This window comes from Blastococcus sp. TF02A-30 (assembly GCF_003319185.1).
Taxonomy (GTDB): domain Bacteria; phylum Actinomycetota; class Actinomycetes; order Mycobacteriales; family Geodermatophilaceae; genus Blastococcus.
Genome location: NZ_QOHJ01000004.1, coordinates 1 through 113293 on the forward strand (window position 1 = coordinate 1; position 113293 = coordinate 113293).

The 113293-nt window shown below is 75.2% G+C and carries 112 protein-coding genes, 1 tRNA gene and 1 rRNA gene (1 of these 114 cut by a window edge); 68 read left to right on the plus strand and 46 right to left on the minus strand.

The annotated features are described in order from the left end of the window. The first annotated feature begins 3 nt into the window (after positions 1-3). The 3 genes from rrf (at position 4) to DQ241_RS09620 (ending at position 2915) form a co-directional block, all read left to right on the plus strand. A 5S ribosomal RNA gene (gene rrf, locus DQ241_RS09610) occupies positions 4-120 on the plus strand. Positions 121-1550: 1430 nt separating this feature from the next. Continuing rightward, on the plus strand, positions 1551-2456 hold the full coding sequence (locus DQ241_RS09615; RefSeq protein WP_113829991.1) for a hypothetical protein: 906 nt from the start codon (positions 1551-1553) through the stop codon (positions 2454-2456). Positions 2457-2555: 99 nt separating this feature from the next. Beyond that, positions 2556-2915: a single-stranded DNA-binding protein gene (locus tag DQ241_RS09620; RefSeq protein ID WP_113829992.1), complete on the plus strand. Its 360-nt coding sequence runs from the start codon at positions 2556-2558 to the stop codon at positions 2913-2915. Positions 2916-2928: 13 nt separating this feature from the next. Here the strand turns inward: DQ241_RS09620 and DQ241_RS09625 are convergent, their stop codons facing one another. Next, positions 2929-4245 carry a DUF1015 family protein gene (locus DQ241_RS09625; protein WP_233492342.1) on the minus strand — a complete coding sequence of 439 codons (1317 nt, stop codon included), beginning with the start codon at positions 4243-4245 and terminating at the stop codon, positions 2929-2931. A 66-nt stretch (positions 4246-4311) separates the two neighbouring features. Here DQ241_RS09625 and DQ241_RS09630 point away from each other — a divergent pair, with 66 nt between their 5' ends. Both DQ241_RS09630 and DQ241_RS09635 read left to right on the plus strand, forming a co-directional pair. Then, positions 4312-4725 carry a tetratricopeptide repeat protein gene (locus DQ241_RS09630; RefSeq protein ID WP_113830347.1) on the plus strand — a complete coding sequence of 138 codons (414 nt, stop codon included), beginning with the start codon at positions 4312-4314 and terminating at the stop codon, positions 4723-4725. Then, positions 4722-5801 carry an HAD-IIA family hydrolase gene (locus tag DQ241_RS09635; RefSeq protein WP_113829993.1) on the plus strand — a complete coding sequence of 360 codons (1080 nt, stop codon included), beginning with the start codon at positions 4722-4724 and terminating at the stop codon, positions 5799-5801. Before DQ241_RS09630 ends, DQ241_RS09635 begins: the two co-directional genes overlap by 4 nt. 4 nt (positions 5802-5805) lie before the next feature. Here DQ241_RS09635 and DQ241_RS09640 read toward each other — a convergent pair whose 3' ends face one another. Next, complete coding sequence (locus DQ241_RS09640) at positions 5806-6135, minus strand: alkyl sulfatase C-terminal domain-containing protein (RefSeq protein ID WP_233492382.1); 330 nt, start codon at positions 6133-6135, stop codon at positions 5806-5808. A 166-nt stretch (positions 6136-6301) separates the two neighbouring features. Between DQ241_RS09640 and DQ241_RS20855 the strand changes: the two genes are divergently transcribed. The 5 genes from DQ241_RS20855 (at position 6302) to DQ241_RS09660 (ending at position 10902) form a co-directional block, all read left to right on the plus strand. Then, a complete protein-coding gene (locus tag DQ241_RS20855) occupies positions 6302-6493 on the plus strand; it encodes a hypothetical protein (RefSeq protein WP_199584297.1) in 192 nt (63 codons plus the stop codon). Continuing rightward, positions 6493-7287 (plus strand): TlyA family RNA methyltransferase, encoded by a 795-nt coding sequence (locus DQ241_RS09645; RefSeq protein WP_199584300.1) that lies wholly within the window; start codon positions 6493-6495, stop codon positions 7285-7287. The genes DQ241_RS20855 and DQ241_RS09645 overlap by 1 nt, the downstream gene beginning before the upstream one ends. After that, positions 7284-8327, plus strand: coding sequence for an NAD kinase (locus DQ241_RS09650; protein WP_113829995.1), 1044 nt, complete (start codon positions 7284-7286; stop codon positions 8325-8327). The genes DQ241_RS09645 and DQ241_RS09650 overlap by 4 nt, the downstream gene beginning before the upstream one ends. After that, positions 8305-10086: a DNA repair protein RecN gene (gene recN, locus DQ241_RS09655; protein WP_113829996.1), complete on the plus strand. Its 1782-nt coding sequence runs from the start codon at positions 8305-8307 to the stop codon at positions 10084-10086. Before DQ241_RS09650 ends, recN begins: the two co-directional genes overlap by 23 nt. Positions 10087-10155: 69 nt before the next feature. Continuing rightward, positions 10156-10902, plus strand: coding sequence for a methylase (locus tag DQ241_RS09660; RefSeq protein WP_113829997.1), 747 nt, complete (start codon positions 10156-10158; stop codon positions 10900-10902). A gap of 35 nt (positions 10903-10937) precedes the next feature. On the opposite strand, the gene DQ241_RS09665 is transcribed toward DQ241_RS09660, so the two are convergent. Continuing rightward, positions 10938-11780, minus strand: coding sequence for a TetR/AcrR family transcriptional regulator (locus DQ241_RS09665; protein WP_233492343.1), 843 nt, complete (start codon positions 11778-11780; stop codon positions 10938-10940). Between the two features lie 165 nt (positions 11781-11945). Here DQ241_RS09665 and steA point away from each other — a divergent pair, with 165 nt between their 5' ends. The 8 genes from steA to DQ241_RS09705 are packed head-to-tail and all read left to right on the plus strand — an operon-like array spanning position 11946 to position 22347. Then, on the plus strand, positions 11946-13133 hold the full coding sequence (gene steA / locus DQ241_RS09670; protein ID WP_113829999.1) for a putative cytokinetic ring protein SteA: 1188 nt from the start codon (positions 11946-11948) through the stop codon (positions 13131-13133). Then, a complete protein-coding gene (locus tag DQ241_RS09675; protein ID WP_113830000.1) occupies positions 13130-14077 on the plus strand; it encodes a copper transporter in 948 nt (315 codons plus the stop codon). Before steA ends, DQ241_RS09675 begins: the two co-directional genes overlap by 4 nt. Further along, positions 14074-14919 carry a hypothetical protein gene (locus tag DQ241_RS09680; RefSeq protein ID WP_113830001.1) on the plus strand — a complete coding sequence of 282 codons (846 nt, stop codon included), beginning with the start codon at positions 14074-14076 and terminating at the stop codon, positions 14917-14919. The genes DQ241_RS09675 and DQ241_RS09680 overlap by 4 nt, the downstream gene beginning before the upstream one ends. Next, on the plus strand, positions 14916-16535 hold the full coding sequence (murJ, locus tag DQ241_RS09685; protein WP_113830002.1) for a murein biosynthesis integral membrane protein MurJ: 1620 nt from the start codon (positions 14916-14918) through the stop codon (positions 16533-16535). The genes DQ241_RS09680 and murJ overlap by 4 nt, the downstream gene beginning before the upstream one ends. Then, complete coding sequence (locus DQ241_RS09690) at positions 16532-17674, plus strand: glycosyltransferase family 4 protein (protein ID WP_113830003.1); 1143 nt, start codon at positions 16532-16534, stop codon at positions 17672-17674. The genes murJ and DQ241_RS09690 overlap by 4 nt, the downstream gene beginning before the upstream one ends. Then, entirely contained in the window at positions 17671-20034 is a 2364-nt protein-coding gene (locus DQ241_RS09695) for a hypothetical protein (protein WP_113830004.1), read from the plus strand. The genes DQ241_RS09690 and DQ241_RS09695 overlap by 4 nt, the downstream gene beginning before the upstream one ends. A 7-nt stretch (positions 20035-20041) precedes the next feature. Further along, a complete protein-coding gene (locus tag DQ241_RS09700) occupies positions 20042-21745 on the plus strand; it encodes a CTP synthase (RefSeq protein WP_255410985.1) in 1704 nt (567 codons plus the stop codon). A gap of 2 nt (positions 21746-21747) precedes the next feature. Continuing rightward, positions 21748-22347 carry an NUDIX hydrolase gene (locus tag DQ241_RS09705; RefSeq protein ID WP_113830005.1) on the plus strand — a complete coding sequence of 200 codons (600 nt, stop codon included), beginning with the start codon at positions 21748-21750 and terminating at the stop codon, positions 22345-22347. A gap of 3 nt (positions 22348-22350) precedes the next feature. Here DQ241_RS09705 and DQ241_RS09710 read toward each other — a convergent pair whose 3' ends face one another. Beyond that, a complete protein-coding gene (locus tag DQ241_RS09710) occupies positions 22351-22977 on the minus strand; it encodes a hypothetical protein (RefSeq protein ID WP_113830006.1) in 627 nt (208 codons plus the stop codon). A 185-nt stretch (positions 22978-23162) separates the two neighbouring features. On the opposite strand from DQ241_RS09710, the gene ald reads away from it, so the two are divergent. The 6 genes from ald to scpB all read left to right on the plus strand — a co-directional run bounded on the left by ald (position 23163) and on the right by scpB (position 28705). Further along, a complete protein-coding gene (gene ald, locus DQ241_RS09715; protein ID WP_113830007.1) occupies positions 23163-24278 on the plus strand; it encodes an alanine dehydrogenase in 1116 nt (371 codons plus the stop codon). Positions 24279-24325: 47 nt separating this feature from the next. After that, positions 24326-25240: a site-specific tyrosine recombinase XerD gene (gene xerD, locus DQ241_RS09720; protein ID WP_113830008.1), complete on the plus strand. Its 915-nt coding sequence runs from the start codon at positions 24326-24328 to the stop codon at positions 25238-25240. Positions 25241-25508: 268 nt separating this feature from the next. Continuing rightward, a complete protein-coding gene (locus tag DQ241_RS09725; RefSeq protein WP_199584426.1) occupies positions 25509-26354 on the plus strand; it encodes an AAA family ATPase in 846 nt (281 codons plus the stop codon). A 76-nt stretch (positions 26355-26430) separates the two neighbouring features. Then, positions 26431-26943, plus strand: coding sequence for a hypothetical protein (locus DQ241_RS09730; RefSeq protein WP_113830010.1), 513 nt, complete (start codon positions 26431-26433; stop codon positions 26941-26943). Between the two features lie 20 nt (positions 26944-26963). Continuing rightward, complete coding sequence (locus DQ241_RS09735; RefSeq protein WP_199584303.1) at positions 26964-27866, plus strand: ScpA family protein; 903 nt, start codon at positions 26964-26966, stop codon at positions 27864-27866. Continuing rightward, positions 27863-28705 carry an SMC-Scp complex subunit ScpB gene (gene scpB, locus DQ241_RS09740; protein ID WP_113830012.1) on the plus strand — a complete coding sequence of 281 codons (843 nt, stop codon included), beginning with the start codon at positions 27863-27865 and terminating at the stop codon, positions 28703-28705. The genes DQ241_RS09735 and scpB overlap by 4 nt, the downstream gene beginning before the upstream one ends. 14 nt (positions 28706-28719) lie before the next feature. Here scpB and DQ241_RS09745 read toward each other — a convergent pair whose 3' ends face one another. Further along, positions 28720-28974: a hypothetical protein gene (locus tag DQ241_RS09745; RefSeq protein ID WP_113830013.1), complete on the minus strand. Its 255-nt coding sequence runs from the start codon at positions 28972-28974 to the stop codon at positions 28720-28722. A gap of 72 nt (positions 28975-29046) precedes the next feature. On the opposite strand from DQ241_RS09745, the gene DQ241_RS09750 reads away from it, so the two are divergent. After that, positions 29047-29892, plus strand: coding sequence for a pseudouridine synthase (locus DQ241_RS09750; RefSeq protein ID WP_113830350.1), 846 nt, complete (start codon positions 29047-29049; stop codon positions 29890-29892). A 4-nt stretch (positions 29893-29896) separates the two neighbouring features. Here the strand turns inward: DQ241_RS09750 and DQ241_RS09755 are convergent, their stop codons facing one another. After that, positions 29897-30514 carry a LysE/ArgO family amino acid transporter gene (locus DQ241_RS09755; RefSeq protein WP_113830351.1) on the minus strand — a complete coding sequence of 206 codons (618 nt, stop codon included), beginning with the start codon at positions 30512-30514 and terminating at the stop codon, positions 29897-29899. A gap of 72 nt (positions 30515-30586) precedes the next feature. Here DQ241_RS09755 and DQ241_RS09760 point away from each other — a divergent pair, with 72 nt between their 5' ends. Continuing rightward, complete coding sequence (locus DQ241_RS09760) at positions 30587-31468, plus strand: LysR family transcriptional regulator ArgP (RefSeq protein WP_113830014.1); 882 nt, start codon at positions 30587-30589, stop codon at positions 31466-31468. A 19-nt stretch (positions 31469-31487) separates the two neighbouring features. Here DQ241_RS09760 and DQ241_RS09765 read toward each other — a convergent pair whose 3' ends face one another. From DQ241_RS09765 to DQ241_RS09780, 4 genes are all read right to left on the minus strand, one after another. After that, entirely contained in the window at positions 31488-32582 is a 1095-nt protein-coding gene (locus DQ241_RS09765) for a LacI family DNA-binding transcriptional regulator (protein WP_113830015.1), read from the minus strand. Between the two features lie 79 nt (positions 32583-32661). Further along, positions 32662-33498 carry a carbohydrate ABC transporter permease gene (locus DQ241_RS09770; RefSeq protein WP_199584307.1) on the minus strand — a complete coding sequence of 279 codons (837 nt, stop codon included), beginning with the start codon at positions 33496-33498 and terminating at the stop codon, positions 32662-32664. A 38-nt stretch (positions 33499-33536) separates the two neighbouring features. After that, the gene (locus DQ241_RS09775) at positions 33537-34520 is read right to left on the minus strand and encodes a carbohydrate ABC transporter permease (RefSeq protein WP_113830017.1); all 984 of its coding nucleotides are present in this window, start codon (positions 34518-34520) and stop codon (positions 33537-33539) included. 7 nt (positions 34521-34527) lie between these two features. Then, a complete protein-coding gene (locus tag DQ241_RS09780; RefSeq protein ID WP_199584315.1) occupies positions 34528-35760 on the minus strand; it encodes an extracellular solute-binding protein in 1233 nt (410 codons plus the stop codon). A gap of 167 nt (positions 35761-35927) precedes the next feature. On the opposite strand from DQ241_RS09780, the gene DQ241_RS09785 reads away from it, so the two are divergent. The 8 genes from DQ241_RS09785 (at position 35928) to der (ending at position 45882) form a co-directional block, all read left to right on the plus strand. Then, entirely contained in the window at positions 35928-37199 is a 1272-nt protein-coding gene (locus DQ241_RS09785; RefSeq protein ID WP_199584318.1) for an endo-1,4-beta-xylanase, read from the plus strand. 70 nt (positions 37200-37269) lie between these two features. Next, positions 37270-39609, plus strand: coding sequence for a glycoside hydrolase family 3 N-terminal domain-containing protein (locus tag DQ241_RS09790; protein ID WP_113830020.1), 2340 nt, complete (start codon positions 37270-37272; stop codon positions 39607-39609). Then, entirely contained in the window at positions 39609-40601 is a 993-nt protein-coding gene (locus DQ241_RS09795; protein ID WP_113830021.1) for an acetylxylan esterase, read from the plus strand. The genes DQ241_RS09790 and DQ241_RS09795 overlap by 1 nt, the downstream gene beginning before the upstream one ends. A gap of 14 nt (positions 40602-40615) precedes the next feature. Further along, positions 40616-42217, plus strand: coding sequence for an alpha-N-arabinofuranosidase (locus DQ241_RS09800; protein ID WP_113830022.1), 1602 nt, complete (start codon positions 40616-40618; stop codon positions 42215-42217). Continuing rightward, positions 42205-43281 carry an ABC transporter ATP-binding protein gene (locus DQ241_RS09805; RefSeq protein WP_113830023.1) on the plus strand — a complete coding sequence of 359 codons (1077 nt, stop codon included), beginning with the start codon at positions 42205-42207 and terminating at the stop codon, positions 43279-43281. The genes DQ241_RS09800 and DQ241_RS09805 overlap by 13 nt, the downstream gene beginning before the upstream one ends. A 158-nt stretch (positions 43282-43439) precedes the next feature. Further along, positions 43440-43802, plus strand: coding sequence for a chorismate mutase (gene aroH / locus DQ241_RS09810; protein WP_113830024.1), 363 nt, complete (start codon positions 43440-43442; stop codon positions 43800-43802). A gap of 23 nt (positions 43803-43825) precedes the next feature. Beyond that, positions 43826-44530, plus strand: a complete 705-nt coding sequence (cmk, locus tag DQ241_RS09815) for a (d)CMP kinase (RefSeq protein ID WP_113830352.1) — start codon at positions 43826-43828, stop codon at positions 44528-44530. Beyond that, positions 44527-45882: a ribosome biogenesis GTPase Der gene (gene der / locus DQ241_RS09820; protein WP_233492344.1), complete on the plus strand. Its 1356-nt coding sequence runs from the start codon at positions 44527-44529 to the stop codon at positions 45880-45882. The genes cmk and der overlap by 4 nt, the downstream gene beginning before the upstream one ends. A gap of 51 nt (positions 45883-45933) precedes the next feature. Here der and DQ241_RS09825 read toward each other — a convergent pair whose 3' ends face one another. Then, on the minus strand, positions 45934-48084 hold the full coding sequence (locus DQ241_RS09825) for an MMPL family transporter (protein WP_113830025.1): 2151 nt from the start codon (positions 48082-48084) through the stop codon (positions 45934-45936). 214 nt (positions 48085-48298) lie between these two features. On the opposite strand from DQ241_RS09825, the gene DQ241_RS09830 reads away from it, so the two are divergent. The 3 genes from DQ241_RS09830 to DQ241_RS09840 all read left to right on the plus strand — a co-directional run bounded on the left by DQ241_RS09830 (position 48299) and on the right by DQ241_RS09840 (position 51968). Beyond that, positions 48299-48372: transfer RNA gene (locus DQ241_RS09830), tRNA-Pro, on the plus strand. Positions 48373-48604: 232 nt separating this feature from the next. Beyond that, positions 48605-50731 (plus strand): SpoIIE family protein phosphatase, encoded by a 2127-nt coding sequence (locus DQ241_RS09835; protein ID WP_113830026.1) that lies wholly within the window; start codon positions 48605-48607, stop codon positions 50729-50731. Between the two features lie 88 nt (positions 50732-50819). Beyond that, positions 50820-51968, plus strand: a complete 1149-nt coding sequence (locus tag DQ241_RS09840; protein ID WP_113830027.1) for an acetyl-CoA C-acyltransferase — start codon at positions 50820-50822, stop codon at positions 51966-51968. Positions 51969-52078: 110 nt separating this feature from the next. Here the strand turns inward: DQ241_RS09840 and DQ241_RS09845 are convergent, their stop codons facing one another. Continuing rightward, positions 52079-52309, minus strand: a complete 231-nt coding sequence (locus tag DQ241_RS09845) for a hypothetical protein (RefSeq protein WP_113830028.1) — start codon at positions 52307-52309, stop codon at positions 52079-52081. Positions 52310-52363: 54 nt separating this feature from the next. On the opposite strand from DQ241_RS09845, the gene DQ241_RS09850 reads away from it, so the two are divergent. The 15 genes from DQ241_RS09850 (at position 52364) to DQ241_RS09920 (ending at position 66038) form a co-directional block, all read left to right on the plus strand. Beyond that, positions 52364-52912 (plus strand): DUF2243 domain-containing protein, encoded by a 549-nt coding sequence (locus tag DQ241_RS09850; RefSeq protein WP_113830029.1) that lies wholly within the window; start codon positions 52364-52366, stop codon positions 52910-52912. Between the two features lie 4 nt (positions 52913-52916). Further along, positions 52917-53801 carry an alpha/beta fold hydrolase gene (locus tag DQ241_RS09855; protein WP_113830030.1) on the plus strand — a complete coding sequence of 295 codons (885 nt, stop codon included), beginning with the start codon at positions 52917-52919 and terminating at the stop codon, positions 53799-53801. Positions 53802-53882: 81 nt separating this feature from the next. Further along, entirely contained in the window at positions 53883-54083 is a 201-nt protein-coding gene (locus DQ241_RS09860; RefSeq protein ID WP_113830031.1) for a DUF1918 domain-containing protein, read from the plus strand. Between the two features lie 4 nt (positions 54084-54087). Continuing rightward, on the plus strand, positions 54088-56154 hold the full coding sequence (locus tag DQ241_RS09865) for an elongation factor G-like protein EF-G2 (protein WP_113830032.1): 2067 nt from the start codon (positions 54088-54090) through the stop codon (positions 56152-56154). Between the two features lie 81 nt (positions 56155-56235). Beyond that, on the plus strand, positions 56236-56922 hold the full coding sequence (locus DQ241_RS09870) for a CDP-alcohol phosphatidyltransferase family protein (RefSeq protein ID WP_199584324.1): 687 nt from the start codon (positions 56236-56238) through the stop codon (positions 56920-56922). Further along, the gene (locus DQ241_RS09875; protein ID WP_233492345.1) at positions 56919-57818 is read left to right on the plus strand and encodes a DUF881 domain-containing protein; all 900 of its coding nucleotides are present in this window, start codon (positions 56919-56921) and stop codon (positions 57816-57818) included. The genes DQ241_RS09870 and DQ241_RS09875 overlap by 4 nt, the downstream gene beginning before the upstream one ends. 3 nt (positions 57819-57821) lie before the next feature. Next, the gene (locus DQ241_RS09880) at positions 57822-58154 is read left to right on the plus strand and encodes a small basic family protein (protein WP_113830033.1); all 333 of its coding nucleotides are present in this window, start codon (positions 57822-57824) and stop codon (positions 58152-58154) included. Further along, on the plus strand, positions 58151-58909 hold the full coding sequence (locus DQ241_RS09885; RefSeq protein ID WP_113830034.1) for a DUF881 domain-containing protein: 759 nt from the start codon (positions 58151-58153) through the stop codon (positions 58907-58909). Before DQ241_RS09880 ends, DQ241_RS09885 begins: the two co-directional genes overlap by 4 nt. 23 nt (positions 58910-58932) lie before the next feature. Continuing rightward, entirely contained in the window at positions 58933-59337 is a 405-nt protein-coding gene (gene gcvH, locus DQ241_RS09890) for a glycine cleavage system protein GcvH (protein ID WP_113830035.1), read from the plus strand. Between the two features lie 261 nt (positions 59338-59598). Then, on the plus strand, positions 59599-60117 hold the full coding sequence (locus DQ241_RS09895; protein ID WP_113830036.1) for an FHA domain-containing protein: 519 nt from the start codon (positions 59599-59601) through the stop codon (positions 60115-60117). Positions 60118-60190: 73 nt separating this feature from the next. Beyond that, on the plus strand, positions 60191-60928 hold the full coding sequence (locus tag DQ241_RS09900; RefSeq protein ID WP_113830037.1) for a MerR family transcriptional regulator: 738 nt from the start codon (positions 60191-60193) through the stop codon (positions 60926-60928). 120 nt (positions 60929-61048) lie between these two features. Next, complete coding sequence (locus tag DQ241_RS09905) at positions 61049-61552, plus strand: bifunctional nuclease family protein (protein WP_113830038.1); 504 nt, start codon at positions 61049-61051, stop codon at positions 61550-61552. A 257-nt stretch (positions 61553-61809) separates the two neighbouring features. Further along, a complete protein-coding gene (locus tag DQ241_RS09910; RefSeq protein WP_233492383.1) occupies positions 61810-62334 on the plus strand; it encodes a MerR family transcriptional regulator in 525 nt (174 codons plus the stop codon). A gap of 63 nt (positions 62335-62397) precedes the next feature. Next, positions 62398-65412, plus strand: coding sequence for an aminomethyl-transferring glycine dehydrogenase (gene gcvP, locus DQ241_RS09915; RefSeq protein ID WP_233492346.1), 3015 nt, complete (start codon positions 62398-62400; stop codon positions 65410-65412). Between the two features lie 32 nt (positions 65413-65444). Then, entirely contained in the window at positions 65445-66038 is a 594-nt protein-coding gene (locus DQ241_RS09920; protein WP_113830040.1) for a DinB family protein, read from the plus strand. A 58-nt stretch (positions 66039-66096) separates the two neighbouring features. Here the strand turns inward: DQ241_RS09920 and DQ241_RS09925 are convergent, their stop codons facing one another. Then, positions 66097-66300: a DUF5999 family protein gene (locus DQ241_RS09925; protein WP_113830041.1), complete on the minus strand. Its 204-nt coding sequence runs from the start codon at positions 66298-66300 to the stop codon at positions 66097-66099. Positions 66301-66471: 171 nt separating this feature from the next. After that, positions 66472-67425, minus strand: a complete 954-nt coding sequence (gene coaA / locus DQ241_RS09930) for a type I pantothenate kinase (RefSeq protein ID WP_113830042.1) — start codon at positions 67423-67425, stop codon at positions 66472-66474. Positions 67426-67546: 121 nt separating this feature from the next. On the opposite strand from coaA, the gene DQ241_RS09935 reads away from it, so the two are divergent. Continuing rightward, positions 67547-68356, plus strand: a complete 810-nt coding sequence (locus tag DQ241_RS09935) for a GNAT family N-acetyltransferase (protein ID WP_113830043.1) — start codon at positions 67547-67549, stop codon at positions 68354-68356. A gap of 6 nt (positions 68357-68362) precedes the next feature. On the opposite strand, the gene DQ241_RS09940 is transcribed toward DQ241_RS09935, so the two are convergent. Then, a complete protein-coding gene (locus DQ241_RS09940; RefSeq protein ID WP_113830044.1) occupies positions 68363-69217 on the minus strand; it encodes a serine hydrolase in 855 nt (284 codons plus the stop codon). 81 nt (positions 69218-69298) lie between these two features. Then, on the minus strand, positions 69299-69844 hold the full coding sequence (locus DQ241_RS09945) for a YbhB/YbcL family Raf kinase inhibitor-like protein (RefSeq protein WP_113830045.1): 546 nt from the start codon (positions 69842-69844) through the stop codon (positions 69299-69301). Positions 69845-70017: 173 nt separating this feature from the next. Here DQ241_RS09945 and DQ241_RS09950 point away from each other — a divergent pair, with 173 nt between their 5' ends. Together DQ241_RS09950 and DQ241_RS09955 are read left to right on the plus strand one after the other, a co-directional pair. After that, positions 70018-70761 (plus strand): beta-phosphoglucomutase family hydrolase, encoded by a 744-nt coding sequence (locus DQ241_RS09950; protein WP_113830046.1) that lies wholly within the window; start codon positions 70018-70020, stop codon positions 70759-70761. Continuing rightward, on the plus strand, positions 70758-73157 hold the full coding sequence (locus tag DQ241_RS09955; RefSeq protein ID WP_113830047.1) for a glycoside hydrolase family 65 protein: 2400 nt from the start codon (positions 70758-70760) through the stop codon (positions 73155-73157). The genes DQ241_RS09950 and DQ241_RS09955 overlap by 4 nt, the downstream gene beginning before the upstream one ends. Before the next feature lie 12 nt (positions 73158-73169). Here DQ241_RS09955 and DQ241_RS09960 read toward each other — a convergent pair whose 3' ends face one another. Then, entirely contained in the window at positions 73170-73877 is a 708-nt protein-coding gene (locus DQ241_RS09960) for a M50 family metallopeptidase (RefSeq protein ID WP_113830048.1), read from the minus strand. Between the two features lie 95 nt (positions 73878-73972). On the opposite strand from DQ241_RS09960, the gene DQ241_RS09965 reads away from it, so the two are divergent. Further along, positions 73973-74614: a LysE family translocator gene (locus tag DQ241_RS09965; RefSeq protein ID WP_113830049.1), complete on the plus strand. Its 642-nt coding sequence runs from the start codon at positions 73973-73975 to the stop codon at positions 74612-74614. A gap of 3 nt (positions 74615-74617) precedes the next feature. Here DQ241_RS09965 and DQ241_RS09970 read toward each other — a convergent pair whose 3' ends face one another. The 3 genes from DQ241_RS09970 to DQ241_RS09980 form a co-directional block, all read right to left on the minus strand. Continuing rightward, positions 74618-74812, minus strand: coding sequence for a hypothetical protein (locus DQ241_RS09970; RefSeq protein ID WP_113830050.1), 195 nt, complete (start codon positions 74810-74812; stop codon positions 74618-74620). A 64-nt stretch (positions 74813-74876) separates the two neighbouring features. Then, complete coding sequence (locus tag DQ241_RS09975; RefSeq protein ID WP_233492347.1) at positions 74877-75554, minus strand: response regulator transcription factor; 678 nt, start codon at positions 75552-75554, stop codon at positions 74877-74879. Then, positions 75551-76837, minus strand: a complete 1287-nt coding sequence (locus DQ241_RS09980; RefSeq protein WP_113830051.1) for a sensor histidine kinase — start codon at positions 76835-76837, stop codon at positions 75551-75553. The genes DQ241_RS09975 and DQ241_RS09980 overlap by 4 nt, the downstream gene beginning before the upstream one ends. Before the next feature lie 138 nt (positions 76838-76975). Here DQ241_RS09980 and DQ241_RS09985 point away from each other — a divergent pair, with 138 nt between their 5' ends. Beyond that, positions 76976-77905, plus strand: coding sequence for an ABC transporter ATP-binding protein (locus DQ241_RS09985; RefSeq protein WP_113830052.1), 930 nt, complete (start codon positions 76976-76978; stop codon positions 77903-77905). Beyond that, a complete protein-coding gene (locus tag DQ241_RS09990; protein ID WP_113830053.1) occupies positions 77902-78693 on the plus strand; it encodes an ABC transporter permease in 792 nt (263 codons plus the stop codon). The genes DQ241_RS09985 and DQ241_RS09990 overlap by 4 nt, the downstream gene beginning before the upstream one ends. Before the next feature lie 43 nt (positions 78694-78736). On the opposite strand, the gene DQ241_RS09995 is transcribed toward DQ241_RS09990, so the two are convergent. Both DQ241_RS09995 and DQ241_RS10000 read right to left on the minus strand, forming a co-directional pair. Beyond that, positions 78737-79096 (minus strand): VOC family protein, encoded by a 360-nt coding sequence (locus tag DQ241_RS09995; RefSeq protein ID WP_113830054.1) that lies wholly within the window; start codon positions 79094-79096, stop codon positions 78737-78739. Between the two features lie 69 nt (positions 79097-79165). Next, complete coding sequence (locus DQ241_RS10000; RefSeq protein WP_113830055.1) at positions 79166-79771, minus strand: hypothetical protein; 606 nt, start codon at positions 79769-79771, stop codon at positions 79166-79168. Between the two features lie 502 nt (positions 79772-80273). Between DQ241_RS10000 and DQ241_RS10005 the strand changes: the two genes are divergently transcribed. Continuing rightward, positions 80274-80510 carry a hypothetical protein gene (locus DQ241_RS10005; RefSeq protein ID WP_113830056.1) on the plus strand — a complete coding sequence of 79 codons (237 nt, stop codon included), beginning with the start codon at positions 80274-80276 and terminating at the stop codon, positions 80508-80510. A gap of 10 nt (positions 80511-80520) precedes the next feature. Here the strand turns inward: DQ241_RS10005 and DQ241_RS10010 are convergent, their stop codons facing one another. Continuing rightward, a complete protein-coding gene (locus DQ241_RS10010) occupies positions 80521-80925 on the minus strand; it encodes a hypothetical protein (protein ID WP_233492348.1) in 405 nt (134 codons plus the stop codon). A 119-nt stretch (positions 80926-81044) separates the two neighbouring features. Between DQ241_RS10010 and DQ241_RS10015 the strand changes: the two genes are divergently transcribed. The 5 genes from DQ241_RS10015 (at position 81045) to DQ241_RS10035 (ending at position 85383) form a co-directional block, all read left to right on the plus strand. Next, entirely contained in the window at positions 81045-81821 is a 777-nt protein-coding gene (locus DQ241_RS10015; RefSeq protein ID WP_199584334.1) for a glycerophosphodiester phosphodiesterase, read from the plus strand. Further along, positions 81806-82684 (plus strand): 1-acyl-sn-glycerol-3-phosphate acyltransferase, encoded by an 879-nt coding sequence (locus tag DQ241_RS10020; RefSeq protein ID WP_113830057.1) that lies wholly within the window; start codon positions 81806-81808, stop codon positions 82682-82684. Before DQ241_RS10015 ends, DQ241_RS10020 begins: the two co-directional genes overlap by 16 nt. Before the next feature lie 52 nt (positions 82685-82736). Beyond that, complete coding sequence (locus DQ241_RS10025; RefSeq protein ID WP_113830360.1) at positions 82737-84098, plus strand: MFS transporter; 1362 nt, start codon at positions 82737-82739, stop codon at positions 84096-84098. Beyond that, positions 84095-84847 (plus strand): thymidine kinase, encoded by a 753-nt coding sequence (locus DQ241_RS10030; RefSeq protein WP_113830058.1) that lies wholly within the window; start codon positions 84095-84097, stop codon positions 84845-84847. The genes DQ241_RS10025 and DQ241_RS10030 overlap by 4 nt, the downstream gene beginning before the upstream one ends. A 191-nt stretch (positions 84848-85038) precedes the next feature. Beyond that, on the plus strand, positions 85039-85383 hold the full coding sequence (locus tag DQ241_RS10035; protein ID WP_113830059.1) for an RNA polymerase-binding protein RbpA: 345 nt from the start codon (positions 85039-85041) through the stop codon (positions 85381-85383). Between the two features lie 63 nt (positions 85384-85446). Here the strand turns inward: DQ241_RS10035 and DQ241_RS10040 are convergent, their stop codons facing one another. From DQ241_RS10040 to DQ241_RS10075, 8 genes are all read right to left on the minus strand, one after another. Continuing rightward, positions 85447-85947 (minus strand): FxsA family protein, encoded by a 501-nt coding sequence (locus DQ241_RS10040; RefSeq protein WP_113830361.1) that lies wholly within the window; start codon positions 85945-85947, stop codon positions 85447-85449. Between the two features lie 48 nt (positions 85948-85995). Further along, positions 85996-86784 (minus strand): polyprenol monophosphomannose synthase, encoded by a 789-nt coding sequence (locus tag DQ241_RS10045; RefSeq protein WP_113830060.1) that lies wholly within the window; start codon positions 86782-86784, stop codon positions 85996-85998. Next, on the minus strand, positions 86781-88355 hold the full coding sequence (gene lnt, locus DQ241_RS10050; protein WP_233492349.1) for an apolipoprotein N-acyltransferase: 1575 nt from the start codon (positions 88353-88355) through the stop codon (positions 86781-86783). The genes DQ241_RS10045 and lnt overlap by 4 nt, the downstream gene beginning before the upstream one ends. A gap of 469 nt (positions 88356-88824) precedes the next feature. Continuing rightward, positions 88825-89220, minus strand: coding sequence for a MaoC family dehydratase (locus DQ241_RS10055; protein WP_113830062.1), 396 nt, complete (start codon positions 89218-89220; stop codon positions 88825-88827). Beyond that, complete coding sequence (locus DQ241_RS10060) at positions 89217-89960, minus strand: OAM dimerization domain-containing protein (RefSeq protein WP_113830063.1); 744 nt, start codon at positions 89958-89960, stop codon at positions 89217-89219. The genes DQ241_RS10055 and DQ241_RS10060 overlap by 4 nt, the downstream gene beginning before the upstream one ends. Continuing rightward, a complete protein-coding gene (locus tag DQ241_RS10065) occupies positions 89953-91548 on the minus strand; it encodes a lysine 5,6-aminomutase subunit alpha (protein ID WP_113830064.1) in 1596 nt (531 codons plus the stop codon). The genes DQ241_RS10060 and DQ241_RS10065 overlap by 8 nt, the downstream gene beginning before the upstream one ends. Beyond that, positions 91545-93047 (minus strand): amidohydrolase, encoded by a 1503-nt coding sequence (locus DQ241_RS10070; RefSeq protein WP_113830065.1) that lies wholly within the window; start codon positions 93045-93047, stop codon positions 91545-91547. Before DQ241_RS10070 ends, DQ241_RS10065 begins: the two co-directional genes overlap by 4 nt. Beyond that, positions 93044-94072, minus strand: a complete 1029-nt coding sequence (locus DQ241_RS10075; RefSeq protein ID WP_199584336.1) for an L-erythro-3,5-diaminohexanoate dehydrogenase — start codon at positions 94070-94072, stop codon at positions 93044-93046. The genes DQ241_RS10070 and DQ241_RS10075 overlap by 4 nt, the downstream gene beginning before the upstream one ends. A gap of 114 nt (positions 94073-94186) precedes the next feature. Between DQ241_RS10075 and DQ241_RS10080 the strand changes: the two genes are divergently transcribed. Together DQ241_RS10080 and DQ241_RS10085 are read left to right on the plus strand one after the other, a co-directional pair. After that, positions 94187-95596 (plus strand): KamA family radical SAM protein, encoded by a 1410-nt coding sequence (locus tag DQ241_RS10080; protein ID WP_113830066.1) that lies wholly within the window; start codon positions 94187-94189, stop codon positions 95594-95596. A 70-nt stretch (positions 95597-95666) separates the two neighbouring features. Continuing rightward, entirely contained in the window at positions 95667-96194 is a 528-nt protein-coding gene (locus DQ241_RS10085) for a GNAT family N-acetyltransferase (RefSeq protein WP_233492350.1), read from the plus strand. Between the two features lies 1 nt (position 96195). Here DQ241_RS10085 and DQ241_RS10090 read toward each other — a convergent pair whose 3' ends face one another. After that, a complete protein-coding gene (locus DQ241_RS10090) occupies positions 96196-97053 on the minus strand; it encodes a 1-acyl-sn-glycerol-3-phosphate acyltransferase (protein ID WP_113830067.1) in 858 nt (285 codons plus the stop codon). Positions 97054-97067: 14 nt separating this feature from the next. After that, on the minus strand, positions 97068-98231 hold the full coding sequence (locus DQ241_RS10095) for a glutamate--cysteine ligase (RefSeq protein WP_113830068.1): 1164 nt from the start codon (positions 98229-98231) through the stop codon (positions 97068-97070). 332 nt (positions 98232-98563) lie between these two features. Here DQ241_RS10095 and DQ241_RS10100 point away from each other — a divergent pair, with 332 nt between their 5' ends. Continuing rightward, entirely contained in the window at positions 98564-99343 is a 780-nt protein-coding gene (locus tag DQ241_RS10100) for a hypothetical protein (protein ID WP_233492351.1), read from the plus strand. Positions 99344-99363: 20 nt separating this feature from the next. Here the strand turns inward: DQ241_RS10100 and DQ241_RS10105 are convergent, their stop codons facing one another. From DQ241_RS10105 to DQ241_RS10125, 5 genes are read right to left on the minus strand one after another with little or no spacing between them, the layout of a single operon-like run. Beyond that, positions 99364-100842: an HNH endonuclease signature motif containing protein gene (locus tag DQ241_RS10105; RefSeq protein WP_113830070.1), complete on the minus strand. Its 1479-nt coding sequence runs from the start codon at positions 100840-100842 to the stop codon at positions 99364-99366. Between the two features lie 40 nt (positions 100843-100882). Continuing rightward, positions 100883-103063 (minus strand): intein-containing Rv2578c family radical SAM protein, encoded by a 2181-nt coding sequence (locus tag DQ241_RS10110; protein WP_233492352.1) that lies wholly within the window; start codon positions 103061-103063, stop codon positions 100883-100885. Positions 103064-103091: 28 nt separating this feature from the next. After that, positions 103092-103499, minus strand: coding sequence for a nitroreductase/quinone reductase family protein (locus DQ241_RS10115; RefSeq protein WP_113830071.1), 408 nt, complete (start codon positions 103497-103499; stop codon positions 103092-103094). Positions 103500-103508: 9 nt separating this feature from the next. Next, the gene (locus DQ241_RS10120) at positions 103509-103982 is read right to left on the minus strand and encodes an Lrp/AsnC family transcriptional regulator (protein ID WP_113830072.1); all 474 of its coding nucleotides are present in this window, start codon (positions 103980-103982) and stop codon (positions 103509-103511) included. Further along, on the minus strand, positions 103957-105111 hold the full coding sequence (locus DQ241_RS10125; RefSeq protein ID WP_233492353.1) for a Xaa-Pro peptidase family protein: 1155 nt from the start codon (positions 105109-105111) through the stop codon (positions 103957-103959). The genes DQ241_RS10120 and DQ241_RS10125 overlap by 26 nt, the downstream gene beginning before the upstream one ends. A gap of 76 nt (positions 105112-105187) precedes the next feature. Here DQ241_RS10125 and DQ241_RS10130 point away from each other — a divergent pair, with 76 nt between their 5' ends. Further along, complete coding sequence (locus DQ241_RS10130; protein WP_113830365.1) at positions 105188-106105, plus strand: 5'-3' exonuclease H3TH domain-containing protein; 918 nt, start codon at positions 105188-105190, stop codon at positions 106103-106105. Positions 106106-106109: 4 nt separating this feature from the next. Here the strand turns inward: DQ241_RS10130 and DQ241_RS10135 are convergent, their stop codons facing one another. From DQ241_RS10135 to DQ241_RS10170, 8 genes are all read right to left on the minus strand, one after another. Then, positions 106110-106751 (minus strand): DUF4333 domain-containing protein, encoded by a 642-nt coding sequence (locus DQ241_RS10135; RefSeq protein ID WP_113830074.1) that lies wholly within the window; start codon positions 106749-106751, stop codon positions 106110-106112. Positions 106752-106768: 17 nt separating this feature from the next. After that, positions 106769-109606 (minus strand): RNA helicase, encoded by a 2838-nt coding sequence (locus DQ241_RS10140; RefSeq protein ID WP_113830366.1) that lies wholly within the window; start codon positions 109604-109606, stop codon positions 106769-106771. 10 nt (positions 109607-109616) lie between these two features. Next, entirely contained in the window at positions 109617-110513 is an 897-nt protein-coding gene (locus DQ241_RS10145; RefSeq protein WP_113830075.1) for a diacylglycerol kinase family protein, read from the minus strand. 2 nt (positions 110514-110515) lie between these two features. Next, the gene (gene tatC / locus DQ241_RS10150) at positions 110516-111439 is read right to left on the minus strand and encodes a twin-arginine translocase subunit TatC (protein ID WP_233492354.1); all 924 of its coding nucleotides are present in this window, start codon (positions 111437-111439) and stop codon (positions 110516-110518) included. Between the two features lie 23 nt (positions 111440-111462). Further along, positions 111463-111777 (minus strand): Sec-independent protein translocase subunit TatA, encoded by a 315-nt coding sequence (gene tatA, locus DQ241_RS10155; protein ID WP_113830076.1) that lies wholly within the window; start codon positions 111775-111777, stop codon positions 111463-111465. A 66-nt stretch (positions 111778-111843) separates the two neighbouring features. Further along, entirely contained in the window at positions 111844-112041 is a 198-nt protein-coding gene (locus tag DQ241_RS10160; RefSeq protein ID WP_113830077.1) for a hypothetical protein, read from the minus strand. 9 nt (positions 112042-112050) lie between these two features. Then, a complete protein-coding gene (locus DQ241_RS10165; protein WP_199584339.1) occupies positions 112051-113025 on the minus strand; it encodes a YafY family protein in 975 nt (324 codons plus the stop codon). After that, on the minus strand, positions 113022-113293 hold the end of the coding sequence (locus DQ241_RS10170) for a YafY family protein (RefSeq protein ID WP_113830078.1). Its footprint extends 706 nt past the window's final position; the window shows 272 of its 978 coding nt (coding positions 707-978); its start codon lies off the right edge, out of view; the stop codon is at positions 113022-113024. The genes DQ241_RS10165 and DQ241_RS10170 overlap by 4 nt, the downstream gene beginning before the upstream one ends.

Here is a 113293-nt window from a genome sequence, read left to right on the forward strand (position 1 = left end):
AGTTACGGCGGCCATGGCGAGAGGGAAACGCCCGGTCACATTCCGAACCCGGAAGCTAAGCCTCTCAGCGCCGATGGTACTGCCCTGGAGACGGGGTGGGAGAGTAGGACGCCGCCGGACAACCATTACCGAACGGGGGTCAGAGCCACGTGCTCTGACCCCCGTTCGCGTGTTTCGGGACAATCTATTGCGCGGCGCCATCTTCGTGCGCGCCGCTGTCGAAGAGGTAGCTGACTTTCATGACCACTCCGCGTCGCGGTTCCGACGGCCCCCGAGGCGGCCGAGGCTCGAACGGCGGACGTCCGTCCGGCGGCTCCGGCCGTCCCGCCTCCGGCGGCGGTCGCTCGGGTGCACCCCGTAGCGGCGGTTTCGCCGGACGCGGGTCGCGCCCCCAGGACGACCGCGGACCTCAGCGACCGCGTGAGGACCGCGGCGGAGACGACCGCGGTTACCGCGGCGACGCCGGCGGTCGCTCGTCCGGCGAGCGGGGTGGTGCGGCCCGGTCCGAACGCGGTGACTGGCAGGGCCGTCGCCCTGCTGGTGAGCGCCCGCAAGGCGACCGTGCGCAGCGTGTTGGCTGGCAGGAGCGCCGACCGACCGGTGACCGTCCGCAGTGGCAGGACCGTCGTCCGGCCGGCGACCGTCCGCAGGGGGATCGACCGCAGCGGAGTGGTTGGCAGGAGCGTCGCCCCGCCGGGGAGCGTCCCCAGGGGGACCGTCCGCAGTGGCAGGACCGTCGTCCGGCCGGCGACCGTCCGCAGGGGGATCGACCGCAGCGGAGTGGTTGGCAGGAGCGTCGCCCCGCCGGGAAGCGTCCCCAGGGGAACCGTCCGCAGTGGCAGGACCGTCGTCCGGCCGGCGATCGCCCGCAGGGCGACCGCCCTCAGCGTGGGAGTTGGCAGGACCGTCGTCCGGCCGGCGACCGTCCGCAGGGGGACCGCCCGCAGTGGCAGGACCGTCGTCCGGCCGGCGATCGCCCGCAGGGTGACCGCCCTCAGCGTGGGAGTTGGCAGGACCGTCGCCCGGCCGGCGACCGTCCGCAGGGGGATCGACCGCAGCGGAGTGGTTGGCAGGAGCGTCGCCCCGCCGGTGAGCGTCCCCAGAGGGACCGTCCGCAGTGGCAGGACCGCCGTCCGCCCGGCGACCGTCCGCAGGGTGACCGCCCTCAGCGTGGGAGTTGGCAGGACCGCCGTCCCGCCGGTGACCGGCCGCAGGGTGACCGCCCGCAGTGGCAGGACCGTCGCCCGACCGGCGATCGCCCGCAGGGTGACCGCCCTCAGCGTGGAAGTTGGCAGGACCGTCGTCCCGCCGGCGACCGGCCGAACGGTGACCGCCCGCAGTGGCAGGACCGCCGTCCGGCCGGCGACCGGCAGCAGGGTGACCGCCCTCAGCGGAGTGACTGGCAGGACCGCCGTCCCGCTGGTGACCGCCCGCAGCGGTCCGGGAGCGCAGCGCGGCCCGACCGCGGCGGTGCTGGTAGCTGGCGGGATCGCCGTCCGTCCGACGACCGCCGTCCTCGTCCGCAGGAGCGCTCCGAGCGGCGTCCGCCGATGCCGCCGGGGCCGGAGATCCCGGAGTGGGCCGACCCGCGCGAGCTCGACCCGTCGGTGCGAGCTGCCCTCCGTGGTCTGGACCCCCGCAACACGCAGAAGGTCGCCGGTCACCTCGTCGTCGCCGGCACCCTCGTCGACGAGGACCCGGAGCTCGCGCTGGCCCACGCCCGTGCTGCCCGTGACCGCGCCTCCCGCGTGGCCGTCGTCCGCGAGGCCGTCGGTGTCGCGGCCTACCACGCCGGTGACTTCGCCGAGGCCGCCCGCGAGCTCCGCGCCTACCGGCGGATGAGCGGCGACCACGGCTACCGCGCCGTGCTGGCCGACTGCGAACGCGCGCTGGGCCGTCCGGACGTGGCGCTGCGGCTGGTGGCCGAGGCGCTCGCGGAGTCACCGGACGCCGACGAGATCGCCGAGCTGCGGCTCGTCGAGGCCGGCGCTCGCCGCGACCTCGGGGAGAACGCCGCCGCTCGCCTCGTGCTCGAGGGTGCGCTGGGCGGCCGTCCCGATCCGGCTCGGCTCACCGTCGGAGACACCACGCAGCTGCGGTTCGCCACGGCCTACGCCGACCTGCTGGGGGCCGAGGGGGAGGAGGCGCTGGCCGAGCAGTGGCGCGACGCCATCACCGCCGCAGACCCGGAGGCGCTCGCCGACGGGGTCGAGTTCAGCGAGTTCGAGGACGACGACGACGCGCGGCCCGCCGAGCAGGCGACCGATGCCGAGCGGGACGACCAGGACGAGGAGGGGGACGAGTTCGTCGACGACACCGCCGAGGACCCCGCCTTCCCGACGTCGGGCCGCTCCTTCCAGGACGAGGTCGAGGCCGAGGTCGCCGAGCTGCTCGGTGAGGACGGGGACCAGGACCAGGACGAGGCCGCACCGGCCGAGGAGACCCCAGGCAACTGACCTGTGACGAAACGGGCGCCGCCGTCCACACGCGGCGCCGGAGTCCACAGATCGACGACGAGCCTGGGCCCGCGCACCCCGCGGGCCCAGGCTCGTCCCATGAGCGTGGCTGTCATCGATCGCAACGACGTCGTCCTGCGTGGGCGGCTCTCCGCCCCGGCCGAGATCCGGACCCTGCCCAGTGGCGACGCCCTCGTGACGTTCCGGCTCGTGGTGCGCCGGCCCGAGCCGCGGGCCCGCGGTCAGTCGGTCGACGTCCTCACCTGCATCACCTACGACCGGGCGCTCCAACGGCGGGTCTCCGCCTGGCAGGCGGGTGACGTCGTCGAGGTCGAGGGGGCACTGCAGCGCCGGTTCTGGCGGACCGGCACCGGCACCGCCTCGGTGTGCGAAGTCAACTGCCGGCGCGGTCGCAAGGTGCCCCGGTCGGGGCCGGCGGCCGGCGAGCGCACCGCCTGACGTGCGGGCAGCGTCAGTCCGCGAGCGGGCGCAGCACCAGCCCGGTTCGGGGCTTGGGCACGAACAGCGTCGACTTGCGCGGCATCCGGGCGCCGGCGCGGGCCACGGCGGCCACGTCGGCGGGGGAGGGGGCGCGGAGCAGCAGGGCGACGCCCGACCGCTCCACCGCGGTGCGCAGGGCGTCCCCGACCGAGTGCGCGATGAGGATCGAGCCGGGCTCGTCGTCGCGCCCCCACAACCCGCTGACGAGCCCGTGGTGGGCCAGCACCACGTCGAGGCGGCGCCAGGCGGCCGGAGCCTCCGGCGGAACCGCGGCGAGCACCTCCGGGGACGGGGCGCTGAGCTCCACCAGACGGGAGCCGTCGCTGAGCAGGAACCCGGAGCGGTGCGGGTCCCGCAGCCAGCGCTGCGCGACGGCCTCCGCCTCGCCGGCAGCCGGGGTCGGCAGCTCCGTGACCACGAACCCGGCTGCCGCGGCCGAGACCGCGGTGTCCAGCGGGAGGTCGGGGACCACGCGGTGGATCGGGTCCACCCGCAGGCCCCCGGGGCCCATCGGGGTCACCAGTGCCAGCACGGCATCACTGCCGGGCCGCGCGGGATCGGCGCGGTGGTGAGCGCTGGCCGCGGCGAAGCGGTGGTGCCCGTCCGCGATCACCGACCCGGTGCGGCGCAGGGCCGCGGTGACCTGGTCCAGCAGACCGGGATCGGTCACCCGCCACAGGCGGTGCCGGACACCGTCGTCGTCGACGACCTCGAGCGTCGCGGGGGTGGCACGCAGCCGATCGGCGAGCGTCCCCAGCGCGGGCGACGGGTCGTGGGCCAGGACGATCGGCTCCAGATCGGTGCCCGTGGCGGCCAGCAGGGCGCGGCGCCCCTCGACGGCCAGCGGGTAGGTGTCCTCGTGCGGCAGGACGGCGGCCGATCCCGGCGCCGGGAGTGCCACCGCGCCGAGCCAGCCGGTCGTCGCGGGCGCGCCCTCGGGCTGGAGCTCGTAGAGCCAGAGCGCAGGCTCCGCGTCGCGCTCGAGGACCCCGTCGGCGAGCCAGGCCGCCAGCGTCTGCGCCGCTTCCGCGGTGGAGCGGTGCGCCCCCTCCGGCGTGCCCGCCGGACCCGGGCGGTCGACGCGCGGGAGGATCAGGCGCACGATGTTGTGCGGATCGGTGCCGGCCAGGCGGTCCCGGCCCGCGGGGCTCACCAGGTCGTAGGCCGGCGAGCTCACCCGCGCCAGGTGCCCCGGGTCGCGACGCCGGTAGATCAGGGCCCGGAAGGGCCTGACCTCCAGACCTGCCGCGGGAGCGGACGAGCGGGGGTCCGCCGACGACGTGGGCACGACGGCAATCGTAGGAGCGCGGCGACCGGGTATCCCGGTGCGGGCCCGGGCGGACGGGAGGCAGCGGTGACGGAGGGCGATCCACCGGACGACGGCGGCCCCGGCGGGGGCGTCTACGAGTGGTACCAGCGCGGGCTGCGCCTGCTCGCCGACCGCAACCCGGACGCCGCCGCCACGCTCCTGGCCCGCGCTTCCGAAGCCGAGCCCAGCTCCCGCAGCATCCTCGAGGCCCTGGCCCGCGCGCAGTTCGACGCCGGCCGCTACCGCGAGGCGATCGACTCGTTCACCGCCCTCATCGGGCGGAACCCGACCGACGACTACGCCCAGTTCGGTCTGGGCATGGCCGCCAGCCGGGCCGGGGAGCTGCGCCTGGCCGCGGAGCACCTCGCGCTGGCCGTGGCGATGCGCCCGGACCACGGTCACTACGCCCGAGCCCTGCGCGGGGTGCGCGCACGGCAGGCAGCAGAGGAGTCGGCATGAGCGACGAGCAGGTCCCCGCGATGGCGGACGGCTGCGCGGGACCACCGGCCACCGCGTACGACGTCGCCCTGCTCGACCTCGACGGCGTGGTGTACGTCGGCCCCGACGCGGTGCCGGGCATCCCGGAGGCCCTGCGCCGGGCGCGGGCCGCGGGCATGGCGCTCGGCTTCGTCACCAACAACGCCGCCCGGACCCCGGAAGAGGTCGCCGCCCACCTCACCGAGCTCGGGATCGAGGCGGCGCCGCGCGACGTCATCACCAGCTCCCAGGCGGCGGCCACCGTCGTCGCCGGGCTGTTCGGGCCCTCCGCACGGGTGCTCCCCGTGGGTGGCCCCGGTGTCGCAGCAGCCCTCCGCTCCGCGGGGCTCACCGTCGTCGGGCGCGCAGAAGACCGACCGGACGCCGTCGTCCAGGGTTACGGCCGCGAGGTCGGCTGGGCGCAGCTGGCCGAGGCCGTCGTCGCCGTCCGCGGGGGAGCACGGCACGTGGCCACCAACGCCGACGCCACGATCCCCTCGCCGCGGGGCCCGCTGCCCGGCAACGGTGCGATGGTCGCCGTCGTCCGCGGCGTCACCGGCCAGGAGCCGCTGGTCACGGGGAAGCCGGACCCGGCCATGCACGCCGAGTGCGTCCGGCGCACCGGCGCGCGCCGACCGCTGGTCGTCGGCGACCGCCTCGACACCGACATCGAGGGGGCGCGGCGGGCCGGCGCGGCCGGCCTGCTCGTCCTCACCGGCGTCACGGACCCGGGCCTCCTGCTGGCTGCCGCCCCCGAGCAGCGCCCCGACCTGCTCGCCCCCGACGCCGCGGGCGTGCTCGTCCCGCACCCCGCGGTGGCCCGCACGGCGACCGGCTGGCGCTGCGGGAGGTGGGAGGCGCGCACCACCGAGGGCGGTGGCCTGCTCCTCGACGCCACCGGGGGTGCGGACGAGGGGTCCGACGGCCTGGACGGTCTGCGTGCCCTGTGCGTCGCCCACTGGGCCGCCCACCCGGACACGGGCGTCCGGCCCCTCGTCCGCGCGGGCGACGAGGGAGCGGCCGGGCTCCTCGAGAGCTGGGCGCTGGATGCCGGCTAGCGGATCACAGCAGCTTGCGCAGCCGCAGCAGGTCGCGCAGCCCGGCCTCGAGCTTCACGCGGCCCGAGGCCCACGCCGGCCCGAAGGACATCTGCCCGGAGGTGAGGGCGACCAGGTCGTCGCTGGACATGGTCAGCCGGATGTCGGCCTTCGGGACGTCCGGCCCGTGCGGCAGCACGTGCAGGTCGCGCACCGCACCGCTGCTGAGCCGGCCCATCACCACCTCGTGCAGGTCGGTGATCCGGCACGAGAGGCTGCGGTCCAGCCCCTCCGCCGCGGGGTTCGCCGCGAGGTCGCCGAGGATGCCCTCGAGGGCGGTCATGCACTGGTCCATCGTGGCCACGCGGGCGGACCTCCTGCCGCAGTCGTGCCGTACCGGGAGCCACGACGCTATCGCCCAGCTCGCCGGGCCGATGCCCGCCCCGGCCGGCCGGTAACCTCGGCGGCAGAACGGACGGCGCCGCACCGGCCCGCCGGACGACTCCCGAGAGGCGACCACCATGACCGAGCCGAGCGCGCCACGACCGGTCCCCGGACCGCCGCGCCCGGCTCCGGTGCCCACCGACGACGGCGCCCCGGCGGGCGACCGGTTCGCCGGGCTGGACCAGCGCCCGGTGGCCGAGCACGTCGCGGTGTACGAGGCGGAGCACGCGCGCCTGCAGCGCGAGCTCGGCACGATCGACCAGCTCTGATGGCGCGTCGCCGGCTCGACGCCGAACTCGTGCGCCGCGGCCTGGCCCGCTCGCGCGAGCACGCCGTCGCCCTGATCGCCGAGGGCCGCGTCGCCGTCTCCGGCCGCGCCGCCACCAAACCCGCGACCGGTGTGGACGCCGCCGAGCCGGTCGTCGTCCGCACCGATCCCGACCAGCCCAGCTGGGTGTCCCGCGGCGCGCACAAGCTCCTCGGCGCGCTCGACGCCTTTCCCGTCCCGGTCGAGGGCCGGCGGGCTCTCGACGCCGGGGCCTCCACCGGAGGTTTCACCGAGGTGCTGCTCAGCCGCGGTGCGGCCGAGGTCGTGGCCGTGGACGTCGGCTACGGCGAGCTGGCGTGGTCGCTGCGCACCGACGAGCGGGTGCGGGTGCACGAGCGCACCAACGTCCGCACGCTCAGCCCGGAGGCCATCGACGGCCCGGTCGACCTCGTCGTCGCCGACCTGTCCTTCATCTCCCTCAAGCTGGTGCTGCCGGCGCTGACCGCGTGCGCCCGGCCCGACGCCGACCTGCTGCCCATGGTGAAGCCCCAGTTCGAGGTCGGCCGCGAGCGGCTGGGGGCCGGGGGGGTCGTGCGCGACCCGGAGCACCGGATCGCCGCCGTGCTCGAGGTCGGCGCGGCCGCCTCCGCGCTCGGCTGGGGGACCGCCGGGGTGGTGGCCAGCCCGCTGCCCGGCCCGGCTGGGAACGTGGAGTTCTTCCTGTGGCTGCGCCGCGACGCCGGCGCACCGCGGGAGGACGACGTCCGACGAGCAGTCCAGGAGGGACCGCAGTGACTTCGACCAGCGAGGGCGGAGGGGACGCGGCCCCGCAGCGGCGGGTCCTGCTCACCGTGCACACCGGGCGCCGCGACATCGTCGAGCTGGCCCGCACCTCCGCCGCCCGGCTCCAGGACGGCGGCATCGTGGTGCGCCTGCTCGAGGACGAGGCCGCCGACCTCGACATCGCCGGCGCCGAGGTCGTGCCGGCCGACGCCAAGGCGGCCTGCGACACCGAGATCGTCATGGTCTTCGGCGGCGACGGCACCTTCCTGCGCGCCGCCGAGCTGGCCCGCTACACCGACGCCGCGCTCATGGGGGTGAACCTCGGCCGGGTGGGCTTCCTCGCCGAGACCGAGCCCGAGGCGGTCGAGGAGACGCTGCACGCCATCGAGGCCTGCGAGTACTCCGTCGAGGAGCGCATGGCCATCGAGGTCGACGTCCTCGACCCCCACGGCGCCGTCGTCGACAGCACGTGGGCGCTCAACGAGGCCTCCGTCGAGAAGGCCGAGCGCTCCCGGGTGCTCGACGTCGTCATCGCCATCGACGGGCGCCCGCTCACCAGCTTCGGCTGCGACGGCGTCCTGTGCGCCACGCCCACCGGCTCGACCGCCTACGCCTTCTCCGCCGGTGGCCCTGTCGTCTGGCCCGACGTCGCGGCGCTGCTGCTCGTGCCCACCAACGCGCACGCGCTGTTCGCCCGGCCGCTGGTCACCTCGCCCGACTCCGTGCTCACCATCGCGGTGCCCGCCGACGGCAACCGGGCCCGCGTCTCGGCCGACGGCCGGCGGATGCTCGACGTGCCCGACGGCGGCCGGGTGGACGTCCGCCGGGCCGAGCGCCCCGTGCGCATCGCCCGGGTGCACGCGTCCACCTTCGGCGACCGGCTGGTGGCCAAGTTCGGCCTGCCGGTGCGCGGCTTCCGCGACGCGCGGCATGCCGGACCGGGGCACGAGCTGTTCACCAGCCGCAACGTGCTGACCCGCGGCATCGTCACCGGCGACGGAGCGGTCGGCCGGGCAGGGGAGGGGACCGGTGCCGCCACGCACGACCAGTGAGCGCTCGGCGCCCGCGCGCGACGCGGGGCCCGGCCGGCTCACCGAGCTGCGGATCCGCGGCCTGGGGGCGATCGACGACGTCACCCTCGACCTCGGTCCCGGGCTCACCGTCGTCACCGGCGAGACCGGTGCCGGCAAGACGATGGTGGTCACCGGCCTGACCCTGCTGTTCGGCGGGAGGGCCGACCCGGGCCGCGTCCGGGCCAGCGGCAAGGCCGGCGTCGAGGGGCGGCTGCTGCTGCCGGCCGGCTCGCCGGTGTGGGAGCGCGCCGCCGACGCCGGCGCCGACCCGGACGACGACGGCAGCCTGATCCTCGCCCGGACGGTGAGCGCCGAGGGCCGCTCCCGGGCGTTCCTCGGCGGGCGCGCCGTCCCGGTCGGCGTCGTCGCCGAGCTGGCCGACAGCCTGCTGGCGGTGCACGGCCAGACCGACCAGCTGCGGCTCTCCCGCCCGGCGGAGCAGCGCCGCGCCCTCGACCGGTACGCCGGCGCCGACCACCTCGCGCTGCTCGACCGCTACCGCGGCGCCCACCAGCGCTGGCGCGACCTCGTGGCCGACCTGGAACGGCGGCGCAGCTCCGCCCGCGAGCTGGCCCAGGCCGCCGACGTGCTGCGGCACGGCCTCGAGGAGATCGAGGCCGTGGGCCCCGAGCCCGGCGAGGACGAGGCCCTCGGCACCCAGGCGAAGCGGCTGGCCGACGCCGACGCGCTGCGCGCCGCGGCCGACGAGGCCCGGCTGGCCCTGATCGGCGACGTGACCGGTGACCTGGGCGGGGGAGAGGCGCCGCAGGACGCGACCGCCGCCCTCGCCATCGCCGAGCGGGCGCTGGCCGGCTCCGACGACCCGGCGCTGGTGATGCTCGCCCAGGACCTCGCCGACGCGGTCGCCGTCGTGTCGGACGTGGCCGGGCAGCTGGCCAGCTACGTCGCCGACCTGGACGCCGACCCCGCCCGGCTGGCCGAGGTGCTCGACCGGCGCGCCGCCATCACCGCCCTCGTGCGCAAGTTCGCCGACCCCGGCGCCGGCGTGGCCGGCGTGCTCGCGTGGGCCGCCGACGCGGCGCAGCGGCTGTCGGAGCTGGACGTCTCCGACGAGGCGCTGGAGAAGCTCGTCGCCGAGCGGGACGCCGCCCGTGCCGAGGTCGACGAGCTGGGCGCGCAGCTCAGCGCCGGGCGCCGCGCCGCCGCCGAGGGGTTCGCCGCCGAGGTGGGGGCCGAGCTGGCCGGCCTGGCGATGAAGAGCGCCCGGGTGTCCTTCTCCGTCGACAGCCACCCGGACGAGCCCGGCCCGGAGGGGATCGACGACGTCGCGCTGCTGCTGGCCGCCCACCCGGGCGCGCCCGCCCGGCCGGTGCACAAGGGCGCGTCCGGCGGTGAGCTCTCCCGCGTCATGCTCGCCATCGAGGTGGTCTTCGCCGGCGCGGACCCGGTCCCGGTCATGGTGTTCGACGAGGTGGACGCCGGCGTCGGCGGCCAGGCCGCCGGGGAGATCGGCCGACGGCTGGCCCGGCTGGCTCGGGAGCACCAGGTCGTCGTCGTCACGCACCTGGCGCAGGTGGCGGCCTTCGCCGACACCCACCTGGTCGTCGACAAATCGCCCGACACCGGTGCCGGCGTGACCGCGACCGACATCCGGGCCGTCGAGGACGAGGACCGGGTGCGGGAGCTCGCCCGCATGCTCTCCGGGCTCGCTGACAGCGAGACCGGCCAGGCGCACGCCCGCGAGCTGCTGGCCGTCGCCGCGGAGGCCCGCGGCTGACACCGGGCGTTCGCCGCACGGACGGGTGACGGGCGCGTGAGGAGCGGATCACCGGGGTAGTCGACGGCGGTGAGCTGCTTCTCCTCCGCCGACGAGTCGGCGCACTACGGCTTCTCGGTCTGCATGCTGCTCGACCAGTACCGCGAACAGCTGCGCTGGGAGCACGAGGAGATCGTCGAGCTCGGCACCGGTGACGCGACGGCCATCTCCGACGTCGTGCAGGCCCTGCCCGGGCTGAGGGTGCGCGGCTTCGACATCAGCGGTCCGTCGGTGGACCGCGCCCGGGCGAACATCGCCGAGCGGGGCCTGGGCGACCGCTACGCCGTCGAGCTGGGCGACTTCTTCGACCAGGCCGACGCCGCCGGGGGCGAGCGGGCCTCGACGGTCATCTCGAACCCGCCCTACATCCCCGCCCCCGACCGGGACATCCTGATGCCCGAGCTGTGGGGCGGCGTGCACGGCAACGACCTGGTGCTCCAGCTGCTCAAGGCCGGCTACGACAACGTCGTCACCGCGGTGGCCAGCTACGCCGACCCGCTGACCTCCGTGCGCACCGCGGAGGACCTCGGCTACCGCGTCGTCAACTTCCTGGCCATGGGCCTGGACTTCGGCACCTACAGCAGCGAGCCCAAGGTCCGCGAGCACATCCGCCGGCTCTGCGCGGACGGCCGCGGGTGGGCCGGCGACGACGAGTACATGGTCGCCGTCGCGCTGTTCACCCGGAACCCGGAGATCCCCGGCGACCGCGGGGACCAGCTGCTGCGCGCGCTGCAGGTCGACCCGGCCCCGGCCGTGCCGGCGGTGGCCGCCGCCTGACCGCGGCGGCCTGCCCGCGGCCGGGCTGCGCCGGCCTACCGCCGCTTGGCGTAGCCGGCCAGGCCGAACTGCAGCAGCGCCAGCCCGCGACGGCCCTGCCGGCGCAGCTCGCCGGCCAGCTCCGGCCCGGTGACCCCGGCCAGCACCCGGTCGCGGGCGAGCTCCAGCAGCGAGGCGTAGAGGCCGAGGACGGCGTGCGCCGCCAGCCACGGCTCGACCTGCCCCGGCCAGGCCCGCGTCTCCTCGGCGATCAGGGCGGCCAGCGCGTCGGTGAGCTCGCCGAGGATCTCCCGCTCGCGCACCTGCAGGGTCCGGCTGCCCCGGATCACCCGGGCCATGCGGGCCACGCCCTCGGCCGCCTCCGGCGTCCCGAGCAGGCTGACGGCCGCCACCACGAAGCTGCCCGCGGCGGCGGACACCGACTCGCCCGACGGCCGGGTGCGCACCGCCTCGAGCAGCGCCTCGCGCATCGGCGGGTCGGCGTCGAAGACCAGCCCTTCCTTCATCGGGAAGTGGTTGAAGACGGTCTTCTCCACCACGCCGGCGCGTCGTGCGATCTCCACCACGCTCACGGCGTCGAAACCGCGCTCGGCGAACAGCTCCGCGGCCGCGTCGACGATCTTCGCCCGCGTCTCCTGGTAGCGCCGGGCGCGCGCGCCGGACCCCCCGCGCGGCTTGACGGCCGCGACGGCCGTCTCCGCCGCCGGGGGTGCCTCGGTGGCCTCCGGCGACGCCGGCGCGTCCTCCGGTTCCTCGGCGGCGGAGGGGAACGGCCTGATGAACGGCGTGGGGACGGCAGCCTCGGGCGTGTCCTCCGCCCCGGCGGGGACCGCCGGCATCGAGTCGGTACGGGGCAGTGCGCGGGCCACTCCAGTCACGTGCGCCACGCTAGTCACGAGTCGGTAACGATCCCGCTCGGACGCCGGACCGGTCGTTCCTGGCGTGTCGCGCCGCCCGTGGTGTCGAACACGGTGCGTGACTGAGGGGTCGCAGTCGCGCGTCGCGGGTCCGGGGCATCCGCGGATCGTGACAGCATGCAATTCATGCGCATCGGCACCCTTCGACGTGGCCGGGCACAGGAGTCGGGGCCCGGGGTGTCCGGCACCGCCCGGCTGGACCGTCGCACCAAGAACCTCACCAAGCGGCTGCGGCCCGGCGACATCGCTGTCATCGACCACGTCGACATCGACCGGGTCAGCGCCGACGCGCTGGTCGGCTGCAAGGTGGCCGCGGTGGTCAACGCCGCGCCGAGCATCTCCGGCCGGTACCCCAACCTCGGGCCCGAGATCCTGGTCGAGGCCGGCATCCCGCTGCTCGACGGCGTGGGGCGCGACGTCTTCGCCGCGCTCAAGGAGGGCACCGCCGTCCGCCTCGACGGCAACCAGCTCCTCGCCGAGGACGGCACGGTGCTGGCCGAGGGCGTGGCCCAGGACGCGCAGACCGTCGCCGCCTCCATGGCGGAGGCGCGGGCCGGTCTCTCCACCCAGCTCGAGGCCTTCGCGGCCAACACGATGGAGTACATGAAGCGGGAGCGCGCGCTCCTGCTCGACGGCGTCGGCGTGCCGGACGTCAGCACGGCCATCGAGGGCCGGCACGTGCTCATCGTCGTCCGCGGTTACGACTACAAGGAGGACCTGGCGGCGCTGCGGTCCTACGTCCGCGACTACCGCCCGGTGCTCATCGGCGTCGACGGCGGCGCCGACGCGCTGATCGAGGCCGGCTACTCGCCGGACATGATCATCGGCGACATGGACTCCGTCAGCGACGGGGCGCTGACCTCCGGCGCCGAGGTCGTCGTGCACGCCTACCCCGACGGCCGGGCGCCCGGCCTGCCGCGGGTGCAGGAGCTCGGCGTCGAGGCGATCACCTTCCCGGCCGCGGCCACCAGCGAGGACATCGCGATGCTGCTGGCCGACGAGAAGGGCGCCACGCTGATCGTCGCCGTCGGCACGCACGCCACCCTCGTGGAGTTCCTCGACAAGGGGCGGGGCGGCATGGCCTCGACCTTCCTCACCCGCCTGCGCCTGGGCGGCAAGCTGGTCGACGCCAAGGGGGTCAGCCGGCTCTACCGCAGCCGGATCTCCACCCTCGCGCTGGTCGTCCTCGTCCTGGCGGCGTTCGTCGCCATCGGCTCGGCGATCGCCGTGTCGGCCGCCGGCCGGGTCTACCTCGACCTGCTCCTCGACCAATGGAACAGCTTCGTGTTCTGGCTGGAGAACCTCTTCTCGTGATCGACTTCCGCTACCACCTGGTCTCCCTGATCGCGGTCTTCCTCGCGGTCGCGTTGGGCATCGTCATCGGGACGACCCAGCTCAACGACCCGATCCTGACCGACATCGAGAACCAGGTGACCGACCTGGAGCAGGACAAGCGCGCTCTCGAGGACCGCACCCAGGAGCTGCAGGCGCAGGTCGACACCTCCGACGCCTTCGCCCAGACGGTGGCCCCTGCGCTCGTCGAGGGCACGCTGTCCGGCGGCTCGGTGCTCCTGGTCGTCACCAACGAGGACGTCGCCCCCGAGACCGTCGAGCAGGTGACCGCGCTCATCGGCCAGGCCGGCGCGACCGTCACCGGCACGGTCCGGCTGCTGCCCGGCTACAGCGACCCGTCCAGCTCCTCGAGCCTGCAGAGCTACGTCACCGGAGGCGGGCTCCCCGCCGGGGTGACGGTCCCGCCGGAGGCCGAGGACGCCGGCGAGCTGGTCGCCTCGCTCCTGGCCCAGGTGCTGATGGTCCCGGCCGACGGCGGTGCCGCTCCCGACCCGACCGCGGCCAGCTCGGTGCTGGCCGGGCTGGCCTCCCTCGAGGTGGTGGAGGGCTCCTCGGTGCAGCCGGCCGAGCAGGTCGTGTTCCTCACCGCCGGCGAGTTCACCGGGGGCGAGGCCGCCGAGCGGAACGCCACGCTGGTCGAGCTGGTCACGGCCCTCGACCGGGCCGGCTCCGGCGCCGTCGTGGCCGGGGACGCCGCGTCGGCCCGGGAGAACGGGCTCGTCGGCGCGATCCGGGCCGACCAGGGCGTCTCCGGCAGCGTCTCCACCGTCGACAACGTGGCCACCGCGGCCGGCCAGGCCAGCGCGGTGCTGGCGCTGCGCCAGGAGCGCGCCGGCACGTCGGGTGCCTACGGCACGGGCGAGGAGGCCCAGCCGGTGCCGGCCCTGGCCTCCGCGACGCCGTGACCCGGCCATCCGCCCGTCGCCGCGCCGCCCTGGCGCTGGCCGGGGCCCTCGCGGGCCGCGCCGCGCTGGCCGCGGCAGCCGCGGCGACGGCCTCGGAGGCGGGGGCGCCGTGGCGGCGCACGAACTACGCGGGCCGGCCGGTCTCGCTGCTCGGCGGACCGGCGCTGGCCACCGCCGCGACGGCGACCGCGGTGCTCGGCGCGCCGCCCGGCACCCGCGCGGCCACCGCGGTCGTCGGAGCCGTCTCCGGCCTGGTCGGCGGGTACGACGACCTGGCCGGCGCCCGGCCGGAGCAGGCCCGCGACAAGGGGCTGGCCGGTCACCTGCGCGCCCTGCGCGAAGGCCGCGTCTCCGCGGGGGCGGTCAAGGTGGCGGGCATCGGCGCCGCGGCCGCCGTCGCCGCGCTGCTCACCCGCCGGGAGCACGGGGCCGGCGCGCTGGCCGACGGCGTGCTGACCACCGGCCTCGTCGCGGGCACCGCCAACCTGCTGAACCTGCTCGACCTGCGGCCCGGTCGCGCCGCCAAGGCCGGCGCCCTCGCCGCGGTGGTCACCCTCGGCGGCCCGTCCGGCGGGCTGGTGGCCGGCCCGCTCGGGGCGACCGCCGCGGTCCTGCCGGCCGACCTCGGTGAACGGGTGATGCTCGGCGACAGCGGCGCGAACGCCCTCGGCGCGCTGCTCGGCCTGCGGCTCGCGGCGGCGCCCTCGCGGGCCGCCCGCGCCGGGCTGCTCGCCGGCATCGCGGCGCTCACGCTGGCCAGCGAGAAGGTCAGCTTCACCACGGTCATCGAGGCGACGCCGGGGCTGCGCGAACTGGACCGGCTCGGCCGCCGGTCGTCGTGACCGGCCGCCGGATCGCCCAGGGCGTCGCCGGCGCGGCGGCGCTGATCGCCGTCCTCACCCTGCTCGCGCGGGTCGCCGGCTTCGGGCGGACGCTGGTCTTCACCAACGCCGTCGGCGCCGGCAGCACCGGCGACACCTACCAGGCGGCGAACACGGTGCCGAACATCGTGTTCGAGGTGGTGGCCGGCGGGGCGCTGGCCAGCCTCGTCGTCCCGATGCTGGCCGGCGGGATCGCCGCGGGCGACCGGGAGCAGGTGCGCCGCACCGCCTCGGCGCTGCTCGGCTGGACGCTGCTGGTGCTGACCCCGCTGGCCCTGCTCATCGCCGTGTTCGCCGAGCCCATCGCCCGGCTGCTCGGCCCCGGCGAGCCCGAGGAGGTCGACCTCGCCGCTCGGTTCCTCCTGGTCTTCGCACCCCAGGTCGTGCTCTACGGCATCGGCATCGTGCTGGCCGGCGTGCTGCAGGCGCACCGGCGCTTCGCCGCCCCCGCGATCGCCCCGCTGCTCTCCAGCGTCGTCGTCGCCGCGGCCTACCTGCTCTTCGCGGGCATGGGCGGCAGCCGCGACGTCGCCGACCTGTCCCGTCCCGCCGAGCTCGTGCTCGGCGTGGGGACGACGCTGGGCGTGGTGGCGCTCAGCCTCAGCCTGCTCGTGCCGCTGCGCCGGCTGGGTCTGCACCTGCGGCCGTCGCTGCGCTTCCCGGTCGGGGCGGCCCCGCGGGTCCGCCGGCTGGCGGTGGCCGGGGTGCTCACCCTGGCCGGGCAGCAGCTCGTCGCCTTCGTCGCCATCCGGCTGACCGGCGGGGACGCACCCGACGGCAGCCTGGTGGTCTACGGCGCCGGCCTCACGCTCTTCCTCGTCCCGTGGGCGGCGCTGGCCGTGCCCCTGGCGACGTCGGCCTACCCGGGGCTGTCCGAGCGGGCGGAGCTCGACGACGACGCCGGGTACGCCCGCGCGCTGGCCCCGGTCACCGCGCTGGTCGTCGCCGCCTCGGCCGCAGCCGCCGCGCTGCTGATCGCCGTCGCGGGCCCCATGGCCCGGGTCTTCCTGAGCTCGGACACCGGTGCCAACGTCGCCGCCCTGCGCGACACCACGATCGCCTTCGCGCCGGGGCTGGTCGGCTACGGGCTCGTCGCGGTCCTGACCCGCGCGCTCTACGCCCGCGGGCTGTGGAAGGCGCCGACCGTCTGCGTCGTCGGCGGGTGGCTCGTCGCCGTCGTCGCGGACGTGGTCCTCGCCGCCGCGCTGCCGGCCGGCGACCGGGCCGCCGCGCTCGGCGCCGGGCACACGATCGGTGTCACCGTCGCCGGGCTCGCGCTGCTCGCCGTCGTCGCGCGCACCGCTCCGGCGGGCTCGCTCGCCGGGCTGCCCCGGATCGGCACGGCGGCGCTCGGGGCGGCGGCGGCGGGGGCGGCCGCCGGGCTCGCCCTGTCCCGCGCGCTCGGCGCGGACCCGGTGCCCCAGCAGGGCGTCCTCGCCGCGGTCGGCGTCGGCGTGCTCGCCGGAGCGCTCGTGCTCCTCGTCGTCGCGGCGGTCATGATGGGAGCCGCGCGGAGTGCCCTGATCGACGCGCTGCGTGCCCTGCGCGCACCCGACCGGCTGGAGGTGGCCCCGTGACGGAGCCGCTGCCGCTGTCCGGTCGCCGCGTCGTCGAGGTGCTCGCGACCAGCGCCGGGGGAGTGGGATCGCACATCCGGGCCCTCCTCCCGACGCTGCGCGAGGCCGGCGCGGACGTCGGGGTCGCCGGCGCGCCCGCCACCGAGGAGCTGTTCGGCTTCACCGCGACCGGTGCCGACTTCGCCCCGGTGGGCATCTCGTCGGGCGCGAACCCGGCCGCCGACGCGCGGGCGGTCGCCCAGCTGCGCCGGGCGATCGCCGGCGCGGACCTGGTGCACGCCCACGGCCTGCGGGCCGGTCTGGTGGCCGCCGCGGCGCGCCGGCTGCTGCGCGGGCCGAAGCCCCCGCTGGTGCTCACGCTGCACAACGCGCTGCAGGAGGGCGGCGGCCGGTTGCGGTCGGCGCTCGAGGCCCTGGAGCGGGTCACCATCCGCAGCGCCGACCTGGTCCTCGCCGTCTCCGGCGACCTCGCCGACAACGCCCGCCGGGCCGGCGCGCCCGACGTGCGGGTCACCCCGGCGCTCGCCCCGCCGCTGCCGCCGGCCGCCCGGACCCGGGACGAGGTGCGCGCCGAGCTGGGCGTGGCCGACGGCCGGCCGCTCGTGGTGGCCGTGGGCCGGCTGCACCCGCAGAAGGGCTACGACGTCCTGCTCGACGCCGTCGGGCGCTGGACCGGCCGGCCCGGCGCCCCGTTCGTGGCCGTCGCCGGTGACGGGCCGCTCCGCGAGGAGCTCGCCGCCCGCGTCCGGGAAGAGCAGCTGCCCGTGGTGCTGCTGGGCCGGCGCGACGACGTCGCCGACCTGCTGGGTGCCGCGGATGCCTGCGTGCTGCCCTCGCGCTGGGAGGGCAGCCCGTTCACCGCCCAGGAGGCGCTGCGCGCGGGGACGCCGCTGGTGTCCACCCGCGCCGGCGGCATCCCCGAGCTGGTGGGCGAGGCCGCCGACCTCGTCCCGGTCGGGGACGCCGCCGCGCTGGCCGACGCCCTCGACCGCGTGCTCGGCGACCCGCGGCACGCCGCCGCGCTGGCCGATGCCGGCCGCCGGCGCGCCGCGGAGTGGCCGGACGAGGCGGGGGCGGCCCGCCGGCTGGTCGCCGTCTACCGGGAGCTGCTCGGCCCTCCGGGCAGCGGCCGGCCATGAGCCCGGCCCGCCGCTCGCCGGTCCTGCTGCTCGTGCTGCTGCTGACCGTCCTCCTGGGGTGGGCACCGCCGGCCGCCGCCGCCGACGGCACCGCCGCGGCGGAGAGCGCGGACCGGGCGCTGGTCGTCGGGGTGCCCGGGCTGGTCTGGGGCGACCTCGACCCGGCAGCCACGCCGCGGCTGTGGGACCTCGCCGAGCAGGGGTCGGTCGGCGCGCTGTCGGTGCGCGCGGCGCGGGGGACCACCTGCCTGCTCGACGGCTGGGCCACCCTGGGGGCGGGCAACCGCGCCCGGTTCCCCGGTCCCGACGACGGCCTGCCGCCCGTGCCGCTGCCGACCCTTCCGCTGCCCCCGGGTGAGGGCGAACCCGGCGCCGAGCCGTCCGAGCCGCGGGTGAGCACCTCGCTGTCGCACTGCGGTCTGCAGGAGCGGATCGCGGCCGTGGCGCTGGAGGACCCGGCGGCGACCGTGGCGCGCACCGCGGACGACCCGGGCACGAACCGGTTCGGCGCCGAGCCCGCCGCCCTGGCCGACCAGGTGGGGTGCGCGGCGACCTCCGGCCGGGCCGCGGCGCTGGCCGCCGCGGCACCCGGGGTGCAGCTGACCCGGACCGACGTCCTGCCGGCGGAGCCGGCCGAGCTGACCGCCTTCGTCGCGGCCTGCCCGCTCACCCTCGTGTCGCTGGACCACCTGACCACCGCCGGCGTGCCCGGGATCGACCAGACCGACGACGGCACCGAGCCGCTGCCCCGCGCGGGGGCGCTGAGCCGCATCGACGAGGCGGTCGGCCGGCTGCTCGACGCGGTCGCCACGCTGCCGGGCGACACGCTGGTGCTGGTCGCCGGCATCTCCGAGGTCAACGACGGCCGACCGCAGCTGCACGTGGCGATCGCCGCCGGGCCGGGGTTCGACGACGGTGGCTGGCTGCGCTCGGCGAGCACCGGGCGCGCGCCGTACGTCCAGCTGATCGACCTGGCGCCGACGGCGCTGCGCGCGCTGGGCCTGGACGTCCCGGCCTCGATGAACGGGCAGCCGCTGCGGACCGCGGGGGAGCGGCCGGAGCTGGCCGCGGCGGTGACCCAGCTGGAGCAGGTGAACGTCGGGGCGACCCTGCACCACCGCAACGTCGCCGAGTTCTTCTGGCTCGTGGTGGCCGTCGGCTGCCTCGTCGTCGGGCTGGGCGTCCTCGTCCTCGGGCTGCGCCCCGGCCGGCCGGCCGGCCCCCTGGGCCGGTACCGGGGGCCGCTGCGGCTGCTCGCCCTGGCCGCGGCGTCCCTGCCGGTGGCCACCTACCTCGCGGGGTTGTTCCCCTGGGAGCGCACGGCTGAGCCCCTCCGGGCGATGGTCCTGTCGGTCGCCGGCGCCGTCGTGGCGGTGACCGCCCTGGCGGTGCTCGGTCCGTGGCGCCGCCGGCCGCTCGGCCCGCCCCTGGCGGTCCTGGGCGCCACCCTGGCCGTCCTGGTCGGCGACGTCCTCACCGGATCCCGGCTGGAGCTCAACGGGTTGCTCGGGTACGACGCCGTCGTCGCCGGGCGGTTCACCGGCTACGGCAACCTCAGCTTCGCCCTCGTCGCGGTCGGGGCGCTGCTGTGCACCGCCGCCGCGGCGACGGCGGTGGGCCGTCGCGTGCGGCCGGAACGGCGCCGGGTCGTCACCGGCGGCACGGTCCTGGCCGCCGGGCTGGTCACCGTCGCGGTCATCGGCGCGCCCGCGCTGGGTCGCGACTTCGGGGGCGTCCTCGCCTCGCTGCCGGGCTTCCTGCTGCTGGCCATGCTGCTCGCCGGGGTGCGGGTCACCGTCGTCCGCCTGGGCCTGGTCCTCGGTGCCGCCGTGGTCGCCGTCGGCAGCATCGCGGTGCTGGACTGGGCCGGCCCGGCGGAGGAGCGCAGCCACCTGGGGCGGTTCGTGGAGCAGGTGCTCACCGGCGAGGCGTGGACGGTGGTCTCCCGCAAGGCGCAGGCCAACGTCGACATCCTGATGGGCAGCCCGCTGGCCTGGATGCTGCCGGTGACCCTGGTGGCCGCGGTGTGGCTGGTCCGGCCGGGCGGGCTGCTGCGCAGCCGGCCGGACGGCGCGACGCCGGGTGGGATGCCCCCGGACGACGTCGCCGTCCTGCGCGCGGGGCTGCTCGCCTCGGCGCTGAGCCTCTTCCTCGGCGCGGCGGTGAACGACTCCGGCGTCGCGGTGGCCGCGACGGCGGCGGCCCTGCTCGTGCCGCTGCTGGTGTGGCTGGCCGCCCGCCCGGTGGCGGACACCCCCGCAGAGGGGGAGGACGCGGGTGGCGCTGCCCACTCGGGGCCGGTCGGGCCGCCGGATCGTGTTACGGTCGTCTCCCGTGGATCGACCGTCGGGAACGCCTGAATCCCTCTTGTCACGTGGCCTTCTGCACAACTCGCAGCCGACGAAGTTCGTCTTCGTCACGGGCGGCGTTGTGTCCTCTCTCGGCAAGGGGCTGACCGCCAGTTCGCTCGGCGCCCTGCTGTCCAGCCGTGGCCTGCGCGTCACGATGCAGAAGCTGGACCCCTACCTCAACGTCGACCCCGGGACGATGAACCCGTTCCAGCACGGCGAGGTGTTCGTCACCGAGGACGGCGCGGAGACCGACCTGGACGTCGGTCACTACGAGCGCTTCCTCGACATCGACCTCTCCGGCCGGGCCAACGTCACCACCGGGCAGGTCTACTCGGACGTGATCGCCAAGGAGCGCCGCGGCGAGTACCTCGGTGACACCGTGCAGGTCATCCCGCACATCACCAACGAGATCAAGGCCCGGATCCTCGCCGGCGCGGAGGCCGCGGAGCGGGTCGACGTCGTCATCACCGAGATCGGCGGCACGGTCGGCGACATCGAGTCGCTGCCCTTCCTCGAGGCCGCCCGCCAGGTCCGGCACGAGATCGGCCGCGACAACTGCTTCTTCCTGCACATCTCGCTGGTGCCCTACATCGCGCCGTCGGGCGAGCTGAAGACCAAGCCGACCCAGCACTCGGTCGCCGCCCTGCGCAGCATCGGCATCCAGCCCGACGCGGTGGTCTGCCGTTCCGACCGGGAGATCCCGGCCGGGCTCAAGCGCAAGATCAGCCTGATGTGCGACGTCGACGCCGAGGGCGTCATCTCCTGCGCCGACGCGCCGTCGATCTACGACATCCCGAAGGTGCTGCACCGGGAGGGCCTGGACGCCTACGTGGTGCGCCGGCTCGGCCTGCCGTTCCGCGACGTCGACTGGACCGTCTGGGGCGACCTGCTCGACCGGGTCCACGCCCCCAAGCAGACGGTGACCGTGGCGCTCGTCGGCAAGTACATCGACCTGCCCGACGCCTACCTGTCGGTGACCGAGGCCCTGCGCGCCGGCGGCTTCGCGCACCGCAGCCGGGTGCAGATCCGCTGGGTGCCGTCGGACGACTGCGAGACCCCGGAGGGCGCGGAGAAGGCGCTGGCCGGCGTCGACGCCGTCTGCATCCCCGGCGGCTTCGGCGTGCGCGGCATCGAGGGCAAGCTCGGCGCGCTGCGCTACACCCGCACCAACGGCATCCCGACGCTCGGGCTGTGCCTGGGCCTGCAGTGCATGGTGATCGAGTACGCCCGCAACGTCGCCGGCCTGGAGCAGGCCAACTCCGCGGAGTTCGACCCCGAGACCCCCGACGCGGTCATCGCGACCATGGCCAGCCAGGTCGACGTCGTCTCCGGCGCGCGGGACATGGGCGGCACGATGCGGCTGGGCAGCTACCCGGCCACGCTGCAGCACGGCTCCGTCGCCGCCGCGGCCTACGGCTCCACCGAGATCACCGAGCGGCACCGGCACCGGTACGAGGTGGCCAACGCCTACCGCGACCGGCTGTCCGGGGCGGGCCTGGTGTTCTCGGGCACCTCGCCCGACGGCCTGCTCGTCGAGTTCGCCGAGCTCCCGAAGGACGCGCACCCCTTCTACGTGGGCACCCAGGCGCACCCGGAGCTGAAGAGCCGGCCGACCCGCCCGCACCCGCTGTTCGCGGCGTTCGTGCAGGCCGCCGTCGACTACCAGGAGTCCGCGCGGCTCCCGGTGGAGTTCGACGAGGCCGAGAAGGTCGGTATCTGACGGTGGCCGACGACCCGGCCCCGCACGACTACCGCGTCCTCGCCACCGAGACGGTGTACGAGGGCCGGGTCATCCGCCTGGACAAGGACACCGTCGCGATGCCCGGCGGCGGTGACAGCGTCCGCGAGGTGGTCCACCACCCCGGCGCGGTCGCCGTCGTCGCGCTCGACGACGACGGGTTCGTGGTGCTGCTCCGCCAGTACCGGCACCCGGTCGGTGACTACCTGTGGGAGCTGCCCGCCGGCCTGCGCGACGCCGACGGCGAGCCGCCGGTGGAGACCGCGAAGCGGGAGCTGGCCGAGGAGGTCCGGCTGGCCGCCGACCGCTGGTCGCTGCTGACCACCCACTACAGCTCGCCCGGGTTCTGCGACGAGCAGGTGCTGGTCTACCTCGCGGAGGGGCTCACCGACGTCGACCGCCCGGAGGGCTTCACCGTCGAGCACGAGGAGCTGGACATGACCGTCGAGCGGCTGCCGCTCGCCGACGCCGTCCAGCAGGTCTTCGACGGGCGGATCCGCAACGTGTCGGCGGTGGTCGGTGTGCTGGCCGCGGCGCAGGTCCGCGCCACCGCGCCCCGGCTGCGGGACGTCGACGCGACCTGAGCCTCACGTCGGGCTGACCGGCTCCTCCGGGGCCGGCCGCAGGCCCAGCCGGCGCAGCTCCAGGCCGGCCAGGGCCCGCACCGCCTCGGGGTCCCCGGCTCGCCAGCCGGCCCCCGTCCCCGGCGGCAGCGCGGCCAGCTGGGGGAGCGGCGCCGTGGCGACCGCCCGGGCGGCGAGGAGCTCCACGTCCGGCGCGCCGGTGAGCAGCCGCCGGGCGGCGCCGGCCTCCCGCGCCCAGGCCAGCCGCCACGGCAGCCAGCGCAGCAGCAGCCAGCCCACCGGCAGCACGACCAGGACGACGGCGAGCCAGAAGGCCAGGGTCGTGACGGCGTCCTGGGTCGTCTGACCGGCACCGCCGACCGCGCCCCCGGCCTCGCCCAGGGCGTCGAAGGGCACGGCCAGCTCGTCACCGACCAGCGGCACGTCCTCGGCGACGCCGGAGGCCGAGGACATCTGGTCGCTCAGCGACCGCCCGAGGTCCTCCACCGCGCGCCCGGGCTCGGCCAGCACGAGGACGGCGCCGTGGACGGCGCGGGCGACGACCACCCACAGCACCACCCAGGCCAGCATGCCCAGATCGGCGGCCAGCTGGCGGGTGCGGAGGACGGGGTGCTGGGCGTACGGGCGCATCTGGACATCGTCGGGCGGGCACGCCCGGGCGGCAGGTCGAGCGCGGCGACGCCGGTGCGGTACCGGGCCCCCGACGGTGACCCTGCCTACACTCCGGCCCGAGGGCGGCCCCGACCGGGCACGCCCCTGACACGGTGGGGAGCCCCGTCACCCTCGGGGACGAGCCGCCAGACCAGGAGTCGGACATGCGGGTCGGAGTGCCCAAGGAGATCAAGAACCGCGAGTACCGGGTCGCGCTCACCCCGGCCGGGGTGACCGAGCTGACCCGCGCGGGCCACGAGGTGCTGGTCGAGCGGGGCGCGGGGGAGGGGTCCTCCATCCCCGACGCGGACTTCACCGCCGCCGGTGCCCGGCTGCTCTCCGACGCCGACGACGTGTGGGCCGACGCCGACCTGCTGCTGAAGGTGAAGGAGCCGGTGGCCGAGGAGTACGACCGCCTCCGGGCCGGCCAGACCCTGTTCACCTACCTGCACCTGGCCGCCTCGAAGGCGTGCACCGACGCGCTGGTCGCCTCCGGCACCACCGCCATCGCCTACGAGACCGTGCAGAGCCCCGGCGGCGCCCTCCCGCTGCTGGCCCCGATGTCCGAGGTCGCGGGCCGCATGGCCCCCCAGGTCGGGGCGCACGCGCTCGAGCGGGCGCACGGTGGCCGCGGCGTCCTGCTGGGCGGGGTGTCCGGCGTGTACGCGGCGAAGGTGGTGGTCATCGGGGCCGGGGTGTCGGGCATGAACGCGGCGGCGATCGCCCTGGGGATGCAGGCCGAGGTCGTCGTCCTGGACCGCGACATCGACAAGCTGCGCGCCGCCGACCGCATCTACCAGGGGCACCTGCAGACGGTGGCCTCCAGCGCCTACGAGGTGGAGCGGGCGGTGCTCGACGCCGACCTGGTCATCGGCGCGGTGCTGGTCCCGGGGGCCAAGGCGCCCACGCTGATCAGCAACGAGCTGGTGTCGCGGATGAAGCCGGGGTCGGTGCTGGTCGACATCGCCGTCGACCAGGGCGGCTGCTTCGAGGACACCCGCCCCACCACCCACGACGACCCGACGTTCCGGGTGCACGAGTCGGTCTTCTACTGCGTGGCCAACATGCCCGGCGCGGTGCCCAACACCTCGACCCACGCGCTGACCAACGTGACGCTGCCCTACGTCATGGCCCTGGCCAACGAGGGCACCGGCGCCGCGGTGCGCAGCGACCGGGCGCTGGCGCACGGCGTGAACGTGGTCGCCGGGCAGGTGGTGCTGCCCGAGGTCGCCGAGGCGCACGGGATGACCGCCGTCCCGCTGGAGGAGGTGCTGGTCTGACCGCCGCCCCGAGCACCGCGCCCCCCGCCGCCCCCGCGCTGGAGCGGGTGGTCACCGGCTACCTCGACCACCTCGCGGTCGAGCGTGGCCTGGCCGCCAACACCATCGCCAGCTACCGGCGCGACCTGCGCCGCTACACCGACCACCTGGCGGCGGCCGGGGTGTCCGGGCTGCGGGAGATCACGGAGTCCGACGTCGCCGGCTTCCTCGCCGCCCTGCGGCAGGGGGACGACGAGCACCCGCCGTTGTCGGCCTCCTCGGCCGCGCGCGCCGTCGTCGCGGTGCGCGGCCTGCACCGGTTCGCGCTGCTCGACGGCCTGGTGCCCGACGACGTGGCGCACGAGGTGCGGCCGCCGACGCCGGCCCGCCGGCTGCCCAAGGCGGTGCCGGTGGAGCAGGTCGTGGCGCTCATCGAGGCGGCCGGCTCGGTGGAGGGCCCGCGCGGGCTGCGCGACCGGGCGCTGCTCGAGCTGCTCTACGGCACCGGCGCGCGCATCTCGGAGGCCGTGGGCCTGGCCGTCGACGACCTGGACCGCGGTCAGGCGGCGGTGCGCCTGGCGGGCAAGGGCGGCAAGGAGCGGATCGTCCCGGTGGGCAGCTACGCGCTGCGCGCCGTCGAGGAGTACCTGGTGCGCGCGCGGCCCGCCCTGGCCTCCGCGGGGAAGGGCGGGGTGCGCGGCGGGGCGCTGTTCCTCAACGTCCGCGGCGGGCCGCTCTCCCGGCAGAGCGCGTGGGCGATCCTGCGGTCGGCTGCCGAGCGCGCCGGGATCGCCGCGGACCTCTCCCCGCACACGCTGCGGCACTCCTTCGCCACCCACCTGCTCGACGGCGGGGCCGACGTGCGCGTGGTGCAGGAGCTGCTCGGTCACGCCTCGGTGACGACGACGCAGGTGTACACGCTGGTCACCGTCGACCGGCTGCGCGAGGTGTACGCGAGCAGCCACCCGAGGGCATTGACCTGACAGCTCGCCGCAGCGCGTCTTGGCACATCTGCGCTGCTGTTCGGCTGGAGCAGTCACAGGAGTTGGCAGAGGTCGCCATGTCGACATGACGCCCGGCGTGCCTCCTTCGGGATCCGCCACCACCTCCATACGGTCGGTGCACCCGAGCGGGCAGGACGGCTGACCGCACCCGGCACCCCCGGATCGGGCTCACGGTGGAGGCAACAGACCCATGGCGATCCGAGCGGACGCGGCCCCTGCCGTCGCGCGCCCGCGCGACTCCGAGGAGATGGGTGCCGCCGCCTCGCGGCTGGACCCCGCGCGGGCGCGGCAGCGCAAGCTCCCGGACCCCAAGCCGCTGACCGAGCACGGTCCGGCCCGCGTCATCGCGATGTGCAACCAGAAGGGTGGCGTCGGCAAGACGACGTCGACCATCAACCTGGGTGCCGCGCTGGTGGAGTTCGGCCGCAAGGTGCTGCTCATCGACCTCGACCCCCAGGGCGCGCTCTCGGTGGGTCTGGGCGTGCCGGCGCAGAACATGGACCGGACCATCTACAACGCCCTCATGGAGCGGCGCACCACGCTGCGCGACGTCCGGGTGCCGACCGACATCCCCGGCCTGGACCTGGTCCCCAGCAACATCGACCTGTCCGCCGCCGAGGTGCAGCTGGTCAGCGAGGTGGCCCGCGAGCAGACCCTGCTCCGGGTGCTGGCCGACGTCCGGGACGAGTACGACTACATCCTCATCGACTGCCAGCCCTCGCTGGGCCTGCTCACGGTCAACGCCCTGACCGCGGCGCAGGGCGTGATGATCCCGCTGGAGTGCGAGTTCTTCTCGCTGCGCGGCGTCGCCCTCCTCGTCGACACGATCGACAAGGTCAAGGAGCGGCTGAACCCGCAGCTGGAGATCTCCGGGATCCTCGCCACGATGTACGACTCGCGCACGGTGCACTGCCGCGAGGTGTTCAGCCGGGTGGTCGAGGCCTTCGGCGACACGGTGTTCCAGACCGTCATCCAGCGCACCGTCCGCTTCCCCGAGACCACCGTCGCCGGCCAGCCGATCACCACCTGGGCCCCGACGTCCTCGGGTGCCGCCGCCTACCGCGACCTCGCCAAGGAGGTGCTGGCACTGTGACCGAGCGTTCGAGGGCACACATGGACGCAGCGACTCGAGTCATGCTGCCGACGAGCGCCAGCGAGGAGGTGTCGGCATGACGCGCCGGCCCGTGCTCCCCGGTGCGTCGGAGCTGTTCCGCCGCACCGACGCCACCGCCTCGGTCCCCGAGGTCACCGAGCTGCCCAACCTGGGCAGCACCACCAGCTCGCCGGCGCTGCGCGGGTCCGCCGCGCGCCGTCCGGCCGAGCCCGAGCCGACGCCGGCCCAGTCGCTCACCCTGGTGCCCGGTGGCGCGGCGGCCGCCGGTGACGACGACCTGTCCGCCTTCCGGTCGGCCCCGGCGCCCGCGCCGGTGCTGCAGCCGCACGTGCCGACGCGCGGCCGTCCCGCGCGTGGCCGGGAGCGGACCAAGCACGACGAGAAGATCACCGTCTACATCTCGGCCGACGAGCTGCTCGCGCTGGAGACCGCCCGGCTGACCCTGCGCGGGCAGCACGGCGTGGCCGCCGACCGCGGACGGATCGTCCGCGAGGCGATCTCGGTGCTGCTGGCCGACCTCGACGAGCGCGGCGAGGAGTCGGTGCTGGTGCGCCGGCTGAAGGGCTGACCCGAATACGCTCGGCGTCCGTGAGCGACAGCGACGGAGCGGTTCCGACGGCCGACCGGGCCGACGGGGCCGCTCCGGCGCGTTTCACCGTCCGGCTGACCAACTTCGAGGGCCCGTTCGACCTGCTCCTGCAGCTGATCGGCAAGCACAAGCTCGACGTCACCGAGATCGCGCTGTCGAAGGTCACCGACGAGTTCATCGCCCACCTGCGCGCCCTCGGCGACGAGCTCGACCTCGATCAGGCCAGCGAGTTCCTCGTCGTGGCCTCCACGCTGCTCGACCTCAAGGCCGCCCGCCTGCTGCCGGCCGCCGACGTCGACGACGAGGAGGACCTGGAGCTGCTCGAGGCCCGCGACCTGCTCTTCGCCCGGCTGCTCCAGTACAAGGCCTACAAGCAGGCCGCGGCCTTCCTGCGGGAACGCGAGACCGAGGCGGCGAAGCGGTTCCCGCGGGAGGCCGGCCCCGAGCCCCGGTTCGCCGACCTGGTGCCCGAGGTGCTGCTCGACCTCACCCCGCAGCAGTTCGCCGCGCTGGCCGCCCGTGCCCTGGCGCCCAAGGCGCCGCAGACGGTGAGCGTCTCGCACCTGCACGCGCCCCCGGTCAGCGTCAGCGAGCAGCTGCTCGTGGTCCGCAACCACCTGGTCCGCTCCGGCACGGTCACCTTCCGCTCGCTGACCGCCGACTGCGAGCACACCCTCGAGGTGGTGGCCCGCTTCCTGGCGCTGCTGGAGCTCTACCGGCAGCAGCGGGTGGTGTTCGAGCAGCTGACCCCGCTCGGCGAGCTGCACGTGCGGTGGACCGGCGGCACGCTGCCCGCGGCCCCGGTCGACGTCGACGGCGTCGTGGCTGATGGGGACGTGGCTGATGGGGACGTGGCCGACGAGGACGCGGCCGACGGATCGATCGACGAGGAGTACCGGTGAGCGACCCGCAGGAGCCCGGCAGCGCGCGCCCCGAGCCCGCCCCCTTCTCCTGGGACGCGCTGGCCGCGGAGCTCGCGGCCACCCGGGAGGAGGCCGAGAGCCGGGGCGAGGCCGACCCCGCCACGTGGGACGCGGTCGCCGCCGAGCTGGCCTCGCGGGTGGCGGAGCGGCCGGTCGAGGAGGACGAGGTCCCGCCGGTCCCGGTCGAGGACCCCGACGTCCCGGCGGTGCCCGAGCCGGAGCCCGAGCCGGAGCCGGAGCCGGCGGTCGAGGAGCCGCTGGAGCTGCTCGACCCGGTGGAGCTGCGCGGCGGCCTGGAGGCGCTGCTGTTCGTCATGGACGACCCGGTCGACGAGCCGACCCTGGCCGGCGCGCTGCGCTGCGACGTCGCGCAGGTCCGCACCGGCCTGGCCGAGCTGGCCGAGGGCTACGCCGCGCGGTCGGCCGGCATCCAGCTGCGCCGCGTGGGGGAGGGGTGGCGGCTCTACACCAGCGACGAGCACGCCGCCGTCGTCGAGCGGTACCTGGTGGACGGGCAGCGCAGCCGGCTCACCCAGGCCGCGCTGGAGACGCTCGCGGTCATCGCCTACCGGCAGCCGGTCACCCGTGCCCGGGTGTCGGCCATCCGCGGGGTGGGTGTCGACGGCGTCATGCGCACCCTCATCACCCGCGGCCTGGTGCACGAGGTGGGGAACGACCCCGACACCGGCGGCGGGCTCTACGCGACGACGCCGCTGTTCCTCGAGCGCCTGGGCCTCACCGGCCTGGACGAGCTGCCCGAGCTCGCCCCGCTGCTGCCCGAGACCGCGACCGTGCTCGACGAGCACCCCGACGCCTGACGGCGCTCCCCGGGTCAGCGGAACAGGAACGGCAGCGCCAGGCCGACGCCGATCAGCGCGGCCGCCGACACGCGCCCCAGCACGAGCGCCACCAGCCGTCGTCCGCGGGCCCACTCCTCGCGCAGCCACCACTGGCCGAGCCGCCACCGGGCGAGCCGGTACTCCTCGTCGGCGAGGGCGGGCGTGAGCCACCAGAAGAGGACCCCGGACACGACGAGCGCTGCGGCCAGTGCCCACGTGTCCGGCGCGAACGGGTCGTCGGAGGGCACCGGACGATCCTGGCTGCCGCCGGCCGCACGCGGGGGCGTCGTCCACAGGCGCGGGTGGGAGACTTGATGGCGATGAGCGACGCGACCCCGAACGACGAGAGCAGGACCGCGGCCGGCGAGGGCTGGTCCGAGGACATGGAGCTCGCTCCCGAGCACCCCGGGGACCGGCCCCCGGCCGAGGCCGGCGGGGAGCGCGAGGGGGAGCGGCTGCAGAAGGTCCTGGCGCGGGCCGGTGTCGCGTCCCGGCGCGTCGTCGAGGACATGATCGACGCCGGCCGGATCGCGGTGAACGGCCAGCAGGTGCAGGTGCAGGGCATGCGGGTCGACCCGACCCGGGACAAGATCGCCGTCGACGGCGTCCGGCTGGAGATCCGCGACGACCGGGTCACCTACGCGATCAACAAGCCCCCGGGCGTCATCACCGCGATGAGCGACGACCGGGCCCGTCCCACCGTGGGCGACATGATCGGCGACCTCGCGCCCGGGCTGGTGCACGTCGGCCGGCTGGACCAGGACACCGAGGGCCTGCTGCTGGTCACCAACGACGGCGAGCTGGCCCACCGGCTGGCCCACCCCTCCTACGGGGTGCGCAAGACCTACCTGGCGCAGGTGTCCGGCTCCATCCCGCGCGACCTGCACCGCCGGCTCCGCGCGGGGGTCGAGCTGGAGGACGGCCCGGTGAAGGTGGACTCGTTCAAGGTGGTCGACACCCACGCCGGCCAGTCGGTGGTCGAGGTGGTGCTGCACGAGGGGCGCAAGCACATCGTGCGCCGGCTGCTGGCCCACGTCGGGCTGCCGGTCTCCCGCCTGACCCGCACCGCCGTGGGCCCCATCGAGCTGCGGGCGATGCGCTCGGGCACCATCCGCAAGCTCACCCGCGGCGAGGTCGGGACGCTGGAGGAGCTCGTCGGCCTCTGAGCCGTCACAGGACGCTGCTGAGCAGGCCCAGCCCCAGCAGCGCCATGACGACGGCGATCAGCGCGTCGAGCACCCGCCACGCCGCCGGCCGGGCGAACAGCGGCCGGAGCAGGCGCGCCCCGTAGCCGAGGGCGGCGAACCACAGCACGCTGCCCAGCACGGCCCCGCCGGCGAACTCCCACCGGTGGGCGCCGTGGCTGTCGGCGACCGAGCCGAGCAGCAGCACGGTGTCCAGGTAGACGTGCGGGTTGAGCCAGGTCAGGGCCAGGCACGCGGCGACGGCGGCCAGCAGCGCGGTGCGGGCGCCGGCGGCGTCGACGGCGATCGACGCCGGTCGCAGGGCCCGGCGCGCGGCCAGCACCGCGTAGCCGAGCAGGAAGGCGGCGCCGCCCAGCCGGATGGCGGTGATGGCGTCGGGCAGCCGGGCGCTGAGCCAGGAGTTGCCGGCCACCCCGGCGACGATCAGCACCGCGTCGGAGGCCGCGCAGATCGCCACGACCACGCCGACGTGCTCCAGCCGGAGGCCCTGCCGGAGCACGAAGGCGTTCTGGGCGCCGATGGCCACGATGAGCGACAGGCCCATCCCGAGGCCGGCCGCTGCTGCGAGGAGTCCCGTCGTCACGTGCACCGACGCTAGGAGGCGCCGGTCATGCAGGCCAGCTAATGCTTCTACGGCGGCATTAGCATCGCTGTCGTGGACGTCGACCTCGCCCAGCTGCGCACCCTGGTGGCCGTCGTGGACGAGGGGTCGCTGGACGCGGCGGCCCGGCGGCTGCACGTGACCCCGTCGGCGGTGTCGCAGCGGCTGCGCGCGCTGGAGGTCGCCGCCGGCCGGGTGCTGGTGCACCGCGGGCGACCGGCGACGGTGACCCCGGCCGGTGAGCCGGTCCTGCGGCTGGCCCGCCAGGTCGGGCTGCTCGTCGCCGACACCGACCGGCGGCTGGACCCGGACGGAGCTGCGGCCCCGGTGGTGCCGATCGCGGTGAACGCCGACTCGCTGGCCACCTGGGCGCTGCCCGCCCTCGCGCCGCTGGCCGGCGACGTCCTCCTGGACCTGCACAGCGCCGACCAGGCCGACACCAGCGCGCTGCTGCGGGCAGGCACCGTCATGGGTGCGGTCACCTCCGACGCCGAACCCGTGGCCGGCTGCCGCGCCACCCCGCTGGGCACCATGCGCTACCTGCCGTGCGCCGCACCGGCCTTCGCCGAGCGCTGGTTCCCGGACGGCCCCGACGCCGGCGCGCTGCTCCGCGCGCCGGTGGTGGTCTTCGACCGGCGTGACGACCTGCAGCACGCCTACCTGCGGCGGCACCTGACCTCGACCGCGGAGGTGCCGGTGCACTACGTGCCGGCCTCGGCCGACTTCGGCGCCGCGGTGGCCCTCGGCTTCGGCTGGGGCATGCTCCCCGAGCAGCAGCTGGCGACGGCCGGCGGGGCCGTCGCGCCCTTCGACCCGGGCGGCGCCGTCGACGTCGCGCTGCACTGGCAGCAGTGGCGGCTGGAGTCCGAGCCGCTGGACCGGGTGGCCGCGGCGCTGGTGGGGGCTGCCCGCACCGCGCTGCGGCCGCCGGGCTGAGGCCCGGGCGACCCGCCGGTCAGCGCGCGGGCGCGGGGGGAGCCGTCGAGGCCCGCTCGACGACGGAGGTGTCGAGGGTGCGGTGCGGGGCGTCGAGCTCCTCGCCGGAGATGAGGGCCAGCAGCATGGCCGTCGCCTCCTCGCCCATCCGCCGGATCGGCTGCTGCACGGTGGTCAGCGGCGGGTCGGCGAGCGCGGACTCGGGGATGTTGTCGAACCCGACCACCGAGAGCTGGTCCGGCACGGCGATGCCCAGGTCGCGGGCCACCTCGAGCGTCGCCAGGGCGGAGAGGTCGTTCGCCGCGAACACCGCCGTCGGGGGCCGGCGGAGCGACAGCAGCTCGCGGGCCGCCTCGCCGGCGATCTCCGGCTCGAACCCGCCGGAGCGCACGAGGGTCTCGTCGACCGGCAGACCGGCGGCCGCCAGCGCCTCGCGGTAGCCCTGCTCGCGCTGCTGGGCCGACGCGAGGTCGGAGCGGCCGGTGATCATGCCGATCCGGGTGTGCCCCAGCCCGATCAGGTGCTCGACACCCAGGCGCGCGCCCTGCAGGTTGTCCGCGGCCACCGACGGCAGCCCCGAGGGGCCGGTGTGCGGGTCGACGGCCACCACCGGGCCGTCGGCCTGCACGTCGGTCACCGTCGGCGTCACCAGGACGGCGCCGTCGACGAGGGAGCCCATCAGGCGGGAGAGCGAGCGGCGCTCCCAGCCGACGCGCGCCTCCTCGTGCCCACCCGCGGAGTAGGCGATCAGCTCGTAGCCCGAGCCGTGGATGGCGTCGGCGACACCCTTGAGCACCTCGGTGCTGAACGGCTCGAAGTCCATGACCAGGACGCCCACGACGTTGGTCCGCCGGTTGCGCAGGCTGCGCGCGACCAGGCTCGCCTCGTAGCCGAGCCGGTCCACGACCCGGGTCACGTGGTCGACGGTCTCCGCGGACACGCCGTACCGCCCGTTGAGCACCTTCGACACCGTGGAGATGGAGACGCCGGCCTCCGCGGCCACCTGCTGCATGGTCACGCGACCGCCGAGGGACGGCGACGGGACCACCAGCGGGGCAGCCGCGCGGGCGCGGGCGACCTCGTCGACGTCGTCGCGTGGTGGGTGGAGCGTCATGAACAACCTCTCGTCGTCCGGGCCCTGGACGCATCGTGGCGCACGGGCCCTCGACCGCGCGCCTCGACGGGCGCCGGGGTCAGCCCTTCACCGCTCCCTGGAGCCCGCTGACGATCCGCCGCTGCATGGCGAGGAACAGCATGAGCGCCGGGATCATCGCGATGGTCGTGAAGGCGAGCACGCCCGCGGTGTCGGCCGAGTACTGCGTCGAGTAGTCGGCCACGCCGAGGGGCAGCGTCCGCATCTCGCCCTGCAGGAGCAGCAGCGGGAGCAGGTAGGCGTTCCACGAGGCCACGAAGGCGAGGACGCCGACGGTGACCAGGCCCGGCATCGACAGCGGCAGCGCGATCCGCCAGAAGATGCCCACCCGGGAGGAGCCGTCGAGCAGGGCCGCCTCCTCGAGCTCCTTGGGCAGCGCCATGAGGAACGGTCGCAGGATGACCACCGTGGTCGGCAGCGCGAACGCCGCCTGCGGCAGCGCGACGCCCCACCAGGTGTTGCCCAGGTCGAGGTCGCGGGTCACCAGGATGAACAGCGGGATGATCGCCACGGCCGCAGGGAAGAGCAGCCCCAGCACGAACACCAGGAACAGCGGCTCCCGGAGCTTGAACTGGTAGCGCGCCAGCGGGTAGGCGGCCATCACCCCGGCCAGCACCGCGATCACCGTCGTCAGGACGGCGATGACCGTCGAGTTGAGCGCGTACCGCCAGAAGTCGGGGTTGCTGACGACCCGCGTGTAGTTGCCCAGCACCCACGGGTCGGGCAGCGCCGCGGGGTCGCGGGCCAGCTGCTCGTTGGTGCGGAACCCGCCGAGCGCGCCGTAGAGCACCGGGCCGAGCGTCACCGCCACCACCGCGAGCGCCGCCAGGTACACGAACGGGCCGGCGCCCCCGGACCTCCTGGACCGTCGAGCCACCGGGATCTCCTTCTCAGCCGTCACCGTCGCCACCCGGTTCACCCCTCGGCCTTGGTGTCGCGGCGCAGCACCAGGAGCTGGTAGGCCAGCGCCATCACGAAACCGATCACGAACAGCAGCACGGAGGCGGCGCCGGCGATGCCGTAGTTGCTGCGCTGCGAGCCCTGGCTGATCAGGTACGTCGCCATGGTGGTCGTCGCGTTCGCCGGGCCACCGCCGGTCAGGATCCACACCATGTCGAACAGCTGGAGCGAACCGATCATCGACAGGAAGCACCAGGTCCGGATGGTCGGCGCCAGCAGCGGGATGGCGATGCTCCGCTGGATCTGCCACCACGACGCGCCGTCGAGCTGCGCGGCCTCGTAGAGCTCGTCCGGCACGCCCTGCAGGCCGGCGAGGAACAGCAGCACCGCCAGGCCCAGGTACTTCCAGGTGAGGACGACGAAGACGGTGGGCAGCGCGAGCTCGGGCGTGCCCAGGAAACCCTGCTCCGGCACGGGCAGGCCGACGGCGGAGATCATCGTCTCGAGCAGGCCGGTGCGCGGCTGCAGCAGCTGGAACCACACGACGCCCGCGATGACCTCGGCGAGCACGTAGGGGACGAAGATGATCGTCCGCAGCAGGCCGCGCCCGCGGAGGCGGCGGTTGAGCAGCAGCGCGAGCGCCAGGCCCAGCGGCAGCTGCACGAGGATCGACGCGAAGACGATGATGAAGTTGTGCGCGACGGCGTCGCGGAAGACGTCGTCGCCGAGCACGCGGGCGTAGTTGTCCAGCCCGATGAAGTCCACCATCGGGCCGAAGCCCTTCCAGCGGTAGAGCGACATCCGGGCGGCCGAGAACACCGGGTAGACGACGAAGACCGCCATCAGCGCCAGCGCCGGCGTGACGAACAGCAGGATCTCGAGGCGCTGCCGGCGCTTGCCGCCGACCGGGCGCCCGGTCACCCGGCGCGCTGCCGCGCGCCGGGTGACCGCTGCGCCGGTCTCGGTAGCCTCCGGCGCAGCGGTCACCGGGGAGGTCATCGACGGATCACTTCTCCTGGTCCGCTGCCTCTTGGGTGTCGTCCACGACGTCCTGCGGCGAGGCCTGGCCGGCCAGCAGCAGGGCGATCGCGTCGTTCATCGCGCCACCGACCGACGCGCCGAACGCGGTGTCGAAGTAGAGCTGGATGAACGGCGAGGCGTCGCGGACCTCGAGCAGCTGGGCGAGCGCCGGGTCGGACACCGACCCGATCGCGGCCGGGTTGGTCGGCAGGCCCATGTCGTTCTCCGCGAAGCCGGTCTGCACCTCGTCGGAGAGCAGGTACTTCACCAGGTCCACGGCGGCGTCGGGAGCGCCCTCGGCCACGGCCCAGGCGTCACCACCACCGAGCTGCGCCTCCGGGTCGCCCTCGCCGCCCTCGATGGCGGGGAAGGGGAACCAGCCGGTCCGCTCGCCCAGGCCCTGGCCGTCCTCGGTGAGCCCCTGCATCACGCCGGGCTCCCAGTGGCCGGCCAGCTCCATCGCGACCTGCCCGGTGGCGAGCAGACCCGAGGCGGAGGTGGCGCCCTCCTGGGCGGGCGTCGTCAGGAAGCCGGGGTTGAACGGCTCGGTCTCCAGGAGCGCCTGCAGCTCCTCGCCGGCCTGCACGAAGCACGGGTCGGAGAAGTCGAGGCTGGTCACCGCGTCGGTGAGCACGTCCTCGGAGCAGGCGCGCAGCGCGGTGTAGTACCAGTAGTGGGCCGCCGGCCACTTGTCGCCCGCGCCGACCGAGATCGGCGTGATGCCCGCGCCCTTGAGCGTCTCGACGGTGGAGTACAGCTCCTCCATCGTGGTGGGCGGCGTGGTGATGCCGGCCTGCTCGAAGAGCTCGGTGTTGTACCAGAACCCGACGACGCCGACGGAGAACGGCAGCGCGTAGGTCTGGTCCTCGACCTGCCAGCCGGCCAGCGTGCCCGGCTCGATCTTGCCGATCTCCTCCGAGGCGTCCTCGGTGAGGTCGCGGACCAGGCCGGCCTCCACGTGGTCGGCGAGCTCGCCGCCGCCGCGCTCCATGTAGACGTCGGGCAGGTCGCCGCTCTGGAAGGCGGCCTCCAGCCGGTCGACCATGTCCTCGTGGGCCATGGCCACGACCTCGACCTCGACGCCGGGGTTGGCGTCCTCGAAGTCCGCGGCCACCTGCTCGTAGTAGCCCCTGCCGGGCTCGTTGTTCGAGTTGTGCCACCACGTGATGGTGTTGCCGTCGGCTTCCGAACCGCCGTCGTCACCCCCACATGCCGCCACACCCAGCAAGACAGCGCTGCTGCACATCACCGAGAGAGCTGCTCGCCCCGGACGCCGCATGTCTGACCCCTTCGTCACTCCGCACGCCGCCTGTGGCGTGGGACACGTGTCGTGAAGATGGCAGGGGGCGCTTGTCGATGTCAAACGTTGTCGATAACGTTTTCGCTGTGACCTGCTCCACTGCCGCCGACGACCTGCGCCGTTCCGCGGTGACCCTCACCGTGCGCACGCCCGACGGCTCGCCGTGCGCCGGCGCCGACGTGCTCGTCGAGCAGCTGGGGCACGACGTCGCCTTCGGCAACATCGGGTTCGACTTCGTCGGCCTGGCCAACGGCGAGGAGGACGGCGCCCGCGAGAACGTCTTCGGCGGCGCCGACCCCGAGGCCGCGCGGCAGCTCGAGGAGCTGTGGCTGGACGTCTTCAACACCGCCACGCTGCCGTTCTACTGGGCCGGCTTCGAGGCGGTGGAGGGGCAGCCCGACACCGAGCGGCTGCGCGCCACCGCGGCCTGGTTCCGGGAGCGCGGGGTGCGGGTCAAGGGCCACCCGCTGGTCTGGCACACCCTGGCGCCGGACTGGCTGCGGCGGTCTCCCGACGAGGACGTCGAGCGGACCGTCCGGGCCCGGATCGGCCGCGAGGTCACCACGTTCGCGGGCCTGATCGACACGTGGGACGCGATCAACGAGGTCGTGATCATGCCCGTCTTCGCGAACGAGGACGAGCAGAACGCGATCACCCGGCTCTGCCGGCGGATCGGCCGGATCCCCACCGTGCGGCTCGCGTTCGAGGAGGCGCGCCGCGCGAACCCGGCCGCCACGCTGGTGCTCAACGACTTCAACCTGTCGACGGCGTACGAGTGCCTGATCGAGGGGGTGCTCGAGGCCGGGATCCAGCTCGACGCGATCGGGCTGCAGAGCCACATGCACCAGGGCTACTGGGGCGAGGAGCGGACCCAGGAGGTGCTCGAGCGCTTCGCCCGCTACGGCCTGCCGCTGCACTGGACCGAGACGACGCTCGTCTCCGGGGAGCTGATGCCCCCGGAGATCGAGGACCTCAACGACCACCAGGTGGACTCCTGGCCCTCCACCCCCGAGGGCGAGGCCCGGCAGGCCGACGACGTCGTGCGGCACTACCGGACGCTGCTCGCGCACCCGTCGGTCGAGGCCGTGACGTACTGGGGGATCACCGACCGCGGGTCCTGGCTGGGCGCGCCGGCCGGGCTGGTCCGCGCCGACGGCAGCCCGAAGCCCGCGTACGACGCCCTCCGCGGCCTGGTCAAGGGGGAGTGGTGGCTGCCACCCACCCCGGTGCGCACCGACGGCGACGGCCGCGCGGAGGTGCGCGGGTGGGCCGGCGAGTACCGCGTCACGGCCGGGGAGCGCACCGGCACGTTCCGCCTGCGGCCCGGCGCACCGCCGCCCGAGGTCACCGTGGCCTGACCACGGCCCGCGCCACCCGATCAGCGCACCACCGCGCCCCACCCCCGAACAGGACGGACACCCGTTGAGCATGGCCAGCAACGTCGGCACCGACCCCGCGCCGTGGCGCGACCCGGCCCTCCCGCGCGAGGACCGGGTGGCCGACCTCCTCGCCCGCATGACGCTGGAGGAGAAGGTCGCCCAGCTCTACGGCGTGTGGGTGGGCATCGACGCGACCGAGGGCGAGGTCGCCCCGCACCAGCACGAGATGGCCGCGGCGCCGGTCGACTGGGAGGCACTGATCCGCACCGGGCTGGGCCAGCTGACCCGGCCGTTCGGGACGGCGCCGGTGGACCCGCTGCTCGGCGCGAAGGGGCTCGCGGAGAGCCAGCGGCAGATCATGGCGGCCGGCCGGTTCGGCATCCCCGCCCTCGTGCACGAGGAGTGCCTCACCGGGCTGGCGGCGTGGACCGCGACCGCCTTCCCCTCACCGCTGTGCTGGGCGGCCAGCTTCGACCCCGACCTCGTCGAGCGGATGGGCGCGGTCATCGGGCAGGGCATGCGCCGGCTCGGCGTGCACCAGGGGCTGGCCCCGGTGCTCGACGTCGTCCGCGACCTGCGCTGGGGCCGGGTCGAGGAGACCATGGGGGAGGACCCCCACCTGGTCGGCACGATCGGCAGCGCATACGTGCGGGGTCTGGAGTCCAGCGGCGTCGTCGCCACGCTCAAGCACTTCGTCGGCTACTCCGCCTCGCGGGCGGGGCGCAACCTCGCGCCGGTCTCCGCGGGGAGCCGGGAGATCGCCGACGTGCTGCTCCCGCCGTTCGAGATGGCGCTGCGCGCCGGTGCCCGGTCGGTGATGAACTCCTACACCGACGTCGACGGCGTGCCCGCGGCCGCCGACCCGCGGCTGCTCACGGACCTGCTGCGGGAGACCTACGGGTTCACCGGGACCGTCGTCGCCGACTACTTCTCCGTCGCCTTCCTGCAGACCCTCCACGGTGTCGCCGGGTCGCCGGCGGAGGCGGCCGGGCTGGCCCTCGAGGCCGGAATCGACGTGGAGCTGCCCACCGTGGCCTGCTACGGCGAGCCGCTGGTGGCGGCGGTGCGCAGCGGCGCCGTCGAGGAGGCGCTGGTGGACCGGGCGTTGCGCCGGGTGCTGCTGCAGAAGTGCGAGCTCGGCCTGCTGGACGCCGACTGGTCGCCGGACGCCCCGGCCGTCGCCGAGGGGCACATCGAGCTGGACTCCGCCGAGTCCCGCGCGGTCGCCGGCGAGCTGGCTCGCCGCTCGGTCGTGCTCCTGGCCAACGACGGGACGCTGCCGCTGCGGGACGGGCTGCGCCTGGCGGTCGTGGGTCCGCGCGCGGACACCGCGCAGGCGATGCTGGGCTGCTACTCGTTCCCGATGCACGTGGGCGTCCACCACCCCGAGGTCGCCGTGGGCATCGACATCCCGACCGTCGCCGCGGCGCTGCGCGAGCACCCGGCGGCCTACGACGTCGTGGTCGCCCAGGGCTGCCCGGTCGTCGGCGGCGACGACGAGGGCATCGCGGCCGCCGCCCGCGCCGCCGCCGAGGCCGACGTCTGCGTCGCCGTCCTCGGCGACCAGGCGGGGCTGTTCGGCAACGGCACCTCCGGCGAGGGGTGCGACGCCGTGGACCTGCGGCTCCCGGGCCGGCAGGAGGAGCTGCTGGAGGCGCTGCTCGCGACCGGCACGCCGGTCGTGGTCGTCCTGCTCGTGGGTCGTCCCTACGAGCTGTCCCGGCAGGTCGACCGGCTCGCCGCGGTGGTGTGCGGCTTCTTCCCCGGCGAGGAGGGCGGCCCGGCGATCGCCGACGTCCTCAGCGGGCGGGTGTCCCCGTCGGGCCGGCTGCCGGTGAGCTTCCCGCGCGCGGGCAGCAGCCAGCCGGCCACCTACCTCGCCGCGCCGCTGGGCGGGCGCACCGACGTGAGCACGGTGGACCCGACCCCGCTGTTCCCCTTCGGCCACGGGCTGGGGTACGGCGCCGCCACCTGGACCGGGGTGCGGGCGCTCTCCGCGCCGGCGTGGGCCACCGACGGGAGCGCCGAGATCGAGGTGGCCGTGCGCAACGACACCGACCGCGAGCTCACCGAGGTCGTGCAGGTGTACCTGCACGACCCGGTCGCCGAGGTGGTCCGGCCGGTGCAGCGGCTGGTCGCCGCCCAGCGGGTGGACCTGGCGCCCGGCGCGGCCGCCACCGTCCGCTTCGACCTGCACGCCGACCTCACCTCCTTCCCCGGCCGCGACGGCGCCCGGATCGTCGAGCCCGGGGACGTCGAGCTGCGGGTGGGGGCGTCCAGCGCCGACGTGCGGCAGGTGCTGCCGTTCACGCTCACCGGGGCGCGGCGCACCGTGGGCGTCGACCGGCGGCTGCACCCGGAGAGCACCGTCGTGCAGAGCGCCGGCTGATGCCGCAGACCGACCTGCCGCTGGAGGAGCTCCGGCGGTACGACCCGCGGCTGCCCTCTCCGGCGGACCTCGACGAGTTCTGGGCCGCCACCCTCGCCGAGGCGGCGGCGCACCCCCTGGACGTGTCGTGCACGCCGGTCGACTCCGGGCTGGTGACGGTGGAGACCTACGACGTCGCCTTCGCCGGCTTCGGCGGCGCGCCGGTGCGGGCCTGGCTGCACCTGCCGGCCCGGGCCCTGCGCGGGGAGGGACCGCTCCCCGGGGTGGTGCAGCACCAGGGGTACAACGGCGGTCGCGGTCTGCCGCACGAGCACCTCCTCTGGGCCTCGGCGGGCTTCGCCCACCTGGTCGTCGACACCCGCGGGCAGGGGAGCGGCTGGACCGTCGGCGCCACCGCCGATCCGGTCGGCTCCGACGCGGCCCAGCCCGGCTTCCTGACCCGGGGTGTGCTCTCCCCGCACGACTACTACTACCGGCGCGTCTACACCGACGCGGCGCGGGCGGTCGAGGTGCTGCGCGAGCAGTCCGAGGTGGACGGCGCCCGCATCGCGGTGACCGGCACCAGCCAGGGCGGCGGCATCGCGCTGGCCGTCGCGGCGCTCGTGCCCGGGCTCCGTGCCGTCATGGCCGACGTGCCGTTCCTCTGCGACTTCCCCCGCGCGGCGCGGATCGCGCCGGGCGACCCGTACGGCGAGCTCGTGCGCTACCTCAAGGCGCACCGCGACCGCGCCGACCGGGTGTTCCGGACGCTGAGCTACTTCGACGGCGCGGTCCTCGGCCGCGCCGCCTCCGCCCCGGCGCTGTTCTCCGTGGCGCTCATGGACCAGATCTGCCCGCCGTCGACGGTGTTCGCCGCCTACTCCGCCTACGGGGGGCCCAAGGAGCTGTCGGTCTACCCGTTCAACGACCACGAGGGCGGGGAGGCCCACCACCACCGGCTGCAGCTGGACTGGCTGCGCGACCTGCTCGACGCGCCGGCCCCCACGGCCTGAGGACGGGGAACCCCATGCTGCAGGCGCGCCTGACGATCGACCCCGCGCGGACGGTGGGCCCGGTGTCCCGCCGGCTCTTCGGCGCGTTCGTCGAGCACATGGGACGCGGGGTGTACGGCGGCATCCACGAGCCCGGCCACCCGCGGGCCGACGGGAACGGCTTCCGCCGCGACGTGATCGAGCTGGTCACCGAGCTCGGCGTGACCACCGTCCGCTACCCCGGCGGGAACTTCGTCTCCGGGTACCGGTGGGAGGACGGCGTCGGTCCCCGCGAGGAGCGCCCGGTCCGGCTCAACCTGGCGTGGCACAGCACGGAGACCAACGAGATCGGGCTGCACGAGTTCGCCTCGTGGCTGGACGAGGTCGGCGCCGAGCTCATGCTCGCCGTCAACCTCGGCACCCGCGGCACGCTGGAGGCGCTGGACCTGCTCGAGTACGCCAACGTGCCCTCCGGGACGACGCTGTCCGACCGCCGGCGCCGCAACGGGCGCCCGGAGCCGTTCGGCGTGCGGATGTGGTGCCTGGGCAACGAGATGGACGGCCCCTGGCAGCTCGGCCAGCGGTCCGCCGACGACTACGGGAAGCTCGCCGCCCGCACCGCGAAGGCCATGCGCCAGCTCGACCCCGACCTCGAGCTCGTCGTCTGCGGCTCCTCGGCGGCCAGCATGCCGACCTTCGGCGAGTGGGAGCGCGTCGTCCTCGGCCACGCCTACGACGACGTCGACTACATCTCCTGCCACGCCTATTACGAGGAGAAGGACGGCGACCTGGGCTCCTTCCTCGCCTCGGCGACCGACATGGACCGCTTCATCGAGGCGGTGGTCGCCACGGCCGACCACGTGAAGGCGGTGCGCCGGAGCCCGCGGACGATCAACCTCTCGTTCGACGAGTGGAACGTCTGGTACCTGTCGCGGGTCCCGGCCGACCTGCCCCGGCGCATCGACGACTGGCCGCTCGCCCCGCCGCTGAGCGAGGAGCCCTACACCGTGGCCGACGGCGTCGTCGTCGGCAGCCTGCTGATGTCGCTGCTCCGCCACGCGGACCGGGTGACCAGCGCCTCGCTCGCGCAGCTGGTCAACGTGATCGCCCCGATCGCGGCCGAGCCCGGGGGGCCTGCGTGGCGCAAGCCGACGTTCTTCCCGTTCGCCACCACGTCGCGGCTGGCCCGCGGGGTCGCCCTCGAGGTGGACGTCGACGGCCCCGGCTACGACACCGCGGCGCACGGCCGCGTCCCGGTCGTCGACGCGGCCGCGACCGCCGACGATGGCACCGCCGCCCTCTTCCTGGTCAACCGCGCGCAGGCGGAGGAGGTGGAGGTCTCGGTCGACCTGGCGGCGCTGGGCACCGACGTCCTCGACGAGGCGCTGACGCTCGCCGACCCCGACCCGTACGCGGCGAACACCGCCGGGCAGCAGGACCGGGTCCGGCTGCGGCCGAACCCCCGGGCCGCGGTGGTGGACGGGACGCTGCGCGTCACCCTGCCGCCGGTCTCCTGGACCGCCCTCTCCCTCCGCTCTGCGCGGACCGACCGCCCCAGCACCACCGGACAGCAGCAGGACCACGCACCGGCGACGACGCCGGCGACAGAGACGAGGAGCAGGACATGGCAGCAGTGACCTTCGACGGGGCGACCCGCGTGTACCCCGGTGCCGATCGGCCGGCGGTGGACGCGCTGGACCTGACGGTCGAGGACGGTGAGTTCCTGGTCCTGGTCGGCCCCTCGGGCTGCGGCAAGTCGACGTCGCTGCGGATGCTCGCCGGGCTGGAGGACGTGACCGACGGCCGGATCCTCATCGGCGAGCGGGACGTCACCGACGTGGCACCCAAGGAGCGCGACATCGCCATGGTGTTCCAGAACTACGCGCTCTACCCGCACATGACCGTCGCCGACAACATGGCCTTCGCGCTCAAGATCGCCGGCGTGCCCAAGGAGGAGCGGGCGACCCGGGTGCGGGAGGCGGCCAAGATCCTCGACCTGGAGCAGTACCTGGAGCGCAAGCCCAAGGCGCTGTCCGGCGGCCAGCGCCAGCGGGTGGCCATGGGCCGGGCGATCGTGCGCCAGCCGCAGGCCTTCCTCATGGACGAGCCGCTGTCCAACCTCGACGCGAAGCTGCGCGTGCAGACCCGCACCGAGATCGCCGCGCTGCAGCGCCGGCTGGGCATCACCACCGTCTACGTCACGCACGACCAGACCGAGGCGATGACGATGGGCGACCGCGTGGCGGTGCTCAAGGACGGCCTGCTCATGCAGGTGGGCCGGCCGCGGGAGCTCTACGACCGCCCCGCGAACGTCTTCGTCGCCGGGTTCATCGGCTCGCCCGCGATGAACCTGTTCACCCTGCCGGTCGTCGAGGGCGGCGTCCGGTTCGGCGACGAGGTCCACCCCGTCCCGCGCGACGTGCTGGGCCAGGCGTCCGGCTCCTCGGTGACCCTCGGCGTCCGCCCCGAGGACCTCGTGGTGGGCGCGCACGGGCTGGCGGTCGAGGTCGACGTCGTCGAGGAGCTCGGGGCCGACGCCTACGTCTACGGGCGCACCCGGGTCGGCGAGGAGGAGCACCTGATCACCGCCCGCGTCGACGGCCGCACCCCGCCGCGGAAGGGCGAGGCCCTGCACGTGGCGCCGCGCGGCGGCCACGTGCACCTCTTCGACGTCCGGAGCGGGAACCGGCTGGGCGCCTGAGACCCCCGCCCGGCGCCCCGGACGCGGGCCGCCGGGCCGGGCAACTGCCGTCCCTCCCCGGGTGCGACCGGCCGCTCCGGGGAGGGCCGGTGGCGGGCGCTCCCTAGACTCGTTCCGGCGCCCGGCGATCCGGGCGTCGCGACGAACGAGGAGAGTGCATGGCCGTCCGAGCCATCCGGGGCGCGACGCAGGTCGACGCCGACGACCGGGAGCAGGTGCTCGAGGCCACCCGCGAGCTGGTCAGCGCGGTGATGGAGCGCAACGCGCTGTCCCGCGACGACGTCATCAGCATCCTGTTCACCGCCACCCCCGACCTGGTGTCGGAGTTCCCGGCGCTGGCCGCCCGCGAGCTCGGCTTCGGCGACGTCCCGCTGATGTGCGCCACCGAGATGTCGGTGCCGCACGCGCTGCCCCGGGTGCTGCGTCTCATGGCGCACGTCGAGACCGAGAAGCCCCGCGCAGACATCCAGCACGTCTACCTGCGCGGCGCCGTGGCGCTGCGCCGGGACATCGCGCAGTGACCCCCGTGAACGAGCAGGAGCCCATGACCACCCCGCAGAGCCCGTTCCGCGGCTCGGTGACCCTCGACGGCCCGTCCGGCACCGGCAAGTCCAGCGTCGCCCGCGGCGTCGCCGCCCGGCTGGGCGCCGCCTACCTCGACACCGGCGCCATGTACCGCGCCGCCACCGTCGCCGTCCTCGACGCGGGGGTGGACCCCGACGACGCCGAGGCCGTGGCCTGCACCGTCGCCGAGGCGCGGATCGTGGTCGGCACGCAGGCCGGGATCGAGGTCGTGGAGGTGGACGGCACCGACGTCGCCGTCCGCATCCGCGGGGCGGAGGTGACCCGGGCGGTGTCCGCGGTGTCCGCCGTCCCCGCCGTCCGCCGGCAGCTGGTCGAGCAGCAGCGCGCGCTGGTCGCCGGCGCCGAGGCAGTCGTCGTCGAGGGCCGGGACATCGGCACCGTCGTCCTCCCGGACGCGACGCTGAAGATCTACCTCACCGCCGCGCCCGAGGTGCGCGCCCAGCGCCGCGCCGGGCAGCTCGGCGTGACCGACCCGGGTGAGATCGCGGCCCTGGCCGCCGACCTGCGGCGCCGGGACGAGTACGACAGCAGCCGGGCCGATAGCCCGCTGCGCCCGGCCGAGGACGCCGTCGTCGTCGACAGCAGCGAGCTCTCGCAGGCCGCCGTGGTCGACCGGATCGTCGCGCTGGCCGAGTCGGCCGTCGCGGCAGGGGACCGCACGTGAGCGAGAACGAGATCCAGAACCAGGGGCCGCTGCCGGTCGTCGCCATCGTCGGTCGCCCGAACGTGGGCAAGTCGACGCTGGTCAACCGCATCCTGGGCCGTCGCGCGGCGGTCGTGCAGGACGTCCCGGGCGTCACCCGCGACCGCATCTCCTACGAGGCGCTGTGGAACGGCAAGCGGTTCACCGTCGTCGACACCGGCGGCTGGGACCCGAAGGCGGCCGGTCTCGGCGCCTCGATCAGCCGGCAGGCCGAGTACGCGATGAAGACCGCCGACGTCATCGTCTTCGTCGTCGACAGCCAGGTCGGCGCCACCGACACCGACCTGGCGGCCGCGCGGATCCTGCGGCGCAGCGACCGGCCGGTGATCCTCGTGGCCAACAAGGTCGACGACGAGCGCAGCGAGGCCAACGCCGCGGAGCTCTGGTCCCTGGGCATGGGGGAGCCCCAGCCGGTCAGCGCGCTGCACGGGCGCTCCAGCGGCGACCTGCTCGACCTCATCCTGGACGCGATGCCCGAGGCGCCGCGCGAGCAGGAGGAGGAGGGCGGCCCGCGCCGCGTGGCCCTGGTGGGCCGGCCCAACGTCGGCAAGTCCAGCCTGATCAACCGGCTGGCCAAGGAGGAGCGCTCGGTCGTCGACTCGGTGGCCGGCACGACCGTCGACCCAGTCGACTCGATCGTGGTCCTGGGCGGCGAGGAGTGGCGGTTCGTCGACACCGCCGGCCTGCGCCGCAAGGTGAACACAGCCAGCGGCATGGAGTACTACGCCAGCCTGCGCACCGAGGCCGCCATCCAGGCCGCCGAGGTCTGCGTGGTCCTGCTGGCCGCCGACGAGGTGATCAGCGAGCAGGACCAGCGGGTGATCACCCAGGTCGTCGAGGCCGGCCGCGCGATGGTGCTGGCCTTCAACAAGTGGGACACCCTCGACGAGGACCGGCACGCCCAGCTGGAGCGGGAGATCGACCGCGACCTGGCGCACGTGAAGTGGGCGACGCGGGTCAACATCTCCGCGGCCACCGGCCGCGGCGTGGGCAAGCTCGCCGACCACCTGCGCGCCGCCATCGCGTCCTGGGAGACGCGGGTGCCCACCGCCGAGCTCAACCAGTTCGTCCGCGCGCTGGTGCAGGAGACGCCGCCGCCGGCCCGCGGTGGCCGGGCGCCGAAGATCAAGTACGTCACGCAGGCCGACGTCCGGCCGCCGCGGTTCGTCGTGTTCTCGACCGGCTTCCTCGAGGCCGGCTACCGACGGTTCCTGCAGCGCAAGCTGCGCGAACAGTTCGGCTTCCACGGCACGCCGATCGAGATCTCGGTCAAGGTCCGCGAGGGCCGGGACAAGGACGCCCGGCGCGGCTGAGCCGCGCCGGGCGCCCGGCCCGGCTCAGCCCTCCGGCCGGACCGGCTCGGCTCAGCCCTCCGGCCGGACCGGCTCGGCGACGGGGCTCGGCCCCCGCTGGGACGGGACCGCGGTCGGCCCGCCGGTCAGGGACTCGGGCTCGTCGCGCCGGTGGCTCAGCCGGCTCGGCCACCACATCCACCGGCCGATGTCGAGGGTGAGGGCGGTGACCAGCACCGAGCGGACCACGATCGTGTCGAGCAGCACGCCGAGCGCGACCGCGATGCCCAGCTGGGTGAGGAACGTCAGCGGCAGGGTGCCCAGCACGGCGAACGTCGCCGCCAGGACCAGCCCGGCCGAGGTGATCACGCCGCCGGTGGCGGCCAGCCCGATCAGCGCGGCCCGGCGGGTGCCGTGGTCGTGCGCCTCCTCGCGCACCCGGGTCATCAGGAAGATGTTGTAGTCGATGCCCAGGGCGACCAGGAACACGAAGACGAACAGCGGGAACGAGCTGTCGGTCGTGCTCACGTCGAGCACCCAGTCGAAGATCAGCGCGCTGATCCCGAGCGCCGCGCCGTAGGACAGCACCACCGTCGCGATGAGGAGCACCGGGGCCACCAGCGCCCGGAGCAGCACGCCGAGGACGACCAGCACCACCAGCATGATCAGCGGGATGACCACCCGGTTGTCCCGCTGGGACGCGGTCTGCACGTCGAGGTTGATCGCGGTGTTGCCGCCGACCAGCGCCTCGCCGTCGCCGACGTCGTCCAGCTCGGCGCGCAGCCGGTCGATGGTGTCGTAGGCCGCCTGGCTGTCCGCGGGATCGGCCAGCGCCGCCTCGACCAGCGCGGCGTCGCCGATGACCTGCGGCTCCTCCACCGCGCCGATGCCCTCGGTGCCCGCGACCGCCGCGGCGACCTCGTCGGCGGTGCCGGCCGTGGTCAGCACGTGCACCGGGTTGCCGGCGGTCGCGGGGAAGTGGCTCGCGGCGACCTCCTCGCCGGCGACCGACTCCGGGGTGCCGCGGAAGGAGTCGGCCTGGGAGAGCCCCGTCGCGTTCACGCTGAACAGGCCGAGGCAGGCGACCAGCAGCAGAGCGCTGGTGACCACCCACACCGCCCGCGGGCGCGGGGCGATCAGCCGGCCGACGCGCGCCCAGATGCCGGTGGCGCTCGGCTCGGGGCTGCCGAACGCCGGGCGCACCGGCCAGAACACCCAGCGCCCGCAGATGACCAGCAGCGCCGGGAGCAGGGTCATGAGGACGACGAGGGTGACGCCGACGCCGATGGCCGCCACCGGCCCCAGGCCCGCGGTGGAGTTCATGTCGGCGGCGACCAGGCAGAGCATGCCGAGGATGACGGTGCCGCCGCTGGCCAGGACCGCCGGGCCGGCCCGGTGGACCGCCTCGGTCATCGCCTCGTGCCGGTCGGCGTGCAGCCGGAGCTCCTCCCGGTACCGGGCGACCAGGAGCAGCGCGTAGTCGGTGCCCGCACCGACCACGAGCACGGTGAGGATGCTGGCGCTCTGCGCGTTCACCGTCAGGTCGGCGTGCCGGGCCAGCAGGGTGATCAGGGCCTGCGAGCAGAACAGCGCGACCACCGCGGAGAAGATCGGCAGGATCCACAGCACCGGGCTGCGGTAGGTGAACAGCAGGATGAGGACCACCACGCCGAGGGCGGCGAACAGCAGGGTGCCGTCGATGCCCTCGAACGCCTCGGAGGAGTCGGCCGCGTTGCCGGCCGGGCCGGTGATCCACGACTCGAGGCCGTCCGGGCCGTCGGTGGCGTCGGTGCGCATGCCGTCGACCAGCGGCCCGATCGCCTCCCAGCCGTCCGAGCCGACGTTGAGCGGCACCACGAGCTGCGCGGCTTCGCCGTCCTCGGCCAGGATCGGGCCGACCACCTCGCCGTCCAGCTCGCCCAGGCGGCCGAAGGTCGCGGCGTCCTCCTCGACCGCCGCCAGGTCGGCGGGGGTGAGCCCACCCGTGCGCTCGTAGACGACGACCGCCGGGATGATGTCGGGGTCGGAGCCGAGCGCGGTCTGCTCCTCGAGCGCGACGGTCGACTCGGCGTCGCCGGGCAGCCACGAGGCGACGTCGTTGTCCTGCTCGTCGGTCAGCGCGCCGGCCAGCGGGCCGGAGGCGGCGGCCAGCACCAGCCAGAAGACCAGGATGACCCACTTGATCGTGCGGTGGCTCACCTTGGATGCGTAGGACCTGCCCATGACGGGACCTCCGGGCACCTGCGTGCCCCTGCTCGAGGACGACGGCAACCCCGTGGGCGCGAACGCTAGCCAGGGGTGCCGACAGCTGTCACCGGGTTTGACGCCGTGGGCGGCAGGAACTGATCGGGGGGCAGCCGGACCGGGGGAACGGGTGCGGTAACCTTCCCTGGCGGTCGTCGCGCGCCCGGGGGAACCCGGCGAGGCGGGCGGCGCGCGGGCTGTAGCGCAGCTTGGTAGCGCACTTGACTGGGGGTCAAGGGGTCGCAGGTTCAAATCCTGTCAGCCCGACAGTGCAGCTCAGGGGCCGTTCCGGGAGATCCGGGACGGCCCCTGACGCGTTCCGGGCCGGCCGTCCACCGCTCGCTCCCGGCCCGGGTGTCGCCGTCGTCACGCCGATGGCGGCACCTCGACGGTTGTGCACAACGGGTCCGTGTCCGGAGAATGGCGGGGGCCCCGGCGAAGGCAGCTGCGCGGCTCCTTCCCTCCCACCCCGCCGGGCGCGCCGGTCAGAGAGGCTGCTGTGACCGACCCTGTGGAGCCCGTGCTCGTCGACGAGCGGGAAGCCGACCGGGTGCGCGGTGAGCTGGCGATCGCGGCAGCGGGCATCGGCACGTTCGACTGGGACCTGGTCACTGGCCGGCTGGACTGGGACGCCCGCCTGATCGAGATCTTCGGCTACGACCCGGGCACGTTCGACAGCAGCATCGACGGCTTCAACGACCGGTTGCACCCCGACGACCTGGAGCGGGTCACCACGGCCCTGCAGACCGCGATCGACACCTGCGGCGAGTTCGCCGCGATCTACCGGGTGTGCCTGCCCACCGGTGACACCCGCTGGGTGTCGGCCCGGGGGCGGACGCTGTGCGCCGTCGACGGCTCGGCCGTGCGCCTGCTGGGCGCGGCCTACGACGTCACCGACCAGCGGGACGCCGAGCTGCAGGTGACCCGCGTGCTGGAGGCCATGCCGGCCGGCTTCTACTCCCTGGACCGCGACTGGCGCTTCACGCACGTCAACGCCGCCGCTGAGAAGCTCCTCCTCCGCAGCCGGGACGAGCTGCTGGGCCGCGTCATCTGGGACGAGTTCCCGGCCGCGGGCGGCTCCGCCTTCGAGGAGAACTACCGGCGCGCGGTGGCCACCGGGGGGCAGGTGGCCTTCCCCGCCTACTACCCGCCGCCGCTGGACGGCTGGTACGAGGTGCGCGCCTGGCCCAGCCCTGACGGGTTGTCGGTGTACTTCCTCGACGTCACCGCCCGCCACCGCGAGGAGCAGCGGGCCGAGGAGGCCGCAGCGCGGCTGGCGTTGCTGGCCCAGGTCACCGAGCAGCTGACCGGCACCATGCAGGCCGAGCAGGCCGTCGCGCTGCTCTCGCGGCTGGTCGCGCCGGCACTGGCCGACTGGTGCATCGTCACCCTCGTCGGCGACGAGCAGCCCGGAGGCCGGCGCGGTGTCCGGGACGCCGGCTGGTGGCACCACGACGACGACATGCGGGACACCGTCCGGCGGTACTGCGAGACCCGCATCCCCGCGCTGCGCGAGCAGGCGTTCGTGTACCGGGCGCTCGGCAGCGGCGAGCCGGTCGTCGTGGCGGAGGGCGCCACCGCGGCCATCCGCGACGTCCTCCAGCCGGGGGAGGCCCGGGACCTGATCGGCGAGCTGGCTCCCGAGTCGGTGGCCGTCCTGCCGCTCCACGGGCGGGGACGCACGGTCGGCCTGATCACCCTGTTCAACGGCCCGGAACGAGGGGCCTTCTCGGCGGAGGACCTGAGCACGGCCGCCGAGGTGGCCGGCCGCGCCGGGTTGGCGCTGGACAACGCCCGCCTCTACGGCCAGCAGCGCGCCCTCGCCGAGCAGCTGCAGCGCAGCTTCCTGACCGCACCGCCGGAGCCCGACCACGCCGAGATCGTCGTCCGCTACCTGCCGGCCGGGGCGGCCGCGGCGGTCGGTGGGGACTGGTACGACGCGTTCCTGCAGCCCGACGGGGCCACCGTGCTGGTCATCGGGGACGTCGCCGGTCACGACACCGCGGCCGCGGCGACGATGGGCCAGCTCCGCAGCCTGCTCCGGGGCATCGCGACCTCGCACGACGGTGCCGGCCCGGCCGACGTGCTGGCGAAGCTGGACGCCTCGATGCAGCTGCTGCAGGTCGACACGCTGGCGACCGCCGCGGTCGCCCGGTTCGAGCAGGACCCGGACGAGCGGGAGCGCGGGGTGACCCGGATGCGCTGGTCGAGCGCCGGTCACCTGCCCCCGGTCACCATCCACCCCGACGGCACCGTCTCGGCCCTGGGCCGGTCCGGCCGTGCCGAGCTGCTGCTGGGCGTCGACCCCGGCACGCCCCGCACGGAGACCGTGGTGACCCTGGACCGGGGGGTCACGGTGCTGCTGTTCACCGACGGGCTGATCGAGCGCCGCGACTCCGACATCGACGCCGGCACGGACCGGCTGCTGGCCGCGCTGGCCGACCTCGCCGACCGGCCGCTGCAGGAGGTCTGCGACCTGGTGCTCGAGCGGATGGTCGACGGACGGCCCGAGGACGACGTGGCCCTCGTCGCCGTCCGCCTCCACCCCGAGGACCGCCCGCGCCCGGCCGAGGCCGGCCCCCGGGTGCTGCCCGCGTCGGTCCCACCCGGGCCGGGCGGCCGGTAGCCCGGCGACCGGGCTCGTCGTCGTCCGGGACCCGCGAGGGGTCCGCCGTATCGTGGCGCCACCGGACGTCGCGGACGAGGGGTGGACCATGCGGGACGCAGTGATCGTTGAGGCCGTGCGCACGCCGGTCGGCAAGCGCAACGGCGGGCTCTCGGGCGTGCACCCGGCCGACCTGTCGGCCCACGTGCTGGACGCGCTGGTCGGCCGCGCGGGGCTCGACCCGGCGCTGGTCGACGACGTGGTGTGGGGCTGCGTGAGCCAGGTGGGGGAGCAGACCTTCGACATCGCCCGCACCGCGGTGCTCACGGCGGGCTGGCCGGAGACGGTGACCGGTGTGACCGTCGACCGCCAGTGCGGGTCGTCGCAGCAGTCGGTGCACTTCGCGGCCGCCGGGCTGATCGCCGGTCAGTACGACGTGGTGGTCGCCGGCGGCGTCGAGTCGATGAGCCGGGTCCCGATGGGCTCGGCCCGGCCCGAGGGGCACGGCTCCCCGTACTCGCAGCGCTACCTGGACCGCTACGACGGCGTCCGCCCCAACCAGGGCGTGGGGGCGGAGATGATCGCCGAGCGGTGGGGGTTCTCCCGCCAGCAGCTGGACGAGTTCTCGGTCGCCTCGCACGAGAAGGCCGCCGCCGCCCGGGACGACGGGCGGTTCGACGCCCAGATCGCCCCCGTGCCCACCGACGTGGGTCCCGTGCGGCGCGACGAGGGCATCCGCGAGTCGACGGTGGAGAAGCTCGGCAGCCTGAAGACCGTCTTCAAGCCCGAGGGCGGCGTCATCACCGCCGGCAACTCCTCGCAGATCTCCGACGGCTCCGCCGCGCTGCTCATGACCACCTCGGAGAAGGCGCGCGAGCTGGGCCTCACCCCGATCGCCCGGGTGCACACCGCCGTCCTGGCCGGCGCCGACCCGGTCATCATGCTGACCGCGCCCATCCCGGCGACGCAGAAGGTGCTGCAGCGGTCCGGCCTGTCGATCGACGAGATCGGTGCGTTCGAGGTCAACGAGGCGTTCGCCCCGGTGCCCCTGGCCTGGCTGGCCGACCTCGGTGCCGACGCCAAGGCGCTCAACCCGAACGGCGGCGCGATCGCCCTGGGGCACCCGCTGGGCGGCTCCGGCGCCCGGCTGATGACCACCCTGGTGCACCACATGCGGGACAACGGCATCCGCTACGGCCTGCAGACCATGTGCGAGGGCGGCGGCCAGGCGAACGCCACCATCCTCGAGCTCCTGTAACCCGTCCTGCGGATCGGCCCGCGGTGCTGCCGCGGGCGGTGCGGTCGACCGTTATCCCCAACAGCGAATAGCCATCCCGGGAGGAACGCCCCGCGGTCGAGGGCCGCGGATCAGTGCCCCGTGAGGCGCCGGCAGTCGGGGCACGGGTTCGCCGACCCGAGACCGCGCCGGCCGTCCCACTTCCCCTGCACCACGTCCACGGAGGCGCCGCAGATCGCCGCCCAGGGAGGCGGCAGGTCGGCGGTGCTGCGCAGCACCGCGTGCGCCTGCCCCGTCGACTGGACGTACCCGGCGGCGTGGTCGCCGGCGGCGATGGCGCCGGCCAGGTCGTCGGTGCTCATGCCCTCAGCATGCGCGGGCGGGTGCGGGCCGTCGTCACGGGGTAGCGCCCGGCAATGGCGAACGGGACGCGGACGGCGGGGGAGGAGCGGCCCCCTTCACGGGCGTCCGGCCTGCTCTACGGCATCGGCTTCGGCGGCTTCGTCGACGGCATCGTGCTGCACCAGATCCTGCAGTGGCACCACATGGTCAGCTCCGTCGACGGTCGCGACCCCGGCACGCTCGCGGGGTCGGAGGCGAACACCGTCGCGGACGGCTTCTTCCACCTCGGGACCTGGGCAGCGGCGTTCGCCGGCATGGTGACGGCGATCGTCGCCTGGCGGCAGGGCCGGATCGCCCCGAGCTGGAGCTTCCACTTCGGGCTCGTGCTGGCCGGTTGGGGCCTGTTCAACCTCGTCGAGGGGCTGGTCGACCACCAGGTCCTCGGCGTGCAGCACGTCCGCGACGACCTGGGCGCGCCGCTGAGCTGGGACCTGGCCTTCCTCGCCTCCGGCGCCCTGCTGGTCCTCGCCGGCTGGCTGCTGCACCGCCGCGGGGCGCGGGACGTCGCGCGGCGCGCGTCCGGACGTGCCGAGAACGCGCTGGACGGCCGAGCGGCACCGTGATCACGTGTCCGGCGTGGAGCACCTGATCCGTCTCGACGACCGGACCGTCCTGTGGGCCGAGGAGCTCGGGAACCCGTCGGCGCCGGCGCTGCTGCTCGTCATGGGCGCGAACGCCAGCGGGCTCACCTGGCCCGACGCGCTGGTCGACCGGCTGGCGCAGCGGCACCGGGTGATCCGCTACGACCACCGCGACACCGGCCGCTCCAGCCGGGTCTTCGCCGAACGCCCCTACGCGATCCGCGACCTCGCGGACGACGCCGTCGCCGTGCTGGACGCGCTGGACGTCGACCGGGCGCACGTCGTCGGCATGTCCATGGGCGGCGTGCTCGTGCAGCTGCTCCTGCTCGACCACCCCGACCGGCTGCTCAGCGCCACCGTCCTCGCGACCGCGGGGCTGGGCGTCGGCCTGGCCGCTCCCGGCGGTGGGCCCGCCGAGCTGCCCGGGCCGTCGCCGGTGCTGCTCGAGCACTGGGCGTCGATGGGGGAGGACCGCGAACGCGAGGGCGAGCTCGCCTGGCGGGTGGAGCACTGGCGGCTGCTCGCCGGCGACGTGCTGCCGTTCGACCCCGGCGGGTTCCGGGCGCTGGAGGAGGCGGTGATGGCGCACAGCGGCGAGGTGCGGGGCCCGGTGGCGCACGCCCTGGCCGACCAGTCCGGCCTGGACCGGGGGCCGGAGCTGGCGGGCAACCGGGTGCCGACGCTGGTGGTCGAGGCCCCGGAGGACCCGATCAACCCGCCGCCGCACGCGGCCAACCTCGTGGCCACCATCGGCGCGGCGCGGCTGGTGACGATCCCCGGCATGGGGCACGCCCTGCCGCCGCAGGTCCACGGCCCGCTGGCCGCGGCGATCGAGGCGCACACCGCCGCCGTGGACGACCTCGGCCGCTGACCGCTCCGGGTTCCCTTGATCGGGCCCGCCGGGCGGGGCAGGCTGTGATGCAGAGCACAGCCGCAGCACCGGGAGGCCGCCGTGGAAGCCCATGTCGGGGACCGCATCGTCGTCCGCTCCACGCACCAGGGGGAGCCCGACCGCGTCGGGGAGGTCGTCGCCTGCGCCGAACCCGGGGGCGGTCCGCCGTACCGGGTGCGCTGGGAGCCCGACGGGCACGAGGGCCTGTTCTACCCGGCCGGCACGGCGAGCGTGCTGCACGCCGCCGGTAGCCAGGGCTGAGCCCGTGGGGAAGGAGACCGCGACCGCGCCGGCGCCGCGACCGGCCGCGCAGGTGCGCAACGTGGCCCTGGTCGGTCACTCGGGAGCGGGCAAGACGACGCTGGCCGAGGCGCTGCTGGTGGCCACCGGAGCGCTGCCGCGGATGGGCCGGGTGGAGGAGGGCACCACCTGCCTGGACACCGAGGAGGTGGAGATCCGCCAGCAGCGCTCCGTCTCCCTGGGCGTCGCCACGGTGGAGCACGCGGGGCACCGGATCACGCTGCTGGACACCCCGGGGTCGCCGGACTTCGTGGGGGAGCTGCGCGCCGGGCTGCGGGCCGCGGACTCCGCGCTGTTCGTGGTCTCCGCGGTGAACGGGGTCGACGCCACCACCGTGCAGCTGTGGGAGGAGTGCGCCGCGGTCGGCATGCCCCGCGCCGTCGTCATCACCCAGCTGGACCGCCCGCGCGCCGACGTCGAGGACGCCGTGCGGCTGTGCCAGATGCTGCTGGGGGAGGGGGTCTACCCCGTGCACCTGGTCGACCGCGGGGCCGACGGCGCCGTCCGGGGAGTGGTGTCGCTGCTCGACCCGGCGACCGAGGCGCCGGAGGCCGACCGGCTCCGGTCGGAGCTGATCGAGGGGATCATCGGCGAGAGCGAGGACGAGGCGCTCATGGAGCGCTACCTGGCCGGCGACCGGCTGGTCCAGGACGACCTGATCAGCGACCTGGAGACCGCCGTCGCCCGTGGCCACTTCCACCCCGTGCTCTGCGCCGCCCCGCTGGCCGGGGTGGGCATCGACCCGCTGCTGGAGCTGCTGGTGTCCGGCTTCCCGTGCCCGGTGGAGCACGGCTGCCCGCCGGTGACCCGGCCCGACGGCTCACCGGCCCCGGCCCTGTCCTGCGACCCCGACGGCCCGCTGGTCGCCGAGGTCGTCAAGACGACGACGGACCCGTACGTGGGCCGCGTCTCGCTGGTGCGGGTCTTCTCCGGCACCCTGCGACCCGACGTCCCCGTGCACGTCTCCGGGCACGGCCTGGCCGACCGCGGGCACCCCGACCACGACGTCGACGAGCGGATCGGCGTGCTCACCTCGCCGCTGGGTGCGCTGCTGCGCCCGGTCGCCGCCTGCCCGGCCGGCGACATCTGCGCCATCGCCCGGCTCACCAGCGCCGAGACCGGCGACACCCTGTCCTCCCCGGAGGACCCCCGGCTCGTCCCGCCGTGGGAACTGCCGACGCCGCAGCTGCCGGTCGCCGTGGAGGCCACGTCCCGCTCCGACGAGGACCGGCTGGCGACGGCGCTGTCCCGGCTGGTCGCCGAGGACCCGACCGTGCGGCTGGAGCGGCGGACCGACACCGGCCAGCTGCTCCTGTGGTGCGTCGGCGAGGCGCACGCCGACGTGCTCCTGGAGCGGCTGCGCACCCGGCACGGAGTCTCGGTGACCACCGTCCCCGTGCGGGTGCCCATGGTCGAGACCCTGGCGGGGCCGGCGCGGGTCACCGGGCGGCACGTCAAGCAGTCCGGCGGGCACGGCCAGTACGCCGTCGTCGTCGTCGAGGGGGAGCCGGGCCCGCCGGGGTCCGGGATCGTCTTCGAGCAGCGGATCGTCGGCGGCACCGTGCCGAGCCAGTTCCACGCCAGCGTGGAGAAGGGCATCCGCGCCCAGGCCCAGCGGGGCGTCAGCGGCGACCGGCCGGTGGTCGACCTGCGGGTGACCCTGGTCGACGGCAAGGCGCACTCGGTGGACTCCTCCGACGCCGCCTTCCAGGCCGCGGGCGCCCTGGCCCTGCGCGAGCTCGCCGCCGCTGCCGGCACCCGGGTGCTCGAGCCGTGGTGCGAGGTCGACGTGCGGGTGCCCTCGGAGTACGTCGGCGCGGTCATGAGCGACCTGTCCTCGCGGCGGGCCCGCGTCACCGGCAGCGAGGCCGATCCCGTGCGCGACCGGACGACGGTGCGGGCGGAGGTGCCCGAGGTGGAGCTGCTCGGCTACCCCGGCGTGCTCCGCTCGGTCACGCACGGCACCGGCAGCTTCGAGCGCCGCCCGCTCGGCTACGAACCGGCACCCGCGTCGGTCGCCGTCCCCGCCTGAGCGCCCGCCGGAGCGCCGCCGCCCGTACCGTCGGCGGAGGCCGATAGCCTCGGGCACGGTGTGCAGCGGGCTGGAGGGGCAGTGACGTCGACGAACGGGCCGGCGGCCGAGGCGGGGACCCCGGCCGAGGCCCCCGCGGGGTCCCCGGCCTTCGTGGACCGGGACCAGCTGCCCGACCGCGTCTGGACGGTGCCGAACGCGCTGTCCGTGCTGCGCCTGCTCGGTGTCCCGCTGTTCCTGTGGCTGCTGCTCGGCCCCGAGGCCGACGGCTGGGCGGTCGTCGTGCTGGCGGTCTCCGGCCTCACCGACTGGGCCGACGGCAAGATCGCCCGCTGGCTGGACCAGGGCAGCCGCCTCGGCGCGCTGCTGGACCCGGCGGCCGACCGGCTCTACATCGTCTGCACGCTGGTCGCCCTGGCGGTGCGCGACGTCGTCCCCGTCTGGATCGTCGTGGTGCTGCTCGGCCGCGAGGCCGTGCTCGGCGTGATGCTGCTGGTGCTGCGGGCCTCCGGCTACCCGCCGCTGCAGGTGCACTACCTCGGCAAGGCCGCCACCTTCCTGCTGCTCTACGCGTTCCCCGTGCTGCTGCTGGCCTCGGGGGAGGGCACCCTCGCCGAGATCGCCGAACCCTTCGCGTGGGCGCTCACCATCTGGGGAACCGCCCTCTACGTGCTGGCCGGCGTCCTCTACGTCGTCCAGGTGCTGGGCCTCGTCCGCGCCGACCGGGCTGCCGAGCGGGGCGCCGGGCACGCGGAACCGGTGCCGTGACCGCAGCCCCGCCCGGCGGCCGGCTGCGGTCGATGGGGGCCTCGCTGCTCGACGACGTCCTCGCCGAGACGCTCGACCCCGCCTACGCGCAGGCGGCGGAGGCGCGGGCGGCGCGGGGCGAGGACCCGGCGACCCGTCGGCGGTGGCCGGGGCAGGTGGCGGTGGCCCTCACGATGGCGGTCGCCGGCCTGCTGGTCGTCGTCACCTACGACCTGGCGGCCGCGCGCGACCAGGGGCGGCAGGAGATCCGCGAGACGCTGGTCCAGGACATCCGCGCGGAGACCGACGCCGGAGACGAGCTCGCCGGCACGCTCGAGGACTTGCGGGCCGAGGTCACCCGCGCCCGCGACGAGCTGCTGGCCAGCTCCGCCACCGGTCAGCGGGCGCTCGAGGAGCTGGCCGCCGCGGAGGCCGCGGCCGGGGTGGTCCCGGTGACCGGCCCGGGGCTGCTGGTCACCCTCGCCAACGCCGAGGTCGACGCCGACGACGACCCCGTCAGCGGCGGCACCGAGAACACGGCCGGGCGGGTCCGCGACGGCGACCTCCAGCTGGTCGTCAACGCGCTGTGGGCGGCCGGCGCCGAGGCGATCAGCATCAACGGCCAGCGCCTGGGCCCGACCAGCGCCATCCGGTTCGCCGGCGAGGCGGTCCTGGTCGACTTCCAGCCGGTCACCAACCCCTACGAGGTCAGCGCCATCGGCGACCCCGACACCCTGGCGAACGCCTTCCTCGACAGCCCCGAGGTGATCCGGCTGGCGGAGGTCTCGCAGAACTTCGGCCTCCAGTTCACCTTCGCCAAGGAGGACGAGCTGCGGCTGCCCGCCGCGGGCACGCCCGAGCTGCGCGACGCCGAGCCGGCCCCCCGCGACCGCACCGACCCGACGACCGGAGACTGACGCGTGATCCCCATCCTCGGACTGGCCGCCGGCGTGCTGCTCGGCCTCCTGTTCGACCCCACCGTGCCGCTGTGGCTGCAGCCCTACCTGCCCATCGCGGTGGTGGCCGCCCTCGACGCCGTCTTCGGCGGGTTCCGCGCCCGGCTCGACCGGATCTTCGACGCCAAGGTCTTCGTGATCTCGTTCGTGTCCAACGTCGTCGTCGCCGCGCTGATCGTCTTCCTCGGCGACCAGCTGGGGGTCGGCGCGCAGCTGTCCACCGCCGTCGTCGTCGTCCTCGGCATCCGCATCTTCGGCAACGCGGCCGCGATCCGGCGGCACGTCTTCCGCGCATGACCACCACGCCCGAGCCCGAGGGCGCCGAGGCGGCCCCGCCGCCCCCCGCCCGGCCGCGGCGGCCCTGGTGGCGCCGCCGCGGGCCGCGGGCCGGCGCGCTCATCGGCGTCCTGACCCTGCTGCTGGGCTTCGCCCTGGCCGTCCAGGTGCGCAACACCGACACCGACCAGGTGCTGGCCGGCGCCCGCGAGGAGGACCTCGTCCGCATCCTGGAGGAGGTCACCTCCCGCGGGCAGCGCCTGCGCGAGCAGATCGCCGACGAGCGGGCGGCGCTGCGCCAGCTGACCAGCTCCGACAGCCGGTCGGCCGGCGCGCTGGAGGAGGCCCGGTTGCGGGCCGACGAGCTCGGCGTCCTCACCGGGACGCTGCCCGCGGTGGGCCCGGGGCTGCGCCTCACCGTGCGCGACGCCGGCGGGACGATGCGGGTGACCGACCTGCTCGACACGATCCAGGAGCTCCGCGGGGCCGGCGCGGAGACGATGCAGGTCGACGGCGTCCGGGTCGGGCTGTCCACCGCGGTGACCGGGCAGCCCGGGGCGCTGCTGCTCGACGGGCGGCCGATCACCGCCCCCTACGAGTTCCTCGTGCTCGGCGACCCGCAGAACATCGAGACCGCGCTCAACATCCCCGGGGGAGTCGTGCAGTCGCTCACCGGGCGCGGGGCGTCGGTGGTCGTCACGCAGGAGGCCGAGCTGCTGGTCGACGCGGTGCGCCCCCGCGAGGAGCCCCGATACGCTGCGCCCGACGACGACTGACGAAGGACGTGGAGACCCACCCCATGAGCACCCCTGACGACCGCCGGTACACCGATCAGCACGAGTGGGCGCTGGTGCAGGGCACCGACGGCACCTCGACCGTCGTCCGGGTCGGCATCACCGACCACGCGCAGGACGCGCTGGGGGACATCGTCTTCGTGCAGCTGCCCGCGGTGGGTGACGAGGTCGCCCCCGGCACGCCCATCGGCGAGGTCGAGTCCACCAAGTCGGTGTCGGACATCTACGCACCCGTGGCGGGCGTGGTGGCGGCGGTCAACGAGGCCCTCACCGACGCCCCGGAGACCATCAACGGCGACCCCTACGGAGCCGGCTGGCTGGTCGACATCGCCGTGCCCGGCGAGGGCGGCGACCCGGTCGGCGGCCTGCTCGACGCCGACGCCTACCAGGCCCTCGTCGACGCGTCGTGAGGGCCCGCCCGCAGGGCCGGCCGCCGCGTCGCTCACTATGATCGCGTCGAGGCACGGAACGACCGGCGACCAGCCGGGACGCCCTCCGTCCTCACCCCGCACGTCCGGTTGACCCTCGGGTCGACCGCTGGTTCCATGACCCACGGCCCGCCGCGCCCCCGCGGCGGCTGACCCACGACGGGCCGTCCGGCCCGTCGTCCGCCGGCCGCCCGCGGCCTTTCAGGCCCGCGGCGGGGCCCCTCGCACCGGAGGAGACGCAACGTGCACTGCACTCGATGTGGCCACGAGAACCCCGAGGGCAGTCGCTTCTGCGCGCAGTGCGGTGCGGCCCTGTCCCCCGAGCGGATCGGGGAGTCGACCAGCGTGATCCCCAAGGTCGGCGGCGAGGACACCGGCGACCAGCCGGAGCTGGCCGAGTCGGCTGCCGACGCGCACGCGGGGGCCGTGGAGTCGCTGCCCGCCGGTTCGGCGCTGCTGGTCGTCAAGCGCGGGCCGAACGCCGGCAGCCGCTTCCTGCTCGACCAGGACGTCACCACCGCCGGTCGGCACCCCGACAGCGACATCTTCCTGGACGACGTGACGGTCAGCCGCCGGCACGTGGAGTTCCACCGCGAGGGCGGCGGCTTCTCGGTGCACGACGTCGGCAGCCTCAACGGCACCTACGTCAACCGGGAGCCGGTCGACGTCGCGACGCTGGCCGGTGGCGACGAGGTCCAGATCGGCAAGTTCCGCCTGGTCTACCTGACCGGTCCGCGCACCGGCGAGCCGGCCGCTCGCTAGTGGCCGCGCCGGCTTCCCCCACGTGGGCGGCGCCGGCCGGCACGGGCGGCGCGCTCCGGAGAGAGAAGGGGGCGTGACCGCCGTGCCCGGGCGCGAGGACGCGCTCGGGGACGCTCGCGACCAGCACGCACCCCGCCTCACCATCGGCGAGGTGCTGGCGGTGCTCCGCGACGACTTCCCCGACGTCACGATCAGCAAGATCCGCTACCTCGAGTCCGAGGACCTGGTGCACCCGCAGCGCACGCCGTCGGGGTACCGCAAGTTCTCCCGGGCCGACGTCAGCCGGCTGCGCTACGTGCTGGCCGCCCAGCGCGACCAGTACCTGCCGCTGCGGGTGATCAAGGACCACCTGGACGCCCTCGACCGCGGCGAGCCGCTCCCGGGTGCCGCCTCCTCGACGGTCCCGCCGCCGCCGGCCGGGACCGACGGGACCCCGGACGCCCCGCCGATGACGCCGGAGCAGTTCGCGCGGGCGGCCGGCTTGGAACCCGAGCAGCTCGCCGACTGCGTGCAGTTCGGGCTGCTGGCCACCGACGCCGAGGGCCGGCACCCGGCGGCCGACCTGCCGGTCGCCCGGGCGGCGGCCGGGCTGGCCCGGCACGGCATCGAGCCCCGGCACCTGCGGGTCTACCGGACCGGCGCGGAGCGCGAGGCCGGCCTGGTCGAGCAGCTCGTGGCACCGGTCCTGCGGGCCCGCTCCGAGGAGGCGCGGGCCCGCGCCACCGAGAAGCTCCGCGAGCTGGCTGCGTTGTCCGCGCAGCTGCACACCGCGCTCCTGGAGGCACGCCTCCGGGACCTCCTGCGCCCCTGAGTCCGGCGTACCGTGGACGACGTCGCCGTCCACGCCGCCCCAGGGGCCCGACCACCAGATCCGATCGACCGCTCGCACCGGGGGACCAGCACCCGGGCCCGCAGCTGAGGGAGCCGTACCGTGCAGGAGCTTCGAGTCGTCGGCGTCCGGGTCGAGCTGCCCGGCAACCAGCCGATCCTGCTGCTCAAGGAGACGCAGGGCGAGCGGTACCTGCCGATCTGGATCGGTGCCGTGGAGGCCGCCGCGATCGCGTTCGAGCAGCAGGGCGTCCGGCCGGCCCGGCCGATGACCCACGACCTGCTCCGCGAGGTGGTCCGCGCCCTCGGGGCCGAGCTCGAGGCGGTCAACATCACCGAGATGCGCGACGGCATCTACATCGCCGAGCTCGTCTTCGGCAACGAGCGGGTGGTCAGCGCCCGCCCCTCGGACGCCGTCGCGCTCGCCGTCCGCACCGGCGCCCCCATCTACGGGGCCGACGACCTGCTCGACGAGGTGGGCATCGAGATCCCCGACGAGCAGGAGGACGAGGTCGAGAAGTTCCGGGAGTTCCTCGACCAGATCTCCCCGGAGGACTTCGGCGCGGGCTCCGGCTCCGGTGGCAGCGGGGGCGGCGGCCCGGCCTGAGACGGCCAATCCCGTTACATCGGCAGCAGCGCTGCCGCACTTGACCCGAAATGATGAGCGGGGCGACACGCCGCCCCTGTCAGTTGACCGGCCCCCGGGCCCGGCTTACGGTCGGCGAACAACAACGGTGTGACACCTGAGGTCAGTGGGTGTATGGCCGTCTACCCGTCGCGGTGACGCAGCGGGACCGGAGGAGGACGCTGGACGTGAGCGACCAGAGCAACGGCTCCCAGGGTCAGCTCTTCAGCGATGCCGCTGTGGGCGCGCCGCCGTACGACGAGGTCGACACCGACCTGGTCGGTTACCGCGGCCCCACCGCCTGTGCCGCTGCAGGGATCACCTACCGCCAGCTGGACTACTGGGCCCGTACCGGTCTGGTGGCCCCGTCGGTGCGCACCGCCACCGGCTCGGGCACCCAGCGGCTGTACTCCTTCCGCGACATCCTGGTCCTGAAGGTCGTCAAGCGGCTGCTCGACACCGGCGTCTCCCTGCAGAACATCCGCAAGGCCGTCGACCACCTGCGCAACCGCGGCATCAAGGACCTCGCCAACGTCACGCTGTTCTCCGACGGCGCCACGGTCTACGAGTGCACCTCGGCCGAGGAGGTCGTCGACCTGCTCGCCGGCGGCCAGGGTGTCTTCGGCATCGCCGTCTCCGGTGCCCTCCGCGAGCTCTCCGGTGAGCTGGCCGAGCTGCCCGCGGAGCGCCTCGACGGCACCCCGGCGCACGCCGCGGACGACGAGCTGGCCATGCGCCGCCGCCGCCGGATCGCCAGCGCCTGACGACCGGTCACGCCCGTCCCAGGGGCACCAGGCCCGGCGGGGCCCGCTGGTACCGTCCCAGCAGTGATCGAGCGCGCCTCCGAGTCCGCCGTCCCGCTGACCGACGGGCTGCCGTCGCTGTCCGACCTCCAGCCCGCCGGCTCGTTCGCCGGCCGGCACATCGGCCCCCGTCCGGCTGACACCGCCGCGATGCTCGAGGCGGTCGGGTTCGACTCCCTCGCGGCGCTGGCCGACGCCGCCGTCCCGGAAGGCGTCCGCGACCGCAGCCCGCTGCGCCTGCCGGCCGCCGCCGACGAGGCCGCGGTCCTCGCCGAGCTGCGCGAGCGGGCCGCCGACAACGAGGTCTTCACCTCCATGATCGGCCTGGGCTACTCCGGCACGATCACCCCGCCGGTCATCCAGCGGATGGTGCTCGAGAACCCGGCCTGGTACACCGCCTACACCCCGTACCAGCCCGAGATCAGCCAGGGCCGACTCGAGGCGCTGATCAACTTCCAGACGATGGTCGCCGACCTGACCGGCCTCGACGTCGCCGGCGCCTCGATGCTCGACGAGGCGACCGCCGCGGCCGAGGCCATGACGCTGGTCCGCCGGGCCGGCCGGGCCAGGCCGGACGCCGTCTTCGTGGTGGACGCCGACACGCTGCCGCAGACCCTGGCCGTGCTCGAGACCCGCGCCGAGCCGCTGGGCATCCGGCTGCACGTCGCCGACCTGTCCGCCGGCTGGCCCACCGACCTGCCGGAGGCCGGTGCGTTCGGCGTGCTGCTGTCCTTCCCGGGCGCCAGCGGCGCCGTCCGCGACCACCGCGCCCTGGCCGCCGCCGCGCACGAGGCCGGCGCGCAGGTCGTCGTCGCCGCCGACCTGCTGGCCCTCACGCTGCTGGAGGCACCGGGGGAGTGGGGCGCCGACGTCGCCTGCGGCACCACCCAGCGCTTCGGGGTGCCGCTCGGCTACGGCGGTCCGCACGCCGGCTACCTGTCGGTGCGCGAGGGCCTGGCCCGCCAGCTGCCCGGCCGGCTGGTCGGCGTCTCGGTGGACGCCGACGGCGACGTCGCCTACCGGCTCGCGCTGCAGACCCGCGAGCAGCACATCCGCCGCGAGAAGGCCACCAGCAACATCTGCACCGCCCAGGTGCTGCTGGCCGTCATGGCCGGCGCCTACGCGGTCTACCACGGTCCGGAGGGGCTGGCCGTGATCGCGGCACGGGTGCACCGCAGCGCCCAGACGCTGGCGAACTGGCTGGCCGACGGCGGCCTCGAGCTCGCGCACCCCGCCTACTTCGACACCCTCCAGGTGCGGGTGCCGGGCCGCGCCGACGACGTGCTCGCCGCCGCCGCGCAGCGCCGGATCAACCTGCGCCGGGTCGACGCCGACACCGTCGCGGTGGCGTGCGACGAGACCACGACCCCGGAGATCCTGCGCGCGGTCGCCGAGGCGTTCGGCGTGGCCGCGGGTGAGCCGGCCGGCGACGGCGCGGACGCGCTGCCGGCCGAGCTGCGCCGGCGCACCGCCTACCTGACCCACCCGGTCTTCTCCGCGCACCGGTCGGAGACGGCGATGCTGCGCTACCTGCGCGCGCTGTCGGACAAGGACCTGGCGCTGGACCGCACGATGATCCCGCTGGGCTCGTGCACCATGAAGCTCAACGCCGCGACCGAGATGGCGGCGATCACCTGGCCGGAGTTCGCGAACCTGCACCCGTTCGCGCCCGCCGAGCAGGCCCGCGGCTACGCCCGGCTGATCGACGAGCTGTGCACCTGGCTGGCCGAGGTCACCGGGTACGCCGCGGTGAGCGTGCAGCCCAACGCCGGGTCGCAGGGCGAGTTCGCCGGGCTGATGGCGATCCGCGGCTACCACCGCTCGCGGGGCGACGACCAGCGCGACGTCTGCCTCATCCCGAGCTCGGCGCACGGCACCAACGCCGCCAGCGCCGTCATGGCCGGCATGCGGGTCGTCGTCGTGGCCTGCGACGAGGCGGGCAACGTCGACGTCGCCGACCTGCGGGCGAAGGTCGACCAGCACGCCGAGCGGCTGGCCGCCATCATGCTGACCTACCCGTCCACGCACGGCGTGTTCGAGGTCGACGTCCAGGAGATCTGCGCCGCGGTGCACGACGCCGGCGGTCAGGTGTACGTCGACGGCGCGAACCTCAACGCCATGGTGGGGCTGGCCCGGCCGGGCCGCTTCGGCTCCGACGTCAGCCACCTCAACCTGCACAAGACCTTCTGCATCCCGCACGGCGGCGGTGGCCCCGGCGTCGGCCCGATCGGCGTGGCCGAGCACCTGGTCCCGTTCCTGCCCGGTCACCCGCTCGCCGACACCGGTGGTCGCGGCCCGGCGATCTCCGGCGCGCCGTGGGGCTCGGCCGGGATCCTGCCGATCTCGTGGGCCTACGTGCGGCTGATGGGCCCCGACGGTCTGCTCGCGGCCACCGAGCACGCCATCCTCGCGGCGAACTACCTGGCCACCCGGCTGCGCGAGCACTTCCCGGTGCTCTACACCGGCGCCGGCGGGCTGGTCGCCCACGAGTGCATCCTCGACATCCGGCCGCTCACCAAGGCCACCGGCGTCACCAACGACGACATCGCCAAGCGGCTCATCGACTTCGGGTTCCACGCGCCGACGATGAGCTTCCCGGTCGCGGGCACGCTCATGGTCGAGCCGACCGAGAGCGAGGACCGCGGGGAGCTGGACCGCTTCGTCGAGGCGATGGTGACCATCCGCGGTGAGATCGAGAAGGTCGCCACCGGCGAGTACGACCGCGCCGACAACCCGCTGCGCAACGCCCCGCACACCCTGGCCATGCTGGCGGGGGAGTGGGGCCGGCCCTACCAGCGCACGACGGCCGTCTACCCGGTGCGGGGGCTGCAGGGGCGCAGCTACCTGAGCCCGGTCCGGCGGATCGACCAGGCCTACGGCGACCGCAACCTGGTCTGCGCCTGCCCGCCGCCCGAGGCGTTCGCCGAGCACGACTTCGGCGACCACGCGCCGTCGGTGAACGGGTCCACCCCGAGCCGCGCCGGTGGGGCGCCGGACGACCTCGGGACGGCCGGCGACGTGGTGGCCGCCGGCCGCTGACGGCTGTCGTACCGGCCTGCCATGGTGGCCCGGTGACGACGACGGACGCGAAGACCGACCTCCGGCGCTACCTGCAGGCCGCGCGTGACGCGGTGCTCTGGAAGCTCGACGGGCTCCCGGAGCGCGACGTGCGCCGGCCGATGACGCCGACCGGCACGAACCTGCTCGGCCTGGTCAAGCACCTGACCTTCGTCGAGCTCGGCTACTTCGGCGCCACCTTCGGCCGCCCGGTGGCCGCGGCGCAGGCCTGGGTCGACGACGACGGCAGCGAGCCGAACTGGGACATGTGGGCGACCGCGGAGGAGTCGCGGGAGCAGGTCGTCGAGGGCTACCGGCGGGCGTGGCAGCACGCCGACGCCACGATCACCGAGCTGCCGCTGGACGCCACCGGCGCGGTGCCGTGGTGGGGCGAGGGAAAGGACGAGGGCGAGGTCACCCTGCACCGGGTGCTCGTGCACGTCATCGCCGAGACCCAGCGGCACGCGGGTCACGCCGACGTCGTGCGCGAGCTGGTCGACGGCACGACGGGGATGCGGGCCGACGCCGGCAACATGCCGGACGTCGACGCGGCCTGGTGGGCCGCCTACCGCGAGCGCCTGGAGCAGGTGGCCCGAGACGCGGGGTGAGGCCCCGTCCGGAGGCTCGCCCCGGGCGTGCGAGGGGTGAGCGGGACGGGTTCCCCCCTCAGGCCGAGGCGAGCTCCGGGGCCACCCACTCGTGGTGGTCGGGGACGGCGCTGCCGTCGGGCAGCAGCTCGCCGTCGTCGTCGAAGAGGACGACGCCGTTGCACAGCAGGCGCCAGCCCTGCTCGGGGTGGCTGGCGACGACGGCGGCCAGGTCACGGGCGTCGCTGGACACGTCGGGGCAGGGCTGCGGGTGGTGGCACATGGTGGTTCCGTCCGTCGGCCGGCCTGTGGGGCCGGTGTTGCGATTCGTGCTCGTCCGGTTACCGAACGGAATGAGTGTGCGCGGGCTGAAGACGGATCGGGGTGATCCGCGTCACCAAGTCACCCCGTCGGGGTGGTGAGGTTCTGCCATGGCGCCGGGCCGGGGAACCGGTCAGAGCTTCCTGAGCAGCACCCGGCGGACGGAGTGGTCGGCGGCCTTCTGCAGCACGAGCCGGGCGCGCGAGCGGGTCGGCGCGATGTTGCTGCGCAGGTTCGGGCCGTTCACCGCCGACCAGATGCCCAGCGCCGTCTCGCGGGCCTGCTCGTCGGTGAGGTCGGCGAACCGGTGGAAGTACGCCGAGGTGTCCTGGAACGCGGTCCGGCGCAGCGCCAGGAAGCGGTCGACGTACCACTGCTGGATGTCGGTCTCGGCCGCGTCGACGTAGACCGAGAAGTCGAAGAAGTCGGAGAGGAAGACCTCCGGGGAGCTGCCGTCCGCCCGCCGGCCGGCCTGCAGCACGTTGAGCCCCTCGAGCACGAGGATGTCGGGCCGGTCGACCGCCTGCCGCTGCCCCGGGACGATGTCGTAGGACTGGTGGTCGTAGACGGGGGCGGCGACCTCCTCGCGACCGGACTTCACGTCGGCGAGGAAGCGCAGCAGGGCGCGGCGGTCGTAGCTCTCCGGGAAGCCCTTGCGGCCGAGCAGGCCGCGCTCCTCCAGGACCGCGTTGGGCAGCAGGAACCCGTCGGTGGTCACCAGGTCGACCCGCGGGCTGCCGGGGGAGGCGGCCAGCAGCGTCTGCAGCAGCCGGGCGGTGGTGCTCTTGCCGACGGCGACGCTCCCCGCGACGGCGATGACGTAGGGCACCTTCGCGGTCGAGTCGCCGAGGAACTCGCTCTGGGCGGCCCACAGCCGGCGGCTGGACGCGACGTGCAGGCCGAGCAGCCGGGCCAGCGGCAGGTAGACGGTGGCCACCTCGTCGAGGTCGATGCGGTCACCGAGCGAGGCCAGCTCGGAGAGCTCCGCCTCGTCCAGGGGCAGCCGCGAGCCGGCCGCCAGCGCCCGCCACGAGCCGCGGTCGAACGACGCGTAGGGCGAGATGGAGCCGCGGGTGCCTGCCGTCACGCCCCCATCGTGCCGTCCGGGTCCCCGGGGTCGTTCGCGCGGGTCACCCGGGCGGGTGGGGAGGAGGGCCGGCGCACCGCCGGGGGCGGGGAGGCGGTCCGCGCGGGTCTAGGGTGCGCGTGTGCCGACCCGCCCGGGGCTGCTCGAGTGCATCGAGCGCTACTTCGCCGCCGCGCCGCTGCCGGACGCCCGCGTGGAGCAGGTGGGCGCGCTCGACGTCCCGGTCGCCGATCCTGCCTGGCCCTACCCGGCCCGGCCGCGGCGCGATGCCGGACGGGTCACCGCGGCCGACGTCCGGGCCGCCCTGGAGCTGCAGCGCTCGGCCGGGCTGCCCGAGGCGCTGGAGTGGATCCCGGAGTGCTCACCGGAGATCGCCGCCGTGGCGCGTGCCGCCGGGCTCCCCGTCGAGGAGCTGCCGCTGCTGGTCGCCGACGACCCGGTCGAGGTGCTGCTGCCCGCAGGGGTGCGGCTCTACGTCGTCGGCGCCGACGACCCCGAGCTCCCGCACTACCAGCAGGTCGCCGTCACCGCGTTCGCCCACCCGGGCGGGCGGGCCGACGTGCGGGCGACGCCCCCGGACCTCTCGCCCGAGGGGCGGGCGCGCACCGCCGTGCTGCGGGAGCGGATCGCCGCCGGGCGCACCGTGATGATGGTGGCCATGGAGCAGGGCCGGCCGGTCGCGGTCGGCTCCCACCAGCCGGTCGACATCGACGGGACCGAGGTCAGCGAGATCGTCGGCGTGGCCACCCTGCCCCGGCTGCGGGGCCGCGGCCTGGGCGCGGGAATCACCTCGGCCCTGGCCGCGCACGCCCGGGAGAGCGCCGACCTGGTGTTCCTGGTCGCCGGGGACGACGACGTCGCGCGGGTGTACGAGCGGATCGGCTTCGCCCGCCTGGCCACCACCGCGGTGGCCGAGCGCCCGGCGGCCTGAGCGCGGTCAGCACCGGGGGTCCGGCGGGGCCGGCAGCGCCGCGGCCACCGCGTCCAGTCCCGCCCGCGCCGCGGCCCACCCGGTCCCGGCGGGCAGCTCGCTGAGCAGGACGACCACCTCGCCCTCCCGCACGCCCGCCGAGTGCAGGTGCCGCCGGCCGTCCACGCAGCACATCCACCCCTGCTTGGCGGCGGGCCCCGGCGCGGCGAGGACGCCGTAGCGCTGGTCGAACCCGTCGGCGGCGGTGGCCGTCGTCCCGCGCAGCCAGCCGAGCAGCGACGCGGCGTCGTCGGGGTGGGCGACCGCCGGCAGGCGGGCGAGGAAGACCGCGACGTCCCGGGCGGTGGTGGTGCTCTGCCCCCACCGGCCCGGGACAGCCGGGGGAGCGGTGCCGGTCAACCCGTAGCGGTCCGCCACGTCGGAGACCATGCGCCCGCCGCCGTGGCGGACCCAGAGGCGCGAGGCAGCGGCGTCGTCGGACCGGCGGACCATGTCGGCCAGCAGGGCGGAGTCCTCGGGCGGCACCGGCACCCCGGCCACCCGGGCGCGGTGCAGCACGTCCTCGGCGACGAACAGCTTGACCAGCGAGGCGGTCGGGAAGGGCCGGTCCCCGTCGGGGGAGAGGGCCAGGCGCACGACCCCCTCGTCCGTGCTGGCCGTCGCGACCGCCGTGGTCCCGCCCGGTACGCCGGCCCGCGCGGCCGCCGCCACCTGCGCCGCGGCGGCTTCCGGGCCGGGGTGACGGAGGCCGTCGTCGCCCGGGCGGCGCGGCCCGAGCTGCAGCGTCTCCGCCAGCAGCACCGTCAGGAGCGACACCAAAAGCCGCACGACGGCCCGCCGGCCGGCCGTGACCGGGAGCACCCCTCCAGGGTGCGCCTGCGGCCGCCCACTGCTTCACGGTTCATGCAGCGGACGGCGCGCCCGGGACCGCGGGCGCCGGGATCACTCCTCTTCGTAGGTGACGACCATCGTCGCGCGGGCCAGCGTGTGGAAGAACAGGTTGAACCCGAGCACGGCCGGGGTGGTGTCGGCGTCGACGTCGAGCCGCTCGGTGTCCACCGCGTGCACCACGACGAAGTACCGGTGCGTGCCGTGACCCGACGGGGGAGCGGCACCGACGTAGCCGGCGAAGCCGCCGTCGTTGCGCAGCTGCAGCGCGCCGTCGGGCAGCCGGGGCGTGTCCTTGTCGCCCGCCCCGCTCGGCAGCTCGGTGACCGACGCAGGGATGTTGGCGACCGCCCAGTGCCAGAACCCGCTGGCCGTCGGGGCGTCGGGGTCGTAGACGGTGACGGCGAAGCTGCGGGTGCCCTCCGGGAACCCCGACCACGACAGCTGCGGCGAGCGGTCCTCGCCACCGGCGCCCATCACGCCGCTGACGTGCGGCGTGGCCAGCGGCCGGCCGTCGGCGCAGTCGGTGCTGGTCACCGTGAAGGAGGGCACCTGCGGCAGGAAGTCGTACGGGTTCGGCGGGGTGGGCCGGTCGGCCATCGGTGCGCTCCTCGGGGTTCGCGGCGTCCTGCCTGGTGGGGCGGGGGACGGTCGGTGCCGTCCCCCCCGCGACCCTAGGCAGGCACGTCGCCGTTCGCGCGCCGGCCGGTGCCGTGACGAGGGCGCCCCGCGTTCGACACGTGCGCGGCGCGGGACGCCGGTAGCGTCGCACCGTGCCCCGTCCCGGCCTCGGTCTGCCCGACACCGTCCGCGCCTGCCTGTTCGACCTCGACGGCGTGCTGACGCGCACCGCGACGGTCCACTTCGCGGCGTGGAAGCGGACCTTCGACGAGTACCTGCAGGCCACCGATCCGGCCGCGCCGCCGTTCAGCCAGGACGACTACAACCGGTTCGTCGACGGCAGACCGCGGGCCGACGGGGTCCGCGGTTTCCTCGCCAGCCGGGGGATCGAGCTGCCGGAGGGAGAGCCGGGTGATCCCCCGGACGCGGCGACGGTGCAGGGCATCGCCGGCCGCAAGAACGAGCTGGTCCTGCGCGAGCTCGAGGAGCACGGCGTGGAGGTGTACCCGGGATCGGTGCGCTACCTGCGCGCCGTGAAGGCGGCCGGCCTGGCCACCGCCGTCGTCACCGCCTCGGCGAACGGGGAGCAGGTGATCGCCGCCGCCGGTTTCGCCGACCTGATCGACACCAGGGTCGACGGCGTCGTCGCCGCGCGCGAGGGGCTGCGCGGCAAGCCCGAGCCGGACACCTTCCTGGCCGGCGCGCGGGCGCTGGGCGTCGCGCCGTCGGAGGCAGTGGTCTTCGAGGACGCCCTCGCCGGCGTCGCGGCCGGGCGGGCCGGCGGTTTCGGGTACGTGGTCGGGGTCGACCGCGTCGACCAGTCCGACGCCCTGGCCGAGGCCGGCGCCGACGTCGTCGTCGACGACCTGGAGCTGCTGCTGGGGGAGCAGCCGTGACCGAGGGGCGGGCCACCTTCCCGATCGAGCCGTGGTCGCTCACCGAGGTGGGCCTCGACCACGGCTCGCTCGGCGTGCACGAGTCGGTGTTCGCGCTGGCCAACGGGCACATCGGGATGCGCGGGTCCTTCGACGAGGGCGAGCCGGTCGTCGTCCCCGGGACCTACCTCAACGGCTTCTTCGAGGAGCGGCCGCTGCCGTACGCCGAGGCCGGCTACGGCTATCCCGAGCAGGGCCAGACGGTCGTCAACGTCACCGACGGCAAGCTGATCCGGCTGCTGGTGAAGGACTCGCCGCTGGACCTGAACTACGGCGAGGTGCTCGAGCACCGGCGCACGCTGGACCTGCGCGCGGGGGTGCTGCGCCGCACGACCGAGTGGCGCTCGCCCGGTGGCCGCTGCGTGCGGGTGACCAGCACCCGGCTGGTCTCGCTCACCCGGCGGTCGATCGCCGCCGTCGAGTACCAGGTGGAGGTCATCGACGACCTCGGTGACCTCTACGTCGCGCTGCAGTCGGACCTGCTGGCCAACGAGATGCACGGCACCGAGAGCGAGGACCCGCGGGCGGCGGCGTCGTTGAGCCGCCCCCTGCAGGCGGAGTTCTCCGTGGGCCGGGGCCGCCGGGCGGTGCTGGTGCACCACACCAAGCGCAGCCGGCTGCGGCTGGCCGCCGGCATGGACCACGTCGTCCAGATCCCCGACTCGAGCACCGAGGACATCGAGGCCAACGGCGACCTGGCCCGCTACACCCTCGCGGCGCGGATCCCGCCCGGGGGCTCGCTCAAGCTGGTCAAGTTCCTGGCCTACGGCTGGTCCTCCCGCCGCTCCGGCGCCGCCCTGCGCGACCAGGTCGAGGCGGCGCTCGCCACCGCGAAGCTCGCCGGGTTCGACCGGCTGCTGCGCGAGCAGCGGGAGCTGCTGGACCAGCACTGGGACGAGGCCGACGTCGAGATCGAGGGCGACGGCGAGCTGCAGCAGGCCGTGCGGGTGGGCATGTTCCACGTCCTGCAGGCCGGGCTCCGCGGCGAGCGGCAGGCCATCCCCGCCAAGGGGCTCACCGGCCCGGGCTACGACGGGCACACCTTCTGGGACACCGAGACCTACGTGCTCCCGGTGCTCACCTACACCGCGCCGCACGCCGTCCGCGACGCGCTGCGCTGGCGGCACTCGACCCTGGAGCTGGCTCGCGAGCGGGCCCGGGTGCTGGGCCGCCGCGGTGCCGCGTTCCCGTGGCGCACCATCCGCGGCGAGGAGACCTCGGGTTACTGGCCCGCGGGCACGGCCGCCTTCCACATCAACGCCGACATCGCCGACGCCGTCGTCCGCTACCACAACGCCACGCTGGACGAGGACTTCGACCGCGACTTCGGCGCCGAGCTGCTGATCGAGACCGCCCGGCTGTGGGCCTCGCTCGGCCACTTCGACGCCGAGCACGGCTTCCGGATCGACGGCGTCACCGGCCCGGACGAGTACACCGCCGTCGTCGACAACAACGTCTACACGAACCTCATGGCGCAGCGGAACCTGCGCGAGGCGGCCGCCGCGGTGCGCCGCCAGCCCGAGGTCGCCGGCCGGCTGGCCGTGGAGCCGGAGGAGGTGGAGACCTGGCTGCGCGCGGCCGCGCTCATGGCGGTGCCGTACGACACCCAGCGCGGGGTGCACATGCAGTCCGACGGGTTCACCCACCACGAGGAGTGGGACTTCGCGAGCACGCCGGCCGACCACTACCCGCTGCTGCTGCACTACCCCTACTTCGAGATCTACCGGAAGCAGGTGGTCAAGCAGGCCGACCTGGTCATGGCGCTGCACCTGCGCGGGGACGCCTTCACCCTCGAGGAGAAGATCGCGAACTTCGCCTACTACGAGGCCCGGACCACCCGCGACTCCTCGCTGTCGGCGTCGCAGCAGGCCGTGGTGGCGGCGGAGACCGGCCACCTGCAGCTGGCCTACGACTACTGGGCCGAGGCGGCGCTGACCGACCTGCAGAACCTGCACGAGAACTCCGGGCACGGGCTGCACATCGCGTCGCTGGCCGGCGGGTGGACCGTCGCCGTCGCCGGCTTCGGCGGGCTGCGCGACCACAACGGCGAGCTCACCTTCGCCCCGCGGCTGCCCGAGCGGATCACCCGGCTGCGCTTCCGCGTGGTCTACCGGGGCCGCAAGCTCACCGTCACCGTCACGCCGGACACGGCCACCTACCGGCTGGTCGACGGCGATCCGCTGGAGATCCGCCACCACGGCCGGGAGGTCACCGTCGACCACGCCGACCTGGTGCTCGACATCCCGGAGCCGCCGAAGGTCGACCCGGTGCACCAGCCCCCGGGCTGCCAACCGCGCCGCCGCACCCGACCCGGCACGCCGCCCGCCGCGCACCCCTCGGCCGACGACCGCCACTGAAGGCGGCCGCTGTCAGGTCAGCAGCCACCGCGCGCCGAGGAGCAGGGCGCCGACGTCGACGACGAGGAACACGCCCACCCAGACCAGCCCCGGGATGCGGGTGAGGCGGGCCAGCTGGTCGGCGTCGGAGTCGGGGGCGCGCCGACGGCGGCGGGCGGTGTGCAGCTCCAGCACGGTGCGCGGCGCGGCGAGCAGCAGGAACCAGGTGGCCAGCGCCGCGAACGCGGTCTGCCCGTCCGGCGGCAGCCACCAGGTTGCCGCGAAGACCACGGCTCCGGTGACCAGCACCGACCACAGCCCGTACCAGTTGCGGATCTGCACCAGCAGCAGCGCGAGCAGGACCAGCAGCGCCCAGAGCAGGCCGACCGCGTGGCCGGAGGCGAGCAGCGCCGCGGCCCCCAGCCCGATCAGACCGGGGCCGGTGTAGCCGGCCGCGCAGGTGAGCACCATGCCGGGCCCGGTGGGGCGGCCGGCCGACACCGTGAGCCCCGAGGTGTCGGAGTGCAGCCGGATGCCGGACAGCCGCCGTCCGACCAGCAGCGCGACCACACCGTGCGCGCCCTCGTGCGCGATCGTCACCACGTGCCGGGTCAGCCGCCACAGGACGGGGGAGAGCACCAGCAGCGCGGCGGCCGCGGCGGAGCCCAGCAGCAGCTCGAGCGGCGGGGGAGGGGCGGTGGCGGTGACGCGGTCCCAGAACCCCCCGAGGCCGCCGTCCACGACGCAGCAGTCAACCGCACCCCCCTGGCAACCGGCCGGAGGCCGGGCCGGCAACCGCGTGGACGGGCCGGCCCGCCCGCTGCGACGATCCAGGCGTGGACCTGCTCGCGACCCTGCCGGCTTTCCTGCTCGCCGTGCTGCTGATCTCCGCGTCGCCGGGTCCGGCGATGGCCCTCATCCTGCGACGAGCGGCGCTGCGCGGCTTCCGCGGCGCCGTGCCCACCGTGCTCGGGCTGGAGCTGGGGCTCTACCTGTGGGCGCTGGCGGCGGCCGCGGGTGTGGCGCTTGTCGCGGCGTCGGAGGCCGGCTTCCTCCTGCTGCGGGTGGTGGGCGCCGCAGTGCTGATCGTCCTCGGCGTCCGCGCCTGGCGGGCCGCCTGGCGGCAGCGGGGGAGCGGCGGGTCCCTCGACCCCGAGCCGGCCACCCCGTCGCGGCGGCGCTGGTGGACGGCGTTCGGCGAGGGCGTGCTCGTGCAGCTGGCCAACCCGAAGGCGGCGATCTTCATGCTGGCCTTCTACCCGCAGTTCGTGCCGGTGGACGGGCCGGTCTTCGCCACGACGGCCGCGCTCGCCCTGCTGCAGGTGGCCGTGGAGACGGCGCTCTACCTCGCGCTGGCGGCCGCCGTGGCCCGGGCGGGCACGTGGTTCCGCCGGCCCCGCGTCCGGCGGCGGCTGGAGGCCGTGAGCGGAACGGTGCTGGTCGTCCTCGGTCTCCGGGTGGCCGCCGCCGGGCGCTGACGCTCAATTGCCCGGCTTGACCGCCTTGCCGCGCTCCTGCTCCGCCTCGTCGGCCTGGTAGGCGCCGGGCACCGCCGTCGCCGAACCGTCGTCGTCCGTTCCGGGGGTGAGCGGCCGGTCGGTCAGGTTGCCGGGACCGGGGGAGGGGGTGCCGCCGGGCTCGCGGTGCTCGTCGGTGTCGGGACGGGACTCCGTCATGGTTCCTCCTGGTGGGGTGGGTTCCCGCCCGCTACCCGGCCGGGGCGCCGGAGGAACGGGCCCGTCAGAGCAGCCCGGCGTCGTGCACCACGAGGGCCACCTGCACCCGGTTGCCCGCCTCCAGCTTGACGAGCAGGCGGGAGACGTGCGCCTTGACCGTGGCCACGCTCATGTAGAGCTCGGCGGCGATGTCGGCGTTGGACAGCCCCCGGCCGACCGCCAGGGCCACCTCGCGCTCCCGCTCGCTGAGCCGGGCCAGGAGAGCGCGGGCGCGGTCGCCGTCGTCGTCCCGCGGTGCGGCGGCCTCCGCCACGTGCGCGATCAGCTGGCGGGTGACGGTGGGGGAGAGCATCGGCTCGCCGTCGGCCACCCGGCGGACCGCGTCGACGATGTCCGCGGGCGGGGTGTCCTTGAGCAGGAAGCCGCTGGCGCCGGCTCGCAGAGCGCGCAGCACGTGGTCGTCGGCGTCGAACGTGGTGAGCACGATGACCTGCGGGGCGTCGCCGCCGGCCTGCAGCCGCTCGGTGGCGGCCAGGCCGTCCACCCGGGGCATCCGGATGTCCATGAGCACGACGTCGGGCGCGGTGGCGGCGACCGCGGCCGGCACCTCGTCGCCGTCGGCCGCCTCGCCGACCAGCCGCAGCCCGTCCGCCCCGCCGAGCACCATCGACAGGGCCGCGCGCACCAGCGGGTCGTCGTCGACCACCAGCACCCGGACCGCGGCGCCCTCCGGCGCCGTCACGCCGCGCCACCGGCGGCCGGCCAGGGCAGCCGGGCGCGGAGCCGGAACTCGCCGTCGGGCGTCCAGCCGTGCTCCAGGCTGCCGCCGGCCAGGCTGACCCGCTCGAGCAGGCCCACGAGACCGGTGCCGCTGCCCGGTACGGAGGAGGGCTGCGAGCCGCCGACGCGCAGCGGGTTGCGCACCTCCACGGTGAGGCCGGTGGCCGCGGCGCCGTCGACCAGCACGTCGGCGACCGTGCCCGGGGAGTGCTTGCGCACGTTCGTCAGCGCCTCCTGCACCACCCGGTAGGCCGCCCGCCCCGCCGAGGCGGGGACCTCGGCCAGGTCGGCCACCTGGTACCGGGCCCGGACCCGCAGGCCCGCCTGCCGGCTCTCCTCGACCAGTGCGGGCAGGTCCACGAGCGTGGGCTGGGGTGGCTCGACGGCACCCGGCTCCCGGGCGGTCCGCAGCACGCCGATGACCTCGCGCAGGTCCTCCAGCGCCTGGTGGGCGCTCGCCCGGATCACGCCGGCGGCGGCCGCGACGTCGGCCGGCGGGGCGTCCGGGCGGAACTCCAGCGCCCCGGCGTGCATGCTCAGCAGCGACAGCCGGTGCGCGAGGACGTCGTGCATCTCGCGGGCGATCCGGGTGCGCTCCAGCTGCTGGGCCTGCTCGACGCGCAGCCGCTGCTCGGCCTCGGCGCGGTCGGCGCGGTCGCGCAGCGACACCACCAGCTGGCGGCGGGCGCGGACGAACATGCCCCAGGCCACCACCGCCGCGGTCGCCACGGTCCCGATCGCCAGGAAGGCGGGGGTGGGCAGCTCGGGATCCGGCCGCAGCCGCAGGTACACGGCGAAGGAGGCCAGGTTCGCCGCGGTGACGACGGCCACCGGCTGCCAGGTGCGGTGCACGGCGACGGTGAACAGGCTGATCAAGACGGCGAAGCCGGCCATGTCCGAGAAGGCGCCGGGCACGGTCAGCAGCAGCGCGAGGCCCACCGGCCACCGCCGCCGCGCCCAGAGCAGCAGGCACGCCAGCGAGCCGGCGACCAGGTCGAGGAACAGCAGGCCGTCCGACGGCGGCGCGGCACGGCCGGCGGCCTCGGCGAACGCGAGCAGGCCGGCCACGACGGCGACGAGGAACAGCGCGACGTCGACCACCCAGTCCCGGACCGATCGCGGCACCCGGCCGCGCCCGTCGGCGGCCTCCGGGGAGAGCGAGTCGGCCAGCAGCAGCGCGGGGACCAGCGACGGGTGGTCGATGCCCGGAGGGGACCCGGCAGCGGGGCGGACGGCGGTGGGCACCCTCGCAGGCTACGGACGACGGACGTCGGTGGCATCGACCGAAGGTCGCGAACGCGGGGGAAACGGTCGACCAAGGTCGAGGGGGAACCGCCGTCGGGCTGACGCGGTCCGCCGGGCGGCCACGGCAGGGTGGTCCGCGTGATCTCCGTCGAACACCTGACCAAGCGGTACGGCGCCCAGCTCGCCGTCTCCGACGTCTCCTTCAGCTGCGCGCCCGGGACCGTCACCGGCTTCCTCGGACCCAACGGGGCCGGGAAGTCCACGACCCTGCGGGCGCTCTGCGGGCTGACGCTGCCCACCACCGGCACCGCGACGATCGGCGGGCGGCGCTACCGCGAGCTGCCGAACGCCGGCCGGCACATCGGCGTGCTGCTCGACGCCGGTGCCCAGCACGCCGGCCGGACGGGGCGGGAGGCGCTCACCCTGTCCGCGATGGTCCTGGGCGTCGCACCCCGGCGGGTGGACGAGGTCCTGGAGCAGGTCGGCCTGGCGGGGAAGCCGGCCGGCAAGCGGGTCGGCAAGTACTCGCTGGGCATGCGGCAGCGGCTCGGCCTGGCATCGGCGCTGCTGGGTGACCCGCAGGTGCTGGTCCTGGACGAGCCGGCCAACGGGCTGGACCCCGAGGGCATCTTCTGGATGCGCGGGCTGCTCCGGGGCTTCGCCGACCGCGGCGGTACCGTGCTGCTCTCCTCGCACCTGCTGCGCGAGGTGGAGGCGGTCGCCGACCGGCTCGTCGTCATCGCCGGCGGCCGCATCGTGGCGCAGGGCGGCAGCGAGGAGCTCCTCGCCGGGACCGGCACGCTGGTCCGGGCCCGCGACCGCGGCGCGCTGGCGGCGGCGCTGGCGGCGGCCGGCATCGGCGCCACCGCCGGGTCGGCGGACTCGCTGGTGGCCGACGGGACCGCCGAGGCGGTCGGGCTGGCCGCCGCCCGCTCGGGCGTGCCCCTGCTGGAGCTGCGGCCGGCCGGCGGCGACCGGCTCGAGGAGCTCTTCCGCTCGCTGACCGGCCCGAGCGCCGGCGGCGCCCCGACCGCGACCGCCCCCCAGATCCAGGAGACCCGGGCATGAGCACCGCCACCGTCCCGTCCACCGCGTCCACGCCGTCGCCCGGCTCGGCCCCGGCGCCGTCGCTGCTGCGGCTCACCCGCGTGGAGCTGCGCAAGACCAGCGACACCCGCGCCGGGTTCTGGCTGCTGCTCGTCGTCGGCCTGACCACGGTCGCGGCGGTCGCGCTGCTGCTGTTCGCCGGGGACGAGCAGGACCGCACCCTCGCGAACTTCTTCGCGATCACCCAGCTGCCGATCAGCCTGCTGCTCCCGGTGCTGGGCATCCTGCTGGTCACCAGCGAGTGGTCGCAGCGCACGGCCATGACCACGTTCGCGCTGGTGCCGGCGCGCTCGCGGGTGCTGACGGCGAAGGTCCTCGCCGCCACGGTCCTCGGCGTGCTGGGGGTGGCTGCCGCGGCCGTCGCCTCCGCCCTCGGCGCGCTCCTCACCCCGGTGCTCACTTCCCACAGCGCCGACTGGAGCCTCTCGGGAGCGCAGGTCGGGCAGGTGCTCGTGGCGCAGGTGGTCACGGTCCTCGTCGGCGTCGCCTTCGGCATGCTGCTGCTCAGCTCCCCGCTGGCGATCGTCCTGTACTTCGTGCTCCCGACGGTCGTGACCGTCGTGTCGAACACCGTCGGCAGCCTCACCTGGATGCGCGACTGGCTGGACCTCGGCACCACGCTGGCCCCGATGTACGACGGCACGCTCGACGGCCAGGGCTGGGCGCAGGTGGCGACGTCGCTCGCCCTCTGGGGCGTGGTGCCCCTGGTCGCCGGCTGGGTGCGCATCGAGCGCAGCGAGATCGGCTGACCCGGGTCCCGGTCGTTCCCCGGCGCGGGGAGCGACCGGGACCTCACAGCTGCTGGGTCAGGTTCACCGCGTTGCCGTCCGGATCGCTGATGTGCGCGACGCGCTGACCCCAGGGCATGTCGTTCGCACCGGACCCCGACCGGCCACCCAGGGCGGTCACCCGCGGCAGCAGCGCGTCGACGTCGGGGACGTCGATGCTCAGCACCACGCGGGTCGGCGCGCCGGGGGAGACGTCGCCGTCGGCCACGAGGCCGAGGTGGGAGTCGCCGATCCGGAGCCCGACGAAGAACACCGGCCCCTCCTCGGGGACGCGTTCGGCCTCCGTGGCGCCCAGCAGCTCCGTGTAGAAGGTGCGCAGGCGCTCGAGGTCGGACGTCACGATGATCGGGCTGACGGTGGGCACGGGTCCTCCTGTCGGACGGGGCGTTCCCGGGTACGACGCCGCGGACGGCGGGGGCTCATCGGGAAAACGTCACCGTGACGAAAAGTCGCCGGACGCGGGGGCGAGCAGCCAGCGGGCGAAGAGGGCATCACCGGCCAGTTCGGTCCGCCACTGGACCCAGATCCGGAAGCCGTGGGCGGTGGCGCGCAGCAGCGGACCGCCGGCGTCGTCCTGGCGCTCGTCGTACGCGTCGGACGTCGGCGTGGCCCGGGGTGCCTCGGGAACCAGGGGAGCGGCCTGGACGCCGGCGCCGTCGAGCGCGGCGCTGATGAACGCGAGCCGGCCGCTGGGGACGGCGACGTGGTCGCCCGGGTCTCCGGCGTCGTCCGGGTGGGCCAGCGCGGCCTGCAGGGCGGCGGGGTAGTCGCCGGCGTTCACCTGGAGGACGGCGACGGCGCCGTCGTCGGCGCGGTAGATCTCGAGCCAGCCCTCGTCGCCGACCTCGGCGTCGGTGAGCAGGAGAGCGGCACGGCCGGCGCCCACGGGGACGCTGGTGACCTCGTAGCCGAGGTCGGGCACGAGTTGCTCGTAGTGGCCCTCGGTCTCACCGGACCAGTCGGGCAGCAGATCGGCGTCGAGGGCGAGGAAGGGCTCGCCGTTGGTCCAGCAGCGGCCGACGTGGGTCCAGGTGCGCATGCCGCCATCGTCGCCCAGCAGGGCGGTCAGCCGGTGGTGGAGCGGGTTGCCGTCGTATGAGTTGACATAATGTGCATTATCGGCGGTGGATCCGGAGGCTCAGAAGGGGTTGGTCGCCGTGCGCGGCCGGCGCCGACGCTCGCCGCTCGCGGGCGCTGTGCCCTCCGTGCACCGTCGCGCGCCGTCGAGCGCCGTCGAGCGCCGTGTTCGCACTCGGGCGTTCCGAGCAAGCTGCCCTGGCCGGGCGCACGGTCCGGATCGAGGTCCGCCGTCCGCGCCCGGGTCGATCATCCGCGCCTGCTCCCCCGTGCCGATCTTGATCTCTGTTGATCTTGATGCGGGCTGCCGTGTGGCCATGACGGGCCGACAACCGTCTCAGGCGCTCCGGGGCCACCTCTTCCCCCATCCGACCACACCACCCGAATTGCGTAACTGTGACGAAAGGTGGGTGGTCGAGGTGCTTCGACGGGCGGTCCGGCGCCGACGTTCGTAGGGTCGAGGCATGCGCATCCGACGACCGATCGCCGCACTGTTCACCGCACTGGCGTTGTTCGGGGGTGGCGCGACGCTGACCGCCTGCGGCGACCCGGCGACCCCGAACGAGGGGACGACCGACGGCAACGGGAGCGACGAGGAGCTCGACGACGAGGACGCCGACCGGGAGAACCTGCCGGACAACAGCAACCCGGACCCGGGCAACGAGGACGACCAGAACGACGACACGCAGGACCCGGACTGAGCCGGGGCGCTCAGGAGCGCTCGGTCACCCAGAGGCGGTCGAGCCGGCCGGTCGAGCGCACGAGATCGGCCAGCGACCGCTCGAGCTCGGCCTTGGTGGGCTTCTCGGTGAGCAGCGTCTCGACGTCCTCGAGGGCGCAGCGCAGCTGGTAGAGCCGGTCCTGCAGCCCGTCGAGCTCGGCGCGGGACACGAGGACGACGTCGGCCGGCAGCCCCGCCTTGGCGGTGGCCGAGCGCTGCTCGTAGGCGCGCTGCCGGCAGGCCTGCCCGCAGTAGAGCCGCGGACGACCGACCGACCCCTGCTCCGGCAGGACCCGCCGGCACCAGCCGCAGCGCCGTTCCTCGCCCCTCCCCCGCGTCGGGGCGGGGGAGAGCTGCGGGGAGGTCATGGTGCTCGACGCGTGCTGCTGTGCCACGTCTGCGGAGGCTAGACGGGATCTCCGACAGGACCCGGGGACACGCCAGAGCGGGTCCGGTCCGTTGCCCGGGCGGGGGCTCGACGGGGCCGCGGTGCGCCCCCACTAGCGTGGACGCCGTGGCCTCCGCGCGATTCGCCTTCCTCGACGCGCCCACGCCGTTGGCCATGGCGCACCGCGGCGGCGCCATCGAGCACCTGGAGAACACCATGCCGGCCTTCCAGGCCTGCGTGGACCTCGGCTACCGGTACCTGGAGACCGACGTCCAGGTGACCGCCGACGGCGTGCTGGTCGCCTTCCACGACCCGACCCTGGAGCGGATCACCGACCGCACGGGCCGGGTGGACGCGCTGCGCTGGGCGGAGGTGGCGGAGGCCCGGATCGGTGGCCGGGAACCGGTGGTGCGGCTGGAGGACCTGCTCGCGGCGTGGCCGGACGTCCGCTTCAACCTCGACATCAAGGCCGCCGGCGTCCTGGCCCCGCTGGTGCGCCTCGTCCGGCGGATGGACGTCGCCGACCGGATCTGCCTCGGGTCGTTCTCCGACGCCCGCATCGCCGCGGCCCGCCGGCTGTTCGGCCCCGCGGTCTGCACGTCGCTGGGCCCACGGGGCGTGGCGGCGCTGCGGCTGTCCTCCTACTCCCCCCGTGCCGCCGGGCTGGTGCGCATCCAGGCCGGGTGCGCCCAGGTGCCGCTGCAGCTGGGCGGCCGGGCGCTGGTCGACGAGCGGTTCCTGGCCGCCGCGCACGCCCGCGGCCTGCAGGTGCACGTGTGGACGGTCGACGACCCGGTCGAGGCCGAGCGGATGCTGGACCTCGGCGTCGACGGGATCATGACCGACCGCCCGGCGATGCTCCGGGAGCTGCTCGAGAAGCGGGGCCAGTGGGCACCACGCTGAACGCCCGCACCGCCCCTCCCCTGCCGGGGGAGCTGGCCGCGCTGGTGGGTCCCGAGGACCCGGGGTGGTTCGCCCGCGAGCTGGCCGTGGCCGCGGCGCCGCCCTGGTGGTTCTGGCGGTTCGTGCTGCACCGGCTCGGCTGGGTGGTCGGCCTGTTCGGCCGGATCGAGGCCACCGGCGAGGTCCCGGACCAGCTGCGCCGCGGCCCGCTGCTGCTCGCGGTCAACCACATCGGCGACTTCGACCCCTTCGTCGTGGCCGTCGCGCTGCACCGGCTGGGCGTCCGGCCCCGCATCATGGCCACCGCGGGCATCCTCGGGGTGCCGGTGGTCGGCCGGCTGCTCGAGCGCTGCGGCGTGATCCGGGTGCAGCGGGGCACCGAGCTGGCCCGCACCGCCGTCACCGTCACGCAGGTGGCCCTGGCGCACGGCGGCCACGTCGTCGCCTACCCCGAGGGGCGCCAGGGGCTGGCGCCCGGGCTGTGGCCCGAACGCGGCCGCACGGGCATGGCCCGGCTCGCGCTCACCTCGGGGGTGCCGGTGCTGCCGGTCAGCCAGTGGGGAGCCCACGAGGTGCTGCAGTACGGCCGCGGCTGGGGCAAGGTGCGCACCGCGGCGCGGGCGGTCGTGCGCCGCCCGGTGCTGCGGGTGCACGTCGGCCCGCCCGTGGTGCTCGACGACCTGCGGGCCGGCCGGGTCGGGGACGCCAACCGGGCGCGCACCCGCATCGCGGCGGCCATCACCCGCGGGCTGGTGCCGCTGCGCGCCGACGAGCCGGAGGCACCGCGGTTCCCCGACCCGACCCGCCCGCAGAGCCGGCCCGCCGCCTTCCCTGGCGGCGTCGTCCCGGAGGACATCCCGTGAGCTCCGCCCCCCGGTGCTGGACCGGTCGGTCACCGGCTGGCACCCTGCGCCGGTGACCGCGCCCTCCGCCGCCGGAGCAGCTGCCGACGAGCCCACGGCCGAGCGGGCCCTGCGCCGCGAACGCTTCGGCTGGTACTCCTACGACTGGGCCATGTCGGTCTTCAACACCTCGGTGACGACCGTCTTCCTGGGCCCCTACCTCACGTCGGTCGCCGAGGACGCCGTCGGCGAGGACGGCCGGCTGCCCGTGCTCGGGCTCGACATCCCGCCCGGCAGCTGGTTCTCCTACGTGCTGTCGGTGTCGGTCGTCCTGCAGGTCCTGGTCCTCCCGCTGACCGGCGCCGTCGCCGACCGGACGGGGCGCAAGCGCCAGCTGCTCGGCGGGTTCGCCGCCCTGGGCGCCCTGGCCACGACAGGGCTGTTCTTCGTCGCCGACGGCCGCTACCTGCTCGGGGCGCTGCTGTTCGTCGTGGCCAACATCAGCTTCGGCGCCGCGACCGTCGTCTACTACTCGTGGCTGCCCGACCTGGCCGGGCCCGACGAGCGCGACGCCGTCTCCAGCAAGGGCTGGGCCTTCGGCTACGTGGGCGGTGCCCTGCTGCTCGCCGTGCACCTCGGGCTGGTCCTCGGCGCCGACTCCCTGGGGCTCACCACCGGCGAGGCGGTGCGCATCTGCCTGGCCAGCGCCGGCCTGTGGTGGGGCGCGTTCACCGTGTTCACCCTGTCGCGGCTGCGCGACCGGCCGGTCCGTGACCCCGACGCCGTCCGCACCGGAACCGGGTTCCGGCAGCTGGCGACGACGCTGCGCGAGATGCGCGCCTTCCCGCTGACCCTGTGGTTCCTGGGCGCCTACCTGCTGTTCAACGACGGCGTCCAGACGGTGATCTCGCTGTCGGCGACCTACGCCACCGAGGAGCTGGGCCTCGAGCAGGACGTGCTCACCGGCGCCATCCTCATGGTCCAGGTGGTGGCCATCGCCGGCGCGCTGGGCCTGGGGCGGCTGGCCGGGGTCTACGGCGCCAAGCGCGTGGTGCTCGGTGCGCTCGTCGCCTGGATCGGCGTGCTGCTGGCCGCGTTCTTCCTCCAGGAGGGCGCCGTCGCCCAGTTCTACGCGCTGGCCGCGGTGATCGGGCTGGTCCAGGGCGGCACGCAGGCGCTGTCGCGGTCGCTGTTCAGCCAGCTCATCCCGGCCGGCAAGGAGGCCGAGTACTACGGCTTCTACGAGATCAGCGACCGCGGCACCAGCTGGCTCGGGCCGCTCGCCTTCGGCCTCACCTACCAGCTCACCGGGTCCTACCGGCTGGCGATCGTGAGCCTGGTGGTCTTCTTCGTGGCCGGCTTCGTCGCCCTGGCCCTGCTCCCCATGCGCCGCGCGGTCGTCGCGGCCGGCAACACCCCACCGGAGAAACTGTGACGGCCGATCAGCACCCCTCCCCTCCCCCGGTCCCGCTGCCCGTCCCGGCCGCGGTCCCGGCGTCCGGCGACCGGCGCCGGCACCCGGCGCCGGCGCACCTGCGGTTCTTCCACGGGCCGATGGACTGCGGGAAGTCGACGCTGGCCCTGCAGGTGGACCACAACCAGAGCCGGCAGGGCCGCTACGGGCTGCTGGTGACGCAGGGGGACCGCTCGGCGGCGCCGCAGATCAGCTCCCGCGTGGGGCTGTCCCGCGAGGCGATCGAGATCGACGGCGCGACCGACCTGCGGCTGCTGGTGCGCGACCGGTGGGCGGACGGCCAGCGCGTCGACTACCTGATCGTCGACGAGGCGCAGTTCCTCTCCGCCGCCCAGGTCGACCAGCTCGCCGAGCTCGTCGACGAGTCGCACGTCGACGTCTACGCCTTCGGGCTGACCACCGACTTCCGCACCCGGCTGTTCCCGGGCACCGAGCGGCTGCTGGAGGTCGCCGACGACGTGCAGCGGGTCCAGGTCGAGGTCCTGTGCTGGTGCGGGCTGCCCGGGCTGCTCAACGCGCGGGTCGTCGACGGGGTGATGGTGCGCTCCGGCGAAACCGTCGTCGTGGCCGACACCGCCCCCGCGGAGCTGCCCGGCGAGGAGGGCGGCCCCTCCCCCGCCGTGCGCTACCAGGTGCTGTGCCGGCGGCACCACGTGCGCGGCGAGCTGGGCCCCACCGCGGCCGGTCCCGGGCAGCTCGCGCTCCCCTGAGCCGGCAGCTCACCCCTCCGGGGGGCGGAGGCGCGCAGTTTCTGCCCCCATGCGATGATTGTCCACCGATTCAGCGGAATCTCTCCGCGAACTCCGTCGTTGGTGCAAGTGACTCCCGCAGGCATGGGTAATGCCCCTGCCGGGCGGGCATCGACCGACCGACACCCGAAGCACGAGAGGACCGGTGTGCCATGGGCGAGCGTTCACTGCGCGGCAGCCGACTGGGCAGCGTCAGCTACGAGACCGAGCGGAACACCGCCCCGATCGAGCGGCAGTACGCCGAGTACAAGTGCCCCTCGGGTCACCTCTTCACGGTGCCCTTCGCCGACGACGCGGAGCTCCCGGACACCTGGGAGTGCAAGTTCGACGGCTCCGCGGCCAAGCTGGTGGGCGGCGCCGAGCCGGCCCCCAAGAAGGTCAAGCCCCCGCGGACCCACTGGGACATGCTCCTGGAGCGTCGTTCCGTCGAGGACCTCGAGGAGGTCCTGGCCGAGCGCCTCGAGGTGCTCCGCGGCCGGCGCACCCGCGCCAGCTGACGAAGGACGTCACGACGGCCCCGGTGGAGCGATCCACCGGGGCCGTTCTGCGTCTGCGGGGTGTCAGCGCAGCGGGCGGCCGTCCGGGCCGCGCAGGACCTCGCCCTCGATGACCAGCGGGCCGGCCGCGGGCGCGGGACCGGCGTCGGGCACCTCGGCGGTGCGGACGCTCTCCACCCGCACCGGCGGGCGCAGCCCCACCGGCACCCGCGAGGCGATCAGCCGGCCGAGGACCGCCCGCACCAGCGAGCGGGTGCCCGGCAGCAGGCACAGCAGGCCCACGAGGTCGCCGAGGAACCCGGGCAGCACCATGAGCAGCCCCCCGACGCCGATCAGCCCGGCGTCGCCCAGCTCCCGGCCGGCCGACCGCCGGGTGCGGGCCCGCTCGCGCAGCTCGGCCAGCGCCCTGGTCCCCTGCCGGGCCAGAAGCACCCAGCCCAGCGCACTGGTGGCCAGCGTCGCGAGGACGGTCCAGCCGACCCCGATCCACTGCGCCACCAGGACGAGCACGATCACCTCGGCCAGGGCCCAGAGCCCGACCAGCAGCCGCAACCGTCGTCCCACCACGTCCTGCCTCTCCTGCCCCGTCCGAGACCGGCGGCGGCGACCCGCCTACCGGGCCGCGCTCGACCGCCCGCCGTCGCGGGGCCGCGCCGGCACGGGCCGGGAGATCCGGCCCGGCAGCCGGTCGGCCAGCCGGTCGCGGAGGCCCCACGCGGTGACCCGTACCAACGCCTCTCCAACGATCGAGCCGCTCATCTTGCTCCTGCCGTGCTCCCGCTCGGCGAAGGTGATGGGCACCTCGCGGACCCGCGCGCCGGCCCGCACCGCCCGCCAGGCCCAGTCGACCTGGAAGCAGTAGCCCTGGCTGGCGACGTCGTCGAACGGCAGCCGGTCGAGGAGCGTGCGCCGCGCGGCCCGGTACCCGCCGGTGGCGTCGCGCAGCGGCAGCCGCAGCGCCCAGCGCGTGTACCGGTTGCCGGCGCGCGACAGGAGCAGGCGGTGCAGCGGCCAGTCGACCACGCTCCCGCCGGGCACGTAGCGGGAGCCCAGCACCAGGTCGGCGTCGGCCAGGCCGGCCAGGAGCTGCGGGAGCTGCTCGGGGGCGTGCGAGCCGTCGGCGTCCATCTCGACGACGACGTCGTACCCGTGCTCCGCGGCCCAGCCGAAGCCGGCGACGTAGGCCGGGCCCAGGCCGGCCTTCTCGGTGCGGTGCAGCACGTGCACGCGCGGGTCCGCGGCGGCCAGGCGGTCGGCAAGCTCGCCGGTGCCGTCCGGCGAGCCGTCGTCCACGACCAGCGCGTGCGCGTCCGGGACGGCGGCGTGCAGCCGCGCCAGGACCGTCTCCAGGTTCTCGATCTCGTCGTAGGTCGGCACCACCACGAGCACGCGGTCGGTCACCGGGCCGCCCGGTTCCGGCGCACGGCGACGGCCAGCGCGCCCAGGCCCACCGCGGTGAGCGCCCACTCGGGGGCCGAGCCCAGGCGGGTCGCCAGGGTGCGGCTGCCACGCTGGGCGATCTCCTCGACGAACACGTCGGGGGTGAACAGCTCCGAGGAGCGCACCACCGAGCCGTCGGGCGCGACGATCGCCGAGATCCCGCTGGTCGCGGCGATGGCCACGGTGCGGCCGTGCTCGACCGCCCGGAGCCGGCTGATCGCCAGCTGCTGCTCGCTCTCGTCGGTGTAGCCGAAGGTGGCGTTGTTGGTCTGGACGACGAGCATGCCGGCGCCGGCCACGTCGTGCACCAGGCCGTCGTAGACCACCTCGAAGCAGATGAGGTCACCCAGCTGCGTGCCGCCGACGTCGAGCAGGCCGACGTCGTCCCCGGCGGCGAAGTCGCGGCGCACCAGGTCGACCTGGTCGCTGAACAGCCGGAAGAAGGAGCGGTAGGGGATGTACTCGCCGAAGGGCACGGGGTGCCGCTTCACGTAGGTCTCCCCCGGGCCCTCGTCGGGGTCCCAGACGATCGCGGTGTTGCTGATGGAGCGGCCCGGTCCGTCGACGACCGCACCGACGAGCACCGGCACGCCGATGGCGGTGGCCGCGCGGTCGATCTGCGCCGCGGCGTCGTCGTTGGTGTAGGGGTCGATGTCGGAGCTGTTCTCCGGCCAGATCACCAGGTCCGGCTGCGGCTGCTCCCCGGCCTCGACCGCGTCGGCCAGCTCCAGGGTGCGCTGCACGTGGTTGTCGAGCACCGCGCGCCGCTGGGCGTTGAAGTCGAGCCCGGCCCGCGGGACGTCGCCCTGGATGACCGCGACGGTCGCCGTCGGACCGCCGGTGGTGAGCGAGGGCCCGGCCAGCGGCAACCACGCCGTCGCGCCGATCAGCAGGACGGCGCCGGCCGCGGCGAGGCGCACGGCGGCGGTCCGGGGCGCGCGGCGGCCCACCAGGACGGCCCCGGCCAGGAGGGCGCCGAGCAGGGCCACCGCGAAGCTCACCAGCGGCACCCCGCCGTAGGCGGCGAGGGACAGCAGCGGGCCGTCGGTCTGGCTCAGCCCGAGCCGGCCCCACGGGAAGCCGCCGAAGGGCGCGCGCCCGCGCAGCGCCTCCTGGGCCACCCACAGCGCCGCCACCCACACCGGCCACCCGGGCAGCCGGGTCGCCAGCGCCGTGGCGCCGCCGAGCAGCGCCAGGTACAGCGACTGCACGACCGCGAGGGCCAGCCAGGGGAACGACCCGACGTACACGCCGGTCCAGGACAGCAGCGGGACGAAGAAGGCGAGGCCGGTGACCAGCCCGAGCCACACCCCGAACCGGACCCGCACGCGGTGCGCCGCCACGGTCAGGGCGGCCGGACCCAGCACGGCCAGCGGCAGGATCCCGGCGGAGGGGAAGGCCAGCATCATGGCCAGGCCGCCGAGCGCGGCCAGCAGCGTCCGCCAGGGCAGCCGGGCGGTCAGGCCCGTCAGCCGGCCGGAGCCGGGGTCCGCCGTCGGCACGGCAGGCGCCGGCGCGCTCGGAGCCGCCACCACGCATGCCCTCCCGGGAACCGTCCCGACCGTCACCGGGACGTCGCCCAGAGCCGGGGTGCCTCCCCGAACCGGTCGGACGGGGTCCGGACCGCCACGCTCGTCGCCGCGGTCCTGACCCAGCATCCCACTCGCCCCGTCGCGCTGGACGAGGTCATTCCCCCGACCGGGGTGCGCGCCGGCGGGGTCCCGGTCGGGCTCTCGTCTTCGGGCCGGACGGCCGGTCGCTGGCGGCGACCGGCGCGACCGTTGTCTGATGACGGGGTCCGCTCGGGTTCCGCCGGGTTCGCCGGCCGCTCCCCCGGGTCTCACGCCGGCCCCCGCGGCCCGGTTCGCACCGGAGGGCCCGCACGCTGGATCCGAGGGGCACGGCGCGGTGCTCCCGGAAGAAGAACTGCAGGGACTGTAAGAACACAGCGCGGTCGTGCCGACACTTCCGGTAACCGGGAGACCGACTGTGACCCGATCGTTACCCTGCTGCCGGCACGACGAGGGTCGCCACGGCCTCGACGACGATCAGCGGCTCGTCGAGCACCCGCGCTGCGGAGGCCCCCCGCTCCGGCTCGGCCCGGGCCACGACGCGCGCGGTGCAGCGCAGCTCCCGGCTGCGCCGGCCGATGCGGACCACCTCGGCCGTCGCCTCCAGCACGTCGCCGGCCCGGACGGGCCCGAGGAAGCGGACCTCGGAGTAGCCGGCCAGCAGCCCCTCGTCGCCGTCCATGACGATCGCGACCTCGGTGGCGACGTCGCCGAACAGCCCGAGGCTGTAGGCGCCGTCGACCAGCGAGCCGCCGTAGTGGGCGTGCGCGTAGGGCACGTAGCGGCGGTGGGTGACGGTGAGGCCGAGCCTCGGGTCCTCGGTCATCGGGGCTCCTCCGGGATCAGTGCGTGCACCAGGTAGCTGGCGACCTCGCCGGGCGTCGTCCCCCGGCCGAAGACCTTGTCCACGCCGAGGTCGGCGGCCATCGCGGGGTCGAAGCGCGGGCCGCCGACGACGAGCAGGGGGCGCTGCTCCCCCATCGCCTCGCGGAAGGCGGCGGCCAGCTCGCGGGTGTTGCGCAGGTGGGCGTCCTTCTGCGTGACGACCTGGGAGACGAGGACGGCGTCGGCGCGGGCGGCGCGGGCCCTGGCCACGAGCTCGGGCACCGTGACCTGGGCGCCGAGATTCGTCACGGCCATCTCGCGCAGGTACTCCAGGCCCTTCTCCCCCGCGAAGCCCTTCACGTTGAGGATCGCGTCGATGCCGACCGTGTGCGCGTCCGTTCCGATGCAAGCGCCGAGCACGACCAGCTTGCGGTTGAGGCCGGTCCGGATCGCGGCGTTGATCTCCGCCGACGACAGCAGCGGGTAGGCCCGCTCCTCGACGACGACGGCGTCCAGGTCGACCAGGTGCTGCACGCTGCCGTAGACGACGAAGAAGGTGTAGCCGCTGTCGATGGCGTGGCTGTGCACGACCATCGCGGGGTGGATGCCCATCTTGTTCGCCAGCTGGAGCGCGGCGCCGTCGGCCTTCGGCCCGGCGGGCACGGGCAACGTGAACGAGGTCTGCACCATCCCGTCGCCGGTGGTGTCGCCGTACGGCCGCACGATCGAACCGTCAGGCATGGTCGGCTTCCCCCTGTTCTCCCAGGAGCTCCAGCGCGGGGTTGTACGCGTCCGGGCCGGTCGCCACGACGCCGTCCAGGCCTTTGCCGCCGTCGGCGGGGCGCCGGGTGATGCCGAAGGTGCCGTCGGCGATCGCCTGGATCAGCCCCTCGGGGTGGTCGGCGATCTTCTCCAGCAGCCCGACGGCCTCGGTGAGCACGGTGTGCGCCCGCCGGTCGATGAACCCGCCCCGCGGCGGGGAGAAGTCCTCGGCCAGGTTGCCCGCAGCGTCGAGCACGTAGCGGACGTTGCGCAGCGCCAGGTCGCGGTCGGACAGCCACGGCGTCACCACGGCCTCGGTCATCATCCCGACCAGCAGGATGCCCTGTCCGGTCAGCGCTCCGGCCAGGTTGAAGAACCCGTCGAGCAGGTAGCCGCGGAACACGTCGCCGGTCATGTGCTTGGTCGGCGGCATCCACTTCAGCGGCGCGTCCGGGAAGAGGCTGCGGGCCAGCAGCGCGTGCGCGAGCTCGAGCCGGAAGGACTCGTGCCGCTCGGGCTGGATCTCGAAGGCGTGGCCGAGCCCCAGCTGCCAGTCCTCGAGCCCCGCCTCGTGCGCGAGGGTCTCGTTGAGCAGCTGGCTGACCGTGACCGTGTGCGCCTCGTCGACGGCGTCGGCGGTGGTGAGGTAGTTGTCCTCGCCGGTGTTGATGATGATCCCGGCGCGGGCGTGCACCATCCGGCTGAACCGCTGGTCGACGAAGGTGCGCCGCGGGTTGATGTCGCGGAAGAGGATCCCGTACATCGCGTCGTTGAGCATCATGTCCAGCCGCTCGAGCCCGGCCAGGACGGCGATCTCGGGCATGCACAGGCCGGACGCGTAGTTGGTGAGCCGCACGTAGCGGCCCAGCTCGGCGCTGACGTCGTCCAGGGCGGCCCGCATGAGCCGGAAGTTCTCCTGGGTGGCGTACGTGCCGGCGTAGCCGGTGCGGGTGGCGCCCTCGGGCACGTAGTCCAGCAGCGACTGCCCGGTGGAGCGGATGACGGCGATGACGTCGGCCCCGGCCCGGGCGGCGGCCTGGGCCTGCGGGATGTCCTCGTGGATGTCGCCGGTGGCCACGATCAGGTAGATCCACGGCCGGCGCGGGGGGTCCCCGTGCTGCGCCACCAGCTCCTCGCGGCGCCGCCGGTTGGCGTCGATCCGGGCGATGCCGCCGGCGACCGCGGCGCGGGCCGCCGCGCGGGCGCGCTCGGCGTCCGCACCGGTGGGTACCGCGAACCGCGCCGTGCCGGCGCCCACCTCCTCGGCGAGCTGCTGGAGGGTCCTCCCGGACGCCAGCGCGTGCCAGACCGGCAGCGCGACGCCGGACTCCAGCCCCACCTGGTCCCGGACGGCGTCGACCACCCGGTTCACCCACGGCACCCGGTCCTCGACCCTCCCCTCCCCCGTCACCGGGTCGGTGCCGGTGAGGCCGGCCAGGCGCAGCACCGCCCGCTCGACGGAGACGGTGGTGTGCCGGTGGGCGAGGTCGACGACCGGCGCGGCGGCCCGGGCGGCCAGCTCCCGCGCCCGCGCCACCAGGGCGGGGTCCAGCTCGAGACGGGTCATGCGGGTTCTCCTCCGACGACCAGCAGGCGGCAGGCGGGGCGCTCCCGGCCGGCGAGGACGGTGGACAGCGTGCTGGTGGTGGCCCAGAGCGCGAGGTCGGCGGGGGCGCCGGCGGCGAGCGGGCCGGCGGGGTGCTCCCGCCGGGCGGCGGACCAGCCCCCGTGGGTGGCGGCGTCGAAGGCGTCGAAGGGGCGCAGCCCCGAGCCGGGCGTCCGGTGGTCGACGGCGGCGTGCACGCCGCCCCACGGGTCGAGCGCGGTCACCGGGGCGTCGCTGCCCAGCGCCAGGACGACGCCGGCGTCGGCGAGGTCGGCGAAGGGGTTGGTGCCGGCCGCGCGCTCGGCGCCGAGCCGCTCGGCGTACATGCCGGCGTCGCCACCCCAGGCGGCGTCGAAGGCCGGCTGCACGCTGGCGACGACGCCCCAGACGGCCATGCGGTCGACGACGTCGTCGTCGGGCATCTCCAGGTGCTCGAGGCGGTGCCGGCAGGCGCGGACGGCCGCCACGCCCAGCTCGTCGACCACCGTCCCGATCGCGTCCAGGACCTGCCGGACGGCGACGTCGCCGATGACGTGGAACCCGGCCTGGATCCCCGCCTCGGTGCAGGCGCGGACGTGGTGCACCAGCGACGCCGTGTCGAAGCGGAGTGCCCCGGAGGTGCCCGGCCGGTCGGCGTAGGGGGTGCTCAGGGCGGCGGTGTGCGACCCGAAGGCGCCGTCGCAGAACAGGTCGCCACCCGCGCCGACGAGCCCGAGCTCGCGCACCAGGTCGAGCCCTCCGCGCTCGGCCAGCTCGCCCCAGTAGCCGAGCACCCGCGGCCCCGGCTGCTCCCCCGCCAGGGCGAGCAGCCCGGCGAGGTCGTCGGCGCCCGACACCTCGGGACCGGCCATCTCGTGCAGCGTCCCGATGCCCAGCGCCGCCGCGGCGTCGAGGGTGGCGCGCTGGGCGGCCCGCCGCTGCGCCGGGGTGACCGCCCCGAAGGCGGCCTGGCGCGCGGCGTGGTGGGCGTCCAGGCGCAGCTGCCCGTCCGGCGCGTACCCGGGCAGCTCCGCGATGCCGGGGATGCGGTCGAGCAGCGCGGTGGAGACGGTCGCCGAGTGGACGTCGACCCGCGCCAGGTAGACCGGCCGGTCGCCGGCGACGTCGTCCAGGTCGGCCCGGGTCAGCCCCCGCCCCTCCGGCCAGCCGGTCTCGTCCCACCCGGTGCCGAGCACCACGCCTCCCGCCGCGGCGGCGAGGTGCTCCCGCAGCGCCGCGACGGCGCCGGCAACGCTCGAGCTCGAGTGGAGGTCGAGACCGGTGAGCGCCAGTCCGGTCGCCGTCGCGTGCACGTGCGCGTCGACGAAGGCCGGGGTGAGCAGCGCCCCCTCCCCCGCGACGGTCCGACCGGCGGACGGCGCGTCCACGGCGTCGCCGAGCCAGGTGATCCGGCCGCGGTCGACGTGCACCGCCCGGCCCGGGCGGTCGCCGATCGTCACGTCGGTGAGGAGCAGGCTCACGCGTGCACCCGCGGATCGACCAGGGCGCGCACGCCCGGCGTCGTCCGGTAGAGGTCCAGGGCCATCGCCGCGTGCCCCGGCGTGTAGCCGTTGCCCACCAGCATCGTCACGTCCGCCGCCATCCCCTCCGCGCCCAGGGCCGCCGCCGGGAAGGAGGTGGCCATGGAGAAGAAGACCACGGTGCCGCCCTGGGCCGTGGCGAGGACCGCGCCGTGCTCCGCCCCCGGGACGTCCACGCACACCACGGTCAGGTCGGCCGGGGTGCCCACGGCGGCGGCGACGGCCAGCGGATCGGTCGCGTCGGCGACCACCACCCGGTCGGCCAGGCCGGCGGCGGTCAGGGCGGCCGCCTCCGCCTCGTCGCGCACCAGCCCGGTGAGCGACGAGGCCCCGGCCGCGCGGGCCGCGGCGAGGGAGAGGCAGCCGCTCTTGCCCGCGGCGCCCAGCACCACGACCGACCGGGCGCCGCTCCGCTCCACGACGCGGGCGGTCGCGGCGGGGGCGCCGCAGACGTCGAGCAGGGCGAGCGCCACCGGCTCGGGCAGGTCGTCGGGCAGCACGGCGGCGATGGAGCGGGCGAAGAGGATCGCCGTCCCTTCTGCGGGGACCTGCTCGGAGCGACCGTCCCAGCGCACCAGCCCGTCGGTGATCCGCAGCGGGGTGAGGGTGAGCGAGACGAGGGTGGCCACCCGCTGGCCGGCCGCGAGCCCGAGCGGGGACTCCGCGCCGACGGCGTCGACGACCCCGATGAGCATCCCTCCGGAGCCGGTGACCGGGTTCTGCATCTTGCCGCGCTCGGCGACGATGGCCAGGACCGCCTCGCGGACGGCGTCGCCGTTCCCGCCGCAGGCCTCGGAGAGCTGGCGGAACGACGCCGCGTCGAGGTTGAGCCGCTGCACCGCGATGCGCACCTCGTCCGGCCCGATCGCCGGGTCCGTGTCGAGGCGGAGCGCGGCCTGCGGCAGCACACCGGGGGGCTCCAGCACGCGGTGCACGCCCAGTGCCCGCTCCGCCGCTCCGTGCACGCGCCTCTCCCGTCTGCCCGGTCCGTCGCAGGAGAACCTAGCGTGAACGGCCTCCGACGCCGAAGATCCTCCCGTAGGGTGCCCCGTGTTGGCGAACGACGAGGAGGCAGCACCGTGCTGGAACAGCCTTACGGGTACGTCGCGCGGGAGCTCGTCGAGCCCGACTGGCGGCGGCTGCCGGGCTTCGCCGACGTGACGCCGGAGCAGTGGCGCAGCGCCCAGTGGCAGCGGGTCAACTGCGTGAAGAACCTGCGCCAGCTCCGCGGCGTCTACGGCGACCTGCTCGACGAGTCCTTCTACGCCGACGTCGAGGCCGACCAGGCGGGGCGGGCGACGATGTCGCTGCTGCTGCCGCCCCAGATGCTCAACACGATGGTCCCGGACGCGGTGCCGACGACCGCGGCGATGCTGGCCGACCCCGTGCGCCGCTACATGCTGCCCGTGGCGTCCGACCGGCTCCCGGGCGCGGCGGCCAGCCACCCGTACGCCGCGCGCGACTCGCTGCACGAGCACGAGATGTGGGCGGTCGAGGGGCTCACCCACCGCTACCCCACCAAGGTGCTGGCCGAGCTGCTGCCCACCTGCCCGCAGTACTGCGGCCACTGCACGCGCATGGACCTGGTCGGCAACTCCACGCCCGCCGTCGACAAGCTGAAGTTCGAGCTGAAGCCGGTCGACCGGCAGGCCGAGATGCTCGCGTACCTGCGCCGCACCCCTGGGGTCCGTGACGTCGTCGTCTCCGGCGGTGACGTGGCGAACCTGCCGTTCAAGAACCTGGAGGCGTTCGTCGCCGGGCTGCTGGAGATCGAGTCGGTCCGCGACATCCGGCTGGCCTCCAAGGCGCTCATGGGGCTGCCCCAGCACTGGCTGCAGGACGACGTCGTGGCCGGCATGACCCGGCTGGCCGGCACCGCCCGCGCCCGCGGGGTGTCGCTGGCCGTCCACACGCACGTGAACGCCGCCCAGTCGGTGACCCCGCTGGTGGCCGAGGCGGCGCGCGCGATGCTGGCGGCCGGCGTGCGCGACGTGCGCAACCAGGGGGTGCTGCTGCGCGGGGTCAACGCCACCGCCCCGCAGCTGCTCGACCTGTGCTTCGCGCTCCAGGACGGCGCCTCGATCACGCCGTACTACTTCTACATGTGCGACATGATCCCCAGCGCCGAGCACTGGCGGGTGTCGCTGGCCGAGGCGCAGACGCTGCAGCACGACATCATGGGCTACCTCCCCGGCTTCGCGACGCCGCGGATCGTCTGCGACGTCCCCTACGTCGGGAAGCGCTGGGTGCACCAGGTCGCCGAGTACGACCGCGAGCGCGGCATCAGCTACTGGACCAAGAACTACCGCACCGGCATCGAGGCCGGCGACGAGGCGGCCCTGGACCGGCGCTACACCTACTACGACCCGATCGCGACGCTGCCGGAGAGCGGCCGCGCGTGGTGGGCGCAGCGGGACGTCGACCCGGTCGCGGCGGAGTTGCGCGCGGCGAGCTCGCGGGCGGCGTCGGCGGCGGACCTGGCGGGCTGAGCCCGGGCACGGTGCCGGGCCGCGGCGGGCCGGCATGTTTGCCGGTCGGGGTCGGCGGTAGCCATCTGCGGTGGGGGCGACGCTGGAGCTGCTGCGGACCGAGCGGCTGCGGCTGCGCGCCTGGACCGCCGCGCCCGGGGACCTGGCGCGGCTGACCGACATCTACGGCCGTGACGAGGTCACCCGCTGGCTGGGCGGCCCTCCGACGGTGCCCCCGGCCGAGCTGGTGGCCCGGTGGGAGGCGGTGCACGCCCGCGACGACCGGTTCGGCTGCTGGGCGGTGGAGCGGCGTGACGGCGTGGTGGCCGGGACGCTGCTGCTGAAGCCGTTGCCGAACGGAGTCGGCGAGGTGGAGGTCGGCTGGCACCTGCACCCGGACTCGTGGGGGCACGGCTACGCCACCGAGGCGGCGCGGGCGGTGGTCGACCGCGCGTTCGCCGCCGGCCTCCCGGAGGTCTACGCGGTGGTCCGCCCCGGCAACGCGCCGTCGCTGGCGGTGTGCCGCCGGCTGGGCATGACCCCGCTCGGGCGCATGACCCGCTGGTACGACGTCGAGCTGGAGGTCTTCCGGCAGATGGCGCCGGCCGTCGTGGACTGAGTCAGCGCCCGACCAGGCCGCGGAGGCGGGCGACCAGGCTCTTCCTGGCCCGCTTGGGACCGTGGCCGGCGGCGCGGGCGGAGTCCTGCACGGCGGCCTCCTCCGGCGTGGGGGCCGTGCCGCCCAGGTGCACGGGCAGCCACCAGCTGTCGTCCGGGCCGGCGGGCTGCTCCGGGTAGGTGCGCTGGGCCTCGTCGAGCAGCGCCTCCATCGCGACGCGGGTGCGCACGAGCAGCTGCTGCACCTTCTCCCCGGGCTCGGCGACGATGGGCTCGCCGAGGATCACCGTCACCGGGGTGCCGCGGCGCCACTGCACCTTGTGGCCCTTGGTGGCCACGCGGTGCCCGCCCCAGACGGCGGCGGGGATGATCGGCACGCCGGCGTCGAGGGCCATGCGCGCCGCTCCGGCCTTGAGCTCCTTGACGGTGAAGCTGCGGCTGATGGTCGCCTCGGGGAAGACGCCGACGACCTCGCCGTCCTTGAGGGCGCGGACAGCGGACTCGAAGGCGGCCGAGCCGGCCTTCCGGTCGACCGGGATGTGCTGCATGGCGCGCATGAAGGGCCCGGCGAACCAGTTCTCGAAGACGGCGGACTTCGCCATGAACCGGACCAGGCGGTGCTGCGGCAGGGCGCCGAGCCCGAGGAAGGTGAAGTCGAAGAAGCTGACGTGGTTGCTGCAGATGACCGCGCCGCCGCTGGCCGGCACGTGCTCGGACCCGCGCACGTCGAAGCGGAAGCGGAAGAGCCGGAAGACGACCAGCGCGACCCGGATGATGAACCGGTAGGGGCGGTCGCGCTTCGGTGGGGCCGCGCCGAACAGGTCGGTGCGGACGACGTCCCGCCAGCTCGCCGTGTACATGACCGGACCCTAACTTACGGTGCCGTAGGTCGCTCCGCGCCGGCCGTGACGTCCACCGCGGCCCGGACGACCGCGGTCGGGTCGCCGGTCGCCGCGAGGACGCGGCGCTGCAGGTCCGCGCCGGTGCCGCGGTCGAGCAGGGCGGCCACCCCGGCGCTGACCCGCTCGTCGTCACCGGCTTCGGCCAGGGCCGGCCGCACGTGCTCCAGCAGGTCGGTGAGGACGGCGGCCGCGGGGGCCGGGCGGCCGGTGCGCGGGTGCACCAGATCGCCGGTCAGGCCCGAGCGGCCGGCCCGCCAGACGGCCAGCCGCAGCACCTCGGCACGCATGCCGGGGACGGCTGCGCCGGAGCGCCACTCGCGCGCGGCGGTCTCGACCAGCCCGCGGACCAGCCCGGCGAGGGTGACGGCGTCCTCGACGCGGAGGCAGACGTCGGCGGTGCGGACCTCGACGGTGGGCCAGTTCGCCGACAGCCGGGCGTCGAAGTAGACCATCCCGGTGTCCAGCACGGTCCCGGTCGCGAGCACGTCGTCGACGAGGCGGTGGTAGTCCGCCGCGTCGGCGAACGGGCCGTTCGGGCCGGCCGACGGCCAGCGGTGCCACACCTGCGAGCGGAAGCTGGCGTAGCCGGTGTCCTGGCCGCGCCAGTACGGCGAGTTGGACGTGAGCGCGGTGAGCACGGGCAGCCACACCCGGATGCGGTTGAGGACGGCGACGCCCTCCTCGTCGTCCTCGACGGACACGTGCACGTGGCAACCGCAGGTGAGCACGTCGCGCGCGGTCTGCCCGAAGGCCTCGAGCAGCCGGCCGTAGCGCTCGCCCTCGGTGTGCACGGGCACGACGTCGACGGGCGAGGTGGCCAGCGCCGCCACGCGGGCACCGACGGCGACGGCCGCCGCGTCGGCGCGGTTCCGCCAGTGCCGCAGCTCCCGGTGCACCTCGTCGAGCGTCGTGCAGACGCGGGTGCCCAGCTCCATCTGCTGGGCCTTGAGCTCGGGGACGAGGTGTGCCGTGCCCTGCTCCGCGTCGTCCCCTGCGCGCTCGGCGCGATCGTGCTCGGCGACGTCCTCCCCCTCGCCGCGGCGGGAGGCGACCTCGAGCGCCTCGGGGCCCAGGGGCGCGGGGACGCCGTCCGGGCCGATGACCAGCAGCTCTTCCTCGACCCCGACCGTGCGCACCTGTTCATGATCAGCAGTCGGACGGCTCGGCGCGCGGTGGTCTTGGTGAGGCCACCCCATCGAGGGTCCGTGACCGTTATCCCCAAGTGTTCTGCGGGAGCAGCACCACCTGCGGTGCCGCTGCTCCCCCTGGTTCCGTTCCAGCGCCGTCGCGGCATTCGGCGATTGCTGATGCGCCGCCCGGAGGGCGGCGCCGTTGTCGACGGCAGGTGACCACGGAATCGGACCTGCATCGTTGTTGGGGATAACGGTAGTGTCCCGACATGGCGCGCTCGTGGCAGCAGCCCTTACCGGAGATGCCGGCCCCTCCTCCGGCCCGTGCATGGCGTCGGTTGGACGGGCCGCCCGGGTACGAGGCGCAGTGGCGCCGCATCGCGGAGGCCGCGCTCGAGCTGGGCATGGGCCCCGACGAGGTGGCGCAGACCGGGCTGGACCCGCTGGCCGCGGCCCGCGGGTGGAAGCCGGCGACGGTGGCGCTGTACAGCAAGGTGCTGCGCTACGGCGGGCTGGCGCTGCCCCGCGTGCCCACCCCAGAGCCGGATCCACCCGAGCTGGACCTGCGGCCGCTCACCCAGGTGCGGGGTGAGGACCCGGAGCACCTGCGGGCGGTCGCCTGGTGCGCGCTGGCGCTGGGCTGGCCGGCCCCGGTCGCCCGGTTCCGCTCGCTGCGCCGCGACCAGGTGCACGCCACGACCCGCCGGCTGCTGCTGCTCACCGACGACGGCGAGTGGTCGGTGCCGGGCGCGCTGACGGCGTGGCACGCGTGGGAGGCGGTGCGGGGGCGGTTCCCGGCGCTCGCGGCGAGCCCGTGGGTGCTGCCGGCGCTGCGCCGGGGCCCTGGGCTGGATTCGGCGGTCGGGGGGCGGCTGTCGAACCAGGCGCTGCAGGTCACCTTCACCAAGCACGCGCGGCGGACCGCGCAGCACCTGCGGGCGACCGCTCCCCCGTCGCGGGTCGAGGCGGTGGAGGAGCTGGCGACGGCCTACCGGGACCTGTCCTACGACTCCTACCGGCGGCTGGCGCTGGCCGCCGGTGCTCCGCCGGTCGCGCCCCGCGGCGTGGTCCGGGCGTCCCGGGCCGTCCACCGCTCCTCGCGCCGGGCCACCGGCTGACGGGCTCGCCACGGACGGGCTCAGAACGGCGGCGGGGCGTCCGGCGGCGGGGGCGCGAGGACGGCTCGTTGCTCGTGCGGGTCGCGCAGGCCCGGCGGGTGGGTGCTCCTCGTGATCCCGCCCGGGGTGGTCACCTCCAGCACACCGTTCGGTAGCAGGACGAACCGCCATCCGGGCGCGAGGGTCTTCAGCCGGTGGTGGTGCCGGCACAGGCAGCAGAGGTTGTGGCACGCCGTGACCCCGCCCTCGCCGTGGGGCACCACGTGGTCGAGGTCGGCGCGGGCGACGGGCTGGCCGCAGTTCGGCTGCCGGCAGGTGCGGTCCCGGGCCTCGGTGAAGCGGCGCTGCCCCGCGCCCGGCCGGTAGCGGTCGACCGGGGGCGGCGGGCCCATCACCGGGCAACCGCACTCACCCGCGTGGGCGGGGCACTCGGAGCGGGCGAGCCGCCGCAGCTCGGAGGTGGTGGTCGACGCGAGCAGTGTTCCGTCGTCATCGAGGAGGCAGAGCCGCAGCGAGCCGCCGGGCGGCGCCTCCAGTCCGCCGGTGCCCAGGGCTCCCAGCTGGCGCAGCACCTCGCGCACGTGCTCGGCCGTGATCGGCTGCCGCCCCACCTCGGCCGCCTCGCAGCCGGCGCCCGTCAACGAGGGCAGCGGCACCAGCACGTCGAGGTGCGCGGTGACCGGAGGGCGGCTGGTGTCCCACGGTCGGAGGCACAGGTCGGCGAAGACCAGGGTGCGCAGCAGGCCGATGGGGCGTCGGTCGCCGTCGTCGCGGAGCATCCAGGCCAGCTGGTCGATCGTCGTCCAGCACGCCGCCGCCACCGGCGACGAGAGGTCGACGACCAGGCGGCTCATGCCGTCGCCCACCGCCTGAACGGTCACGTCCGCGGCGCGCTCGGCGTCCTCGCGCCTGCGCTCGGCCGCGTCCGGATCCTCCTCGAGCACCTCGCGGGTGAGTACCCGGCGCAGCCCCCCGAGGGACAGTGTGGCGGCACGGGCCACCACGCGGGCCGACACCGCCTCCGCGACGCCTGCGGCCGTGCTGCCCAGCACGTCGACGAACACGCGAGCCCGTGGCCAGTCGAGGATCCCGTCCGCCAGTGACGTCCACACCTCCGGCAGCCGCCGGGTCAGGACGTAGGACTCCGCGGCGAGCCGGCCGGCGGACCGGCTCGAGCTGTTGACGATCACCGCCAGCTCGTCGACGAAGAACTCGCTGGTGCCGGGGATCGGCCCGTCGGAGAACCCGTCGGGCGCCGATCCGGGCCGGGGGTCGCAGGCTGCGGGGGCCGAGCTGTGCTCGGCCAGCTCCATGACCAGGTGCGCCTCGTAGGCGGCGAGAGCGCCCTTCAGCGCCTGGACCCGTTCGAGCTCGACGGACGTGTCGCCGCGGGAACGGGTACCCATCGGGACCGCCTCGGCGAGACGGGCAGGAGCGGCTCGGGACTCGTCGGGAGGCAGCTCCCGCACCGTCAGGTCGACACCCCAGCCTTCGAACACGTGAGCGAATCTACCGGCTGGGTCTGACAGAAACCGCTGCTCAGAGCAGCGAGAGCTGATCGGGTTCCGACGTCGTCCCGGGTGTCGAGGGTGCCTCGCGCTCCTCCTTCGGCGGGACGCCGGGCAGTCCGCCGGTCGGCAGGCTGCCCGTGGGGAAGCCTGCCTCCTCGTCCCCCGGCACACCGGTCGCCGCCGACCCGTCGGCCTGGCGCGCGGTGCCGCCGGACTGCCGGTCCAGCCCGTGCCGCGCCAGGACCGGCGCGACCTGCCGGGCGAGCCAGGTCCGGTACTCGCCGGACACGTAGGCGCGGCGGGCGTACATCCGCTCGTAGCGCGGGACCAGCTCCGGGTGGGCGCTCCGGAGCCACGCCATGAACCACTCGCGCGCACCCGGGCGGAGGTGCAGCGGGATGACGGTGACGCCGGTGGCACCCGCGGCGGCGATCGCACCGATCGCGGCGTCCAGGCTCTCCTCGTCGTCGGTCAGGCCGGGCAGCACCGGTGCGAGGAAGACCCCGTACGGCAGGCCGGCGTCGGCGAGCGCGCGCACCAGGTCGAGCCGGGCGCGGGGCGTCGGCACGCCGGGCTCAAGGGCGGCGTGGAGCTCGTCGTCCCAGATCGCCATGGAGACCCCGAGCCCGAGCGGTACCTCCTGCGCGGCCTCGGCGAGCAGCGGGACGTCGCGGCGCAGCAGCGTGCCCTTGGTGAGGATGGAGAACGGGGTGCCCGAATCCGCCAGCGCCCGGATGACGCCGGGCATGAGCTTGTACCGGCCCTCGGCGCGCTGGTACGGGTCCGTGTTGGTGCCCAGCGCGACGTGCTCTCGCTGCCACGACGGCCGGGCCAGCTCCTTCCGGAGCACCTCGACGAGGTTGGTCTTCACGACGACCTGCGTGTCGAAATCGCGGCCCGAGTCGAACTCGAGCCATTCGTGCGTCTTGCGAGCGAAGCAGTTGTGGCTGACGACGCCGTTGGCGATGAAGTCGCCGGTGCCTGTGGTGATGTCGAACATCGGCATCTCGAGATTCAGCGGCTCGATGCGACGCACGCGGAGGTCGGCATCGCTCTTCACCGCGACGCCGTCGAGGGCGCACTTCCTCCGGATAGCGGGATCCGTCAGGTGCAGGAAGCGCACGTGCTCGCGCAGGCCGCCTCGTAAGCGGACGGTGCGCACTCGGTTCGCCAGACCCCGGTCCTCGAGGACGGCGTCGAAGCCGAAGGAAGCGAATGCTGCTTGCGTACGCCCCAGCATCTCGTCGTCCGCGTTGCTGATCCGGAGCACCCCCTGGCTCCGGCTGCCCTCGGCGTCGAAGATGCCGGCCAGGAATCCCCGCTTCCAGGCGTCGGTGGGTTCCGTCGGCCAATCGACCAGCTCCCTGATGCGCGCCACCGAAGCCGCGGCGGACGTACGGATCGCCGTCATGGCCCGCCGCTTCTCCGTCGCCGGTGCGAAGGTGAACTCATCGGTGCGGACGCCTTCCCTCGCGAGGTAGTCCTGCGTGCGCACCAGCGCCTCGGGGTCCGCAAGGGCCAGCCGGAAACGGTGGACGTCGCCGTGGGCTCGGCCGGCGCGCAGGTACCGGTACACCTTCAGGTTGGCGTCGCCGCGCACCATGCCCGTCAGGTATCCGCGGCGGTATTCAGCACAGGCGGTGGAAGGCGCCGCCGAACGCCCGAACCCGAGCAGCTTGTCGTTCGTCGTGAGGTGAGGGCGCTGCTCGGCACCACTCATCGCGCCTGTGACGTGCTTCCAGCCGCGGCCGGTGAGGAAGCGGTGGTCACCGCTGGCGACGAGCTCGGTTCCGTCCGCGAGGGTGACCCGGTGAGCCGGCTTCACCGTGGACCAGTGCGCCAGCACCTCGGTCGTGACGTAGTGCCGATAGGTACCGCGTCGCTCGGTCCCGACGATCTGATCGCCCACCCGGAGGTCCGCGATCGGCTTCTGGCGACCATCTGCCATCAGGATCAACGTGTCCCCGGAGAGGCAGTACACACACGAATGGCTGCATCCGCGATAAGGGTTGATCGTCCAGGGGAACGGCATGGCCGATTCGCCGGGCACGTGGTTGAGCGCGGAGCGGGACCGCACCTCGTGGAAGGTCAGCCCCGGGAACTCCGGCACCTGCACGCTGCGCAGCAGCCCGCGGATGCTCGGCATGCCCGGCAGCGTCGAGGGGTCCTCGAGGTCCAGCCGTTGCGCGTCCCACCGCATGACCTCCATCCGAACACGTGTTCGAACGGATGTCCAGTCAGCCGACGACGTCGGCGCGCACCATCGTGACCCCCTGAGGCCCGACCGCCCGCCGAGCCGCGGGAACGGCCGCCAGGTAGACCGTGAGCCCCGCGGCTCCCTCGTCCCCGGTCGAGGGCAGCGCCACCGCGGTCGCGCGCACGTGCTCCCCCGCGAGCCAGAGCTCGACGGGCGCCGGCGAGCGCAGGTTGCGCCACCAGGTCTTGTGCTCGGCGTCGCCGACCAGCACCCACACCGAAGCGCCGTCGCGGGCGTACTGGCAGACCAGCTCGTGCGGCTGCCCGGTCCGGGCACCGGTGTATCGCAGCACCGCGAGGCCCCGGCCCAGGCGTCGTCCCAGCCGGGTGCGCAGCACCCGCCGCAGGAGGGGGTTGGCGACCCGGTTGGTCAGCAGGTGTCCGGCCACGGGGGCAGGCTAGAGCGGCGGGCGGTCCTCGTAGAACGAGGAGAGCACGACCGTCGTGCGCGTCGTCACGTTCGCCGCGGCCCGGATGTCCTGCAGCAGGTGCTCGAGCGCGTCGGGCGAGGCCACCCGCACCTTGAGGATGTAGCTCTCCACGCCCGCGACGGAGTGGCACTCCTCGATCGCCGACAGGTGGGCCAGCCGCGCCGGGGCGTCGTCGGGCTGGGCGACGTCGATCGGCGTGATGGAGACGAACGCGGTGAGCGGCAACCCCAGCTGCTTGGCGTCCAGGGTCGCCCGGTACCCGGTGATCAGCCCGCGCTGCTCCAGCCGGCGCACCCGCTGGTGGACCGCGGACACCGAGAGCCCGACCTTCTCCGCCAGCTCCGTGAAGCTGGCCCGCCCGTCCCGCGCCAGCGCGGCCAGCAGCGCCCGGTCGACGTCGACCGCGGCCGCGGGCTCAGCCGGGGAGTTCGACGAGCTCACGGGGACCGACGTTCAGGGGGCGGACGCCGTCCTCGGTGCAGACGACGATGTCCTCGATGCGGGCGCCGCAGCGCCCGGCCAGGTAGATGCCGGGCTCGATGGAGAAGGCCATGCCGGGCACGAGCGGGATGCCGTTGCCCTCGACGATGTAGGGCGCCTCGTGCGAGTCCAGGCCGATGCCGTGGCCGGTGCGGTGGATGAAGTGCTCGCCCCAGCCGGCGTCGGCGATCACCCGGCGGGCCGCGGCGTCGATCTGCTCCGCGGGGACCCCGGGCCGCACGGCCGCGGTGGCCGCCTGCTGCGCGGCGTGCAGGACGCCGTACCACTCGGCGACCTCGGCCGACGCGGAGCCGCCGACGACGTAGGTGCGGGTGCAGTCGGAGCGGTAGCCGGTCGCCGTCTCGCCACCGATGTCGATGACGACGACGTCGCCCGCGGCCACGACCCGGTCGGAGAGCTCGTGGTGCGGGCTGGCGCCGTTCGGGCCCGACCCGACGATCGTGAAGTCGACACCGACGTGGCCCTCCTCGATGATCGCCGCGGCGATCATCGCCCCGACCTCCGCCTCGGTCCGCCCGACGGTCAGGAACTCCGCCATCCGGGCGTGCACCCGGTCGATCGCGGCTCCGGCCGCCGCGAGCTCCTCGATCTCCGCGGCGGACTTGACCATGCGCAGCCGGTCGACCACGGGGGCGGCCAGCTCGAGCGCGGAGCCGGGCAGCGCCCGCTGCACCCCCAGCGCGTGCTCGGCCCAGGTCCGGTTGCCGACGGCGACCCGGGTGGGCGCGGCACCGATGCGGGCGGTGGCCGTGGCGGCGAGCAGCGCGAACGGGTCGTCGGTCTCGTCCCAGGCCAGCACCTCCAGGCCCAGGGCGCCGGCAGGGCTGGCGTCCACCATCGGCGCCTCCAGCCGCGGGACGACCAGGAACGGCTCACCCCGGCGTGGCACCGCCAGCGCGGTCAGCCGCTCCATCGCGTGCGCGTCGTACCCGGTGAGGTAGCGCAGGTCCGACCCCGGCGTCAGCACGAGCAGATCGGCGCCGGTGTCCGCGGCGATGTCCCGCGCGGCGTGCACCCGGTCGATCGTCACGAGCGGTGCGGTTCCGGCCGCTCCAGTCACGGTTCCCACCAGCGCAGACTAGCCACGGGGACGGTCATCGCCGTCATCCGTTGCCGGACCGCTACCGTCCGGCCCCGTGACGACCATGCTGCTCGACGCCGCGTCGCTGTACTTCCGCGCCTTCTACGGGGTCCCCACCAGCATCACCGGTCCGCACGGCCGTCCGGTGAACGCGGTGCGCGGGTTCCTCGACATGACCGCCCGGCTGCTCACCGCGCACGGTCCCGACCGCCTGGTCGCCTGCTGGGACGACGACTGGCGCCCGGCGTTCCGGGTGGCGGCCCTCCCCTCGTACAAGGCCCACCGGGTGGCTCCCGAGGGCGGCGAGGAGGTCCCCGACGAGCTGAGCCCGCAGGTGCCCGTGCTGGTGGACGTCCTGGCCGCGGCCGGCCTCGCCCGCGTGGGCGCGCCCGGGTACGAGGCCGACGACGTCATCGGCACCCTGGCCACCCGCGCCCGCGGCCCGGTCGACGTCGTCACCGGTGACCGCGACCTCTTCCAGCTGGTCGACGACGAGCGCGGCGTGCGGGTCCTCTACACCGCGCGCGGCATCGCCGACATCGAGCTGGTCGACGAGGCGGCGGTGGCGGCCAAGTACGGCATCCCGGGCCGGGCGTACGCCGACTTCGCGGTGCTGCGCGGCGACCCGAGCGACGGGTTGCCGGGCGTGGCCGGGGTCGGGGCCAAGACCGCCGCCGCGCTGATCAACGAGTACGGCGACCTCGCCGGGATCCGGGCCGCCGTGACGCGCACCGTCGTCCCGCAGGCGCCGCTCACGGCGGCCGTGCTGAAGAAGCTGCACGCGGCGGCGGACTACCTCGACCGGGCGCCGGTGGTCGTGGCCGTGGCCCGTGGCATCGACCTGCCCGCCGTGGAGGGCGAGCTGCCGCGGGTGCCGGCCGACGCCACCGCGCTGGCCGAGCTCGCCGCCGCCCACGGCCTGGAGTCCTCGCTCCGCCGGCTGGGCGCCGCGCTGGGCTGGCCCGAGGACGTCCTCGACTGAGCCGTCAGGCGACGTCCCAGTCGTAGGCGGCGTCCTCCTCGTCGACGATCCGGATGACGAAGGTCAGCTCCTCGCCGTCCTCGGTCACCCCGTCGCACTCGTACTCGGCCAGCGGGCGCACGCGCATCCGCTCCTCGCAGCGGAGCTCGACCGAGACCTCCTCGCGCTCCTCGAACTGGGCGGCCACGTCGCGCTCGACGGCCGCGGTGTCCAGGACCCGCGGCCGCAGCGTCCCGCCGGTGTAGACGGCGACCGCCAGGAGCACCGCGAGCAGGAGCAGGCCGCCGAGCAGCCGACCCCGCGACCGCCGCCGCGGCGCCGCCGGGGGCGGCCCGTACGGCGGTCCGCCGTAGGGCTGCTGGCCGTACCCGGGCGGGGGCCCGTATCCCGGCGGGGGCCCGTATCCCGGCGGGGGCCCGTATCCCGGCGGCGGTCCGTATCCCGGCGGCGGTCCGTATCCCGGCGGCGGTCCGTACCCGGGCTGCTGGCCGTACGCCTGCTGCGACTGCGGGGGCCCGTAGTACGGCCGGCCCTGCGGCGGCCAGGACGGCGGCGGGCCGTAGGGCTGCTGCGGGGGCTGGGGGCCGTGCCGAGCCGGCCGCTCGGCGTCCTCGCCGTCCGGGCCCGGCCGCCACGGGTCGCTCATCGGGTTCCCTCCACTGCTCAGCCCCCCACGGCCACGGCGACCACGCCCCGGCGGACCCGGGTGACCGCGGCCCGGGCGACCGACGCCACCGGATCCTCGGCCACCTTGGCCACCTGGTCCAGCAAATCGATGAGCTGGCGGGTCCAGCGCACGAAGTCACCGCCGGAGAGCTCGGTGCCCGCCTGCTCGGCACCGGCCAGCACGCGGTCCAGGCTCTGCCCGTCGGCCCACCGGTAGGCGGCCCAGGCGAACCCGAGGTCGACGTCGCGGGTGGCGGGCACGCCGTGGAAGGCCTCGACGTCCTGCAGCCGGGCGCGGATCCGGCGCATCTCGCCGACCGCCGCCGAGACCTTGCCGGCCGGGATCGCGGGCAGGCCGGGCAGGTCACGCCGTGCCTCGTAGACCAGCGTCGAGGCGACGGCGGCCAGCTCGGCGGCGTTCAGCCCACGCCAGACCCCGCCGCGCAGGCACTCGGCGACCAGCAGGTCCGACTCCGACCAGATGCGGGCCAGCCGGCGGCCGTCGTCGGTGACCACCGGGGCGTCGTCCATGGGGACCACGACGTCGGTGTCGGCCGGCACCAGGGGCACGGGCTCGGGCACCAGGTAGCCGAGCTCCTCGAGGACGTCGCAGGTGGCGTCGAACTGCCGGGTCAGCGAGCCGGTGCGCTCGGCCATCTTCTTGTGCAGCTCCTCGGCCTCCCGGACGGCCCGGTACCAGCGCTCGGCCACCCGCACGAGGTCCTCCCGGTCGGGCAGCTGGTGCACCGGGTGCCGGCGCAGCGCCGCGCGGAGGTCGGCGAGCACCGGGTCGTCCGCCGCGGCGGAGCGGCCCTTCGTGATCCGGCGGGCACCGAGGTCGTTCTCCACGCGGGCGTTGCGCAGCGTCGAGGCGAGGTCGCGGCGGGCGTGCGGGCTGCGGTGGTTGAAGTTCTTCGGCACCCGCACCCGCGCCAGCGCGGTGACCGGCGTCGGGAAGTCGACCGACCCCAGCCGCCCGGCCCAGCGGTCCTCGGTCAGCACCAGCGGCCGCGGGTCGGCCAGGTCGGTCATGCCCGGGTCGAGGACGACGGCCAGCCCCTGGCGGCGGCCCGAGGGCACCCGGATGACGTCGCCGGGACGCAGCGCCGCCAGCGCCTCGCCCGCCTCCATGCGCCGCTTGGCCTGGGAGTCGCGGTTGAGCTCCTTCTCCCGGTCGGAGATCTCCCGCCGCAGCTGCGCGTAGGCGGCGACGTCGCCCCGGTCGCTGTGCATCTCGGCGGCGAGCCGCTGCGCGTCCTGCTCGTGGCGCGCCGCGGCGCGGGCCAGGCCCACGACCGAGCGGTCGGCCTGGAACTGGGCGAAGGACGACGCGAGCAGCTCGCGCGCCCGGGCCCGGCCGAACGAGCTGACCAGGTTGACCGCCATGTTGTAGCTGGGCCGGAAGCTCGACCGCAGCGGGTAGGTGCGGGTGCTGGCCAGGCCGGCGACGACGCTGGGGTCCATGCCCGGGGCCCAGACGACGACGGCGTGCCCCTCGACGTCGATGCCGCGGCGGCCGGCCCGCCCGGTGAGCTGGGTGTACTCCCCCGGCGTCACGTCGACGTGCGCCTCGCCGTTCCACTTCACCAGCCGCTCGAGGACGACGGTGCGCGCCGGCATGTTGATGCCCAGGGCGAGGGTCTCGGTGGCGAACACCGCCTTGACCAGCCCGCGGACGAAGCACTCCTCGACGGTCTCCTTGAAGGCCGGCACGAGCCCCGCGTGGTGCGCGGCGAGCCCGGCGAGCAGCCCCTCGCGCCACTCCCAGAAGCCGAGGACGTGCAGGTCCTCCTCCGGCAGCGAGCCGGTGCGCTCGTCGATGATCGCGGCGATCTCCGCCCGCTCGGCTTCGTCGGTCAGCCGCAGGCCGCTCATCAGGCACTGGTGGACGGCGGCGTCGCAGCCGTTGCGGCTGAACACGAACGTGATCGCCGGCAGCAGGCCCGCCTTGTCCAGCCGCTCGATGACGTCGGACCGGGCCGGCGGGCGGTAGCGGGGGCGGAACCCGGAGTCGCGGCGGCGGTCCCCGCCCCAGCCCTCGATCCGCCGCTCGTGCTCGCGGACGTAGCGGACCAGCTCCGGGTCGACCACCGAGGCGCCGCGCTCGCGGGCGGTCAGCTGCCGGGGTGCGTCGCCCTGCGCATCGGAGTGCGCGGCCGGCCGCAGGGAGAACAGGTCGAACACCCGGTTGCCGACGAGCATGTGCTGCCACAGCGGGATCGGCCGCACCTCGCTGACCACGACCTTGGTGTCCCCGCGCACGGTGACCAGCCAGTCGGCGAACTCCTCGGCGTTGCTCACCGTGGCCGACAACGAGACCAGCGTGACCGACGGCGGGAGGTGGATGATCACCTCCTCCCACACGGCGCCGCGGAAGCGGTCGGCGAGGTAGTGCACCTCGTCCATGACCACGTAGCCGAGCCCGGCCAGGGCGGGCGACTCCGCGTAGAGCATGTTCCGGAGGACCTCGGTGGTCATCACGACCACCGGGGCGTCGCCGTTCACCGCGTTGTCGCCGGTGAGGAGGCCGACCTTCTCGGGCCCGTAGCGCTCGACGAGGTCGTTGAACTTCTGGTTCGAGAGCGCCTTGATCGGGGTCGTGTAGAAGGCCTTCCGGCCTTCGGCGAGCGCCTTGTGCACCGCGAACTCGCCGACGACGGTCTTCCCGGCGCCGGTGGGCGCGCACACCAGCACGCCGGACCCCTCGTCGAGCGCCTCGCACGCCTCGACCTGGAACGGGTCGAGGGAGAAGCCCAGCTCGGCGGTGAAGTCCGCGAGGGCGGGATGGGCGGTCCGGCGCCGGGCAGCGGCGTACCGCTCAGCGGGGCTGGACATGCCTCCCACGTTAGGCGGCTCCGGCCCGGTCGGCTCCCGCAACCCGCAGCGCGCCGGGCACGCACTCGATCGCGACCGGCAGCGGGGCGACCGGCTCGCCGTCGGCGTAGGTGGTGACGCCGGTGCAGGCCAGCTCGACCCGCGCCGCGCGCACGACCTCCACCGAGGGGTGCCGCACGTGCGTGCCGTCGGCCAGCCGCGGCTTGGTCCGGATCAGCTCCAGCCGGCTCGTGGCCCCCACGACCGTGACGTCGAAGAGCCCGTCGGCGGGGTCGGCGCCCGGGCAGATCCGCAGCCCGCCGCCGTACCAGGCGGTGTTGCCGACGGCGATCATCGTGGCCGGCAGCGTGCGCGTCACGCCGTCGACGGTGAGGGTCACGTCGTAGGGGCGCAGCCGCGCCAGCTCGAGGAGGACGGCGACGTCGTAGCGGCGGCGGCCCCGCGGCCAGCGCAGCCGGTTGGCGCGGTCGGTGACGGCCGAGTCGAAGCCGCAGCAGAGCACGGTGGCCCACCACCGCTCCCCCACCCGGCCGGCGTCGACGGTGCGGGACCGGCCCGAGACGAGGTCCTCCCCCACCGCGCGGACCGCGGCGAGGGGGTCCGCCGGCACGCCGAGGGCCAGGGCGAGGTCGTTGCCCGTCCCGGTCGGCACCACGCCCAGCGGCGTCGTCGTCCCGGCGACCGCCTGCAGCGCGGCGTGCGCCGCGCCGTCGCCACCGACGGCGACGACCGCGGCGGCGCCGCCGGCGACCGCGTCGGTGGCCAGGCGCTCCGCCTCGGCCCCGGTGGTGGCCGGCAGCACCCGCGGCGCCAGGCCGGCCGCCCGCAGCCCGTCGAGCACCGCGCCGCCGAGCTCCCGAGCGCGGCCGCGGCCGGCGGCGGCGCTGAGCAGGACGGCGACGTCCACGCTCAGCCGCGGGGGGACGGCGAGGAGCCGAGCGGGTCCTCCAGCGGCGCGGGCTCCTCGATCCGGGACGGCGTCGCGTCCAGCGGGGACGCCTCGTCGTCGGAGAGGTCGGCGAGCCCCGCGGCGGCCTCCCGCCGGGCGCGGCGGCGGTCCACGAAGCGGGCGATCTGGATGGCGATCTCGAACAGCACGATCATCGGACCGGCCATGAGCAGCATCGTGAACGGGTCCTGCGTCGGCGTGACGAACGCGGCGAACACGATGGTGAGGAAGAAGATCCAGCGCCGGCTCTTGCGCAGCACGTCGTAGCTGAGGACGCCGACCAGGTTCAGGGCGACGGCCAGCAGCGGCACCTCGAAGCTCACCCCGAACGCGATGAGCAGGGAGAGCATGAAGCCGATGTAGTCGGGAGCGGTGAGCGCGATGATCGTGCCGTCGCCGGCCAGCGACAGCAGCAGCTCCAGGCCCTTGGCCAGCGACACGTAGGCGAGCACCGCGCCGCCGGCGAACAGCAGCGAGGAGACGGCGACGAACCCGACGCCGTAGCGCTTCTCGTTGCGCTTGAGCCCGGGGGTGATGAACGCCCAGAGCTGGTACAGCCAGAAGGGCGACGAGAGCACCGCCCCGGCCAGGAAGGACACCTTCAGCCGGATGAAGACGCCGCCGAACACGTCGGTGATCAGCAGGCCGCACTCCGTGCCGCCGTCGCCGTAGCGCAGCTCGGGGTCGAGGTTGCAGTACGGGGCGCGGATGAACTCGCCGAGCCCGTGCTCGTACCACCAGAAGGCGACGGCGGTGGCGACCAGCAGCGCCAGCAGCGCCTTGCCGATGCGGTTGCGCAGCTCGGTGAGGTGGGCGACCAGGCTCATGGTCGCCGACGGGTCGCGCGGCGTGCGCCGTCGCCGCTTCCCCGTCGCCTCGCTCACCGTCGTCCCGCCGTGCGCAGGGGTCAGCGGGGGCCGTCGGCCGTGCGCGAGCGCTCGGCCTGGGCGCGCAGCTCCGCGGCCCGCAGCTCGGCGGCGCGGGCCTCCGCCTCGAGCTCGGCGGCCGGGTCAGCCGGGGCGACGATCTCGCCGCGGACCGGGGTGGTCCGCGCCGGGTCCTTCGACCGCACGTCGTCGTCCTTCATGCCCTTCATCTCGCCCTTGAAGATGCGCAGCGAACGGCCCAGTGATCGGGAGGCGTCCGGCAGCTTCTTGTAGCCGAAGAGCAGCAGGATCGCCAGGATGATCAGGATGAGCTCGGGGGCACCGAGTCCGAGCATGACGGTCCTCCAGAGGTGGGTGGCTGGGGGCGATGCTACGCCGGGGAGCTGTCCGCCCCCCGGCGTTCAGCTGCCTGCGGCCTGCCGTTCAGCGGCGCGTTGCGCCGTCCGCTGCGCCTCCTCCAGGACCGGCCGGAGGTCGCGGTCGACGGCCTCGACCTCGCGGCGCAGCCGGGCGGCCGCGCCGAGCACGCCGTAGACCACTCCGCCCAGGACGAGGACGGCGAGGACTCCGACGGCGATCCAGACGACGAGGAGCAGCACGGTCCGACCCTAGCCCGACGGTGCGACGCCGTAGCGGGCCAGCGCGGCCCGGGCGTCGGCGGCCACCTCGGCGGTGAGCTCGCGGGGCTCGTCCACCAGGGCCTCGCCGCCCAGGGACGCCACCAGCCGGCGGGCCCAGGCCAGGTCGGCGGTGCGCACCGTGACCGCCAGGCCGCCGGCCGGGTCCTCGACCGGGCGGACCGAGTCGACCGGGTAGTAGTCGGCCACCCAGCGAGCCCGGCGGGAGAGCCGCAGCCGGACCGCGGGCGATCCGGGCTCGGCCTGGTAGATGCCGTTCTCCACGTCGCGCTCGTGGGCCTGCGGCGGCGGGGCGGCCGGCTCGTCGAGGACGGCGACGTCGTCGACCCGGTCGAGGCGGAACAGCCGGACCCCCTCGGACCTGCGGCACCACGCCTCGAGGTACCAGCGGCCCTCGACAAGCAGCAGCCGCATGGGGTCGACGGTCCGCTCGGTGCGCTCGTCCCGGGTGGGCACGTAGTAGTGCAGGTGCAGCGCCCGCTTGCGCTCCAGGCCCTCGCGGACGACGGCCAGCGTCTCCTCCCGGGCGTCGACGCTCACGGCCACGGGCGCGGTCTCGGCGCTGTGCCCGGCGGCGGCCGACACCTTGGCCAGCGCGCGGCTGACGGCGTCCCGCTCGGCGAGCCCCGGCAGCTCCAGCAGGGTGCGCAGGGCGACGACGAGCGCCACCGCCTCGTCGGTGGTCAGCCGCAGCGGCCGCACCATGCCGGCGGTGAACGTGACCCGCACCCGGTCGCCCTCGAAGGAGAGGTCGATCAGGTCGCCCGGACCGTAGCCGGGCAGGCCGCACATCCACAGCAGTTCCAGGTCGCTGCGCAGCTGCCGCTCGGTGACCCCGAAGTCGCGGGCGACCTCGGCCACGGCCACGCCCTCGGGGCGGGCGGTCAGGTACGGGACCAGGGCCAGCAGCCGGGTCATCCGGTCGGTGGTGCCGGTGCTCGTCACGAGGGCTCCCCCATCGCGGCCAGCCGGGTGAGGCGGCCGATGACGGCGTCGCGCATCTCGGCCGGCGCCTCCACCAGCACGTCGGGGCCGAAGGAGGCCAGCCGGTCGGCCAGCCCCCAGGGTTCGGTGGTGCGCAGCTCCAGGCGGTCGTCCCCGTCGTCGGACGGGCCGAGCGGGGTCGCCTGGCGGCGCAGCCCGTTGGCCGTGCCGGGCCGGGCGCGGACGACGACCACGTGCTCCTCCCCGCCGACCTGGCCGGCGACCATCG

Coding starts and splice junctions, on each gene's coding strand:
- DQ241_RS09615 (WP_113829991.1), top strand. CDS start 1,551: ATGCCGCCGGGGCCGGAGATCCCGGAGTGGGCCGACCCGCGCGAGCTC.
- DQ241_RS09620 (WP_113829992.1), top strand. CDS start 2,556: ATGAGCGTGGCTGTCATCGATCGCAACGACGTCGTCCTGCGTGGGCGG.
- DQ241_RS09635 (WP_113829993.1), top strand. CDS start 4,722: ATGAGCGACGAGCAGGTCCCCGCGATGGCGGACGGCTGCGCGGGACCA.
- DQ241_RS09640 (WP_233492382.1), bottom strand. CDS start 6,135: ATGGACCAGTGCATGACCGCCCTCGAGGGCATCCTCGGCGACCTCGCG.
- DQ241_RS20855 (WP_199584297.1), top strand. CDS start 6,302: ATGACCGAGCCGAGCGCGCCACGACCGGTCCCCGGACCGCCGCGCCCG.
- DQ241_RS09645 (WP_199584300.1), top strand. CDS start 6,493: ATGGCGCGTCGCCGGCTCGACGCCGAACTCGTGCGCCGCGGCCTGGCC.
- steA (WP_113829999.1), top strand. CDS start 11,946: ATGCGCATCGGCACCCTTCGACGTGGCCGGGCACAGGAGTCGGGGCCC.
- DQ241_RS09695 (WP_113830004.1), top strand. CDS start 17,671: ATGAGCCCGGCCCGCCGCTCGCCGGTCCTGCTGCTCGTGCTGCTGCTG.
- DQ241_RS09710 (WP_113830006.1), bottom strand. CDS start 22,977: ATGCGCCCGTACGCCCAGCACCCCGTCCTCCGCACCCGCCAGCTGGCC.
- ald (WP_113830007.1), top strand. CDS start 23,163: ATGCGGGTCGGAGTGCCCAAGGAGATCAAGAACCGCGAGTACCGGGTC.
- DQ241_RS09725 (WP_199584426.1), top strand. CDS start 25,509: ATGGGTGCCGCCGCCTCGCGGCTGGACCCCGCGCGGGCGCGGCAGCGC.
- DQ241_RS09730 (WP_113830010.1), top strand. CDS start 26,431: ATGACGCGCCGGCCCGTGCTCCCCGGTGCGTCGGAGCTGTTCCGCCGC.
- DQ241_RS09750 (WP_113830350.1), top strand. CDS start 29,047: ATGAGCGACGCGACCCCGAACGACGAGAGCAGGACCGCGGCCGGCGAG.
- DQ241_RS09765 (WP_113830015.1), bottom strand. CDS start 32,582: ATGACGCTCCACCCACCACGCGACGACGTCGACGAGGTCGCCCGCGCC.
- DQ241_RS09775 (WP_113830017.1), bottom strand. CDS start 34,520: ATGACCTCCCCGGTGACCGCTGCGCCGGAGGCTACCGAGACCGGCGCA.
- DQ241_RS09790 (WP_113830020.1), top strand. CDS start 37,270: ATGGCCAGCAACGTCGGCACCGACCCCGCGCCGTGGCGCGACCCGGCC.
- DQ241_RS09795 (WP_113830021.1), top strand. CDS start 39,609: ATGCCGCAGACCGACCTGCCGCTGGAGGAGCTCCGGCGGTACGACCCG.
- DQ241_RS09800 (WP_113830022.1), top strand. CDS start 40,616: ATGCTGCAGGCGCGCCTGACGATCGACCCCGCGCGGACGGTGGGCCCG.
- DQ241_RS09805 (WP_113830023.1), top strand. CDS start 42,205: ATGGCAGCAGTGACCTTCGACGGGGCGACCCGCGTGTACCCCGGTGCC.
- aroH (WP_113830024.1), top strand. CDS start 43,440: ATGGCCGTCCGAGCCATCCGGGGCGCGACGCAGGTCGACGCCGACGAC.
- cmk (WP_113830352.1), top strand. CDS start 43,826: ATGACCACCCCGCAGAGCCCGTTCCGCGGCTCGGTGACCCTCGACGGC.
- DQ241_RS09825 (WP_113830025.1), bottom strand. CDS start 48,084: ATGGGCAGGTCCTACGCATCCAAGGTGAGCCACCGCACGATCAAGTGG.
- DQ241_RS09840 (WP_113830027.1), top strand. CDS start 50,820: ATGCGGGACGCAGTGATCGTTGAGGCCGTGCGCACGCCGGTCGGCAAG.
- DQ241_RS09845 (WP_113830028.1), bottom strand. CDS start 52,309: ATGAGCACCGACGACCTGGCCGGCGCCATCGCCGCCGGCGACCACGCC.
- DQ241_RS09850 (WP_113830029.1), top strand. CDS start 52,364: ATGGCGAACGGGACGCGGACGGCGGGGGAGGAGCGGCCCCCTTCACGG.
- DQ241_RS09885 (WP_113830034.1), top strand. CDS start 58,151: ATGACCACCACGCCCGAGCCCGAGGGCGCCGAGGCGGCCCCGCCGCCC.
- gcvH (WP_113830035.1), top strand. CDS start 58,933: ATGAGCACCCCTGACGACCGCCGGTACACCGATCAGCACGAGTGGGCG.
- DQ241_RS09925 (WP_113830041.1), bottom strand. CDS start 66,300: ATGTGCCACCACCCGCAGCCCTGCCCCGACGTGTCCAGCGACGCCCGT.
- DQ241_RS09945 (WP_113830045.1), bottom strand. CDS start 69,844: ATGGCCGACCGGCCCACCCCGCCGAACCCGTACGACTTCCTGCCGCAG.
- DQ241_RS09970 (WP_113830050.1), bottom strand. CDS start 74,812: ATGACGGAGTCCCGTCCCGACACCGACGAGCACCGCGAGCCCGGCGGC.
- DQ241_RS09990 (WP_113830053.1), top strand. CDS start 77,902: ATGAGCACCGCCACCGTCCCGTCCACCGCGTCCACGCCGTCGCCCGGC.
- DQ241_RS10000 (WP_113830055.1), bottom strand. CDS start 79,771: ATGCGCACCTGGACCCACGTCGGCCGCTGCTGGACCAACGGCGAGCCC.
- DQ241_RS10005 (WP_113830056.1), top strand. CDS start 80,274: ATGCGCATCCGACGACCGATCGCCGCACTGTTCACCGCACTGGCGTTG.
- DQ241_RS10035 (WP_113830059.1), top strand. CDS start 85,039: ATGGGCGAGCGTTCACTGCGCGGCAGCCGACTGGGCAGCGTCAGCTAC.
- DQ241_RS10055 (WP_113830062.1), bottom strand. CDS start 89,220: ATGACCGAGGACCCGAGGCTCGGCCTCACCGTCACCCACCGCCGCTAC.
- DQ241_RS10060 (WP_113830063.1), bottom strand. CDS start 89,960: ATGCCTGACGGTTCGATCGTGCGGCCGTACGGCGACACCACCGGCGAC.
- DQ241_RS10065 (WP_113830064.1), bottom strand. CDS start 91,548: ATGACCCGTCTCGAGCTGGACCCCGCCCTGGTGGCGCGGGCGCGGGAG.
- DQ241_RS10090 (WP_113830067.1), bottom strand. CDS start 97,053: ATGTACACGGCGAGCTGGCGGGACGTCGTCCGCACCGACCTGTTCGGC.
- DQ241_RS10110 (WP_233492352.1), bottom strand. CDS start 103,063: ATGGAGGTCATGCGGTGGGACGCGCAACGGCTGGACCTCGAGGACCCC.
- DQ241_RS10130 (WP_113830365.1), top strand. CDS start 105,188: ATGCTGCTCGACGCCGCGTCGCTGTACTTCCGCGCCTTCTACGGGGTC.
- DQ241_RS10135 (WP_113830074.1), bottom strand. CDS start 106,751: ATGAGCGACCCGTGGCGGCCGGGCCCGGACGGCGAGGACGCCGAGCGG.
- DQ241_RS10140 (WP_113830366.1), bottom strand. CDS start 109,606: ATGTCCAGCCCCGCTGAGCGGTACGCCGCTGCCCGGCGCCGGACCGCC.
- tatA (WP_113830076.1), bottom strand. CDS start 111,777: ATGCTCGGACTCGGTGCCCCCGAGCTCATCCTGATCATCCTGGCGATC.